The organism is Singulisphaera rosea, from assembly GCF_054877945.1.
The window spans coordinates 1-115343 of the sequence record NZ_JBTYIP020000003.1 but is presented as its reverse complement, the minus strand read 5'-3'; the positions used below and the strand labels follow the sequence as shown (position 1 = coordinate 115343).

Sequence of the window (115343 nt, the reverse complement as noted above, 5' to 3'; positions counted from 1 at the left end):
GATCAGGGTGAATCCGCCCGACGTCTGGCGCTTCATGGGGAAGTCGTCCCTTGAGAAACCGGAGAGGAACATCGCCCGTATTACGGAATTCGAAAACATATTACCGAAGGCGACGGGATACAAGAGGGCGGCGTCCCGAGGGCGGTTTTTGATCGCGAGGCTCTCGGTGGTCTCGACGACGATGGGGCGTCACGGTGGTGTCGCCGAGGGATGTCTTATTCGATTTTCGAATCCGAATGCGGATCATTGCTCGACGCGTTGTGTCTGGTAAACTGGATGGACAGGGTAAAGCGTGGCGATCCGGTTCGATGTCCCAGGGGAACGTGCGAGCGAGGGGGATTGTCCCCCGCGCGACGGGCACGCGTCCCGGGGAACGCGAGGGCGGTCCATGCTCTCCGTCGGGTTGATTGGTCTGAACTTGGGACGACACATCCGTGCTCGGGGGATCCGCCAAATGGCCGCGACGACAGGGCCTCGCCACCTCTTCCGCCGTTCCCGCCCTCGGCCGCAGCGTGTGGCCTGCCGAAGCTTGAGCGCCTGGGAGCCGCTCGAAGATCGAATCGCGCCGGCGGGGCTGGCGATCACGGTCACGACGCTGTTGGACACCGGCAACCCGTCGGGGACGACCAGCCTTCGGCAGGCGATTGTGCAGGCGGACGCGAACCCGGGCAGCACGATTTCCTTCGACTCCAGCCTATTCGCGTCGGGCCCCGGCGCGATCGCCCTCGGAAGCGCCCTGCCGGCCCTGAGCGCGAACGTGACCATCACGGGGCCGGGCGCATCGACCTTGTCTGTCCAAGGGGGAGGAGCCGCCTCGGACTTCACGATCCTCACGATCAACGCCGGGGTGACCGCGGCCATATCGGGGCTGACGATCGAGCAGGCCCATACGACGTCGACGACCTTGGGGGCCGGGATCGACAACAGCGGCTCGCTGACGCTCACGTCCGGCGCCGTCTCGGGGAACTCGGCCGAGTTCGGCGAAGGGGGCGGGATCTTCAACCACGCGGGAAACCTGACGCTCGTCGACAGCATCGTCAGCGGTAATACGGCCAGCAACGACGGCGGCGGGATCTCCAGCGTCGACGGGTCGGTGTCCTTGATCCGGAGCACGGTCTCGTACAACACCACCGGCCTCTACGGCGGCGGGATCTTCGTCCGGGGAGGGACGCTGACGCTGACGGGGAGCACGATCTCCGGGAACTCGACCTCGAACAACGGCGGCGGCCTCTTCCTCTACAACACCACGGCGACGGCGACCGCTTCGTCGATCTCCAAAAACACGGCCCAGATCGACGGTGGGGGCATCCTGAACAAGGGGACGTTGACCCTGACCGGGAGCACGCTCGACGGCAACAACGCGGGCGGCAAGGGCGGCGGTATCGAGAACCAGTTCAATGCGCTGACCCTGGTCGGCAGCACCCTGAGCGGCAATACCTCCCAGACCAGTGGAGGTGGCATCGACAACCTCTACGGCCCGGTGTCCCTGACCAATTCGACCTTGAGTGGGAACACTTCCAACGCCGGTGGCGGGATCGCCAACGCGGGCATCCTCACGCTGACGAACGTGACCCTGACGGCGAACCACTCCTACGGCGACTCCGGCGGGGCCGTGACCAACACGCGTGCCACGATCCTGTTCAACACCTTGGCCGCCGGGAACCTGATCGGCCCCGGCTCGACGACCCCAGGCGACATCCAGGGGGCGGTCGATCCGTCGAGCTCGAACAACCTGGTCGCCGTCGGCGACGCGATGACCGGCATCACCGACGGGACCCAGGGCAACCTGATCGGGACCACCGCGAACCCGATCGACGCGAGGCTCGGGTCCTTGGGGTTCAACGGCGGCCCGACCACCACGGTGGCCCTGCTGCCGGGGAGCCCGGCGATCGACGCTGGCTCCACTACGATCAACGGGGCGACGATCCCCACCACCGACCAACGAGGCGGCCAGCGAGGCCCGGCCGGCTTGAATGCGGGGAATACGGTCGACATCGGGGCGTTCGAGGCGACGTCGTCCTACCTCGTGACATCCACTGCCGACGACGATACGGTCGTGGGGACGTTGCGCTCGGGGGTCGTGTGGGCGAACCAGAGCTCTAACGCCAACCCGGCCAACAGCGCCTCCCCCGCTCCCAACACGGTCAAGTTCGACACCAACGGGCTCTTCGCGACAGCCCAGACCATTGCCTTGACGGACACCCTGGTCCTCTCGAATGCCAGCATCCCCGAGGCCATCCAGGGGCCTGGGGCGGCCTCATTGACCGTGCAAGGCGGGGGCTCGGCTTCGACGTTTGGCATCCTCGTCGTCCAGCCCAACGTGACGGCAAGCGTGTCGGGGGTGACGCTCACGGGAGGCCGGTCGAACGTCGGCGGGGCGATCGTCAACCAGGGGACCTTGACCGTCGCCTCGAGCCGGATCTCGGGAAACACCGGCACTTCGGGTGGCGGCGGGATCTATAACCACGGCACGTTCAATCTCGTCGACAGCACCGTCTCCGGGAACACCGCAACGTACAGCGGCGGTGGCATCACCAACTACCCGGCTAGCAGTACCCTGACCTTGACGAACAGCATCGTCTCGGGCAACACCGCGGGCGGGGCGGGTGGCGGTATCGAGAGCTCCGGGACGCTCATCCTGATCAACAGCACCGTCTCGGGCAATTCCACCACCGACGCGGGGGGCGGCATCATCTCCTCCGGCATCTTGACGATGAGCGGCAGTACCGTGTCGGGAAACACGAGCCGCGATCATGGTGGGGGGTTGTGGAACAGCGGGACGGCCAAGATTTGGAACAGCACTCTCTTTGGGAATACCTCGAACTACGGCGGTGCCCTGTACAACTACGCGGGATCGATTTCGCTGACGAACGTGACCATCACAGGCAACCGCGCCAACCTCAGCGCCGGCGGTGGTGTCAACGTTCGCGGCGGCACAACCTCGCTCGCCAACACGATCGTCGCGGGGAACTTCAGCGGGATCTCGGGGACGACGCCGGGCGACATCTTCGGCGCTGTCGAGTCATCGAGTGCCAATAACCTGATCGGAGACGGCGACGACCTGACCGGCATTAGCAACGGGAGCCAAGGGAATCAAATCGGTACCGCGTCGAGCCCGATCGATGCCAAGCTCGGGCCCCTGTCCGACAACGGCGGCCCGACCCTGACCGTGGCCCTCCTCCCCGGCAGCCCCGCGCTCCAGGCCGGATCAAACGCTCTAGCCGTCGATCCGACTAACGGACAGCCTCTCGCCTTCGACCAACGAGGCTCCGGCTTCCCCCGAACCATCGGCGGAACGGTCGACGTCGGGGCCTTCGAGAACCAGTCGGTCTTCGTGGTCACGACGCTCGACGTCGCCCCGGCGACCGGCGTCTACGGTGGGACGACGACGCTCACCGCGACCCTGACCGCCTCCGGCCAGGGGGTCGCCGGCCAACTCGTCGACTTCCATCTCGGCTCGACCGACCTCGGCACCGCGATGACGAACGACCAGGGGGTCGCGACTCTCTTGGACGTCTCGCTCGCCGGCATCCACGCCGGGAGCTACGCCGACGACATCCAGGCGACGTTCGCCGGGGACTCGAGCTTTGCCGGCTCGCAAGGGTCGGCCTCGCTGACGGTAACCCCCGCCGCCTTGATGATCACCGCCAACAATGCGACCAAGGTCTATGGTGCTGCGCTGCCGACGCTCTCGGCGTCGTACAGCGGTTTCGTCAACGGCGACACCTCCTCCAGCCTGACGACCCCGCCGACGCTCGGCACGACCGCCTCGGCGAGCAGCCACGTCGGGAACTACCCGATTACGGCGTCGGGCGCCGTCGACCCCGACTACACGATCACTTACGTCGCGGGCGTCCTGAGCGTCACGACGGCGTCCTTGACGATCACCGCGAATGACGCCTCCAAGGTCTATGGTGCCCCCCTCCCGGCGTTCTCGGCGTCCTACAACGGATTCGTGAACGGCGACACCTCGTCCAGCCTCACGACCCCGCCGAGCTTGACCACGACGGCCACGGCGAGCAGCCACGTCGGGACTTACCCCATCACGGCGGCCGGTGCCGTCGATCCGGATTACACCATCAGCTATGTGTCGGGTGTCCTGAGCGTCACGCCGGCCTCGCTGACGGTCACGGCGAATGACGCAACCAAGGTGTATGGTGCCGCGCTTCCGGCTCTCTCCGTGTCGTACGGCGGTTTCGTCAACGGGGACACGCCCTCGAGCCTGACCACGCCCCCGACCGTGAGCACCACGGCGACGTCGAGCAGTCATGTCGGCACCTACCCCGTCACGGCGTCGGGGGCCGTCGACCCGGATTATTCGATCACGTATGTCGCGGGAACATTGGCCGTGACTCCGGCCTCGCTCACGATCACCGCCAACTCGACGTCCAAGGTGTTTGGTGCCGCACTGCCGGCGCTCACGGCGTCGTACAGCGGTTTCGTCAACGGCGACACTCCCGCGAGCTTGACCACTCCGCCGACGCTCCATACGACCGCGACCGCGGCCAGCCACGTCGGGACCTACGCGATCACCGCGTCGGGTGCCGTCGATCCCGACTACACGATCCACTACGTCGCGGGGAACCTCCATGTCACGCCGGCCGCTCTGACGATCACGGCGAACAGCGTGACCTCGTCGTTCGGGGGTGCCGTGCCCGCGTTGACCGCGAGCTACTCGGGCTTCGTCAACGGCGACACGCCGTCGAGCTTGGCGACCGCGGCCGTCTTGAGTACGACCGCCACCAGTAACAGCCCGGCCGGGAGCTATCCGATCGTCGTGTCCGGGGCGAGTTCCGCCGACTACGCGATCACCTTCGTCAACGGTACGGCGACCGTCGGGGCCTACGTCCCGCCCGCCAACCCGGTCGCCGAGGCGGGGGCCCGTTATCTCACGACCCTCTACCGCGAAGTCCTGAACCGAGGCCCCGAGCCGCTCGGCATGTTCTACTGGCAGCGCCGCTGGCGGGCGGGCGAGGCGCGGGTTCGGATCAACCTGAGCTTCGCGAACTCGCAAGAACGCCGAGCCCTGGTGCTGGCCGGACGTCAGCCCTCGATCCCCCTGGCCGTCGCCTTCGCCGATGCCCGACGCGCGGCGTTTGCCGCGGGGGGACTCGCGTCGACCTCCCTCCCGGCCGGTCCCATGGCCCTCGGGCTCAAGGGCCATCATCGACGCTGATCCGGCTCGAGGCCACGGCGTGCGACCCGCGCCAGAGGACGGGCCGCGGGTCTCTCCGGTTCGATCCAAACCGGCGTCCGAACTGCTCCCAGAATGGGCTGAACGACGAGGCTCGTTTTTTGGTAACGTGAACGGCCCCTGGAATGCTTCCCGGGAACGTGTGCTATTGCCAAACGCAGAGGGGACGTCGACTTGGACGCGCCGACCGCCGCGAATCGAACGGCCGAGATTGTTCGGAAGACCCGAGAGACCGACATCCGCCTGAGCTTGAGCCTCGACGGCCGGGGGCGTGCCGAGGTGAAGACGGGGGTCGGGTTCCTCGACCACATGCTCGAACTCTACGCGCGGCATTCCCTGATGGACCTCTCGGTGACGTGCGAAGGTGACCTCCACATCGACGACCATCACACGACGGAGGACATCGGGATCTGCCTCGGTCAGGCGATCGATCGCGCCCTGGGCGACCGCGCGGGGATCCGACGCTACGGGCATGTGATCTTGCCCATGGACGAGACCCTGGTGACGTGCGCCGTGGACCTCGGGGGCCGGCCCTACTGGGTCTGGAACGCGCCGATGCCCGCGCCCAAGATCGGCACCTTCGACAGCGAGCTCGTCGCCGACTTCTGGCAGGCCGTGGCGACCCAGGGACGCATGAATCTCCACGTGCTCCTGAACTACGGGCGGAACACTCATCACGTCAGCGAGGCGATCTTCAAGGGCCTGGCCAGGACGCTCCGGATGGCCTGCGAACGCGACCCGAGGAACGAGGGCGTCCCCTCGACCAAGGGTTCGCTCTGAGTCACGTCGTCGAGCGTCAACAACCGCCCTGCCCCGTCCCGAGCGAGCCCGGTCCCATGTCCAAGCGCTCGAAGCGTTCTCCCCGAGCCCTCGTGATCAACGCGATCCTCGTCGCCCTCGCGTTCGGGCTCCTGGGCTGGGTGATTTATAAGAACCAGGATCAGATTCGCGAGGTCCTGAACCGCAACCTCGACCCTCGGCTGATCGCCCTGGCGTTCGGGATCTACCTCTCGGGGCTCATGCTGACGTTCGTCCGCTGGTGCTGGCTGGTGCGAGTGATCGACCCGGCGTTCCGGCTCCGCGACGCGAGCTTGCTCGGGTTCATCGGCAACGTCTACAACCTCGTGATCCCGGGCGCAGTCGGCGGCGACCTCATCAAGGCGGCCTTCTTGATCCGGATGCGGATCAACTCGACCCAGGCGATCGCCTCGATGGTGCTCGACCGGATCCTCGGGCTCCTTGGCCTTTTCACGTTGGCCGGGATCGCCGGCATGATCGCCTGGCCCACCACGGATTCGGTCGCCGTGAAGCGGCTGATCCTCGTGGTCTGGACGTTCCTCGCCGTCGGCTTCCTCGGCCTCGCGGCGATCTTCGGCCAGGCGCTGACCCGGAAGTTCCCGGGGCTCCTGGTGAATCACGGAAAGATCTCGCTGATCCTGAAAGAGCTCCAGACCCTATCCGAGACCTACCGGAGCCGCCTCGGCGTGGTCTTCGGCGCGTTCGGGATGTCGACGGTCAACCACTCCCTCAACGTCCTGGCCTTCTACACGATCAGCCGGGCGATGTTCCCGAGCGGCCTTCCCACCCTCTCGCAGCACTTCCTGATGGTGCCGCTGACCCTCTTCACCACGGCCGTTCCCCTCCCCTTCGGGGCCCTGGGCCTCTCCGAAGAAGTGAGCGACCAGCTCTTCAAGCTCGTGAGCCATCCCCATGGCGCCCTGGCGATGATGGGCTTCCGCATGCTGATGTACGCCGGCGCCCTGGTCAGCGTCGTCGTCTACCTCGCCAACCTCCGCCAGGTCCGCGGCCTCACGGATGCGGCCCACGAGGAGTGATCGGGGGCCGATGGGAGTCGGATTTTTAGCCCAGGATTGAACACGGATAAGTGGCAGAGAAGACGTGAAGATCAACAGAAGACGCAGATGATCACAGATAATATAAAAATTCAAAAATTAAGTTTTGAATTTCCGTATGATCCGTCATTCATTCGTGTTCAATCCGTGGCTAAGATCATCTTTTCATCTGTGTCAATCTGCGTTATCTGTTGATTGTCACGTTTTTCGCTTGTATTCAATCCGTGGCTCGACATCGAATCAGAAGCGGAGCACGCGGTCTCGCGCGACGATGTCCCACTCGTCCACGACCGTCCCGTCTTCGATCACGTAGGCCTTGCGATACAGGGCGCACGTCGGGCAGATGTGGGTCGGCAGGGTTAGGACCGGGCTGCCGGGCGGGAATTGGCCGGCGTTCGGGGTGTTGACGAGGATGTGCTCTTCGCTGTGGCCGCCGAGGGTCGACTCGGGGACGCTGAGGACCTGGAGACGATCGCCCTGGGGGTCGGCCGCGACGGCCTTGTACCCGATGTCGAGACAGAGCCGGTCGGGGCGAGGCCGGCTCACCACGCGGCCGAGCAACAGCGCCGCGGGGACGAACGGGAGGTCGGGATACTTCTTCGCATAGCTGCCGTCGTGCAGGACGGGCGTGCCGGGAGAGCACTCGAGGCCGGGGATGTCTCGCAAGGTGTGCACGGGGAACGTCGGCGTCCCGCCCATCACCAGTCGGTTTACCGGCAGGCCTCGGGCGATGAGGCGGTCGCGGAGCTGGAGCGTCCGCTCGAACCCTGGGGCGGCGGATTTCTTGCGGTCTTCGAGGTCGAAGTCGTGGATATGGCCGTCGTAGCCGTGCAGGCCGTCGAACGTGAGGTTCGGCAGGCTCGCCACCAGCGAGGCCAGGTCGTCGGCGTCTTCGGGGGCGATTCCCGTCCGGCCCATCCCGAGGTCGAGGTCGAGCAGGACCGGGACGGGTCGGTCGATCCCTTCGAGCCCCTGCGACAACGCCCGAGCGGCGTCGGCGTCGTCGACGACCGTGCGAAACGTGGTCTCGGGGAAGTTCTTCACAAGCTCCGCGAGCCTGGGGATGCTCGGGCCGACCATCGGGAACGCGATCAGCACGTCCGACGCGCCGGCGGCGGCGGTCATCTCGGCCTCGGCGATCGTGGCGCATTTGTGCTTATGCACGCCGAGCTCGCCGTACATCCGGATGATCGCCGGCATCTTGTGGGTCTTGACATGTGGCCGGAGGCGGTCGGCCCCTCGGGCCATCTCGATCATCTTGGCGAGGTTGCGCCGGACGATCGGCAAGAAGATCACCAGCGACGGGCTCAGGAGCTCCGACGGGTCGTTCAGGGCGTATTGGGGATCCATTCGCTCGTGCCTTTCGATCGACCCTCGGCGGGGGGATGGGGGTGGAGTGGTGGTGCTTGATCTCGAGATTCGTCGGAGAGCGGTCGATTTCCTTTACAGGCCCGAAGCGCAAGCGATTGAATCGATCCTGCGGCTTAGCGGGGACCACTCGCTTGCGCTTCGGGCTTGTATGAGTTCATGTTTGCGAGGGGCGGCGAGAAACGTCGAATGACCGACGTTGGCTGATCGCCCTGGTCACTCTAAGCCCATCTGCTTGTTGTAGGCGATGGCCTTGGCGTGCTCGGCCTCGGGGATCCGGCCGCATCGCTGGTAGATGACGGAGAGGGCGGTGTAGCTGAACGTGTCGTCGGGCTCGAGCTCGACGACCTTCTTGGCGTGCTCGATCGCCTTCTCGGACTCGGCGAGGTCGGCGTAGAGCTTGGCGAGCATCCCGTGGCCGATGGTGAAGGCCGGGTCGATCGTGACCGCCTCTTCGAGGATCGCGACCGCGCCGGGCTTGTCTCCCTTGTCACGCTGGTCCACGGCTTGATCGTACATTTCGTTCGGTGTCGGCATGGGTCGTTCCCGGTCGCAAGGGCGAAGTGGCCTGGTATCTTCGACGCGTCTCGAGGAATTGTAGGAAAGTTTCGCCGGGGAGAACATGGGCGAAAGCGAAGTCGGAAGGTGGTCCGCCCGGCTTCGCGGACGGCGGGGGATAGGGCTTCGGCGTCGACCGTGTCAGAATCCCGGTGTTGGAGAAAACACCGGGTTTCGGGACGAAGTTTACTTGGGCGATGCCTGCCCTCGCAGGCTCTCCTGGGCTGCGCGGTCGCCGAGGAAGGCGAGGAGGTCGGCCAGCTCGTTGAACGAGAGGTGGCCGACGACGCCGACGGGCATCAGGCTGGTCTTGTCGCTCCCCTTCTCTTCGACTTCCTTGGCGGGGATGCGGACCTCACGCCCCTCGGCGTCCTTGAGGGTGACGCCCTCGGCGGTGTCGGCGAGGAGGAGGCCGGAGATGACTCGGCCATCGGTCGTGGCGACCTTGAAGGTCCCGAAGCCCTCCTTGATCTCCTTCGACGGCTCGAGGATCGACTCGACCCGCTTGTCGAACGAGAGGGTCTCGTAGATCTTCGTGAGGTCGGGGCCGACCGACCCGCCGAGCCCTTCGAGGCGGTGGCAGGTGGTGCAACCGGCCTTCTTGCCGTCGAGGTAGAGGGACTTGCCCCGCTCGGCGTTCCCGAAACGCTGGACGTACGAGCGGAGCCGCCTCGCCTCTTCGCCGGTCGGCGCGGCGAGCAGCCGGCTCTTGAGCAACGCCTGGAGGGCCGCCTGGATCTCGGGGGTCGCGTGCGGCCGGATCGCCTCGATCACTCGGGGCAGGTCCTCGGGAGGAAGTTTGCCCGCGTTGTAGAGCTCGGCGACCATCAGGGCCGACTGGGGCTTCTGGCCGAGCAGGCCGATCGCCTCCTGGCGGAGCGAGCGGTTCTTCTCATTCAAGAGCCCCTTGGCGTGCCCGGCCGCTGCCTCGAAGTCGAGCGAGGCGAGGGTACGGAGGAGCTCGGTCCGGAACCCGGCGTCGTCGCTCGTGTTGAACAAGCCCGCGTACATCGGCGTGAGCGCCTTGTCCTCATAGGCCCGCAGGGCCGAGACCGCCAGGCGACGCTCGTCGGCCGGTGCTCTGTTCGCCTTGGCGAGCGCGACGAGGGCGTCCTTCGCCTCTTTCGAGCGGACGTCGAGCGCGAGGCCGAGCGCCGCGCGTCGGACGTCGGCGGATTCGTCGGTCAGGAGGCCCGTCAGGATCGGCCCGGCCGAGAGGAGGGCCCGTTGGTGCATCGCGGCCAGGACCCGGATCGCCTCGACCCGGATTGCCGGGTCGGCCTTGGGGTTCTGGCCCAACCAGGCCACGACCCGCTCGGGCGGGACGGCGCCGACGATCTCGCGGAGCGTCCGGAAGAGGCCGGCTCGCGCCTCCGTCGGGATCTCCGACGATCCCGTCGCCGACTCCAGCAAGCTGGCCAGGGCCTCCTCACCACGCCACCCCTGGAGGATCTCAAGGGCCGCCGCGCGATTCGCCGGGTCGGGCGTCGAGAGATAGCTGACGACCGTGTCGAGGCCCGTCTTGCCCATCGCCTGGAGGCCTCGGGTGACACCGTCCCGGAGGAACGCATCTCCGCCCGAGGTCGCCTTGCCGGCCTCGATCAGGTAGGCCGCGACCATCACTTTGCCCGTCGTCCCGAGGTAGCCGCAGAGGGCCCTCAGGAGTTGGGGATCGTCTTTGGCGAACCGCACCAGGTCCGAGACCTCGGGATAGGCGTCCGGGAGGCCGACGTCGGCCGTCCACGCCAGCTTCGAGGGGTCGTCGCTCAGGGCCGCGGCGCGGGCGGCGTATTCATAGGCGAGCCGCTTCACCGACGAGTCTTGATCCTTGATTGCCTTCTGGAGGACAACCCGCGTCTTGTCGAACCCGAGGGCCGAAGCGATCGCCAGGGCATGCCGCTTCGTCGCTGGCGTCACCTTGGGGTCATCCCAGAGGGCCGCCAAGGCCTTCGGATCCTTGACGCCCCGGCGGATCAGCTCGAGGTTCGCCACCCGGCGCATCCCGTAGTCGTCCGACTTGAGGGCCTCGATGAAAGCCGGCTCGTCGCCTTGGAGCAGCCTGACGTACCGGTCGCGCGGCAAGGTCGGCCGGGCCGGTTCTTCGTCGGTCCCTCCCCAGGTCATGCGGTAGAGTCGGCCGGTCTTCCCGTTGCCCGAGAGCGCCCCCGCGCCGCCGGAGTCGGTCCGCCAGTCGAGGATGTAGAGGGCCCCGTCGGGTCCGACCTCGGCGTCGGTCGGGCGGAAGAGACCTTCGTCCGAGGCGAGGAGCTCGACTTCTTTGGCGACGGCGTAAGTCGCGCCGGCGGGCTTCAGCGTGTAGGCGCGGACGAGCTTTCGGAAGACGTCGGGATAGACGAGGAGGTTCCGCGTGCTCGGCGGGAAAGCCGAGGAGTTCAGGACACCGAGGCCCGCGGGGGCCCCTCGGCCGGTCTCGGTGATCCAGCCCAGGCGACTGGGCCGTCCGCCGTTCCACGTCGCGCGTTCGAAGTCGGGGTTGCAGCAGCGGGCCCCTTCGCGGAGCCGCCAGCCGTAGTCTCCGCCGTCGACGACGTGCAAGACTCGGCAGCCGGTGAAGCCGGGGGAGCCTTCGTTGTCGTTGTCGGTATGGACGATGTGGAACTCGTCGTCGAAGGCGACGTTGCCCCAGGGGTTCCGCATCCCGAACCCGACGACCTGCATGTGGGTGCCGTCGGGCTTGCAGCGGAAGACGCCGCCGGAGCGGAGGACGGTCCCCGTGGACCCGTCCGACCCCTTGGCGTGGGCGTCGCTGTCGCCGGTGGTCAGGTAGAGCCAGCCGTCGGGCCCGAGGATCATCCCCGAGACGCGGTGGTGCGAGTCGTCGTTGCCGAAGCCGGTGGCGATGACCTCGCGGACCTCGAACGTGCCGTCGCCGTCCTTGTCCTTGTGGCGGACGACGTCGTGGTTGAGCGTGACGTACGTCCAGCCGTCCCAGAAGAGGATGCCCGCGGGGAGGTCGAGGCCGTCCATGTACATGTCGGCCTTGTCGAACGTGCCGTCGCCGTCGACGTCGGTGAGGACCTTGATGTGGTCGTTCGGGCCTCGTCCTTCGCGCCACTCGGCGACGTACAGCCGGCCGTCGGGCCCGAACGTCATCGTCACCGGGTTGATCACGATCGGTTCGGTCGCGGCGATCGCGACCTTCCAGCCGGGAGGGGTGCGGTAGCCGGCGAGCCGAGGGTCGGCCTCGGCGGCCGTCGCGGTCACGGTCACGGTCCAGGCCGACATCGAGCACGCCCAAAGGGCGAGGACGCCGAGGATCCGTCGCGCCGAACGCGCGCGGACGCTGCTGAGATTAAGGCTCACGGACACGTTCCTCACTCCTTCGGCCTGATCCATTTGGGGGTGTCAATCGCGGCGGGGACCGTCGGGGGCTCTGGCCCGTTCGGGGGGATGGTCTCGACCTTCGGCGGTTGGTTTCGGGATGCCTCGAGAACGACAACTATGACGCACCGTCGGGCGAATCTCAAGGCCGCACGCAGGGGCTGCGACGATCCGAGAACCCGGGCGTGAACCGTCACGTTCGGCGGATCCGCTGGCGATCCCCGGGGCGACCCCTTAGAATCGGTCAACGAACCGAAGTCACGACCTGGGAGGCCTTTCCATGCTGTTGAATTACGACGACTTCGGCCCGGGCCCCGTGGTGGTCCTGCTCCACGGCTTCCCCTTGAGCCGGAAGATGTGGTCCGAGCAAGAGTCGAGCCTCGGCTCGATGTACCGGATGATCGTCCCCGACCTCCGCGGACACGGCAGGTCGGCCGCGCCGGACGGGATCTACCCGATCGAGGCGATGGCCGATGACGTCGTCGAGCTGCTCGACGCGCTCCAGATCAAGGAGCCCGTCGTCCTCGGTGGCCTGTCCATGGGGGGATATGTGGCCCTCGCCCTGATGGCCCGCCACCCCGAGCGGTTCCGGGCCCTCATGCTGATGGACACCCGCGCGTCGGCCGATACCCCCGAGGGCGAGAAAGGACGCGAGACCCTGGCCAAGGCCGTCGAGGAGGCCGGCAACGCCGGGCCCGTCGTCGAGAGCATGCTCCCGAAGTTCTTCTCGGTCGTGACCCGCCAGCGTCACCCCGACCGGGTTGCCGCGGTCCGAAAAGTCATGGAGAAGACGACCGTGCGGACCCTCGCCGGCTCCTTGCGAGGGATGGCGGCGCGTCCCGATCGGACGGCCGAGCTGCCCCAGATCAAGGTCCCGACCCTCGTCCTGGTGGGCTCCGACGACATCGTCACGCCGCCGAGCGAGGCCCGGGCGATGGCTGACGCGATCCCGGGGGCGAAGTACGTGGAAATCCCCGACGCCGGGCATCTCGCCCCGCTCGAGAACCCGGATGCCGCCGACGCGGCGATCCTCAAATTCCTCGACACCCTCCCCTGATCTTCGCGCGAGCCCCTCGTCCGAGTCGCCGAAAAGCGGAAAACGGACGGCCCTTGCGTCCAAGGGACCGTCCGCCGATAATCCTTAATTGTATCGTATCGTGAAAATCAAACGTCGGTGGACGAGGCGTCACGGTTCTGATGGGCGAGGCGGTGGAAGAACCCTTGATTGCGACGGCTGCCGGCCTCTCGGAGCTGGTCGACCATCTCCGCGCTTCGGGCCGGTTCGCGTTCGACACCGAATTCGTGTCCGAAGAGACGTTCGAGCCGGTGCTCTGCCTGATCCAGGTCGCGACGCGAGACCGCCTCGCCGTCGTCGACCCCTTGGCGATCCGCGACCTCTCCCCATTCTGGGAGGTCGTCAACGACCCGGCCGTCGAGGTCGTGATGCACGCCGCGAGCGAAGACCTCCGGATCTGTCGGTTCAAGACCGGCCGGGTCCCCGAGCGGGTCTACGACGTCCAGATCGCCGCCGGGCTCGCGGGCTTCGGCTTCCCCCTCTCGCTCGTGAACCTGATCGGCCAGGCCCTTCGCGTGACCGTCTCGGGGGGCGAGACGCGGACCGACTGGCGGCGACGCCCGTTGACCTCGGCCCAGCTCCGCTATGCCCTGGACGACGTCCGCTATCTCCTCGATCTCGCCGACCTGCTCGCGGCCCAACTCGCACGCTGGAACCGGACCGATTGGGCTGAGGCCGAGTTCTCGAGCTTCGTTTCCACCATACAGAACCGCGTCGAGGAGGATCGCTGGCGGCGCCTCCCCGGCCTGCATCAACTCAACCGGCGGAGCCTCGAAGTCGCCCGGCGCCTCGCCGAGTGGCGACACGACGAGGCCCGGCGCTCCAATCGGCCGCTCCGCCAGATGCTTCGCGATGACCTCCTCGTCGCGATCGCCAAGCGCCAGCCTGCGAGTCGTCGCGACCTGGAGGCGCTCCGCGACTTCAACCGGCCCCACTTGCTGAACAAGAGCGGCGACATCCTCGAGGTTATCGCCGAGGCCCAACTCGTCCCCGTCGAGGACTTGCCCGAGCCCCCCGACCGCCACGAAGAAGGGCCGGGCCTGACGATGGTGGTGAACCTGCTCTCGGCCGCGTTGGCCCAATGTTGCGCCCATCACCGGGTCGCCGCCGGCCTGGTCGGGTCTTCGCATGACCTGAAAGAGTTGGTGCGTTGGCACAGCCAAGGGTGCCCTCCTTCGCACCCCGCCGAGCTCGCGAACGGCTGGCGGGCCGAGGTCTGCGGCACCCCCCTGCTCGACGTCCTCTCGGGCCGTTGCGCCCTCCGCGTCGTCGATCCCCAGGCCGATGTGCCGGTCGTCCTCGAACCCTTGGCGGGCGGCTCGGCCTTCGCCTAGCCTCCCTACGGCCGCCTTCCCGTCTCGTTCCTCGGAGATCGTCCCTTGAGCCGGATCGTGAGCTGCTTCACCAACTGCTATGGGGCCTCCGGCGTCTGGACGGCCGTGGAACGGATCCGAGACGCGGGGATCAATCACCTCGAGCTCGCGCTCCGAGGGCACAACTTCGGCGGTTTGGTCATCCCCGAGTCGGCCGTCGTCACCGAGAAGGCCGACGACGCAACGGCCCAGTCGTTTTGCGATCACCTCGAGACGCACGGCGTCAAGGTCAGCGGCTGCAACGTCGGCGGCGCCGACATCCGGACCCGCGAAGGGGTCGAGATCACGCGCCGCCGGATCCAGTTCTCCTCGCGCTGGTTCCACGTCTCGATCGTCGTCTCCGGGGCCGGCCAGCCGGCCGACGCCGACGAGCGCCGGACGATCGTCACCCACCTCCGCGAGCTCGGCGACGTGGCCCGCGACCTCGGCATTACGATCGCACTCGAGACCCACAAGGGCCCGACCCAGAACGCCGCCGCCATGCTCGCGCTCATGGACGAGGTCGACCACCCGCACGTCCTGCTCAACTTCGACACCGGGAACATCGCCTACTACAACGAAGGCGTCGATCCCGTCGACGAGCTCGAGAAGGTCAAGCACCTCGTGCGCAACGTCCACGTCAAGGACAACCGCGGCGGCCTCGAAGACTGGTACTTCCCCGCCCTCGGCGACGGCGGTGCGGTCGATTTCGTCCGAGTACGCCGGATGCTCGACGAGATCGGTTACACCGGCGCCTACACCATCGAGATCGAGGGCATCGGCGGCGAGCCCGAGCCCGGCCTCGAAGGCCGCCAGGACCGCATCGCCCGCAGCGTCGAGCACCTGAAACGCTGCGGCTATCTCCAGGGTTGACCTCACCCCAGGTGGTGAACGACTCCCCGATCCGCTACGCGGGGCACTCCTGCCCCGCACGTTCTCCTACGCACACTCTCCCCACCCGGTAGGCGGGGCACTCCTGCCCCGCATGTCTTTCCGGTCGGCTTCGAGGTGTTTCTGAAAAATGTTTATGATTTGAAATTTTTGTTGATTTGAGCTCAGTTTTAACACGTATAAATAATTTGGCCTTGATGTTTCGCCTCGACTTCGCTGCTTTCGGCCCGTGCTTACATCGACCGCGACCTGTTGGCGGCCGGATTCGTCGAAGTCCCGAAGATGTCGTCGTATCTGACGGGAGGGACGGCCGCCCCTCCGTCAGCGTTACTCATCCTCTTCCACCCAGCCGGCGGGTTCGCGATAGACGTAGGGCTTCGGGTAGGACTCGCCTTCCTTGAAAGGGATTCCCTGCATTTCGGCGAGTTGCCTGGCGTCTTGCTCGGTCTTGACCGAAGACCCTCTGAACCAGAGGGTTGTCGCGAACTTCAGGTTCTCTTCAAGTTCTTCGAGGGTGTCGGCCTGGGCGACACACCCGGGAAGCTGATCGATTTCGGCCCAATAGGCCCCGCTTCAATTTTTTGAGCGGTCGCGGTGAAAGACATGGGCACAGTCAAAGTCATGGAAAAAGCTCTCTTCCTGGACGAGGCTTCGCCCCCCTTCGGGCTGAAGCAAACGAGGCAAGAACTCCAGGTTGATACCCCAGCTCTGCATCCGTGCACTTGGGCCATTGCCAAGGCAAGGGCCTTGGCTACCTACAAACAGACGGGGCCGCGAGCTCCTCGCTTGAGAGCGACACCTAGATCTGTGACGAAGCCGATCGCCTGACCTCCGAGCTCCTTCCGCATGTACCCGAGGTGAAAAGCGAAGAGCGGATCCGAGGCGACAAACTCGGCGGTTCAGTGAGTCGCTCCCGCGCGTTCGAGGATCTGGATGACGTCCTGCTGCCCTTCATGATGGGCCCACTCTAACGCGGTGAGTTGGTCCTTGCCGACGGCGTCAAGGTCGGCGCCTCGATCGATCAAGAACTGCACGGCTTCGACATGCCCGGACTTGGCGGCATGCGCGAGGAGTGAATGACTATCGAAATGGTCGTCCAGGTGCGATGCCCCGCGATCGAGCAGGATCCGGAGCGCGTCCACGTCCCCTCGGCCCGCAGCAAACATTGCGATGCGGGCGGTTCCGTCGGAGATCCTGTCAATTCGAGATCTTTTACGAAGCTCTTCATCCAGCAGAGTTTCGAAGAGAGACAAATCCTTTCGTGCCAGGGCATCGACGATGCTTCGCTGAGCCCCTTGAGAGAGGAGTGTCCGATAAATCTCCTCATGACCATTGGCTGCGGCGTTGGACAGGGCGGTCTGACCGGACCAATCGACCGCGTTGATGTCCGCACCACGATTGATGAGATGATGAACGACCTCGGTTTTCCCGTAACGGGCCGCGATCATCAGCGACCTCTGTCCGAGGTCGTCTGTTGCTTCGACATTGGCCCCGCGGTCGAGCAGCAGACCCACGATGGCGACATGGCCAAGATTGGCCGCGATCATCAGCACCGGGCCATGATAATCGCCCTCGCCGGTATCAGCGGATTCGCCCTCATCGAGTCGGGTTTTTGCGAGCGCAACGTCGTTCAGCAGCACGGCCTCGATGAGCCGAAAACGTCCTCCCGCCGCAACAAGGAGCTCCAGCGGCCTGGGGTCCGGCTGAGGGATCCGGTAGAAGTCATCCCAGGACCGTGACTCAATCAACGCTCGCGTCACCGCGGTAAAGCCGATACTGTCCGAGAGATCGGGATCCGCCCCGCGATCGAGCAGAAATCGGATCATCTCGATCTGGCGACCTCGCACAGCCCGCATCAGGGCGGTTGAATAGATCCCGTTGCCCACCTGGTTGACATCGGCCCCGTGCCGAAGATGCTCTTCGACCAAGGCGGAGTCACCGCGTTCGGCGGCATCGAGCCATGCTTGGAGTGCCGGATCAAACTCGCGTCGACGTGCCATGGTTCATCTGGCCCGGAGTTCCCGAGCCTTGTGGGATGGAGGTTACATCAGAGGTGATCGGTGTTAACTCCGTCCCCGCGCGACGAAGACCGAGAGACGTGCGTAGCAAATCCGCGGGGCTCGTGCGTCGACTACTCCGGAACTCGCTCGTCGATCCGGGACGGTATCGACTTCGGGGGGTGCGGGTCTGGCGGGTGGGGACGCCAGGGGACTTGCGCGGAGTGCGAATACTTTTGTTTGAGGCCGGCATAATACGTGGCCATCTCGATGGATCTCGAGGCGGCCACGCGATATGAGCTCGAGGCTCGTTCGAGGTCGAGTGCGTTGTAGGTGAAGCGGTCGGCCTTGTTGAGGTAGGTATGCCTCTGGAGGATTTTGGATACGCTCACCTGCGACGTTCGAGGATCCCGCTCGGCCTCGCGAGAGAGCCTGGCTTCGTCCGCGAGCCTCCGGGCCTCGGCGGCGAACCCCTGCGCGTTGGATCGATACCCTTGCTCATAACGGGCCGACTGATCGGCCATGTGGGTTCGTGCCCAGGTGACCTGGATCAGCCTCGACCCCTCGGTGCCGAGGGCGAGGAAGAAGCCCCAGGTGGCCACGACGAGCATCAGGCTTCGGGTCGTGAGCCGAGGCATGGAAGGGGGGTGATACCCACGTGGCCGGCGAACCTCCGATGTTCCGGGCGGATGGGCGTTCAATGAGTCGTCCTCCGAGGTCCTTTCAAGGTATCTGGGGTCGAGTCCTCTGTGATTCCAGGGTCGAGCCGGAGGTACGATGATCCGAGGCGATGGCGTCGTCAAGCCCCTTCCCCTCGACGATCGTCCTAGGGAGGCCGCGGTCGATGCCTCGTCCCACGCTCATCGGCGTCGGACACATCTCGAGCGATGATCCGCTAGGCTGGTCTTTCGACGACGGCATGGCTCGACCGCCGACCCTGGCGGGGAATGGTTACGGGGGGGGCGGGTCCGGGGCATCCGGCCGCCATGGAACGCCTGAAGACACTGTATATTTATGTTTGAGAGTCGCGTAATAGTTGGCGATCTCGATGGCCTTCGCGGCGGCTGCTTGGTACGAGCTCGAGGCCTGTTCGAGGTCCGGGGCCTTGCGGTTGAGATGGTCGATGGGGATGAAGTTGTAGCCCCTTCGAGGCTTTGTCGGCGCACCTTCCCCCAGTCGATTGGAAAGCCGTTCGTCCTCGCGGGCACGCAAGGCCTCGTACGCGAGCCTCTGGGCCTCGGCGACATATACAAGTGCGTTGGTCCGGTAACCTTCCTCATAGCTAGCAGACTGTTCCGCCTTATGGCTTCGTCCCTTGGAGATGCGGATCAGTTTCGCGCATTCCGCGACGATCGAGAGGAAGATTCCCGAGAGGGCAACGACGAGCATGAGGCCTCGGGTCGTCAGCCGAGGAATGGACACAGGCTTCAACCAAAGCGGCCTGCGAACCTCCGAGGTTCCCGAGGGTAGGGCGCTCATTGGATCGTCCTCCGTAGTCCATTCAGGGCGACGGTCGCCTAGGTCCTTGGGATTCCAGTGTCGCAAGTCGGTCCGGTTGTCGAAAGCGAGAGCATCGTCGAGGATCGGGTCCAGGGCGACCGGCGGACCTCGCCTTTCCCGGGCGTCCTCCCCGCGCCTCGCTCTTGATATCCGAATTACCTCGTCGAACGGGAGGACCGGGCTTGGACCACTCCGGCCCACCCCGGACGCCCTTATGGGTTCCTCAGACCCCTATATCTTCGTTCCAAAGGTTGGGGTGCTCGCGGATGAATGATTCCATGAGTCGGACGCACTCCGGGTCGTCGACAACCTGCACATCGACGCCCCGAGATCGGAGGTAGGCCTCGGGTCCCTGGAACGTCCGGTTCTCGCCGACGACGATCCTGGGGATCTTGTAGAGGAGCGACGCCCCCGAGCACATGTCGCAGGGGGAGAGCGTCGAGTACAGCACGGCCTTCCGGTACTCGGCCGCGGAGAGCCGGCCGGCGTCCTCGAGGGCGTCCATCTCGGCGTGGAGGATGGCACTCCCGTCCTGGACACGGCGGTTGTGCCCCCGCCCGACGATCTTACCGTCGATGACCAGGACCGAGCCGATCGGGATTCCCCCTTCGGCGAGGCCTGCCTTCGCCTCGTCGATCGCGGCTTGCAGGAACGGGTCACGGGCCGAGGCCTCGGGCATTGGAACACTCCCCCGATCGTTCCGAGATCAATGCGAAGGCGGTCGGATGTCGAGTCCGTATTTCGGCGCGGCCGCGAGGAGCTTCTGGAAGTCCTCGGGCGTCGGGATCACGGGCTCTTGACCGCCGTCGGTCGGCTCCCGGCCGACCTCGAGGAAGTAGCGTTCGAGGCCCGACGGGGCGACGTGGATCAGCATCTTGGCCGTCGTCGATCCCGTGTTTTTGAAGGCGTGGACACTCCCCTTCGGGAGCGTGATCCAGGTGCCGGGCCCCGCGTCGAGCTCTCGGCCGTCGACCTGGAAATGGAGCGTCCCCTCGAGGACGTAGAACGCCTCGTCTTCCCTCGAGTGCGAGTGGGGCGGAGGGCCGCCGCCGGGCGGGACGAGCGCCTCGATCAGGGCGAAGGCGCCGCCCGTGTCCTCGCCGGTGGCCTTGAACGTGTAGAGGTCGCCGACGACCCAGACCTTTCGGCCCTCGCCGGGCGGTACGATTTGGCTCTCCATGAATGAGCTCCCTCGAGTGTTTCCCGAAACCCGGCTTTTTCCTGACTACCGGGAATTCTGACGCGGTCAACGCGGCGGCCTTCTCTCGGGTCGACACTCACTGCCCACCAGTCGTTCCCGGTGGCTCCGAGCGGTCCCCACCTTAAGATAGAACGCGGCGGCCTTTCTCAGCATGCCATTTTGGGCACAAATCCTGTCCCTCGAGCCAACCGGGTTTCGGGATCGGTCCGTCAGTCGCCGAGCCAGGCCTTGCGGTGGGCCTTCTGGTCTTCGGTCGCGTCCGGGTTCAGCTCGAGCTTCCAGCGCGAGGCGGGGTCGACGCCGAAGGTCGCCTCGAGCCGGAGTAGTCGGCCTCGCCTTGCGATCAGGATCGAGACCTTCTCGTTGGGCCGGTATTGTTCCATCCGCTTCGACCACTGCTCGGCCAGGGTTCGCTCGTCGCCGATCGCCAGGATCTCGTCGCCGACGTTGAAGCCTGCCTCGTATCCCGGCGTCTCTCGCTTCACGACCGAGACGATCAGCCGACTCCCTTCGGGCTTGGTGGACAGGCCGAGCCAGGCCTTCGCCGGCTTCTCGGGTCCCTTGCCGTCGGCCTTCCCTTTCCCCGAGAACCGGAGGCCGTACCAGTCGAGGGCGTCGGCGTAGTCGAGCTCTTCGGTCGTCTCGAGCGTCTTGTGGAACCAGTCGGCGAGGTCGACCCCGGCCACCTCCTGGGCAAGGCTGCGGAACTGCTCGGGGGTGAACCCAGCCTCTCCCGAGTGCCTGCCCAAGGCCAGTCGGAGGACGTCGTCGAGGCTCTTCGCCCCGTTCGTCGCCCTCCGGATCTTCGCGTCGAGGAGGAAGCCGACGACGGCCCCCTTGATGTAGTAGCTGACCCCCGTGTTCGGGGTGTTCTCGTCGCGGCGATAGTACTTGATCCAGGCGTCGAACGAGGCCGACTCGAGCGGCTGGACGAGCCTCCCGGGGGTCTCCTGGAGCTTCTCGATGTCGTTCTTGGGCTGGTCATAGTCCGCCCCGGGCGGCGGCGGATCGCCCGCGAAGTATTCCGCCACGGTGCTGAGCCCCGCCCGGCGGACGAGCAACCGGTCGTAGTAGCTCGTGATCCCCTCCGCAATCCAGAGGCTCCTCGTCAACACCTCCCCCTCGTAGTCGAACGGGCCGAGCTCCGCCGGTCGGAGTCGTTTGACGTTCCAGGTGTGAAAACTATCTTGCTGGATAGCCACTAAGTACCTATGGTCGTTGGAAAGGAGACTTCGACCATGCCGACAGCCTATAGCTACGTGAGATTGTCAAGTTCCCGACAGATTCAAGGTGACGGTGTTCGTCGCCAACTCGCAAAGACCCGTGAGTACTGCGAGCGAAACGGTCTGTCCCTCGACGAAGGATTACGTCTGAGCGACCTCGGCGTATCCGGCTTCCGGAGCAAGAACAGCAAATTCGGAGCCCTCGCCGAATTCCTCGCCGCAGCCGAATCAGGTCGGATCGCAAAGGGCTCGATCCTAATCATCGAATCCCTCGACCGTCTCTCTCGTGACCAGATCAGTGAGGCACTCCAACTGTTCCTACGGATCATCCAATCCGGGGTCGATATCGTCACGCTTGAGCCCGAACGGAGGCACTCCCGAGACTCGATCAACGACCTGTCGGGGATCCTCGAGCCCATCATCATCATGTCCAGGGCGAACGAGGAATCCGCCACCAAGTCCGCACGCATCACTGCCAAGTGGGAGCAACGACGGATCGCTGCCAGGGAAGGTACGGCGGGAGGAAAGTCCAAGGGCAAGCTTCGACCTTGGTGGCTCGATTTCAACAAAGTTGAAAACCGCTACGTGCCAATTCCCGACCGCGTAGCCGTGGTCAGGGAAATCTTCCGACTTCGGGAGGGCGGTTACGGGATGGTCGCCATCGTCAAAAAGCTGAACAACGAACCCTGGGAGAAGCCTCGCTTTGCTTCCCATTGGACCACCAGCGGCGTGAACAACATCTTGAAAACGAGGAAGGTGATCGGCGAGTACCAACCGAACAAGGTGATAGACGGACGTCAAGTACCTGATGGAGACCCGGTCGAAGGGTACTACCCCGCCGTCATCGAGAGGGAGCAATTCTTCAGAGTCCAGGAGGGGGCAAAGCAACGACCAGGTCGGGCTCCCGTCCAGGAAGAAGTCAACTTGTTCTCTGGTCTGGTGTTCAACGGGTTCGATCTGCACCCAATGTACGCATATACCGGCAGCGTGAAATACAAAAACAAAACATATCACTACCGCAACTGGATGAGCCAGGGGCATATTTCGGGCATGGCTGGGTCAGATGGGTCTCGGATCAAGTACGAGACGATGGAAACGGCGTTCCTGAAATTCGTTAGCGAACTAAAGCCTTCGGACTTCTCCAAAGACACGACCGGTGTCTTCGACCGAATCGCACTGGTCACAGGCAAGCTCGCCGAAGCAGAGCACAAGGAACGGGTGATCAAAGGTCGGATCAAGGACTTGCCAGCAGCAGATATCCTCCCCTTCCTTGACCTTGTGTCCGACCTGGATCGGGAGAAGAAAGCCCTAGCTTCCGAGTTGGACGCTCTCAAGAGTCAGGCGAGCAACGCCGACGTCGACGCTGTGGGTGAGCTTCGGACGCTCGCCGACCTCCTGGGCAAGACGACGGAGGAAGACGCTTCCAAAGACTTGCGGCTTCAGATCCGGTCGAGGATCGCTCGCCTGGTCGAGAGGATCGAATTGTTCCCGAAGGTCTCCGACAAGCGTGGAAAGTGCTTCAAAGTCCAGTTTCAAATGTTTGTGAAAGTCTTCTTCAAGGACGGGACGGAACGCTGGTTCGTGCAGGATCACGAGGCGAATGTCGACCTAAACGTCAAGGTCGGCGAGTTCTTTGAGGAGGGACCGGTGAGCCCAGAATGAGCGAAGTCATTCAAATGGCGACGACATCGACCCGGCGATTCGATAGAATTCCTTGGTCGATGTCGCAGGTCAGATCTACTGTTTAATCAATACACAGAGGATCCAGTGGCGAAAAAAACTGTACTCTCCATCGAGCAGGTAAACCAAAGGTTTGTCGAAAGGCTAAACGAGCTTGAAACATCAAAAAAGGTTGGAACCAATGTTTGTCCAGAGAAACCTTTACATCACTATACTTCAGCCGAAGGTCTTCTTGGCATAGTGAAAAATCGGAACATTTGGGCAACCAATTTTCGATACCTGAACGATTCAAGCGAATGGTACTACAGCCATTCGATTTTGCAAGCCAAGCTCAAGCGTCCTTCATTCATTGAAAACAAAACAGCCAAAGCGATACTTGAGTCGTATGCAGATTTGCCCGAATTTGCGTTCAACTGCTTCGACCTTTTTCTGTCCTCGTTCTGCGAAGAAGACGATTTGTTGAGTCAGTGGCGTGGGTATGGGAGTAGCGGAGGATATAACATTGGGCTAAAACCCAATCTCCCTTTCCATGTGTTACCCGAAAAAAGACCGTATGAATTGGCAAAGGTGATTTACAAAAAAGAAGAACAACTGACGATCATCGAATCACTTCTGAAACACTTTGACGAAGCCGTGACGGAAATTGGGAAATCATGCCCATTGGATGCAAAAAAACACGTAAAACATCCGGTGATGGAGGTCAGGCACGACAAGCAGAAAGATGGAGTTTACATTATAGTCAATCTGCCAAGTGAATACGTCGATGTTTTTAAGATGTTCTACATGAAATTTTTAACATATGCTGCATGTTTCAAGAACGAGGTTTACCAAGAAGAGAAGGAATGGCGATTGATTCGCATTATGCTTCGAGGACCCAAGTTCGTCAATAAAAATACACTTGTAAGGCATTCGAATGGAATGATTATTCCTTATATTGAGCTTCATTTGTGGGATAAGGGATTGAGGTCGAATTTTGATGTAGTGTCTTTGCGTTCAGGTCCTAATTTGAACGCCGTAAACGCAAAGAACTCGCTGACAGTTTTGGCGGCTAAGCTCGACCAACCGCATGAGGTTAGGATTTCGACTTCGGAAATTCCCTAGTCACACCGGATCAAGCTCAGTAAACGTGATCGTTGCCCCATGACCGCCATAAAACACATCGAAAAGCGTTTGCTCGTGCGTCGTGTGATCGAACTGCCGGGCATTCGTCGGGATGTCGAACACCTGCCGAATCGGATTGTCAGGCAGATGTTCGTCGGTCGTCCTGGTCACCGGAGCCATCGAGTAAAGGTAGGTAGCCCCAAACCCGTCTTCCGTAAGGTGGGGATCGTAGATCGAGAGCCCAGCCATATTCCAGTAGTACTGAAGTTGGAGAGTGCCTGTTTCGGCAGCCGTCCGGACGTAGTTCCAACTTGGCGAGCCGACGTTGTCGGGACCATAAATGATCTCGACCGCGCCATAAAGGGTATCGCCCATCAATACGTGATTCGATATTGGGTAGTATGTCCCGCCACCACAGAGGTAGCGGTCGTTGTCGGCAGCAATATTGTGGGTCGGCAAGAAATTGCCGCCGACACCATCAAACGGGTCGTAGTCGCCCGGCTGGAGCGACGCTGTCCAAGTCCTGGTCGGAGAGTCGTACCGATCGGCTGCCCAGTCGGGAACCGTAGCCGAGATCGTGACCGAGGTCACCAAGTTGGCAGGCACCTGCCCACTACCAAAATATTGCCCGACGTTGTTTGTCGTGCCCGACCAGATTTCCGTCCCGTCGACGTTGCTCGTAACAACCACCGACAGACCAGGGTACGCAAGACCGCAACCCGTCAACACGCCTGTGAAGGTGCAGGGCAAGGTTGTCTCCCCTCCCCCGACCACAGAGAGCGTCTGTTGCATGTCGTCAAGTCGGGAGAACCGACGTTGCAAAGTTCCCACCTGGAGACTTGCCTGTCGCAGCTTCGATTCAATGTATAGACGTGTTTTATCGTTCATCCACTTAGTGCCTGCACCTGGTTCTCTAGTTTGGTCGCTCGCCTCTGCAACTCGGCAATCTGCCTGAGCAGCAGGTCAATTTGTCTCGCAATCTCCTGGTCGCGACTTTCAGTCTCAGCCATCGAGCCCTCCTAAGTCGGGAAGCAAGTTCCCCATGTCTGGCGTCAAGTTCCCCTGGTCCGACGTCAAGTTATCCATATCGCTCCCCAGCGTCGAGTTGTCCGACCCGAAGCTTTCGAGGTCAGGTGCACCCCTGAATGAAAGGTTCTGTCCCGTCAGCGGCGTCACCGGCACACCGGCGACCATGCTCTCTCCGCCAAGCTCGACGTATTGCCTCGAAGGTCTCAAGAAGAGCGTTGGCGAGAACTGTGCCCAATGGTTATGACACTCGAGGGTCGTCGTATGCTGTGAACCCCCAGAGGTCTCCCAATGGAGCGTTGCCGACCGTACGGGAAGTCCTGGAAAGTCTTCGTCCGAGGAGAAGGATTCCCAGCCTGTCGTAAAGCCATTTCCGTCGAGGCAGATTCCCAGACCAAACGAAAGCCCAGGCTCATAGAGTCCGTGGTAAACGATGCTCCCACTGCAGACCGTATCCTTGACAGAATCGAGAAGAGCCTGGGCATAGTTGACCATGTTGGCGAAGTTCGCAGGGTCCTTCCACTCATCCACCATGACCGTCAGGGTTTTGGCACGAGAGGCAGAGCTTCCGCACTCGTCTGTGAAGAACGTCCCCTCGTAAGTTGGATCACCCGATCCGTCGTTTGGCGGAGCAACAGCCGTCAGACTGCCCGTCGCCACAGCCAGCAGGACTTGAAGGTCACTGGCAGGTGTGATCGTGGCTCCTCCGCCAAACACGAGGCACGTGGGCTTATAGAAGAGGATCGTGCCCGTCTCGGGGTCCTGGGTGAAGTTGATCGGTTCCTGCGTGTAGGGCGGAGAGCCAGACACCGAATAGCTGATGGCAGCCGTAGGGCTCGAAACCAAGGTGGCTGACGAGGTACTAGTCACAAACGGGACTGGGTACATAAACGCATTTTGCATTGCTGTCCCATCAGCCTCGTTGGCGACCTTGTATTTCCTCCAGACCTGATTGGCTGGCGAGGCTTGCCCGTAAATCACGTAAGAGTTGTACGAGGTAAGCGGCAAGGGGTAATCAAGATTGAGGGTCGAGTTCCCGCCTGGTGCGAGTGGCGAGTTGCTGACGATCCTTCGGGACACGTACTGCGTCAGACCTGCCCCAGCGGAGTAAGCCAATTGGATGACTCCTTGGCGACCGTTCGAGGTCTGGTCCCAGAAGTCGCCGTCCCAGAAGGTCGTCGGCGAATTCGACGTCACGATCACCGACAGTGTCCCAGGGCACGTACAAGTGCCAGAGTCGACTCCGTCTCCTGGCTGGGTGAAGTCGGAAATTTGCCAGGCTGTCTTCGCGGCGTTGGAGGTCGTATACGGACCCCATGCAAAGTCCTCGACCAGATTTCCTGACTGGAGACTGACAAGCTTCGGCTCGATCTGGGGTTGTCCCCTCACCACGACTCGAGAGAAGCTCTCAGCCGTCTCCCTGGCGATTTCTGAAGGGTCGATCAGGTCGGAATCCAAGGTCAGCGTGACCGACTCGAAAGCCCGCGTGTTACGGAACCTGAGTTCCCCACTGGGTTCGACGTTCAAAATCCACGTCGGATAGGTCTGCGTGAGGACCGTCTCGATTGCGGCAAGAAGCTTCTCCCCTTGGACGCAAACTGGATACGGAGGAATGACCGTCAGTTGCGAGAGGTCGAACAAGGTGGAAAACGGAAGCGTCGGAGGAGACAAGGAGACGTAGGCACCAAGTCCCCAAGCGGTCAAGTTGGCTGCGTTGGTAGGCATCGTCAGAACGTCGGCGATGATTGCCCCAAGGTTCCGCCCTGCCCTGGAAGGAATATAGTTCACAGGGTCTTGAGTAGGGTCGACGTTGTACCAGGAGACGTCTGTAAGGCTGTTGCTGTCTGTGTGGGGCATAAAATCGCCACGATTCCTGAGCCCCAAGCATTGATACGTGTAAGAATATCCGAGGTCACCGAATTGGGGATGGGCGGAAACGATGTCGCCGCTGAAATACAGAGTCGAGTTGATCGTGACCGTGACGGTTTTCCACAGGTAAGGATCGGGTTTCGGCAGCGGTCCGTTCGTTCCACGGACGACGAACGTGAAAGTATCGATCCCGCCATATTGCTTGTTAAGCTCAAGCGGCAGAATCTCGATCGTGTCGGTCGAAACCACTTCCCCATCGATTGTGACCACGGTGTTTGCCAATTACCGACCTCGCCTCAAGTTGCTTCTCTTCTTCTGCTTCTGGCTGTTCTCTAATTGAGCTACGCCCTGCATGATCATGTTCTGCTGCTTCTCCAGCTTGGCTACGTCCTCAGCAAGGTCCATCGCCACGTTCAGAATCCTGCCCTGAGCATTCATTCCCTTGTTGGCGACGTTGTTCCGACGTGCCTCAAGGTCGCTCTCTGCCTTGCCCGTTATGTTTTCGGTAGCCTTCTGGGCTGCCGCAGCTGACCCACCACGCTGGAAGAAGTCATTTGTCATTGCCTTCTTGATACGGTTCTTCAGAATCTCGGGAGGCAAGGCATACTTCTGCCCCGTCTCTCGCATCTGTCGCTCCTGGGCGAAGGATGTGACCACAGGGGCACCTTGTGCCGTATCTGCCTCATTCTGGGCGATCTCGTTTTCGTAAATGAGACCGTAGTTCTTGCCGCTCTGCTTCTCCAGCTTGGTGGCACCTTCCTTGATTTCCTTCTCTCTCGCTTTGCTTACACCCTTCGAGGTCTTTGCATCAGCCTTTGCCTGGTTCTTCCTGGCGACGATAGCGTCACCGTCTTCTTTGTTCCATTGGTCCACCATGGCGTTATATGCTTTGATGTCGGCTGCCGATTCCTTCTTGTTCTGCTTGTTGGCGTCCCTCGCAGCAGCCTTAGCTTGACGGTCATCGACCTTAGCCTTCTCCTCAGCCTCCTTACGGGCTTTCACTGCCTCGGGCTGTTGATCTTCCCACGCCTTGCGGAATCCGTTGCCGCCGATCAAGACCCCGGTGCCAGCATCCATCAACTTCGTCAGCCTGGCGTTGGCGTTCTTGTCGCCCGCCTTCAGCTTGACCAGGAGGTCGTCGGTCGCCTTCTGCCAGAGGGCAGGGTCGAGCATGTTCTTCTTGAATTCGTCGAACTTGGCACGCTCCGTCTGGGCAAAGGCAAGATACTGGTCGTGAGTGACGTCGGCACGTTGCCCGTATTGGACGACACGGGTACCCATCCGATCTTCCTCACGCTTCACGTCGTATCCAGCCCGAGTGACAAGAGCCTTTTGGACATCCGATCGGAGTCGGGCACCACGTCCGGCAGCCGCATCCTCGAATGCCTGCCCTCGTTCCCGATCTTCCTTCGACCGGCTCTGGAGAAGCTCATCTATCTCGTGTTGCCGTTTCTTTTCGGCTGAGACCTCTTTCTCCAGTCGAACCTGCTCCGCCTTGAGGTCGTTGTACTTGGCTTGCTCCTCAACGGTCATGCTCATTTCGCCGTTGGAGTCCTTGGTCGCTTTTTCAAGCTCTTGAATCTTGTCTTTGGTGCGGTCGAGTTGATCCTCGAGACCCTTAAGATCGTTGGCGGTCTTGACAGCGTGTCTGTCTTCCCACAGCGTGGCAATCGCTCGCCAATTCTTATACAAGGCAACTGCTCCAGTAATGATCAGCGACACCGCATACCCAAAATTCCCGAAGCCCGCCAGGAGCCCAGGAATATTGTTGGTGATGGCGTTGAGCTTTTGTCCGAGGTCACCGGAAGCGCTGGTAAAATCCTGAAAGGCGTAGGTTCCAGCCTGGATTCGTTGGGACAACGGGCTCATTTTCGAGGTCGTTGCGGCAGCCGCAGAGCCGGTTCGCTCAAATGACGAAGACGCACGACCAGAGCTTGCGGCAAGTTCCTCCATCGCATGGTCGACGGCGTCGGTGGATACCTTGTTTGCGTCCAACTGTCGCTGAGCTGCTGCAAGTTCCTTGGTCAGATTGTCCTGCTCTCGTGCCAGGCTACCGACGTCCTTCCGGTAGTTCGTGAGGGGGACTATCCCCTGGGTAAAGGAGTCGTTTAAAGCATCGATTGATCCGTTGACGAGGTCGAGACGACCTTTCAAGACATCTAAAAACTGCTCGCCCTGGGACTCGAGGATAATCCGAACCTTTTGGTCGACTGCTGCTGGCAAGAGCCCTCCTTAGGTTGTGGCGAAGCTGAAATCCCCAGGCACGGATTCGTCAAACACGTTCACCCAACTGAGGGTCTGGGCGAAGTTCTTATCCATCGACAAATCGTCATCGACGTCGGTCAGGTAGTTCGCATTTTCCAAGGTGAATGTACAAGTATTGACAGTGTTATTGAGTTCCATCGAGCAAGTCGTGGCTGTGGTCGCCTCGTAATTTGTTCTGTCTGTGGTTGATCCGTATAGAAGCTTGTTGGTCCAAGTGATATCTCTTCCGCACCACTTGGCGATCCCGATGTATTGGTTCTCGAATCGCGAGGCATCAATTATATTCTTGATCGATAGGTCCCAACTGCTGAAATTGGTACGGCTGCTCCCAAGAGTCAATCCTCCAGCGGTGTCGGTGAATAGGTAGGGATTGCCCTGCGGAAACTCCGATTGGGCAGGCACAGGAAAATCTCCGCCTCCAATCGTCGCAGGAGACTTGGCAACAAGCTGAAGCTGAGCCTTGACTGGGGTATCATCGGCGGAGCTAGTCAACTGGAGTTGAGTGACCTTGCATCCCAGGTAACGTCGGTATGCGATAGTTCCAGAATCCATCTGGATATAATGGTCGGCGGTCACAGAGCCTAGGTCGGGTCTGCTTCCAGACAAGGTAGTTCCGAGTCCAACCAGGAAGGAAGTCTGTTCTGGATAGAGGAAAGTCTGAAGATTGCCTGTTAGGTCAACCTGTGACGAATAGACCTTGTTGACCCTGTTGCCCGCGTTAGCGGTTCGGATCATCTTCTGTATGGTTTTTGGTCGCATGGTGAAGGCGTTCGACTGGTTCAACTCGACCACAATATAGTCACTGTTTTTGACGGGGCTTCCGGACGACCAAGCGAAGCTGCCCCATGTGCTCTCCGTCCATAATTTTAAAATCTCTCGCAAGGCGTACCTCTAAGCTTAGGGTTTAGAGGTATGTATGCGAGCGGCAATCGATTCTTAGAGCATGGTTCCAACTGTGAACTTGACAGAGAGCGAACCAGACGCAACCAGCATCTGTGATGCGTTCTTCCCTATCGTTCCGACGCCATAGGCAGGCTGGTGAAGAGTGAGGGCTGCGGCAGAATACTTATTCAAGAGAGCCTGCATCGACTGGTCACCAGGGAAGATTGCTTTTCGAACCGCGTTCCACAGGTTTAGGATGTCCCCTGCCCTAGTACCTTCAACGATCAGCCCGACATCCAAAGTCATCGGAGCTTGACTTCTGGTTTCGGTTGTCGTCTCAGCATAGTCGGAAGAAGGTGCGATTCGGAGGTATGGCAGGTCGCTACTGGTGGGTTCTGCGATTTCGGAGTTGTCCCCAGAATATACGCACCACTTCTTGATCACGCGGGATAGATTGGAATCGGTTTTGAGCTTAGTGACTAAGTCACAATAGAACTTGGTTTCGTTGGAGTCATCTAAGGGGAGTTTCTTGGTCATAACCTAGTTATTGTTTGAACATCTGATTTACGCTTACGAGGTCAGCGTAGTAATTCTGGACGAGGTCAGTAATTTTATCCATCGTCTGAGGTCGAACCCCTGTGATGTCACGCTGTGGCATCCATTTTGTTCCACTCGTATGAAATCGCAGCCAAGGAATGCCTTTCCAGCCAAGCTCGACCACTAATCCGCTGGTGGTTCGGGTCGCATCGATAAAGGCGTTGGTCACGATTCGGCTGTCGGTCCCTCTTGGTGCCAACGGAGGACCGTTACCTTCTCGGCGTTTCAACGTCGACTCGGCAAGAGGAGCGAGGGTATTCCCGTGCCAGTCTGTCCCGAGGTTGTTCCTGTTGTCGTCAAGCAGAATCTGACCAATAGGCTTGGCGAGGACACTCAGGTTGCCCGTGCCCTTCTTTAGGGATTTGAGCATCATCTCGAGTCCCTTTCCCATTTCAGCCTTTTGCATTTGGCTCCTTCTTCTTCGATTTCCAAGCACTGGCATAGGATTTCAGTTGCTTGTTCCAGGTTTCCAGAGTCTTCACGTCGTTCACGAGGTCGTAGCTGCTCTCGACCGTCAGAAGGAACCAGTAATGATCGTCATCGATGATGTCGTTCTGTTGCCGATCCAGTCGACCGCGTATACATGCTCGCAACTCTTTAAGTCTTAGGTGGTCGTCCACTCTGGCTCCTTATCTGATTGAAGAAACACCGCACGGGATGTTGAAGTCACTGTAACCGTCTGCGTTTAGGTCGAATTCTGCGGTATAGGAAACAACGAGGGAATCTGCCTCTGCCAGAAATCTCGCTGCAAGCCTCTGATAGTTGCTGTCTCCAGAGTTGGGAGAGATTTGGCTCTGGCAAATCGTCCCGATAGCTCGTTTGGCTGTCATCTCGATTACTCGAGGTCGGAGCATCAATTGGTTAGCGTCGAGGATGTCCTGGATGTATTTGTTCTCCCCGCCTGTGTCCATAGGCGGATAGGACGAAGCGACATTGCCGAAGACCGTGATTCCGAAGGCTCCCGAAACCCGCCACTTGGACTGGATGATTCCCTCGAGCCAAGTCCTGGCTGCGTGGAAATGGTCGGCGAAGTCGGAGAGGTTTTGGTCGGATAGTTCGTTGGAGAGCCAGGGAGCGTAGACCAGAGCGTCTTTCAGCGTGGCATAGGTACTCGGAGGTTCGTCGATTCCCGCCGACGCAGTGACCTCGAGGTAGGCGTCCCAGAGGTCGATCGTGCGTCCGTCTGACGTCTCGGCTCTTACGTCGAGGTAGTATCGCTGCGGAGATAGTGTGGCTGATTGTTCCGCCGAGATCGACAGGGTCAGCGTCCCTGAGCTTGGCAAGATCCAGTCAGCGGTCGGATTTAGCAGGGATGTTTGCCCTTTTCCTTCCCAAACTGTTGCCACCAGGACGTCCTGGTCGGTAAAGCTCGTGACGGAATTTCCCTGATTGTCTTTGAGTTCCAAGTTCCAGGATCGGTCGCAGCCCTGGGTAATGGTTTCGATATTCGGCATACGTCTATATAGAGTTACTTCGTCTAAAAGCCGAATTGAAGCTTAGGCTGAAGGCTCCTACGTCCACGTCGGGAGGAGGACCGTCAGAGACTACCGTCCTAGAAGGGTCAGGCGATCCTCCTGTGACCGTTCCCACGATCACAAGATCCGTGTCGGTTCCCCCTCCCGAGAGCCCGTTGTAAAGCGTCCCGTTGAAAGGTGCAGAGTTAAAGGCTCCGCCGAACCAAACAGCGTCCTGGTCGGAGTCGATGACAACCGTCCAGAAGGGATCAACGTCGCCGCTGGTGACCTTGGCTGAAATGGCTGGCACCACGACTGGCAAGGATTCATCAACGCCAAAGGGAGAGGCTCCCCACAAGGATTGTCCAAACATTTGTCCTCCTTAGACCGTGGTCTCAGTGATGCTTCCATCAGCGTTAAATCGTGTTGTTTTGGTCACATTCAGCGGAGAACCGTAAGCCTCTGTGATCGACCCGTCTGAGCCGAACGAGGTTGTGACCACCAAGCCAGAATCGGCGTACGTCTCTGTGATGCTTCCATCAGCGTTGAATACGGTCGCTGCCGCTTGGGTAACCGCCAAGCTGGCGAGGTTCAATATCTGGTCGTAAGCGTCCGACAGGTGACCAGCGGTTTGGTCACACTCGACGTACGCCCCTGCTGGATAGGCTAGGTCGACGGAATCCTCCATCGTCCCAGCAACCGTCATCAGGTGACCAGAAATGCCTGTGACCTTTAGAATTGTGTATGTACTTGCCCCTCGCACGACGACCCTAATGGGCGAGGATTCAGATGGGCTTCCGAAGGCAGATGCATTCGATACGGTGAGGGTCAAATCGCCAGGTGACCTCGGGGCTGAGAGCTTAGTCCTGGCTGAGTTTTTCGGGTATGTGAAAACGGGTAGTGCCATAATCCTATTTAGAGGCTTGCCAGCATAATTCCCGTTTGCGAACTATCTGGAAGGAGGGTCGCTCCACTGGCGACAAAGGTAGCGAGGGCTCCAGAGTTTCCTGGTGGGCAGGAACAGTTGTAAACGTTCCTGGTCGTCTGGCTGGTCACGATTCGATCACAATAGCAACCACCGAAGAATTTCCCGATGGCTGCTGAGTCCTGGAGGCTAAAGTCACCAGTTGCGGGACCGAAAGGGGCAATCTGGGCGGCATTCTGGGTACAGAATCCTGCGACCAGGAGGAAATCCGACCAAGAAGGTCGTATAGGTCCCGTCGTGGCATTCGTTGCTTTCGACGTTGAATCCAAAGGTGTTGAGGCTATACCCGAATATTCGGCTGCCCAGATTACCCACTTTGCACTGCTGGCGATCGTTGAGGTTACTGTTGTGACGCTGGTTCCTGGTTGGGAATAGAAGATTGAAACAGTTTCACTGTTTGTGATGTTTACGTTGTTCGCGACTGCTGTCGAGTAGCCACTAGGAGCACTCGCCACGTCTCCTGCACCAACGACCACGACGATCCAGTTTCCTACGGTCGTACCCATCGAGAAGGTGCAAGAGGCTGACGTGCTTGTCGACGAACCCGCTGGCGATAATTGTACAAGTGAAATTGCCATTAGAAGTTTTGCCCCACTACGAATCCAAGGTAAGTGTTTGTCCCGATCTGCAAGAAGCTAAAGACGTCTTGCTTGTTCGCAGTCGTCGTCAGTGTCGGAGCGGTTCCGTTCGCCCACGTGATCCCAGAGAACCAGGTCACGGTCCTGCTCCCTGTTCCGTCCTGCTTCAAGATCACCAAGAACGTCTGACCGCTGGTCACGTTGGACACAGCCAGCGTACGGTTGCCACCAAGCGTGACGCTGTGGACTGTGGAGGTACTCATATCGAACGTCACGGTCGATCCGTCTGTGTCGGTCGTAAAGGGATGATTGACACCGATTCCCTGCGGTCCCTGTGACCCCGTACCGCTGGCTCCCTGGAAACCCTGCGGACCAGCAGAACCCTGTGCTCCCTGGCTCCCTGCCGTCCCGAGGTTCTCAACCTGCCAGTTGGAGCCGTCGCTGACAACGGTCAATGCCGACCATTGGCTCGAAAGTGACTTGGTCGATGCTCCGTCGATAGTTTGACTCGAGGTCGTCGCGATCGTGATTGCATTCCCCGAGGAATCGACCTTCTTGATCGTGAATCGTCGTCCGGTCGAGACCGTCGAGGCTGACAGAAGCGTGACCGTAAAGGCAGACGAAGTGGCATCGCAGAGGACAACCGAGTCTGAGGTTGTGACCGTATATGCGGAGGTCTTGCTGGCAACCGTAGAAGCGAACCCGGCAGCCGTAACTTGCCCAGCGTTGTCGATCTTCGCTTTGGATGTCGACCCGACTTGGAAGTCCGCAAGGAGCTTCGCACCACTGCCTGTGCTTGTCTCAGTCGGATTCACAAGAAGACACGTATAGCCAGCCGTAGAGGTTTGAGAGAACTGGGGATTGACCGCCAGGATCGATACGACTCCGGAGGTTTGATTCTGTGTCGAGGTCGTAAATTGGCTCAAGACCCCAGTCGCACCACCAGACCCTGGACTTACCGAGAAGTATGGATTGGATGAACGACTCAAAGTCAACGAGGTCGACCCACCTGAGGAGTTGACGGCTGTCAGCGTCAGGTTCCTTCCAGTCCCGGTGCCTCCGACCTCAGTGCTGATCGTTGCGACGTTGGACGAAAAGAAAGTACGAAGTCTTTCGTAGTTGGTGACTTGGTCCGTCGTGTTGTAAACACTGACTGCACTGGAGCTTACTACTTGTCCGGTACTGTCTACCCTCGCCTTGCTCGTGCCGCCCACCTGGAAATCCGCCAGATTTTTAAGTCCGGTTCCGGTCGAGGTATCGGTCGGGTTTACAAGTAAGCACGTATAGCCACCTGTGCTTGAAGTGGCAATCGTCGGCGCAACTGCCACGACGTTGACGACACCGCTAGATGGGGTCAGAGAGCCAGTTGTATAGGTATAGAGGCTACCGGTTAACGATGTTGTCGAAGCGTTGATATTTGCAAACGGTGCCGCCGACCTCGAGAGCGTAATGGCTGTGGTCGATCCGCCTGTGTTCGAAGCCGACATCACCAAGTTACGCGGTGTACCTGTTCCGCCGAATTCGGCAGCGATGGTTGCGATGTTGCTGTTCCAATACGCTCGGAATCGTTCGTAGTTGGTTGTTTGATCAACCGTGTTATAGATTTCTATATCAGAGCCGGTACCGATCGACTGGTTAGCCGACCAGGTGTTGGCGGACGAAGTCGAGACCAGTCCTTGAGGACCAGTCGATCCCGTATTTCCTTGGCTACCCTGCGAACCCGTACCTGTTTGTCCCTGGTAACCCTGATTACCTTGCGGTCCCGTGCCTCCTGTCGTGCCAGTAGCTCCGGTCGAACCTTGTGGACCAGCCGACCCAGCATTTCCTTGGCTACCCTGCGAGCCCGATCCAGTTTGTCCCTGATTTCCCTGATTACCCTGGGCACCGCCACTCCCCTGCACTCCCTGCGAACCGCTACCAGTCTGTCCCTGGTTACCTTGGTTCCCCTGGGCTCCTGATGCTCCGGTCGAGCCCTGCGTTCCTTGCGGACCACCAGTCGTGCCCTGATTTCCCTGGCTCCCGGTTGCCCCCTGATTTCCCGAACCCGTTAAGCCCTGATTACCCTGATTTCCCTGACTGCCGGTTGCTCCGGTCGAGCCCGTGTTGCCGACAAAACCTTGGTAGCCCTGGTTTCCGAGGAGTCCTTGATTTCCGAGGAAGCCTTGCTGTCCAGGCACACCTTGGTTTCCGGCGACACCCTGGTTTCCTTGGCTCCCCGTTGGTCCGGTAAGACCTGCGTCTCCTTTCGATCCCTGATTGCCGGGTTGCCCTTGTGAGCCACTTCCCGTCAGACCTTGTGCCCCGATCGCTCCCTGTGCTCCGGACGCTCCAGTCGAGCCCGTGTTGCCCTGTGAACCGGTCACACCGGTCAACCCTTGGTTGCCCTGGTTGCCCGATACTCCCTGGTAACCGCGTACCCCCTGTGCCCCGACCGCACCTTGACTGCCCGACGCCCCAGTTGAACCGGTCGAACCCTGAGCCCCTGTTGCTCCGGAAGCTCCAGACGAACCGGTCAGCCCTTGATTTCCCCTCGCACCTTGATTGCCCTGGCTCCCCGTTGAACCGACCGCTCCTTGATTGCCCTGGGCTCCTTGTGAGCCGCTACCTGTCGCTCCTTGGTTGCCCACCGTACCTTGATTGCCCTGGTGCCCGAGGGCACCTTGACTTCCCGATCCAGGGACACCCTGGTTGCCTTGATTGCCCTGGCTTCCTGCATTTCCGGTCGCTCCTTGCGAGCCCGATCCAGTGGTTCCCTGATTGCCCTGACTTCCGGACGTACCAGTCGAGCCTTGCACGCCAGGAGCCCCTTGTGAGCCGGTACCTGTCGTTCCTTGGTTGCCACGACTCCCTTGATTTCCCTGGGCTCCTGATGCTCCGGTCGAGCCCTGCTGACCGACCGAACCAGTTTGTCCGACGCTACCCTGCTGTCCCTGGTTTCCGACGGTTCCCTGGTTGCCGCGACTTCCTTGCACGCCCTGCGCTCCGGAAGCTCCGGACGAACCGGTTGAACCAGGATTTCCCTGGCTTCCTTGGTTTCCAAAGCCCGTCAAACCCTGCACGCCCTGATTTCCGACGTGACCTTGTGCTCCGACCACTCCCTGCAGACCATTCGTTCCGGACACTCCCTGCTGACCCTGGTTTCCTGTCAGACCACGATTGCCCTGGTTTCCCTGGCTTCCTGCATTTCCGGTCGAACCGGGATTACCCTGAGGACCGGTCGGGACGGCTGCAATTGCCGTTTGCAGGTCAGAGATCGTGCCAGCGGTCAAATTGGCGAAGACGAGGTCTCCTGGAACCAGAGGGACGTCAGCAGTTCCCTCGAGCGCTCCAGTGATGGTCAGGACGTTGCCTGATAGACCCGAACAGGAAAGGATGGAAAGCGGTGTTCGACCTCGGAAGGTCGAGATGCGGATTGGGAAAGTGCCAGCGAAACTCGACCCATCGACTAGGACGAGGCTGCCAGAGTTGGGAGTATATGCCTGGCTAACTGAGCCCTGGGCGTTGTTTCGTGGAAAATACATAATGTATTTAGGTGAGTATCCCTAGAAACCCAAACGGTCAGACTGGAGGGATAGTTCGGCAAAGAAACGGAAACGTCCGATGCTTTGCATAGTAGCAGTGTTTGTACGTGTAGAGATGTTCGTTCCGTGCCCTAATGACCAACTTGTCAGCCGAAAATAGCTGTGAAGCCAGGATCGAGAAGCAGGAATCAATGCCGATGAATCCAGAAGCTCGCTTCAAGACCTCCACAGCCTCTCGCAAAGTCGTCCGATTCGACAAGTCGACCAAGTTAGAGTCAGAAGGAACTGGATCATTCCCTTGATTGACGACCACGCCCTTGAGGTCACGCTTCCTGAGCAGGCTAAGAAGATTTTCCCAATCCAATGGCTGGAAGTCTCTGACCATCCTGTGTGAGGGACGATTGACAGGGGTGTATGCCTGTACGAATACGTACTTCTCTGGCAATTGCAGATGGTCGATACTCGCCAACCTGGTTTTCAGGAAACTCGACCCATTGAACGTGTTGGCAAACGACTGGTCACAGAATTTATGCAGGATCGACCAATCCTCGACCTCGGTCGGGAGTTTACGACCTGAGAGTTTCTCAGCATGTCCCTTGTGAATGATTGCAAAGACCTCTGCGAAGTCAGTCCAAACTTGTTCGTGACCAACTAGGTTGGGATAGTTCGGGAGCGACGACCAGAGATCGATCATCTCTGGAGAGCAACGGCAACCCCAGTATATTTTGGATAGACGTGACCGCTGAGATTCTGTGAGGTTGCTTTCGAGGGCAAAAATGTCGCCAATTCCGCCTGTCAGTAGGATTTGCAAACTAAAATACCTCCGTGGTACGCACGGAGGTATTTAGTATATTTACTGCTCGAATCCCAATAGAGATTAGGTGCTGACTAGGATTGAACCGTGAGTCTTCCTGATAATGGCTTTGCCGTAGCAAAGGCTCATATGGACCTTCACACCCTGACTATCTGGGTCGTTCCACATCTGAATCTTGACCGGGATATTCGGCTTAGGATAGACGATGGTCTCCTTGATTACTGAATTCGCGAGGGATGGTTCGACACCAGTCCTCATCGCAATCGCATACCTGTGGAAATGCAAAGCAGTGTAGGCACCAGAGGTGACAGGGAACTGCTGGTCGTATTTCAACTGGGTGTTGAACTGCGGCAAAATGGTCGCACGCTGTTGGACAGACTCAGCGGCATTGTCGCCGACAATACTCTGCTGGTAGAAAGACGTATCGTTCAGCATATTGCTATACGGAACGTGGTTGGTTATGAAGAACAAGTTTTCCAAGTCTTCCACGGGGACACCTGCACCGGCAAGATTCGCCCAGGACTCGCTCAGGTGGGTCCTAGTAAAGACGTCCGCCCCACCAGTGATCGAGGTATAGCCGTTGAAATTTCCAGTCGTGACCAAGGACACAACGTCAAGGTTTGTCGCACGAATTAGCGATTCGAGGCGAGCATCAACGAACATCTCTCTAAGGTCGGACGGAGTACGCACCTGGTCGAAGCTCTTGATGACGTACGATGTCGACTGCTTGGTGTCGAAGACAATCGGAAAAGTGTCATGGTCGGTATAGGACGGAGAGATCGAACCAGAGCCAATATTTGAGACTGTGCTGGTGTCAACCTTGGGGACATTGACGTTTAAAGTGCTACCGATGGTAGCGTAGTTTGGATGCAACTGAGTGTAGACCGAATCCAACATCGCCGACTTGTATTTAAGGGCGGATGCAGCATCGGTCGCTGCCGCCACTAGGGTTTCAAAAAGCCCAGTTATATTATTTGCCACAATTTTTACCTACATTGAATTACTCTTTCTTATCGTCGGACTTGTTTGCCCTCCTGGGTAACCAAGGACTGTGACCTCACGGTCGACTGCGCCTCACGGCAATACTTATCTGGAATCTTTCAGGCACTGATATATATGATCTATTGCAAGATTTTTAGCGTGCCATTTTTGCTGGCTTCCCTGACTTTTGCGTGATTATCCCTCATCCACAGATAGTCACCGAGTTGCTCCTCGGTTGCACGCAAGGAACCCACAGACTCCGTCGAACCTCTGCTGTAGCCTGGACCAGGATGTAAAGCCACAGGTGCAAGTGTCTCGTCTTCGGCAACCACGTAGGGGCGTTCCTTTACCTGCGCCTCGATCAATTCCTTGATCTTTGCCCTATCCGGCTCCTCTCCCTCTGCGTGGTAATCCGACAACTTGAACAAGTCGTTCAGTGCCTCGGGCTTGACCTTCAGTGACTTGGCGATTTCGTCGAATGCGGAGCGATGTGCCTGCGTCCGTAACTTGCTCTTGAGGGCTTCCAACTCGACCTTAGCCTCGTCTGGAGGAGCCGACTTGAGGTCGTGCAATTCTCTGATCGCCTTGGCATGCTCAGCGTTGACCTTCTCGAGGTCAGCCTTGAGGCTTTCAACTTCCTTCGCTAATTCCTTGGAGGCTCGCTTTCTTCGCTGAGTCTCGGCATAAAGCTTTGCCTTTTCCTCCTGCATACTTTTCAATAGTTCTTCACTCATAGTCACCTTTCAGCTAATTTATTCGGATTCAACGAAATCAGTCGACTCCGACTGATCTTCTCCGCCTGTGGTCGACACAGGGGGCGTAATGATTGCTGCTTCTGGTCCGAGGATGGTCGCCTCATCCAGTTGGTCCTGCTCGACCTGCTTGAGATGAGCCAGGGCGTCTTCCCGCGACATGGAATACCGCCTCATCAGGATTTGGACTCTGCTGGTCAGTTGGTTGGCAAGGTCCCAATCGTCTTCCCTGTTTCTCGACTCACCGTCTGTGAAGAGGGGCTGCCAACGAACGTTGAGGTCGAATTCCCTCAGAGCCGTCTCTAGGTCGGGATTCGGGACTTTGTGGTTTGCAAGGTGCGATGTCGCGACCTGGAGAACCAGACGGGCGAGGTCACGCTCGTAATGGGCGAAGGATGGCTGTCGGCTTTGTGCCCACATCAAAAGGGGCAACTGCTCTGCCTTGATCGACTCACCACTACGGGCAGCCGAAGCGATAAACCTGACCGCGCTCTGAGGTACGCCCATCGTCTCGAGTGTGTGGTTGACCAGATTTTCGATGTCGTCCCAGGCGGCTTTCACGAATGCCAAATCCGCCTCGAGGAAACCGATCTCTGGGGGAGCGTTCTTGTCAAAAGTGTCCGCTGACGCTGCCAATTGGATAAATTCGCCGGGCAGATGAGGAGCCTTTGGTGACCATCCAGCAATCGTGTTCTTCGAATAACCGATCGGGGCACCGATATACCTGACTTGGTCGGCAAGCTGGGTCAATCGAGTGTTTATATTGTCGTTGATTTCTGCGAGCAGGCATCCAGGGCTCTCTGTCCAGAATTTGACGCTGGGATAGTCCCAGTGGACGAAGGAGAACGGGATTATGCCTGTCTCTCTCTGAGCGGTTTTGACCCGATAGGGGTTCGGTATCGTACTCATGAGGCGAGGCGCTGTTCCGCCAGAGGTCTGACCAGGTGCCAGCTTGTCCGTTATATAGGTTCGCACCTCGTCGACCGTCCAGAGTGTGTATCTCCGCTGGCAATCATACGAATCAATCGTCGCGACGGCTGCGGGATTCAAAGGGTCATCCGGATCCGTCCACACCGCAAACTGACTGCTATCCCAGAGATGGATTTTGATCGGTGTCGTCGGATTTGGTGATCCTGAGACCTGAAAAGCGGCGACTTGTGCGACCGTACTTAGGCGATCGGCAGCCTGCCACTTGGCAAACATTGCCTGGTCTTTATAGACGTTCTCAAGCCACGCCGTTGCAACAGGGTGTCCAAGGATTGTGCGGGTCGGGCTTGTCTTGTATAGGTCTTTGGTTAGTTGGCGAACTATAAAGTTGAAAATATAGCTCGATCGCATCGAATGGTGATCATCGTACCTGTCTGGAGGAAGCCGGTACCTGTATTCCTCGAAATTTCCCTCGTAATAGCACAGATTTTCCCTAGACTTTTCGAGTCGACAGATTTCGTTCCGCAAACCGCCGAGGACTTCCGATTCCACTCTTTTCAGATCGATTGCCATAACGGTATGTATGAGTTTGGTTCGAAAAACTCATACATACCGTTATGTCCACAGAATCCCTCGCCCAATTGATTGCCGACTGCTGGCAAAAGCCAACGCCTAGGACTGCAAATCGCTGGAAAGAGAATGTCCGAGAGCTTTTAACTGTCCACTGCGTTGATAATCCAGTCTTGTTTAATGCCGCAGTGCTTGGTCGACCTCCGTTTTGGTCGAAACAGGTCGAAATGTCCCGACTGGTCGTCGACAACGATGTCGCCGTAGTGTGCAGTGGCAATGCGCTAGGTAAGAGCTACTTCATATCCAGTTTATTTTTGTGGTATATATACTCTCGCCCATATTCAGTTGTGGTTTCAACTTCGCCTGTCTTCTCTCAACTAACTGGCGTTCTTTGGGAAAACATTCGATCCGCGTACAAGAATTCCCGCATACCTTTGGGTGGGGCGATTTGCGGTCCTAAAGCCTCGCCGCAACTCCTGCACGTCGCTGACGGCTGGTATGGGATTGGGATCGCCACGACCTCGACTGAGAAGATTTCTGGCTATCGTTCCTCGAAGGGCAAGACCCTTGTCCTGGTCGACGAGGCATCAGCATTGACCTCGGAGATTGCCGAGGGCTTGTTCAGCCTGAATGCCGAGAAGCAGGTCTATATTGGAAACCCCCTCCGAAGCGACGGAGTTTTTCTTGACCTCTGGAACAAGGCTCAAAGGGGAGAAAAAGGTTTTGGCAGTCTGAAGGTTTCCTCGCTCGAATCGCCAGACATTGACCTCTGGCAATCTCCGAGAGGCTTGGCTTGCCAGTCCTGGCTCTCGACCAATCGCTCGATGTGGGGTGAGGGAACAGCCTGGTGGCAAAGTCACGTTCTTGGGGAATTTCCGAGCGCTAACTCAGAGACCCTCATCCCCCGAACCTGGCTCGATCTCTGTGAGGTCGATCATTACCCCAGGAAACCTGGCAACGGCACCGTACGACTCGCCGTGGACCTTTCAGGGGGCAAAGGAGGCGATAATTCGGTGATCCTGGTCAGGGATGACAACGGAATCCTGGATATCCGCTATTCGAAGACCTGGGATTTCGAGCAAGCCGCATCGGAAGTCGCCAGAGCACAGGAGCAGTGGGCGGTACGATCCTCCGATATCGCCTTCGACCAGGGAGGGCTCGGTCACGACTTTGCGAACCGTCTGTTGCGGTACGGGATCGCTGGTTGTCAGGAGTACGTGGGCTCGAAAAGCGGTTCTGGACCGAGCGGTAAGCGTTTCGCAAACCTCCGCACGTTCGCCGCTCACAAGATGTCCCGACGACTCGACCCAAACCGCATCCTGGGTCCTGCTCCCCCTGCCGAGGAACCTGGCAAGCCCGCCCTGGAACCGCCGAAGCTTACCCAATTCAGGATCGGTCGCGATCACCTCGCCCTGCTCCGGAATCAGTTGCAGTCTCTCTCTTTGAAAAATGACATCGGCGAACGGGTCAGACTTGAAGCCAAAGATGAGACCAAGAAACGACTTGGGTGCAGCCCAGACTTCGCCGACGCAATGATTATTTCCTATGCTTTTTGAAAGGACAGAATGAGAATCATCCTAGACCCCGACCAGGTAACCATGATCGCCTCGGCTGCTGCCAAACTCGGTTCAGTGACCAACGTGATTTCGGCACGGTTGCTGGTGCCTCTATCCGCCTATCCAGCTTTGGCAGCCCAAACAGAGCGGGAGGTAATCAAGGTCAGGCTAGACCTGGAGGTAGTGCCCGACCCTGACCTGATTGGAAGCGGTGGATTGCTGGAGACCGTGTAGAAGTAGACAAACCCCTGCGGGAATCACGACCCCCAGGGGCAGTCTCTCGTTATTCTGAGAAAGCTTTCTCATCAATGGCGCTGACATTCTATCTATGGTCGCAGGGCTCTTTTTTGACCTAGGCTTGCGGTCAGAGGGCACTTTTTTATACGATATGGGGTAGATCGCACCGCCCAATCCATCCACACGTGTAAATTCAGTAACGGTGTAGATATGCACACAGCATCATATTAATTAAACGCGATACGTTCATTGCATCAAGCATTAGCACGTCGCGACGTGTTCGTATTCACTTCTTCTTGTGGCTACGTCTGCCCCTTCTCTTTCGACCACTCGTCCACGCACTAATACGTCTACGATTGCCGATGCGTGACTTAGTCACGGTGTCGACTGCATCCACCCAATGCCAGTGACTAGGTGGCTGGGATTGCATGGTTGCATTTACATGGTATAATACGACATGCAAGGAGGTGGCTATGAGACAGTGTTTCGAGTGCGGTCTGCCCGCAGAGCATGACCACCACGTGATCCCGAGGGTTTACGGGGGTACCCATACGGTGCCGTTGTGCGTTGAGTGCCACGGTATGGTACACGATCGTAAGGCGATGGCTGTGTCGTCCCTGACCAGGGAGGGGATAGCCAGGGCTAAGGCTCGGGGCGTACGCATGGGCTCTCACCTAGTAGGCTGCCACCTAACCGACGATGATCGTGCCAAGGGGCGAGTGAAGGGCAATCGGATACAGGCTAAGGATGCGGTTGCCGCCTACGCCCACCTATGCCCTACGATCGCTCGCTTGCATGGTGAGGGCATTTCACTAAGGGCAATCGCTGACAGGCTCAATAGCGAAGGTCACAGGACTCGCAATGGGGCTCTTTGGTCATCTTGCCAGGTGCATAGGGTGTTGCTGCGTCTTTCGCAGGTAAACTGAATGGTCACAGGACAAAGTCTGCCATAGTGGCAGGTGAGGAATTGTTGATTACAGACCTTGAATGCTCCTTCGCAGTGTGTAAAATGACCTGTAATAGAGGTGTACAAGCCCCTTGTCGGAGTCGAAACATGCAAGCCTGCCGCTTAATCGCCTACTATCGAGTTTCCACAGACAAGCAGGGACGCTCCAAACTCGGGCTGGAAGCCCAGCAAGCCGCAGTTGAAGCCTATAGGGCTTCCAATGGCTGCGTCGTCCTGGAGTCGTACCAGGAAGTCGAGACGGGCAAGCGTGGCGACCGACCCGAATTGGCGAAGGCTCTCGCCCATGCCAAGCGAGCGAAGGCGACCCTTGTGTTTGCCAAGCTCGACCGTCTGTTCAGGAATACTCGGCTGTTGCTGACCTTGGTGGATTCGGGAGCCGAGGTCGTATTCTGCGACTTCCCCACGATCCCCAAGGGAGCCCAGGGACGGTTCTTCCTCACGCAGATGGCTGCCGTTGCGGAACTAGAGGCGGGATTGACCAGTGAACGAACGAAGGCTGCCCTAGCGGCGTACAAGGCTCGAGGGGGAATCCTCGGCAAGCCAGAGAACATGACTCCCGAAGCTCAGCGGAAGGGCGGCAAAGTGAGGCAGGACGACGCAATCAAGGCATACGCCCTGATTACCCCCCGAATCCTCAAGATGAAAGGCGAGGGGCAGACCATGAAAGGAATCGCCGATACCCTCAACTCTGAAGGTCATGTGACCAGGAACGGTGCCAAGTGGTCGACCGTCCAAGTCTACCGGATCCTCGAGAGAGCTATGGCGAAGTGATCGGACTTCGTTGATATAAAGATTTGATCGCATAAACGCCCACCGATTTCTTGGTGGGCGTTGCTGCTTCTATAGATGTTCGTTTATTCATTGGACATAAAGACGTGTCGATATTTGGGCTATTTATCCATCAAAGAATGTAAATGTGAGCCAAACTAACGCATAAACGAATATTTTGCATAAACATATGAAAATATTTTTTGGCGGTTCAGTTTAGTCTCTGCATTTTGCCTAGATTCTGCGACCAACTAGCTTTGGAAGGTCAATTAGACCTTAAGACGGCTCCTCGGTCAATGGTTCTTGGGGTACGACTTCTACGTCGATGACCTCGGGAGCAGGTAGCATGGTTGCCTCTCGGATAATTGCCTCGGCTTGCACGATTAGGGAGTCTTTCGCAGAGACCTCTTCGAGGTCGAGTTTGCCTGAGAATCTGCCTTCTGGTCGGGAGAACTCTTTCGGGTAGCGTCGTTCCAGCCAGGTCATGCTTGCGACCCATGCTCCCCACCCAGCCTTACCCTCAGCCTTCTGTCGGATGTTCTCGACGTGCCACTTATGGTCGATTGCCTCGGCTTGCTCCACCTGCAAGAAGAACTCGTCTATCGTTGGGTTGACCTCTCGGCGGGATTCCCAATACGACCAGAGCGGGTGGCTGATCTTGCAGAGCTTCCTGGCTAGCTCGATTGGGCAGCCTGACCTGACGTGCCCTAGGAACTCTTCCCGCATCTTGTGAGTGAAGCAGGAGAACGGTCTGCCTGCCCCTGGCTTGCGTCCTGTGGCGATGGTCGGGCTTGGTGATCGGGATATGCCTGGCTTGCGTCCAGCCTCAAGTCGGGCAATCTGCTTCGCCGTCATTTCCTTCTTGGGTTTTGGCTGTGGCGTCTGGTCCTGGGGCTGCTCTGGGGTCTGGTCATTTTCCATATAGGTATGTATGAGGTCGCGGCGAAACACAAACACCCTGGCTTGCGACAGGGTGTTTATGCTAGTGTCATTCGTGTTTTGGAATTCCGAATTCCGTAGTATCTATTGTCTTCGCTTCAGAATATTGCCTTTAGCCTTCAATGTCCTCGAGTTGTTCGAGGGCACATTCCCAGGGCTTCTTGGAAATTATCCATTTGGCGACCTTATGGGCTCTGAGGAGAGGCATGTTTGGTTCGACGTAGATTTGGAGGCACGGTCTATTGCCTCGTCTATAGGCGTCGACCTTGAAGCCTTCTGGAGCGGCACCGTCGCGTCTCCAATAGTCACCGACTGAGACGTACCACTCGGGGTATCCAGCGTCTTCCAGGGCTTCTCTGATTCGGTCGAAGAGGAGAGTCGTGGCAGTCCTCTTCGGAAGTTTGCCCAGGGCTTTCAGTTTCCGTCTAGCAAACTTTTCCATCTGGTCCTGGTCTGTTGGATCCTCGAAAACCCAGGTGTCATAAGTAAGTTCTATCCGTTCTTCTAAGTCGGTGAACTCGACCGTTGCCTTGACCTCATCAATCTGGAAGAGGGTCATCTGCCTGAGTTTGATCAGGTCTTTTTTGATGGTCATTATAATCAGATCGCAAATCTTGCTCACTGCGTCAGGGGCTTCCATTGTGCCAGGTCGTAATTGCAGCCAACTGGTTCGGCGATACGGCAGGGTGGGTGGGCAACCTCTGAGGACTCTGACGTAGGGATTGCCTGCGAATGTTTCATCGTTGATCAGGTCGTACATTGCGACGTAGGCTCTGGCGAAGTGGTCGAACAGATAACGCATCTGGTGCGGGGGAGTCGTCAGGGTGAATCTGATTTTATGTGAGGTCGGTTTCTGAATATCGTCCACGGTGGTCCTTTGGATATGTGCCTGACTTATATAGTCGGTTCCTCTGCGAACCGGTTGTTTTCGTGACTAAAAATCGTTGGGTTGGGTCTTGGGTCGAGGGCTGCTCTGTCTACGTATAAGAGTATAACAAAATGTGGATTGGATGTCAAGCGGAATGGGCACGGTTGGCAGGTAGTTGTGCATCATGCCTAGCCCCCCAGCAGAGCGGGATAGATTGGAGGTTCTGAGTCGGCATCTGAGGGGTGTCCAGGGTGTCCAGGGTGTCCAGGGTTATCAGTCCACAACTTAGTTCAGTTTATTTTGTATATATTATAATACGATATAATCTATACTTTTAACTTTCTTCTAAAATACCCTGGACACCCTGGACAGAAGATAAAAAACCTATAAAACAAGGACTTAGCTGAGGCTTGGATCCAGGACAAGTCTCAGGACAAGCCTCAGGACAAGAGCCTGGACAGACTCCGAGGGGAAGACAAGCATGATGAACAACAATCATAAGGAGCCGGTGTCCAGGCTCTTATGCTTCAAAATGTCCGTATCTAGCCCAGGATCACTCTGCCCATCCAGAGGTCGTTGAAGGCAGGGATATACCCTGCGAAATGAGATAGGTTCGGTGCGAATTCTTCAACCGAATACCTCTATAGACTTGCTTTCGCTCTCCACCGATACGCATCCTTGTCGTGTGATCGATTTGGCTATTGACGGCTGCCAATTTTATGGACAGTTGATTCTTTGCGATCTCTCTATGCCCGTTCTGGGCGAGCCACAGAGAAGCAGCAGAATAAATCGAATCTTTGAGTTCCGAGTATTCTTCACCTACGTCGCAGCATTCCTCGACGAACGCATGATAGGGCGAAGACGCATTGTCGAAGATTTGCTTGAAGTACGATCCGCTTTTCGGGGCGGATAGCTTACCACGTTCTCGCAAGAGCCGAAGTCCCTCGAGTGCCCAGTTGAGGATTCCTGGTAGTTCGAGGTCTAGTTTCGCCTCGAGCGTGATATCCTCCCGCCCTTCGTAGCTCTGGTGAAACGGAACAACAATAAGTCGTTTGCCAATCGCCATGCTTGAGTCTGGCAGCTTCGGCAATTCGTTGGTGACGATTGTTATCCTTGTATTGAGCTTGACACCCGTAAGAGCTTCCTTGTGTTTGACCTGGATATCAACAGAATCCTCGCCGCTGATTCCTTTTAGCATTTCCAGGCATCGGACAGCGTCTGTCTCCCTGCCCAGGTGAGCGTCGGCAAAGATTCCTGCTAACTTTCCCTGCCAATGGGCGAGCCCGAATCGATCCATCAGGTCGGAAAACTTCGGCGTACAGTAGTTTTCGCTGCCTAGTAGGCGTTGCAATCTGCGAATCAGGACGCCTTTACCGTTCCTTCCCGATCCCGTCAGGATCATGATCTTCTGCTGGCTAGTGTCTGCGACGAGGTTGTATCCGAACCATTGCTGGATAGTCTCGATCGACTCTTGGTCTCCGTCCAGGACATCGTTTACGAACCAGTTCCAGGTCGGGCATTTGGCGTCAGCCTGGAATTCGAAAGGGAGGCAGTTTGCTGACCACCAGTCGGGAGTATGTTCCAGGAGGCAATCCTGCCCATCGAGGTATGAGTCGAGGTCAAGGAGTCCGTTCTTGGTGGCGATGATTCGGTCGGGAGACGGTAGTCCCTTACTCTCGCCCAGCCAGAGTGGCATCTGCTTGACCATGGAAAAGCAGACCGATTCGAGAGCGTCGATAACCTTGTTTACCTTGGTGCTGTCCGGGTTGAACGGTTTTTCGACGAACTTTTCTCCTTCTTTAACGACCCGGCGAGCATCCTCGAGCCAGCCATAGACCGCCGCTCGGATTGCTTTCTCGCCTTGAATCTCGTATCGATCGCCTGTCCAGAGCCACCAGTTGTCGTTCCAGCGTCTCAGCAGGCGTTCACCGTCCTTCGCCCAGAGTTGCCCTACGATCGCTTTCGCGATGTGGACCGGCTCCTTCTCCGATACGACGGTCCCGTGTTGGGGAGTCTTTATCGACTTCCCCGGGGTCGAATCGGGAATCTGCCGAGTCGTCTTCGCAATCGATATCGGAGCGACAGGGTCGACAGGAACCTGCTTGGATAGCCAAGCGGCATGATCAGCGAGCCGTTTTGCCTGCTCCCCGTACCCCTTCGACTGGAGGGCCTTGTTCGACTCCTGGAAGTCTCCTCCATGTTCTAGGAGGGCGAAGGCAGCAGCCTTCGAGTAGGTTCTTTGTTCGAAAGGTTCAGCCGAAGAGGAGAAGACGTGCAGGCAATTTCCGCAGTGCCCGATGGTCGCCGATGCTCCTTCGGACGTTGCTTTGCCTGGTCTGGTTAGCTTCCCGTTTTCCCAGTCTCCCGAGTTGAGGGTCCAGCCGTGCGGTTCGAGGATTTCGTCCCAGGTTGCACGCAGGTTGAAGTCTCCCCATGGGGTATCGGGGTCGTCCTGCTCTGGCTCCCCTCCGTCTCTCGAGACTTGACGGGGTGGTTTCGGAGCTTTTTCAAATTGGTTGAAAGTCCTTGCGACGTCGAGGAGGGTTTCCCGTTCATCTTCGGAGAGGGTCGGGATCGTGTCAGGCGTACCCTGGATTAGTCGATACGGCTTTCTGAGAGGATGGCACTCGTCTGGTGACCCTGGAGCGACGACAAGCCCTCCCTCGCCTCTGGTTTCGATTAGAACGTTCTCGCCAGACTTGCTTTTCGCCAATGCTTGGCTTCCCTGTATCGTCTCGCAGCGATAAAAGCAATGATGCCCAAAATCCGGTGTTTCGTGAATAGTCAGACGTTTTACGAGCCCTGGGGAGGCTTCTTCGACGAGGGCTGACCATTTCTCGAATAGTCCTTTAGCGTCGAAGTCCAAGACTTCGAGGTTTCCTGACGTCCGACCGCACGGTATGCAGATGCCGAAAGGTCTCTTGAAGCGAAACTTCGGTGACCAGAAGTATTCCAGGTCGGAATCGGAGATTGCTTGCTGTTTCCATTTCCCCCACTTCTGAGTCTTCGGCGGATACTTGCTACCGTCGAGGGCGCAGGGCATGACGTTGAGACCTGCCGCTCGGTATCGCTTGACGATTTCGTAATTTCCCTTCTCCCAGGTATAGGAAAAGTCGGGGTGTCCTCCCTGGTGATGCTCGATTGCGAACCTGATTTTTGAGATATCGTTAGCTATCGGTTCGTTCCCATCGACCTTATACCAGACCAGACCTCGCTCGTGATCGATCGCGAGGATCTCGAATGGCGTCGTTACGTTACCTTCGAAGACTACCCTCTGCCCTGCTTTGAAATTCTGATTGATTCTATTGGAAATATTGCTATAATTATTCATAGATAGTTTGCCATTATTTTTGGTTTCGGCTTGTTGCACGAATCCCGTTGTTAAGAGATCCCCGCAGAGAACCAATCCCTGCGGGGTTTTCGTTTATATACGGTCACTTAACGAAACATGTCCTGCAACCGTTGGATTGACATTGTGCCCTCACCTTCTGCCAGTCCGCCGTAGATCGAATCGACCATGTGGTCAGCTTCTTCTCTGGAGCTACATAAAGCTAGCATCGACTTGATACCAGACATAAGGTCGGCATATACGGCGTATAGGTGAGGAAGATCCGAATCGAAATCGTCCCTCTGCCAGTATACGCGATTCGCGTTACGCAGATTTACCAGCCCGTCGCATGAATCTTCACCAGTTTTAACCCACATATCTCACTTCCTTTCTCTTAGGAAAATCTCAGGGATTGAACAATTAAACAGCCTGCAGGCTGCGACCACATTATCGAGGTCGAAGTCGTACCTGCCCCCTACCCTGCTCGGCTTGATCCTGCCGTTCAAAACGTGGTAATAGAGGGTCGACCTCTTTACGCCGATCTCCTCTGCGACCTTCTGGATAGTCCAGATCTGATCTCTGCTTCTGACCATGTTCTTCCCTCCTTGTTTATCGACTCGCATATTTTAACACATATGTAAAAACTGTCAAATATATTATAGTGTCGACGTTGAGAGAAATTGGATTCAGTGACCATGATTTTTTCGTAGCTAAAAACGACAAGAGCCAGCCCTGGCACACACCAGGCTGGCTCTTTTGTCGGGATATGAGATTCATTCTTCAAAGTTCGAGGTATATAGGATCGTTAGTCACGGAAATTCCGCTTGGTGATTTTGTGTATTTGTGTATACTAATCCTTGTCCTGAGGGAAGGGTTGGGCAGGTGGAGAACCGGATTGCTCCACCTGCCCTTTTAGTCCCCGAACCTGGACAGAACCCTAACCTATGGAGATAGAGTATGTGGATCTATGTTGAGGAAAAGTTGATCAACCTAGAAGGCGTTAAAGAGATCGACTCGGATGCATTTAAGAGTGATCCGTCCCTGGATTGGATTCAAGGAATCGTGTTGGCAGACGGAAAGCCGCTAACGACCCGCCAATCGCCCAACGAAGCCGCGTACATGGTCGCAGGGATTGCAAAGGGGCTGGCTGAAGGAAAACCTTTGGTCGACCTCGACAGACTAGACGACGTGTACTTTGAACGCTATGAAAAAAACAACCTGCTCTGGGATTCTGGAGACGGGCAGGAAGCCTTCGAACCAGTGATCAATGAAGAGCACTGCCCCGTGTGCGTAGAAGAGGCTGTGAAAGCGATGATGACAGTCTGAGATTATTCCAACCAACGCCCTGGTCACAAGCCAGGGCATAACCCTAACCAAAGGAAAAATAGAATGCCAAGCGAGAAGAAAGACAGACTGTATACACACAAAATCAAGGATCGATATTCCGAGGCGACGATTCGAAGTGCCTTCGAATCCAACCCGTGGAAGGCACCTGCTACGATTAAAGCTTTCAGGTGCAACGGACAGAAGGTAGTTATGCTGGATTGTGTCGAGGAATCGGCACTATTTCTTAGGGAAGAAATGCCCGAGGTATACAACGAGGTAGAAGTCCTGGCAGAGTCGGATTGCCCCTGCGTACTCCCGAAAAAGCTTGAGAAGCGATTCTTTCAAGAGATTGGAACGGCGAACCTGCCTTTGATACCTCTCAAAGACTAACTCTCAAGCAAACCGCCCTGGTCTCAAGCTAGGGCAAGCCGAAATCGGAGTGAAAACACTAAATACCAGTATGTCTACAAACAATAAATTCGGGTCGTGGGAATTCTGGGTTCTAGCAGATCAGGTCTTAGAAACGTTACCGGACGGAATTCTTGGTAGGATTCAGTGTCGATGCAAGGCGATACGCCAGGGTCGTGAAGGCATCCGTAAGCAAATCGAAGAATCAAAACGCAAGGAAGAAGAAAAGGAGCACCACTGGAAGGAACTCAGTGCCAAATATCCTCGCCTGTCCCGATTTCTAGACGGTTGGTTCGGCTGAGTATTGAAGTGAAAAAAGAATCGTAGTAACGGGCTCGACTGAGGCTCTGACGTGCGCTACAGTTCTATAGGGGGAAACGACCGACGACCGACCTGAAAGGAAAGCAAGATGAACTCCGAATCTTTCGATGCCTATGCAGCCGAGATCAAGACAATGTGCCGTGAGGCAGGGCTTCCCTTGGACCCTGGAACTTTCGTATTGCTCTCTAATGTGCTTACAAACAAATTGCCCTCTAGGGATGAAATCCGGGTCTGGATTTCCAAGATCAAGTCGAACCCAGAGGCAATCCGGGAGCTTGTCGACCGTCACGGTAGGGCAATGGTCGTCGACTTCCTCGAGGTCGTCGAGACCCTCTAAGATTGATGATCGATCCCCAGAATGAGCAAACCCTCGAGGGAAAGTCTCGAGGGTTTTTACGTTTGTGAAAAGCATGCGACTGAGGCATGGGCTTTAGGGTCGCTTCTCTCGAGGTCGCCACAACCCGAAATATTTCCCGACAAATCTATCATACAGTTCGGGATTGTGTTTTCGCCCAAGCTTGCGGAATTCTCTTCTGTAGCGAGCCAGCTTAGCTTTAAATCGCCTATTCTGATCTCTCTCGGCTTCTTTGGGAGACTCTACTTTTAGTGAAATCCCTGTAACACTCACGTGTTCGTTGATCCGTTCCCACGCTCTCCTCTCGCCACCTTCTGTGATTGCCAGCCCAATCCCACTGGCGGAGATAAAAAGGTCCAGGCTGAGAACGTGGCGATTTCCCAAAATATCCCAGTAAAAGAGTTTGATCGTCTCATTCGTGACGCCTTGCTTCGTCCCTGCGATGGTCTTCCAATGGAGAATGATTTGTCCGTTCAGATTCTTCTTTTCTCCAGGTGCGATTATATTGTATGATTGGCACATAAATTGTGTATGTTTTGATGTTTGGGCAACATCATATTCTAATGGTTTGAAAAACAATTCATCCTCCTCTTTGATGCGGCGATGACTGATATAAAGTGCAGGACCCTTCCCGACGTTTTCGACCTTTCCGATAAGGATTTCTGCCATGTCGCCAGTATCTGTGAATGTCCAGTCCTCGAGAACGAGGATCGGACGGTGAGTTTCCATTATGTTCTTACCATGAAGTCGCCACAATTCTCTTGCGACGAATGCCGAGCATCCTGCTGCGATTGCTGAACAGGTGGAGGCGAATGCTGAAAAGTGTTGGGGGGTTAAGTCAGACCACTTCATTGTTCACTCCGGTCGAGGTCGAGCCTGTTCACCGAAAGTAGTGTACGTCTACGTCGTCACCGTCGTCAACGGATCTTCACGTCGCCAAACTCACTTAGGGTATGGCAAAGATTAACAGTGGGGCGAAGGGCAGACGTGCAGAGTCCGAGGTGTGTCGAATCCTCTCCGATCGATTTGGCAAACCCTTCAACCGCGTGGTCGGATCGGGCAATAGGTGGGCTCAGGTCGAATCCCTGCCAGAGCATGCGAAGAACGCACTACTCGGGGATATCTGCCCGCCAGAGGGCTTCCTCTGGGTTATCGAGGTCAAGTCCGGATACGAGGACAAGATCGACTTTCACAGCCTCTTCGGGGGGAACGGCTGCCGACAGTTAGACGAATTCTTCCGACAGGCACACGACGAGGCAGATCGCTCAGGTCGTAAGCCGTTGATCCTCTATAAGCGTTCAAGACGACCATGGCTGGCGATGGTCAGGGCAGGCGATTTGCCTGCCGAGACCTCGACACGTCTTCACTATGCGGAGTGGGTGATCCTGGGTCTCGATGACCTGCTGAGAGCATCTGACGACCATTTCTTCGGGATGGTCAGGATCGGTTGAAGAGTTATTCTTCCAAAGCAGTCTCTACCATTTGCTGGAACAATTTCCATTCCTGATCGGTTAAAGGTCCCATGCCATCGATGTCCAAACCCACCCTTTTTAAAGCCTCTCGCCACACATAGTATTCAAGCATTGATTGGTGAGAGTCGATCGCTTCTAGGTCGTTGCGGAGTTTAAAATCGAAGTGGCGCAGTAACAAACGTACCTCCATCATCCTGTTTAATCGATCAATCTTGTTGCTGTCTGGGATTGCGATCCAATCTGAGAATGTTCTGAGGAATTTGTTGAATCTGGCTCGCAATAAGGAACGATGGATTTTCTCTTCCTCTTCGCGTTGCAACTCCTCTTGAACTTCTTCCTTCTTTGGTCGGTCGACCCCTTTGCCACTTTTGATGAAATCTATCAGTTCTGCTAAGCTTGTATGTACGATCGAGGGGGGAAAGTTCGAGGTAACATCGTCCGTAAACTTCGGATGTATTGTCTTGTGCGAGTCTTTCGTCTCAAGTGCCATTCCGGAGTCTTCCGTGCAAAAGAGTAGGTCAGCTGCTTTTTCTGCAAAGTAGTCTCTGAGAGACTCAATGATGAAAGAGTCGTTATCTTGCAAATCTTTGATCGTTCCTGAAATCACCCGTTTTTTGGTTCGTAATGCGATCGATTCATCAAATGGTATGTGATCAATGATCTCGGACTGCATGGTTAATCTGACTTCGGCAATTCGTCTGTAAGCATTTTCTTTCCATCTCGATCCCCAAGCTTTTGTTTCCTCGATGAGGTCGGTGGTGATACTTTGGCATTCGTTCCAGCCGACGTCGATCTTCTTGATTGCTTCAGTGACCCTGCTCGTTACCGCAGACAGGCTATCGAGCATCTCCTTTACTTTTTTCTCGAATTCCAAGAGCACTACCTCTGGCACGACCATTTTGACCTTGTTGCTCGCGACGCACTCCTTCAATTCGTTCCAATGTTTCTCCTCGCAACCTTCCTTTCCTTGGGTGACAAAGCGATAGAGAATATTCGTGTCAAGGACGACGTATCGAGCCCGTGTCATCGGTCTTCCTTCCTCTATTGGTCGTTAGCGACCCTTCGAGGATATCGATGCCACGTCGAGACTTCAACAGAACCGCGGTTCGACCCTAGATCTTCGCCAGATAGGCTTCCCGAGCAAGCCGCAAACGCTCGACCGCATGGTCATGGTAGGGCTCGTGAACCTCGATCCCGAGGTACCTCCTGTGCTGGAGGAGGGCTTGCTCGCAGGTCGTGCCCGACCCCGAGAACGGGTCGAGGACAATGTCACCGACTCGGGAGTACGAGCGAATGAGGTCGCGGGCTAGACCCGCATTCATACGTGCAGGGTGTGGCGACCTCGTCTGGTGGTTTCGGTAAACCCAGACTGAGTTCCGATACCCGAATTCCTTCGTGACGACCGTTCTGAGCTTTCGGTCGAGACCGTCCTTGCCTCGCATCCGCCAGGTCACGGTCTGCCCTGCCGAACCGTTCCGTCGATCCTTCAGCTTGTTGAAGCAACGTTGCCTGGAGCCTTTAAAGAACACGAAAACCTCGGGAGGGCTCTTTCCATATGCGTTGGCGTTGAAGCAACGTCCCATCCCGTAGGACGGCGTCACGATCCTCTGCCTCAAGCCGAACCCTGCCTCTTGGAAGAAGAGAGCCTGGCGGAGGCAATTGCCCGACTCTCGACCGTCGACTACGCCGTCCTGAGTCTGCCAACAGACGGTGCCACCTGGAACGGTCACACGCCAGAGTTCAGCGATGATTGCCTCCCAGACGTCTTGTGACCATTCATGCCCTCCGTAGACAAAGACGTCGTCGTAAGGACACGAGGTCACGGTCAGGTGAACCGACTCGGCGGGCAGGGTTTTCAACACGTCTTGGCTGTCGCCAAGGATCATCTGGTCGCGCATGTTGGCTCTCCGTTACGAAAAAACCCCGAGACGACCTCGGGGTAAGGTTGAGTGCTGGGTTAGTTGACGTCAGACGGCGACGGCTGAGAAGGTCGGGAGCGTTGCGGTCGGCAGGATGTCCGTAGAAGACTTCGCCGTGTCCCTCAGCCGATCCAGGTGGCTCTCGATCTCGGCAAGCAAGTCCTCGTCCGTCTCGCCCAGGGGAGTACCGTCTTTAATCTCCTCGAGGAGACGGACGACCTGGAGGAGACGAGTCTCCGTTGTCTCGGGATCGACCTCGAGTCGAGGTTCGGGTTTTGTCGTCCGTCGCTCCCCCCGACTCGAACCCTTATGGTCGGGCTCGACCTCCTCCTCCTGCTCCGTCTCCTCGAGCACCGTACCCTCGAAGTGACTCAGAGCAGGTGGCTCCTCCGTCTTCGTTGGTGCCTGAGCCTGCTCGATCGTGACCTCGGGAGCGGCGACCTTGGAGGGCTTTCGAGCAACCCCAGCAATGACCTTGGCGGTTGCCCCGTCGATCCCCTGCAAGTCGTCCAGTGAGGAGAAGGTCTCGGCAATCTTCATGCACGCATACATGGTAGGAAGGGAGACGTCCTGAGCCTGAGCCCACTTCGTCCAGCCACCAGATTTCTTTAGCTTGGCATTGATCAGATTCAACGCCCTGCCCACCAGCCAGAGTTGCTGAGCCGTCTTCCTGGCGAAGAACGCTCCCATGTTGAGATGCGTCTGGATGTAAGACCCAAGGTGCTCGACCGTCCACCGACCCGAAGGCAGGTCGAGTTCTCCTGTGAGGTCGACGTCTGCGGGCTCTGCCTGGATCAACTCCCACTTGCCGCCTGTCGCGTCGAGGTCGTGCATCCGTCCGACTCCTTGGGACGGGCAGGCGTTTTAGTGGCACGCACCTTCGACATCAGGTCACGAAAATCCTTCCGAGTCTGATCTCGAGGAGCGTTTACCGACCGCTCCAGGATCGCCAGGATTTGTCGCTCTAGGTCGTTGGCGTCCACCGTACCCACCCGTCAAGCGAGGTCTTGGTTTGAGACCCACGTTTGGGTCTCGACGCCGCTTGAGGGCTCGTGCGGGATTTGCTAGGTTCGGTGAATCTATGGACGCAAGTCTTTCGGAGGCGACGTGATGGGTCGAAAGAAGGTCGAGACCCGCCGAGAGAAAATAACGGCAGTGGAACGAAATCTGCTTGGCACGGTGGTAAAAGTTAAATTCGACCGCAAATGGCACCCTGTCACCAAAGTCACAACCGACGCCGCTGGCTTCTTGGTCTCTGTCCAAGTACGGGGTCTGAGGGGCGAAATCCTCGTCCCGCCTGAGGTCGAGCGTCCGCCCACCCCTCCTGTCGTGACTCCCCCATCGGTGCCTCCACCAGAGCCCCGTTCGCACCGACCTGACCCTCGCCCATTACGCCCCCCTACCGTCCACCATGACCTGCCTGAGGCTCCCCCAGAGATCTATTTCGGACCACCTGGCGACGACGACGTCGGAGACATCCCTCCAGACGACTGGGACGATGATGACCTCGAAGACGACTGGGACGATAACGAGGATGAACCTGAGGATTGCCTTGACGAGGAGCCAGACGAGTACAGAGCCTCCCTCCTCTCTGCCATCAACAAATCTCTCAACGGTGAAAAACAGGCGGAGCCAACCCTAGAAGAGCGGCTCCAGAGTTTCGCTGAACTTTGGTACGTGCATCCAGCCATGCTGGATTATGTCCAAGGTCTCGACCAAAGGGAGAAGAAGGTTGTCGATGTATTTTTGGAATCAATTAACTATTCAAAGAAAGTTATGATGTTTAAAAAGTTTGGTGGAGATTCGCCCCTGTCGAATGGGGATTCTCAATTTGGCAAGCTCGACTGGGTCAAGATGCTGACGGTCGAGGATGCTCGCCTCGTTGGGGAACGGATTCGAGCGATCGAAGGTGAGGATAGGGGGAGGGAGGATGTGCAGGCAATTTTCAGGACCAGACTGATCTTCCTAGACTGGCTCGAAAGTATCCGTAAGTGACTATTCACAAAGGGATTCAGGCAGCTATAGTGAACGAAAGTAACTTAGTGGGTATCCCATTTCTTTGAAAATATTCATGCGAGACAAGATCGAGCCAGGCCAGGTAATCTTGCCGGCGCCGGGTCGCCCAGCGGCTGGTCATCAATACGGTCGAATTCCGGTGCTCGAGGCCCCCGCCGGCCTCGGTCAGGAGGTTGAAGAAGACGTAGTGGTCGTACGGCAGCTCGCCCCAGAACGCCTTCTGCGTCCGGACGATCGTCTCCACGTCCTTGGCCGAGCGAGGGCCGTCCCAGACGCCTCCGCCCCCTTCGTTGACGAGCCGATGCTTCTTGCCGTCGACCTCGAACTCGAAGACCTCGGGATTGCCGGCGTAGATCGGCGAGTCGACCAGGACGTCGAAGTCGGCCGCGACGTAATGATGGGGCGTCCCGCCAGGCGCCTCAGGGAGTCCGGTGATCGACTTGAGCCAGCCTGGGGGCAGGACGAGGGTGACTTCGTGTGGCCTCGGCGCCGAGCCTGCCGGAGTCAGGAACGTCCCCGCGCCGTTGAGCAGGGCGAACGAGGCGTCGATCCAGTTCGTCTGCACGCCCATCTCGCGACCATAGATCCGGTACGTCACGACGATCGACGCCGTGCCTCCGGTCTCAACACGCCAGCGGTTCTTCCGGACTTTCTCCCAGGCCAGGGCCTTCGACTCCGGCGAGCGTGCACCGAAGTTTTCAAGATGTCGAGCATATTCGCGGACGAGGTACGACCCGGGCGTCCAGACCGGCATCATCAGCTCAACCTGGGGATGTCCGTCGGTGGGGATGGTGGCATCGACCTCGACGTAGTGCGTCTTCGGCGCCGGGAATCGGAGGGTATACCGAATCGGCTCAATCGCGTGGGCGTTCGGGGCGAGCATGGTGCAACCAAGAAGGAGAACGGCGAAGAGGAGACGATGGGGCATCGGGACCTCGGGCTCGATTCGACAGGGTCGTGAACTGGCAAGGGCTGGGGAGCGCCGGGTTCATGATACCGGCCGAAATCCGTGCGGGAAGAGGCTGCGCAGTGAGCCGACACGCTGCTCAGGTCGAGAGATCCTCGATTCTTCGCGTTGAGAATCACTCGCTTCCGCTTCCGGCTTATAAAGAATCATTCCGAGGATGCCGTCGAGTGGATGCAATCCGAGAGTGATCCGCTGCTGAGGATGTGGACAGGCCTACTGACGCATAAAGCTATCGATCGGCCGCGTGGGCCGCCAGGATCCCGTGCGTCTCAACGGCTTCCTTCAAGGCTCTCAAGCGTGCGCGGGTGTCTCGAGCGAAGGCCCGTGCGAGGATTGGGGTCAGGAGCCAGGATAACCCGTTCGGGCGGGCTCGCAGGTTGTAACGAAAACCGACTCGCGTCCTCCCGGGCGTGATCTCCTCGAACCGCCACGAACCCGCGAAGCGCTCGAGGAACCAGGGGCCGCTCGTCATCCTCACGGCTGTGGCCCGAGGTGGATTGAAGGAGACATATTCCGTTTCCATCGCCCACCCGCTACGAGATACGCACAGGGCGCGGACCCCAACGCCAGCCTCGCGGGGGTTGCCCACGAGGGTCGCGGATTTCAGGAATGGATCCCATTCCAAGCGCCTGCCGTAGTCCTGAGTGAGGCGGAACAACTCGGCGGGTTCGGCGTCGATCAGAATGGACTCGTCGAACAACATGACCTGGTCCTCCGCCGCCCCGGTCGACTTGACCCGTGGTGCTTTGGTTTCGGTCCGAGTGATGAAGACAGGTGGCCCTCCCTTTGAGAAGGGAGGGCCGCCTCAGATCTCAACGAAGCGTCTTCGCGGTCTCGGCGAGGGCCCGGATCTCGGACTTCAAATAGAGCGAAACCGTCCTGCGGCTCAGGTTCATGCGGTGCAACAACTCGCGAAGCTCCGTGTCGCTGATCCCAAGCAGGGCACGGGCCTCGGCCCGAGAGATCCACCCTGCCCCGGCTTCGAGCTCGGCTGCGTCATTTCGCCGGTCAACACGTCGGTTGCTGCTCATGTTCGTCTTCCTTTCCGTTTCGGAGGAAACGAAGGACCACCTCCAGGCGACCGGCGCGCACGAGTGGCGCCGGTTCCTGGTGCGGTTCTTTGAGCAGGCTTCCCGATCGTTACCTCATGGGATTCCCGTCCTTCGGGGCTCGCGTTACGTCAGACCCGACAAGACTTCTGGTCGGACTCACGCGAATTTGGGACGATCCGCTTGAAGGACTTCGTCGATCCAGGGCCGAGATTCTCGAGTTTTGTCGGATCGGTTGGATCCTCAAGCCGAAATGGGCCCTCTCACCGGTTGATTATGGGAGTTGGAGGTGTTTCCGTTCAAGTCGATGCCCTGGAAGAAACCCGAATCCCCCGCCGAGGCGATCCACTCCACGCCGGGTAGCATGACGTTGTCCGAGATGCGGGATCGCTTGCTGTGCTACGATTCGCTCGTGTCAGGTCCGTGCCATCCCGATCCCGATACGCACGGTGAATTGCGGAGCCAGTATTGGTCGTCAGAACGCGAACCGAGGGGTGATATTCCGGATCGTCGAAGACGGAGCGAACTCAAGCAGGCGCAAGAAGCCGAGGAGGTGAAGATCCATGCCGCGGATCAATGGGCACTCACCCTGGAGCTTTTCCCGGCCTCTCAACCGGTTGTCCTGTGGAACTCGCCCGCCATCGGCGATCGTCTCACGTTTTGGTGGTGCCTGGATGCCATCCAGACCCACGGCATCGATCGCCGCCGCTTCTGGGTGGCCGACGTGACCCCTCGGCTTATCTACGGAGAACGCGTCACCGCCCAGGCGGACTGGGTCCTCCGCATGACCTTCCGAGCCATCGAACCTTTGGGGCGTCGACGACTTCAACGTGGGGCGTCGCTCTGGCGTCGGTTCGCGGACGCCTCGCCCGAGGCCCTCGAGCACTTCCGGCGTCGCGCGTCGGCAGATGATTCCGATAAGGCTGTGATCACAAAACTGTATCAATGGGGATTGCCGAGGGTTTTCCGTACAGCTCCTTCAATTCGCAGGCTCTCCGAATTCGACGAGCTTCTTCTCGCATCCCTCACCGAGGACGAATGGGTCCGGCCCGTCGATATCGTGTTGAAGTGCGAAAAGGATCCCGCCTTGACCATCCTGAACCGTCGATATGGAGATCGCCTTTTTGCCTACCGACTTCATCAATGGGCCATGCATCGACCCGAAGTCCCGGCGCTCGATCGCGAATTCGATCCCTACGCGCCGAACCGAGGTATGGAGTTCGCCTACACGTTGACCGAGCGGGGAAGACGACTCCTCGAAACTGGTTTTGAAGACGCGGAGGATGTCCCCCCCTTTTTACATCGGCGGAGTCCAGGCCTATTCGGAACGGCCGAGTTGGGTCCGATCCATCGACGGCGAGTCCTGGCGCGTCGAGAGATGGCAGGGATGACCTCGCGAAATGTACCGAGCCACCTTGCCGGGCTCGCATCGCCCCGATTCCTCACCCAGTCGCCTCGCGACGAGCGCGACGCTCTTCGCGAAGCTTGACGATCAGATAGACGAGGATCGCGATGTTGATGATCAGCACGCCGATCCGAATCGGGCTGACCTTCTCGACGATCTCGTAGATCTCGAGGGGCAGCAGCAACGCCGTGGCGATGACGGTCAAGTACCCCGCCCACTCCTTGCGGAAGAACAGGCCCGCCCCCTCGACGGATTCGAGCACCGCATAGAAGAACGTCCCCGCGCCGATCGCCTTCAGGTGGGCCTGGTCGAGTCCCGTAACATTGGCGATGGCGACGTGGATGAGCCGGTTCTCCGGATCGAGATGGAGCCTCGTCACGAAGTGCTCGAGCGCCGCCCCCAGGTCGGTGTGCTGGAGCCGAAAAATCCCAAACCCGGCCGCCGCGAGCAGGAACGCCCCGGCCAGCTTGAGGATACCAATCAGCCGGAATCCCTTGGTCGTTGCCTGGGGCGGTTTCAAAGCCGATTCCTTTGGGAATGGGAGAATTTGGCCGGGGACATTTTAGCCACGGATGGAACACGGATTGAACACGGATGGGGGAGGATATAATCAACAGATTTCGCAGATGGACGCAGATTGGAAACAGATTTTAATCAAATTTAGAATATTTTTCTTTTTAAATTATCTGTGTCAATCTGCGTCATCTGTTGATTGTCAATTTTCTCCCATCCGTGTTCCATCCGTGGCTAAAATGTCTTCCGTGGCATAGGATCCCCGGTCATCACCATCAAGGCGATAACCGGGGATGCTGAAGCTCAGGCCACGCCGTTCTTCTTGAACCAGTCGAGCAGACGCTTCCAGCCGTCTTCGGCCTGGGTCTTGCGGTAGCTCGGGCGGTAGTCGGCGTGGAAGGCGTGCGGGGTTTCGGGGTAGAGGATGATCTCGGAGGGCTTGTTCGCGGCCTTGAGTGCGGCACGCATCCGCTCCACGGACTCGACCGAGATGCCGGTGTCGGCGCCACCATACAGGCCGAGGACCGGGGCGTGGAGCGAGGCGGCGAGGTCGACGGGGTACTTGGGCCGGTTCTCGGTCGGGGGGTCGGTCGGCGAGGTGGCCAGTCGGCCGTACCAGGCGACGCCGGCCTTGAGGCTCGGGTTGTGGGCCGAGTACAGCCAGACGATCCGACCGCCCCAGCAGAAGCCCGTGATCCCGAGCCGGGCCGTGTCGCCCTTGCCCGAAGCCTTGGCCCAGGCGACCGTCGCGTCGAGGTCCGACATGACCTGGCTGTCGGGGACCTTGTTGACGATTTTGAAGATCTCGGGGAAGTCCGTCAGTTTCGACACGTCTCCTTGCCGGACGTACATCTCGGGCGCGACGGCCAGATAGCCGAGCTTGGCGAAACGTCGGCAGATGTCCTTGATGTGCTCGTGGACGCCGAAGATCTCCTGCACGACCAGGACGACCGGGAACGGGCCGCCCGAGGCCGGCCGGGCCTGGTAGGCGGGGATCGTGCCGTCGGCGACCGGGATCTTCACCTCGCCCGCCTCGAGCCCGTCGGTGTCGGTCTTGATGGTCTCGGCCGAGACCGGCTGCACCGCGAGGGCGAACCCCGCGGCGAGCGTCGCGGCGGTGAACTCCCGCCTGGAGAGGTCGCTGGTCTTCGGCAAGCTCTGCGGTTCCTCGTGCATCGGCCATTCTCCCCGTTCAATCAATCGGAATTGCTCGACTCGAGTGTCTCGTCTCCGGGGCGTCTCCGCCTGCCGGAGTCACGTATCTTGGGCCGAACGGCTCCGGCGGGCAAGCACCCTCCGGCGATCGGATCCGGGGATGAGGACGACATCAACATTCGGGGGCGATCGAGAGGTTTGGCGCTGACCCGGGCGTCTCCGCTCAACCTGGCAAGCTCACGGCTCCTCGGCCAGTTGCCTGAAGGCCGCTCGATACGCTCGATGGTTGATGAACGCCAACGCCGGGAGGAGCAGCCCACCGAGGAGGGGCACCCACTGGAACGCCACCAGCACCAGGCTGACGAGGCGGACGCCCCAACGGATCATGAAGTTCCGCCCGGAGGGGATGTAGCGCCGGAATGGGGCGACGATCGCCAGGCGCGTATAGATCACCGCGGGAATGACTCCCAGGATCGGGACCAGCCCGCTCAGGAAGCAAACGGCACAGACGAGCGGCACGCGACGGTCGACGAACTCGACATAGTCCTGGACGAAGTCGGGGTCGGCCGTCGTCGAGATCCCGCAGGCCTCGCACCTCTGCCGGAGCATCCTGGGACGCAGCCTGGTGGCGCAGCTCGGGCAGCGCTTCACGGCGGCGAGCCGATACGAGTGGGTCGCCGGGTCGGCGGGCTTGGCCCTCGTCTCTCCCAGCAGGCCGACCTCCCTCGGCTCCGCCACGGGGAATTGGCAGGACGGGCATGCGTTGGCGATCGCGAAGACGGGCTCGCCGCAACGCTCGCAAGGGAACCGAGTCGCATCCTCCCGAGACGCCACGTACCGACCGGCAATCGCCAGGAAGGCCACGGCGGCCGCGAACGCGATGAGGGCCAGGATCGGGAGGAGGATGAGCGCGAGCGGCCCGAACATCCCCCAGGCGTCTTCGACTCGGCGCAGGAGTCCCTGGAGTCGGAGGTCGTCATCGGGGTCGGCCTCTTTCAACGGTCCGAGGGTGAAGTCCCTCGCCTTGTTCGTTGCAAAGGTCCCGCCCGCGACGGCGAGCGCGGGGAGATACGCGGCCATGCCCCCTTCGCCGAGGATCCCCCTGGCCAGGCCGAGGTCGGTCGCGCCCAGCACCCCGAAGAAAGTCAGGCCCGCCATCCCCGTCTTCAAATAGCCGTGAACCTCGTCGAGGATGGCGTTGACCTCGGGGATCCGCTCGGCGACGAGCTCGAGGATGGCCAGGACCCCCAGGACGACCAGGGATGTGTCGGAGGTGAACCAGGTCGGGACGTCGCGGACGTGGGAGAGGAGGCCCATCCCGGCGATCGAATGAACCTGCGGCCCGTACCTGAGCAGGAGCGCCGTGGCGAACGCCGGCAGGAACGCCCTCGACGCGAAGATTCCTACGGAGCCGAGTCCGTGGATCAGGAGCGGGAGGCTCATCAGTCATCCCTTCGTCGACCGTCACCCGGTCGGCCGGCCCCCGATGGGCCGACACGTCCCCTGCCCTGCGAATGGGCAGGTGTCCTCGGAGGATTCGTCGAGAAACCGGCCGCATTTCTTGGGCCGGGTTGAAATCGTTGCGCGTGGCAGTCGATTCGCATGCCGTGAGTCGAATGTCGTATCATCGATACGGAGGGGCTATTCTCGTCCACTGCTCCGGGAGTCATCCTTAATGTTCACGTCTCGACGCTTTCGCCGGTCCTTGTTCGCCGCCATGATCGCCCTAATTGTAACTCCCGAGGGCTCCCGGGCCGACGAGCCACCTCCCTTCGAACCTACAAATCGCTACGAGTCCCGAACCCTGGAGGGCTGGACCCTCCTCGTGAACAAGACCTTGCTCGAGGATCGGGAACTCGCCGACCGGACGCTGACGCTCCTCCGGTTCCAACTCTACCAGGTGACGAGACGTGTCCCCGAGGAGCCATTGAAGCGGCTCCGGTCGGTCCGGATCTGGGTCGAGAAGGAGGAGCCGCACCACCCTTGCATGGCCTATCACCCGGCCGTCGAGTGGCTCAAAGAGCACGGGATGAACCCCGAGAAGGCGCGCTGCGTCGAGCTGGCCAACGCCCGGACCTTCCTCGACTGGACCAAGCAACAACCGTGGATGGTCTTCCACGAGCTTTCGCACGCCTACCACCACCAGTTCCTCGAGGGCGGCTTCGAAAACGCTGGGATCCGCGAGGCCTTCGATCGCGCCAAAGACTCGCACCGCTACGACTCGGTCCTTGCCGTCGACGGGCAGGAGCGGAAGGCCTATGCCCTGACGAACCGGATGGAATACTTCGCGGAAAGCAGCGAGGCCTTCTTCGGGACCAACGACTTCTACCCGTTCGTCCGCCCCGAACTCCGGCGCCACGACCAGGCGATGGAGGAACTCTTGAAGGGACTTTGGAAGACGCCCTGAGGGCTGGACCCGAGGCGTTTGGCTTGGCACGTCGGTCGACGTCAGGCGCCGCGACGGCGACCTGATCGAGGGCCCGAACCGTTCGAGCGGAGTTGGGGTGGTATGATAACGTCGAGGTGTTGCGCCTCTCCCCTCGGAAGGATCGAGACGGGACCGTGACGGTTTCGACGGCTCGGCCGGTTCTGCCGATCCGCGAGGACGTTGACCGGGTGACTTCTGTTTCCGCGAATCCGAGGGGAGTCCAAAAGGCGATGCGCGTCACGAGCCTATCGGTCTTGCTGCTGACCTTCTCCACTTTCGTCATGGCGCAGGATCCTGCCACGGACCCGGCGCCTGAAATCGCACCGGCGTCAGAAACGGCAACGGCACCGGAGACCACGACACCCTCGGAACCGTCGCCGGCACCCACACCGGCGGCGGTCCCTATCCCGCCGCCGCCGCCGATCCTCCTGCCGCCGCCGCCGGAGGACGTCCACCACACCGAGATCGCGGTCTACGGCTTCCCGAAGGTCCCCTCCCCCGCGCACCGGTTGGCCGCGCTCGAGGCGCAACGCCCCCTGGTGGTGGCCGACCCCATGCTCGAGCACGCCGCCGAGGTCCTGGAGGAGCTCACCGCACGTTACCTCGAGGACGCTCCCAGGATCGCCGAGTTGACACTCCACACGGTGAATCTCATCCGGGTCGAGAAGCTCGCCGCCTCGCCCTTCGAAGTCCTGGAAGGGGCCTTACGGGCGAAACGCCCCGCCTCGCTCGTGGGGAACGTCCCGTTGCGATATGAGCATTTCGCAGCCAGGTACGTCGCGTTGCGGATCAAGGGCAAGAAGAGCCACGCCGACGCCCTCTCCACGATGGAGGATGAGGCCAAGCCCGGCCGGCCCGCTCCCGCGAAGGTGACCATCCGACGCTCCTGACGATCGTCGTCGCCCGGTTCAGGGCGATTGGCCATCCGGGTCGGCCGGCGCGAGGCGAATTGAGGCGACGCCCGCCGACCCGAGCACTTCATACGCTTGATTGACCGCGGCGAAGGTCTCGTTGTCCGGCACCTGGAGGAGCACCCAGGTCCCGGGATCCGCCGCGACGGCCCGCTTGAGGGCCTCCGCCAGTTCCATGTCGGTCTTGGGCTGGCCGTCGAGCAGGTACTGGCCTTTCCGCAAGGCGACCGTCTTCCGCCCCGGCCGGTCGGTCCCTTTCGCGACGGGTCCGACATCTTCCCCTTCGGGAGCGAACTTCGCCCCCTCGCGGACGGCGAAGAAGCCGTAAACACGGTCGAGCATGGTCAGGGTCCCGGCCATCGCCCCTTTCCCCTCGGTCCAGATCAGCCCTTCGAAGTCCTGGCGGGCCCTCGGGAATTTGACGGTGAAAACCACTTTCTGGGGAACGTCCGCCGCGACTTGACCGTCGACCGGGTAGGACGTCCCGTTCAGGTCCGACCGGAACCGCCCCGACACGACCCCGCCGGGGGCGACTTTCAGGTCCAGGGTCCCCGACCACTGACCGTTGGCATAGAGTCGGTAACGGCCGTTGAAGTCGTCGGGGACGACCGAGCGCCCGACCGTCGGCCGTCGCCCTTCGCCGTTCGAGGATGTCGGGGCCTTAGTCAGGGTGAACATCGACGAGGTTCCCACTGCGATCAGGCGCGGGCCTTCCTTGCCCCCCGCGAGGAATTGGAGGTCTCCCCCCTGCCCCTCCGGCACGACCTGGCCGCTGTCGAGGTCCACGTGGAACCCGTCGAACAGCAGCAGATCCTTTCCCCTCGCCAACCGGACCTTGAGGTTTCCCGACTCGAAGGTATCGAACCGTTCGAGCACGAAGACCGGGATCGGCGTCCCTCGAGACCCCGGCGGCTTCCTTAACGCCGGCGCGACGAGCATTCGTGCCAGGTTCTCCTCGTCGGTCTTCACCACCAGGAAGGCCGATCTCGAATCCCGGAGGATGCTCGGCAACGCGTCGACTTCCCCCATCGTCAGCGTCGCGTGGGCCGAGGCGTCCTTGCTCTTGGGCAACCCGGCCAGGACCTCGCCCTCGATCCGGTCGAAGTCGTCGCCGAACGCCGTGACCCCGAAGCCGAGGACGAGCACCAGCACCAGGAAGGCTGAGACGCGGGACATAGTCGACCTCCGAAGAGTAGCAACAGGCCCCATCGGCCTCACTTCCGATTGTCCTCCGACGCGTCTCAATGGCCAAGAGGGTCTCGCTTGGCGTCGACACTCGAAACGTCCTGCCCCGGGCTCATCCTCTTGTCTGGTCACACGGACGCCGCACCGATGGCTGCCGGCCGGTCGACGCTTCCGGGGGCGAGAAACGGATGGAGACCTCGCCGACGTCGCCCCCCTCGAGCCTCAAGAGGAGCGCCTTGGCTTCGAGGCCGCCGGCAAAGCCGGTCAGCTTGCCCGTCGAGCCGATGACGCGGTGGCAAGGCCCGATGATGGCGATCGGATTCTTCCCGTTGGCCGCACCGACGGCTCGCACGGCCGCCGGGTTCCCGATCTGCCTGGCGAGCTCGCCGTAGGTGCGAGTCTCTCCGAAAGGGATCCCGAGGAGCGCGTTCCAGACCTGTTTCTGGAAAGGCGTGCCTCGGTAGTCGAGCGTGACGGTGAAGCGCTTCCGCTGGCCTTCAAAATACTCGTCGAGTTGACGCTCCGCCTCGATGAGGACCGGGTGCCGGGCATCTTCGACGTCGGCCTGCAACCTCACCCGCTTGGGATTGTCGTGCTCCCAGAGGACCGCCGCAAGGCCCGCGTCGCTGCCCACAAGCTTGAGTCGCCCGACCGGTGATTCCATCATTTTGTAAACATAACTCATGAATCACCTCGTTTCTGCGCGGATGGGGTCGAGGCCCAGAGGCAGGCGGCCGCGTACCCTCGCCAGGGGCGGATCGAGTCCATATCGAGCTTCGGGCGGCCGGCGAGCGAACGCTTGAGGACCAGGTCGGTCCCCGGGAAGGCGTCGGTGTCGCCGAGCGCCCGCAGCCCGATGTATTCCGAGGTCCACGGGCCGACCCCCGGCAAGGCCAGCAGCCGTTTCTTGACCGATTCGATGTCGAGGTCGTCCAGGTTCATCGCCCCCGAGGAGACGAGGCCGGCTAGCTCGCGGATCGCACGCTTCCTCGCCTGACTCGTCCTCACCGGTTCGAGCTCGCAGGTGGCAAGGACTTCGGGGGATGGGAACAGCCGCACTCGCTCGCCGGTCAACGGGTGAACGGCCGCTTTCCCGTAGCTCTCGACGAGTTGACGGACCAACGCACGCGCCTGGGTGGTCGACACCAACTGGCCGAGGATCGTGGACACCGAGACTTCGAAGGGATCCCACCCCCGCGCGATCCGGATGCCGGGCCGTTTGCCCCAAAGTGGCCCCAGGACCGTATGGGCAGTCAAAGACTCCCCGACGGAGATCGGGTCGGCATCGAGGTCGAACATCCTCCTGACCCGACGATGGACCGCGAACAGGACGCTCGGGTCATCGGCGATGACGCGAAGCCTCATCCTCGGCTTGGCCGGATCCAGGGAGACCTGGAAGGCACCGGAGGTCGAACCCAGCTCGAACATACGACCATAGGTCCCCTCCCCCACGGTCTCCAGTCCGTGGATGACGTGGTGGCGGAAAAAGCCCAGCAAGGCCGGCCAGTCCAGCGGAGGGCGATACGATAGCATCAACTCCACGTCGACTACGTCACTCTCGACGCGAGATCGGCGCAAGAACGACGGCGGGCGGCGGAACCGGTCGTCGAAGGCCTTTGTGTAGTCCGCCTCGGTTCCGAAGCCGGAAATCCGAGCGATGGTGGCGAGCGGCAGGCCCGTCTCGACGACGAGCTTTCGTGAAAAATCGAGGCGATCCCTGCGGCGGTGGTGGAGCTCGAGAGAGATGTTGATGTCTTGGCCTACAGACGTCGTCGAGAGCGGTTCTTCGTCGCGAGTTCCTCGAGCCCCGAACGATCGGGGAGCGTCCTCGGGCCGACATCGCAAGCAAGGGCGATAGCCCGCCTCCTCGGCGCCTGCGGCATCGATGAAGAACTCAACATTGTCCCGCTTCGGCCGACCCGGACAGATCGGCCTGCAATACAGTCGAGTCGTCCTGACCGCGGTGAAGAATCGCCCGTCGAATCGATGATCTCGGGCGAGGACGGCTTCGTAGCATCGTTCGGCATCGAGACTCCGGTCGTCGCCGAGTGCGGGGATCGACGCTCCCAACGGCCTGTCTGCCATGGAATGTTTCCTTTCAACACGGCTTGCGTCGCCACGACTCCTCGGTGTCGTCTCATATAAGAGCCTGCACCTCAGGCGACCTCGGCGGGCTTGGCCTCCAGCGATCCCCTTCTCGCCCTCGGACTCGCTCCTCAGCAGATCGAACCTGTCACGAGCTTCCGGTTAGTGGTGTCCAGACCGTGGTCTTGAGGCCTCCCATCCCGTGGAGCTCGATCCGGGTCGCGAGCGACTCGACCGAGTCGACGCGACGGAGCACGGTTACCTCGGCGATCGACTTGGAAGGCCCGCGGCGCTGGCGAATCTCGTCGAATGGATAGTCCGCGATTGACTTAAAGTCTCCACACCCCGAGGTTGCGGCGGCCGGGTGCAGCCCGAGTTGAGCAGAGACAACTGGAGGGCGTCTCCATAACGCGCGAGCAGGGCGGCCGTGTCGAAGGTCAAGACCGCCTGATCTCGCCCCATCCCCAACCGCGCCTTGAGGTGCCGGTTGAGACGGTCGCCACTGGGCCAGAAGAAGACCCGCCCGTTCAGCAATTCGAACCAGTCCGACGCAGGCATGGTGCCCAGGCAGCGATTCAACAATTTGAGATTGATCGGCTTTTGATCGCTCAGCCTCACGTCCGGATAATCGTCGTGGTGGAGTCGCACCGACGAGGGCCTCCGGCACGATTCGATCTCGGTGCGTTGCGGCCCCTCGACCGCGAACCTGTCGAGGATCTCCGACGTACATTCCAGGCCGTGCGTCAGGATGCTCTCCCACGCATCCGCCTCCGTGATGTGGTAGAGCACCGGGAAATATCGAACGAGTTCGGCTTCCGTCACCGGCCGTCCCTCCCCGATCACCTCCTCGAGAACGTGACCGATGTGTACTGAACAGTATAGGTTTTGCCCGCCGGAGATCAAGCGAAGCCTGGATTGTCGCCCGTCCTTATCCCCTTCGAGATTCAACCTCGGGCCAGGAACTGTCGCGGGTGGAAGGCGGGGATTCTTTAGCCACGGATGAAACACGGATGAAACACGGATTAAGACGAGGAAGGCGGGCAATCAACAGATGACGCAGATAGTTGATTGGATGTTTTGCGGGGTCCGTAAAATTTCAAAAACATGAAATACTTCATAGTTGTTGATTGATTCTCCGGTCTCTTGTTTTGCCCGTCGTGTTTTATGCGTGGGTAGGAGTCCTATGCTCGACTTGTGGAGGATCCTATCTCGATGTTCGGTCATTGAAAGACATCGCGGAAGAAGGTCGAAAATGGGTTCGTGTTCCTGAAATTATTGATTTGATCCTTGTGTGTTGAAAGCCCTCTCGATGGGTGCAAGGTGCAGAAATTGACTTCTGTTATTGGCCTCCCTAGACTGGCTGCGAGCGAGGCTTTCATCCGGCGCGAGAGTCGATCGAACTCCAGGAAACCAGGGGAAGGGCATGTCGTACAAGACGTTGAGCCAGCGGACGCTCGGCAAGGGGGGACCGACGGTCTCGGCGATCGGGCTGGGTTGCATGGGGATGAGCGAGTTCTACGACCCGGCGGGCCAGGACGACGGGGAATCGATCCGGGTCATCCACCGGTATCTCGACGCGGGGGGGAACTTCCTCGACACGGCCGACATGTATGGCCTCGGGCGGAACGAGTCGCTGGTCGGGAAGGCGATCGCCGACCGGCGGGGCCGGGTTTTCCTCGCCACGAAGTTCGCGAACGTCCGAGGCCCGAACGGCGAGTTCCTCGGGGTTCGGGGCGATGCGGCTTATGTGAAGGAATGCTGCGATGCCAGCCTCAAGCGGCTGGGAGTCGAGGTCATCGACCTCTACTATCAGCACCGGGTCGACCCTGCCACGCCGATCGAGGAGACGGTCGGGGCGATGGCCGGGCTCGTGAAGGCGGGGAAGGTCCGGTATCTCGGGTTGTCCGAGGCGGCGCCTGCGACGATCCGAAGGGCGGCGGAGGTCCACCCGATCGCGGCGCTCCAGACCGAGTATTCGCTCTGGACCCGCGACCCCGAGGACGAGATCCTCGCGACGGTCCGCGAGTTGGGGATCGGCTTCGTGGCGTACAGCCCGCTCGGGCGCGGGTTCCTCACCGGCGCGTTCAAGTCGATCGACGATTTTCCGGCCGACGACTATCGGCGGCGGAACGCGCCGCGATTCCTGGGCGAGAACTTCGCGAAGAACCTCGAGCTGGTCGCCAAGATCGAGGAGCTCGCCAAGGACAAGGGCTGTACTCCGAGCCAGCTCGCCCTCGCCTGGGTGCTCGCCCAGGGCGAGGATATCATCCCGATCCCGGGGACGAAGCGGGCTCGATACCTCGATGAAAACCTCGGGGCCGATCACGTCCAGCTCAACCCCGAAGACCTTGAGCATATCAACGCCATCCTCCCGGCCGGCTCGGCCGTCGGCGATCGTTATCACGAGATGGCGATGAAGGCCGTCAACAAGTAAGAATCCGTTCCGCAACCCGGCTTCAACAACGTCGCCTCATCGGGATAATACGACTCTTCTCGCGGATTCCCATGGAGCTCTGACCGGAAGAAGGCTTCATCACAGGCAGGTTCGAGGGGGATTGGTTCTCTCGAATTCCTTTCTTTGTGTCCCTTGTGCCTTTGTGGTGAAATCCTTGCGCAGTGAGAGTCCGGTGGAGATTTGCGAGGAGTCTCGATAAAACCATTCATGGAGCGGATCGTCTCCGGTCTCCGATCCGACCTGTCCCGGGAATCGACCTCACATGCAGATCGTCTTCCACGGCGTGACCGCCTCGGCCTTCGGTGATGGATTTTCGTCGTTGCTGCAAGTCCAACGCCCGGCGAAGGTCTCGGTCCTCTCGTTCGACCTCGCGACCGAAGCGGAGCGGAGAACGTATGCCTCTGCCGACGTGATCGTGAGCTTCCAGTTCCAGGCGATCTGGCCGAGACCCGAGGGACTCAAGCTGTTCCACGTGCCGGGCGCGGGATATGACGCGGTCGAGCTCGACGCGATGCCTCCGGCGGCGGTCGTGTGCAACTGCTTCGGCCACGAGCAGGCGATCGCGGAGTACGTCATGGCGGCCCTCCTCGGGTTCGAAGTCCCGATCGTCGACGCCGATCGTCGCTTGCGGGAAGGCGACTGGGCCTATCGGGCGGGCCCTTCGGAGGCGATCCACGGCGAGCTTGCCGGGAGGACGATCGGCCTACTCGGCTTCGGCCACATCGGCAAGGCGGTGGCCGCCCGGGCGAAAGCGTTCGAGATGAACGTTCATGTCGCCAATCGGAGCCCGGTGTCGACGTCCACGCTCGTCGACCGGGCGTTCGGCCTCGACGACCTTCCCCGATTCTGGGCGTCGGCCGACTATTTCGTGGTCTCCGTGCCCTTGGCGCCGGAGACGACCGGGCTCGTCGACGCCTCGGCGTTCGCGGCGATGCGGCCCTCGGCCGTCGTCGTCAACGTCGGTCGCGGCCCGACGATCGACGAGCGGGCTCTCTATGAGGCCCTGAAGTGCCGGCGGATCGCGGGTGCGGTCATCGACACCTGGTACAACTACCCGACCACGGCCTCGCCGAACGCCCGCCCGTCCGCGTTTCCGTTCCACGAGCTCCCGAACGTCGTCATGACCCCGCATATGTCCGGCTGGACGATCGGGACCGTGCGCCGTCGCCAGAGGTTCATGGCCGAGAACATCCGGCGTCGGTGGGACGGCGAGCCCTGCCTCAACGTTGTGCGGCCCGCACTCGGTTGAGGCGTTGTTCAAGCGTCATTCGGATGAGGATATTCCCCCCGGTGGGTGGGGCACTCTTGCCTCGCGGCATTCGCCTCGGGTTTCGCAACAAGGGCGGGGCAAGAGTGCCCACCCACCGGGGGGACACTATTCGTCTCATGTCAACGAAAGCGGCCACGGTGGACCCCGATGCAAGGCTGAGAGTCTGTCCCGAAACGGGTTACTGTGGGAATCCAAGACGACATCCCGGGAGGGGCGTCTACATCGCGGGCGTCTGAAACCCGTTTTTAAGAAGAAAACAGGTTTCGGAGCACGCTTTCGGGGCAGACACTTAACGGGGCACTAGGCGCCTTGGGCTTCGATCTTCGAGCGGAGTTGCTCTTCCCGTTCCTGCAACTCGGGCGTGAACGCCTCGCCGAAGTCTGCGAGCTCGTAGAACGGGCGGATCTCGATCTCGGAGTCACCCGGCATTGGGTTCGGGCAGCGTTTGACCCACTCGATCGCTTCGGCCATGGATTCGACTTTCCACAACCAATAACCGGCGATGAGCTCGTTCGTCTCGGTGAACGGCCCGTCGGTGACGAAGCGATCGGCGCCGGAGAATCGCACGCGCACGCCTTGGGAGCTGGCCTTCAGGCCTTCGCCCGCGAGCATGATCCCCGCGTTCACGAGCTCTTCGTTGTACGTGCCCATGGCGGACAGGAGCTCCTCGCTCGGGAGCTCGCCGGCCTCGGACCACTTGGTCGCCTTGACGATGACCATGACTTTCATGTGAATGCTCTCGTGAATTGGTGTGTCAGCAATCCGGGCCCCGGCGAGGCCGAACGTGAACGCGAAGCCTGCGCCGAGGCCCGATCGATATTGGGTCGGGTGGGTACTACCCACCGGAATTCAGAAATCAACAAATCTTGGGATAAAGCTCAGCCCGTAGGGCCGGGGACCATCACCATCCAGCCGACGTTGAAGCGGTCGGTGACCATCCCATAGCACGGGGACCAGAAGGTCTTCGTGAGCGGCATCTGGACGCTCCCGCCGTCGGCGAGCCCGTCGAACGCCTTGTGCGCCTCGGCTTCGGTCGACACGGTGAGCGCGAGCCGGAAGCCGTCGAAGTTCGCCCTGTCGTCGCAGCCGTCGGAGATCATCAGGGGGACGCCGAGCACGCGCAACGACGCGTGCATGATCTTGTTCTCGAAGCCCGGCTCGAGCAGCCCCGGCGGGGCCGGTTCGGGGCTCTCGTTGTACCGCATGATCATCTCGACCTCGGCGCCCAGCTTCGTGCGGTAGAACTCGATCGCCTCATCACAGCGGCCGGCGAAGAACAGGTATGGCGTGATGGCTGTGGCGGACATATGGGTCCCTTTCGTGGGGTCGAAGGTTTCGTACGGGCGGCTCACTCGATCGGATTCTCATTCCTCAACTGGTCGAACGGGCCGCCCTCGAATCGACAACGCTCGGATTATTTTCTCGGGGGTTTTCGAGTCTCGAGAGGTCGAAGAGCGGGCGCACCTCGACCGAGCCGAGACGGGCGCCCGGATGTCGTGCGGCGATGCGGACGGCCTCGACCTGGCTCTCGGCGAGGATGACGTAATAGCCACCGAGGACCTCGTTCGTCTCGGCGAACGGCCCGTCGGTGATGAGGCGTTTCCCGTCACGCACCCGCACGCACGTCGCCGTCTCCGCCGAGCGGAGGGGCGCGGCACTGACATAACGACCCGAGCGGCCCAGGTCCTGGGTCAACGCGGCCGCCTCGGCAATGGCGGCCTTGAGGGCGTCGGGACCCGCGTCCTTCCACGCTGTCTGGCCATCGTAGCAGAGCAGCATGTAGGCGATCTTCGCGGTTTCGCCGTCATTGGCGAAGGGAGACCGAGGCGCCGGCAGGCCTTCCACCGGCTGAATCGGGCGAATCTCGGCCGTTCCTCTCCTCGCGGGCGGCAGCTTCGCGGCGACCGCGATCGCCTCGTCCAGGTGTTCGAGGTCGAGGAGGAAGTATCCGCCGAGCTGTTCGGTGGTCTCGGCGAACGGCCCTTCCGTGACGAGCATCTCGCCTCCTCGGATGCGGACCGTTCTGGCCGTTCGCACCGATTCGAGGGGTGAGGCCCCCAGGAATTTGCCGCGTTCGGCCAGCTCGTTGCAGATGCCGAGAGATTCGATCACGCAGGCGATGCGCTCTTCCTCGCTCCAGGCATCCTCCGCGCCGTACATCAAGAACATGTATTTCATCGATTCCCCTCTCCGAAACCCAGTTGCTCCTGAAAAAATCGGGCTTGGGAAGCCATCGCCGCGGATACCCCACGCGACCCTCGAGGTGGAGATTCTCCCGCGACCTCCCTCACGAAGCGGCCGCGGCCTCGAGAGCACCGATGTCGAGGCGGGTCATACCCATTAGCGCCTGCATGACCCGGCCGGCCCTGGCCTTATCAGAGCCCGAGATCAATTCCGGGAGAATGGCGGGCACGAGCTGCCACGAGAGGCCATATCGATCCTTCAGCCAGCCGCAGTGCCCCTCCGACCCGCCGTCCGAGAGCTTTTCCCACAACTCGTCCAGCTCGGCCTGCGAGCGGCAGTCGATCGAGAGCGAGATCGCCTCATTGAAGGTGAAGTGAGGACCGCCGTTCAGGGCGAGGAACCCCTGCCCGGCCAGTCGGAACTCGACCACCAGCGGCGACCCGTCCGGTCCCGGGGTGATCCCCGTGATCTCGGAGTCCGGGAAGATCGACGCGTAGTATCGGGCGGCCTCTTCGCCGTTTCCGTCGAACCAAAGGCACGGAGTGATCTTCTGTCGAGCCAAGGGACACCTCGTGAGTCATAAGCCGTTGGGTTGCGAGCACTCGACGTGTGCCCGCCGGAACAATCGCCCAATGGTCGAACGGTCCCTTGGCGAATCGACAGGATTCTCGAGATACTTTCGCGACGGTGAGGAAGCCGTCCTCAGAGCTCGCCCAGCCGCTTCAGCAGGAATCGCCGTTCGGGTTCCTGGAACGCGAATTCGAGGGCTCGTTCGAAGCCGTCCCGAGCCTCCTCGATTCGGCCGAGTCTCCTCTGGAGCTCGGCCCGGGCGGCGTGCGCCAGGTGGTAGCTCGTCAGATCACCGCGCCCGAGGATCACGTCGACGAGGGCAAGCCCCGCCTCGGGACCGTCCCGCATCGCGACCGCCACGGCGCGGTTGAGCTCGACGACGGGCGACGACATCATGGCGAAGAGCCGGTCGTAGAGGGCCACGATCCTCCGCCAGTCGGTATCTCCGGAAGTCGGGGCACCGGCATGGACGGCGGCGATGGCGGCCTGCATCGTGTAGGGCCCGAACTGGCCGGATCGGAGACCCGCCTCGACGAGCTCCTGGCCCTCTTCGATCAATCTACGGTCCCAGAGCGAGCGGTCCTGGTCCTCGAGCAGGATGATGTCCCCGGCCGGGGTGGCCCTCGCCCGGCGACGCGACTCCTGGAGCAACATCAAGGCGAGAAGTCCGATCGCCTCGGGGTCGGGCAAGAGGCCTACGATGAGCCGCTCGAGGCGGATCGCCTCGCCCGAAAGGTCGGCGCGGGTGAGCGAGTCGCCTTTCGTGGCCGAGTATCCCTCGTTGAAAACGAGATACGTCACCGCGAGCACCGAGTCGAGCCGCTCGGGGAGCTCTTCCGCGTCCGGGATCGCGAACGGGATCCCCGCGTCGCGGATCTTCGCCTTGCCTCGGACCAGGCGCTGGGCCATCGTGGCCGGGGTCGTGAGGAAGGCGCTGGCGATCTCCTCGGTCGTGAGCCCGCAGACTTCCCGGAGGGTGAGCGGGACCTGGACCTTCCGGTCGATCGCCGGGTGGCAGCAGGCGAAGATGAGCCGCAGGCGGTCGTCTTCGATATCCTCGCGGGCCCTCGAGGCGTTCGCGTGGGCGATCTCCGAGAGCCGACCCGCAAGCTCCGGCTGCAAGTTGTCGATGCGGCCCCGGCGCCTGATCGAGTCGATGACCTTGAAACGGCCCGTCGAAACGAGCCAGGCCCGAGGGTTCTCGGGCACCCCCTCCTCGGCCCAACGCTCGACGGCGACCGCAAAGGCCTCGTGCAAGGCCTCTTCGGCGAGGTCGAAGTCGCGGACGAGCCGGACCAGCGACGCGAAGATCCGCCGCGACTCCGTGCGATAGATCTCGTCGACCAGGGCGTTGATCTCTCTCGGTCTCGAGTCCACCTGGCTCCTTCCGCCTCGACGGCCCCTCGCTTGGGAACGCGGCTCCGAGGCCCCTCCCTCGATCCGCTCTCCGACTGTCAAGGTTGGGAGGGTAACGGATCTCCACCTTGAACGAAAGGCCAGTTCCAATCGTGCCCTCCCCGACCGAGGAGGACTAGCCTCCCCCTGCCCCGGTCGAGAAAATGGGGGCCCAGCGGCGGAGTCGAAAGAGGTCCCCGCGGGCCGGAGCGTTTCCCCACCCTCGAGGCCTGCAGAGTCGCACGACAGGTCGCAGTTCGTTTATGCAAACCACGTCCGACGCGGAGCTCCGACCCCTGGAACGCGACCCGAGATATCGGTCCCTGGATATGTGGCGGGGCGTGGCTTGCCTGATGGTGGTCCTGTACCACGCGAGTTTCTCGATCCTCTTTGATTTCCCGAGCCTCCCTGGGTTCGAGGGGTGGCTCATCTGGGGGATCGTCGCGACCCTCGGGCGGATGAACCTCGGCGTCCCGCTCTTCTTCGTGATCAGCGGCTACTGCATCGCGGCGAGCGTCGACGCGACCCGGCGCCGAGGTCGGAGCGCTCTCGGGTTCCTGGGCCGTCGGCTCTGGCGGATCTACCCGCCCTACTGGGCGGCCGTCGCCTGGTTCGTCGCCGTGACCGGGGGCCTGGACCTCCTGGGACTCGAACGATTCCACGACGAGGGCCACGCCCTCTCCCTCGACTCCCCCACGGATCTCGACGCGATCCAATGGGGCGGCAACCTGACGTTGACCGAGCAGTGGCGCCCCCTGGTCTGGCGCCCTCCCTACGGGAAGATCTTCACCCGCATCGCCTGGTCGCTTTGCTACGAGGAGCAGTTCTATTTCGTCTGCTTCGTCGTCCTCCTGATTACGCCCAAACGCTTGTACGGTGCCCTGGCCGCCGTCTCGGTCGCGGCGATCCTCACGCGAGTTCTCGCTTACGACACCGGCCGAATCCATCTGATCGACGGCGCTTTCCCCTATCTCTGGCACGAGTTCGCCGTCGGCCTCGCCGTCTACTGGCGTCTCAACGTCGCGCAGACCCCCATCGCCAAACGCGGGGTCGAAGCCGCCCTGGTCATCCTCGCCGCGATCGGCCTCCTGGGCTATTTCTTCACACCCGTCGCCAATTCGACCGCGACGTCCGCCACCTTTGGCCTCGTCCTGATCGCCCTCCGACCGTGGGACGATCGCGCCGAGCAATCGCTCTGGCTCGGCCCCTTACGCGCCTGCGGCCGGCGTTGCTACAGCGTATACCTCGTCCACCTTCCCGTCTGCACCGTCGCCTCCCTCTGGCTCTACGAGCGGGGCCTGACCGGGTTCTGGACACGAAGCCTTGTCACGATCCCCGCCGTCGTCCTGTCGGCCGTTGGGGTGAGCTGGGTCTTCAACTGGGCCGTCGAGCGGCATTTCCTGAACGCCCCGATAGTCGCTCGAGATCCAGGTCTCCAGGAGCCCCACGGCAAGTCACTCGTGGGAGAGTCCATTCCACAGGCTACGTCAAATTTGGAAAAATGAAGAAACGAAAAAAATCGAGATGCGTCTATGGGAGAGCTCGAGGTATCCCCGGATCGGCTTCCGGTGGCCGACGTTCGCCGATCCGGTAGTTGCGATAACTGCGGTTGTCCGGTGGTTGCAGCCTGGAGATGAGGAAGAACTCCAGGGCCGGAGCAAGGAAGTACCAGCCTTCCTCGAACGGGATGATGTCGGTCCATTGACGAGCGATATATCCATCATGCGACCAGATTCGTTTGTCAAACGAATTCATCGCCAGCCCCACGTACCGGAGTTGCTCGTCGGCCTCGAAGAGCAGGTAGACGCCGTATTTCGAGCCGTACTTCAGTTCGGCGCGGTGGCGGCGATAGACTTCGTCAGACCAACGGGAATCGTTGGCATGCACGAGCGTCAAGCGTGGGACGTCCTCCGCGAGATAGCCTTCGAACTCGCGCAGGAGAGGCGTGATCGTCGACCATCTCGCCGGCTGCGGTTCTTCGACCATTGAACGATCTCCACATGGAGTAATGTCCCTCAACCCGGCAAGGGGACGACGACCCGCACCGGCGCCGCGAGGCGGGGGTCGCCGCGTTCGTCGAGGCCGACGCAGTAGGTCTCGAGGTTCGGGCTCGGGGAGATCTTGAGGGACGAGCCGCCGAGGACGTCGATGGTGACGGGCTTGGCGAGGTCGACGAGGGGGGCGTCGAGCCAGAGGGCGAGCTCGGTTTGGCCGGTCGCGTCGAGGGTGATGGTGTTGTCTCGGGCCGAGGCGATGATCCGGGCGTGGTCGGCGGGTTTGGGGGCCTCGACCCAGTAGAAGTGGGTCAGGACGTTGTCGGATTGGGTCCAGACGACATGGGCGGGCCAGGGATTGCGAGGTGCGGCCTCGATCATCCGAGCGACGCGGTCGCGATCGGGGACGAGGTGGCCGACGCCTGGGAGCCAGACGAGGCCGCCGAGGTAGCCGCCGTGGCGGGCACGCCAGGACTCGAATTGATGGGCGAATTCGAGGCAGCGGTCGGCGCGGCCGTGGTCGGTGTCCTTCTCGCCGACGAGGAAGGTGAAGTGGGTGTTCCGCAGGTTCTCACCCAAGGTTTCGCCGGGGGTCGGGGCGGCGGCCGCGGAGTGGACCCAGGCGAAGCGGTCGGGGATCTTGGGGCCGATGACGAACGCGCCGTAGCCGCCGTGCGAGGCCCCCAGGGTGTAGACCCGGTCCGGGTCGACCTCGCCGAAGACGACGAACTGGCGGATCAGACGCTCGACGAGCGGGCAAATCGCGTCGTCGTAGAAGCCGTTCCAGGTGTCGTTCGGGGCGCGGAGGGCGAGGTAGATGTAGCCGCCGACCTCGGGGTGATCCTCGTAGTAGGCCTGGTACATCTTGGTCCACTGGGCGTCGTTGAACTCCTTCGGCACGCCGCCACCGCCGTGCATCGCGATGACGAGCGGCCATCCCCCCTTCGGCTTCGTCCCGACGTGCCGCCAGCGGTAGGGGCTCGAACGGTCGGCCGTCTTGACGGTCTTGGCCTCGAACTCCTTCCGGAGCGGCTCGAGCGCCGGCGAGGCCTTGTACGCCTGCCAGGCGAGGTCGCGGGCCTTCGCGTCGACAGGCACGTCGGCCAGGAGCTTCCGGGCGACGGCCTGCTTCGCGGGGTCGGTGCCGAAGCGGTCGGCCAGGAGGCTCGAGAGTTTGGCCTGGGTGTCGGCCGGGGCCGGGCTATCGAGGTCGAGGCGGACGACCGTGTCGTCGTTCGCGACGGTCACCGATCGGGCGGTCGTGCGCCCCTCGAGCCGAGCGACGACCAGGAACGACTCCCCGGCCTTCGCGGGGCTGGAGAGATGAAGGTTCACATCCGTCTGGGGCCCGAGGCTCTTGCCGGAGAGGCGGGTCGCTCCGGTCAACTCCTCGAGGGCGGTCACGTCGGCCTCGATCCGTTGGCCCCCGCGGCAGACCTCGACCATCAGCCTCGGGGACGTCGGCGCGGGGGTTTTCCCTCGCGAGTAGCGGTCGGTGACATTCTCGCCGTTCACCTTTCGGCCCTTGGCCTCATCGGCCCAGGCGAGCGGGAAGAGGTCGCCGTTGGCCCGGTAGGTGACGGCGAAGATCGCGTTCTCGGGCTTCCCCTTGATCGCCCTGGAAGCGTCGCCGACGAACCAGCCGCGATCCAGGCCGTTCTCATCCGGCTCGGCGGCGCCTGCGAAATGCCAGCCGTCGTCCCAGATCTCGACCCAGGTGTGATTGCCTCCTCGTCCCGGCCACGAGTGGATCCCGGCGAGTCGGGCCGGGATCCCCACCGAGCGGCAGGCCTCGACGAGCATGATCGAGAGCCCGGTGCAGGTCGCCATCCCCTGCGCGATCGACTGCTTCGAGCTCTGGTCAGTCCGGAGACGACGGGTGTTGTACGAGACCTTGTAATCCTTGAACAAGGCTTTATTGATCCGCTGGGCGGCCTCGCCGGGCGTTCTGGCGTCCTTTACCAAGGGGAGGTATCGCGTGTGGAATTCGCCCCTCATCGACTCGCGAGGCTCTGTGACACTCGCGTGGGGAAGGACGGCGTCGAGGAAGATCGCCTCCGGCAGGCCGGCACCCCAGGGGACTTCGCTCCTCGCCTGGTAGGCCAGGGCGACATTGGCGGCGAGTGCCTCGGGCGGCAGCGTCTCGAGGTCTTGCAAGGGGAGGTCGGCCACGAGGTAGGCCATCCCGGCTCGATGCTCCGGCTTGGTCTTCTCGAGCACCTGCACCCAATCGAGCTCTCGGGCGGGGGCTCGTCGGAGCGAGGCCTCGACCTTGGTATCCCACCAGGGCGAAGCCGAAGGCGCGTCGACGCCCACCACCGCGGTACCGAGCCAGAGCAAGATCGCGACCATGACCTCTCCCGAAATCGAAGGACGGACGAGCGGCGCCGGTCTTCGGGCCAGATGCGCCCTTCGGAGTGATCCCTCGGTGACGCACGGCGAACGTGCCGGCCGTATGAGCTTATCCATCGCCCTGGGCCGCATCAACGAGCCATTTCGTTGAGGACCCTGACGTCGGCGAGGGACAGGCCCCGAACGCTCCTGATATAATCGATGCCCGGTCGAGAGCCGCGGATGATCTGGGGACGCGAATCGAGGGGGCTAAGAGCGATGAGGCGAGGGCTTGTCCTGCTTTTCGGCGTGCTCCTGGTCTCGGGACCGAGCGGGTTCGGCTCCGAGTTCCTCGGGGGCGACGCGGCCCAAGGGCCGAAAGCCCGGCTGAAGGCGATCTTCGCCGAGTACTGGGACGACGAGCTCCGCGCCGATCCGCTCGAGGCGACGTTCGTCGGCGACCACCGCTATGACGACCGCCTGGCCGACGTCTCGGAGTCGGCCCACGAGGCCAGGATCCTCCGCGACCGCCAGCACCGCGATGTGCTTGCGGGGATCGACCCGCTGTCGCTCTCTCCGACCGAGCGCGTCGATCGCGAGGTCTTGCTGACGACGCTCGACGACAGGCTCGAGGCCGAGCGCTTTCGCAACCATCTCGTCCCGATCAGCCAGCAGGATGGGATCCACCTGAAGTTCGCCCAGAGCGTGAACTTCCACCCGGTCGCGACCGTGGGGGATCTCGAGAACTACGTCCGGCGCCTTCGCGCGTTCCCCCGGGCGATCGACCAGACGATCGCCCTGATGCGCCGAGGGATCGCCGAGAAACGGGTCCCCCCTCGGATCACGATGGCCAAGGTCATCCCTCAGCTCAAGGCCCTGGCTCCATCCAAGGTCGAGGAGAGCCCCCTCTGGGGGATTGTGGCGAAATTCCCGAAAGACTGGCCGGAGGCCGATCGTTCGAGGGCCACCGACGTGGTGAGGTCGGCGATCGAGGAGGCGGTTTCGACCGCCTACGCCCGGTTCGCGACCTTCGTCGAGTCGGAGTATCTCCCCGCCTGCCGGGAGAGCGTGGGCTTGTGGGACTCTCCCGAGGGGGATCTCCACTACGCCTATCGGGCCCGGTCGTTCACCACGACGGCGCTCACCCCCGAGGAGATCCACGCGATCGGGCTCGCCGAGATGTCGAGGACGCGGGCTGAGATGGAGGCGATCCGCAAGTCGGTCGGCTTCCCGGGGGACCTCAAGGCGTTCTTCGAGCACCTGAAGTCCGACCCGAAGTTCAAGAACACGAGCGAGGCGGGGATCATCGCCGGCTATCGCGCGATCTTCGAGGCGATCGACGCCAAGCTCCCCGAGCTGTTCGGGACGTTGCCGAGGACCGACTACGGGCTCAGGCCGATCGAAGCCTATCGGGCGAAGGCCGCCGCCGCGGGTTATTACTACCCGGCGCCCGAGGACGGTTCGAGGCCGGGGTATTTCTACGTCAACACCTCCGAGCCCACCAGCCGTTCGACGTATTCGATGCAGGCCCTGGCTTATCATGAAGGGGTGCCCGGGCACCACCTCCAGTTCAGCCTCGCGATGGAGGCTCCCGGCCGGCCGGCCTTCCGGCGCTTCGGCTACTTCCCGGCGTTTTCCGAGGGGTGGGGGCTCTACTCCGAGGGCCTCCCTCGCGAGGTCGGTCTCTACGCCGATCCGTACGCCGACTTCGGCCGGCTCGAATACAACGCCTGGCGCGCGGGGAGGCTCGTCGTGGACACGGGGCTGCACCAGAAGCATTGGTCGCGCGACCAGGCGATCGCGTATCTCGAGTCCAACACGGCCGTCTCCCGCGTCGAGATCGAGAGCGAGGTCGACCGCTACATCGCCTGGCCCGGCCAGGCATTGGCCTACAAGGTCGGCGAGCTGAAGATCCGGGAGATCCGCGGTCGGGTCGAGCAGAAGCTCGGCCCGAAGTTCGACCTCCGCGCGTTCCACGACCGACTTCTCTCGCTCGGATCCGTCCCCTTGAGTGTGCTCGAGCGGCACATGGATGCATCCGAGCCCCAACACCCGTGATCGTGTGTTAAGTTTTTCTCAAGGGGGCAGAGTCCGAATCGAGTGGGCGAACCTGCCGCCCGGCACGGCGTCTGCTCGTTTGATTCGAGGGAATCCCCGAAAGGCGCTCGAGCTCGTCGGTCGATGATTTCGACACGGGTCGTTGATTCGTGACAAGATCCGGCCGCGGCCGACGAATTGCTGATAGGCGACCTGCCGAAGGCGCGACTCGCGAGGGGAAGGGGCGAATTCATGGGACTGGATCTGGCGCTGGGCGGGCTGGTGCTGATCTCGGCCATCCGAGGCTGGTTCAAAGGCTTCACAATCCAGATGATCCGCCTCATCGGGCTGGTCGCCTGCGTCTATGCGGCCGACCCGATTCGGGACCTCACCAAGCCCCACGTCCTGCCGTATTTGCCGAAGATCATGCCGGAGCTCGTCGAGCGCGGGCTTTGGTGGATGGCCGCGGTCCTCTCGTACGTCATCCTCGTCGGCCTGGCGAGCCTGGCCGTGAAGCTCTATCGGCGAAAGCCGTTTGGCCTGGAGGAGGCGAACCGGAACGACCAGTATGGCGGGACCTTGCTCGGCATCGCCAAGGGGGTGATCTCCGCCGCGTTCGTCGTGTCCGGGATCCAGCAATACGCGCTCGAGCCGCTCCAGAAGTTTCCCTGGGCACTCGAGCAGGCCAAGATGTCGAAAGCCCTCCTCTGGAATGAGCAGTACCAGCCGGTCGCCAAGGTTTGGGATTCGCCCCCGGTGAAGCACTTCGTCGACCACATCAAGCGGATGGGCTTGGGACGGGAGCCGGAGGAGCGGCCCGCGTCCCCCGTGGGTGGGCAGACCCAGACGGCCATCCGGACGCCGAAGCTCGAGATGCGGTCCCCCTCTCACGTCCTCCCGGACTCCTGGGGAAGCGGCTCCGCCCGTTCGAAGATCCCTCGCGTCGAGATCAAGGGCCTCGACCCGTCCGTGCTCGAGGCGATCGAGGCGGTCCGGGCCGAGCTCGACAAGGCTGGCCCCTCCAACTGACGTTGACCGATCGGAGGGGCTCCGGCACACTCCCCGCGGCCACCCTTGGCCGGGCCGCAGGGAGGGATCCACCGGAATGTCGACCAACGCCTCGCCGTCCTTTGGTCTGCCCAGGGCCTTCGTCTACACCCTGGTCTTCGGGATGTTCCTCACGCTGCGCGGCTATCACAGCCGGGACGGCGACCAGGCGTATCGCCTCCCCCTGCTCCTCCACCAGCAAGATCCGTCCCTGTTCGCCGACGATCCTTTCGTCCGCGCGTTCGACACGTTCAACCCCCACCGCGGCTATCTCACCCTGCTCGACGTCGCGAGTCGGCCGTTGGGACTGTCCGCGGGCCTGGGGATTCTCTTCGCGTTGACCTTCGCCGTGACCTGCCTGGGCCTGGATCGAATGGCCCGCGCCGTCTGGCCCGAAGGCGGGCCGATGGTCGGAGTCGTCGCGGTCGTCCTCGTCCTCATCGCCAAGGCCGGGAACATCGGGACGAACCACCTCTTCGAGGCGATGCTCCTCGACCGGCTGATCGGGTTCGCGCTCGGGTGGATAGCCTTCGCCCTGGTGGTGGAACGCCCGACGCGAGGGTGGTGGGCCGCGCCTCCGTTGCTAGGGACCGCGGTTTTGATCCACCCGTCGGTGGGACTTCAACTGGCGCTCCTCCTCGGCGCGACCTGGGGCGGCTGTGCCGTGTGGAGAAAAGGCACGGACGTCGATGGGAGGTTGGCCATTCGAGCCCTGGCCGCGTTGGGCGTGGCCCTCGCCCCCGGCCTGGCCATGAATCTCTCCCAAGGCGGACACCTATTCGAAGGCTTGCCCGCGGACGAGTTCCGGCTGCTGAGCGTCGAGGTCCAAGGTCCCCAGCATCTCCTCCCCCACCTCTGGCGGCTCCCCCAGTGGCTCGCCTGGTCCTGCTTCCCGGCCCTGGCGGCCTTGGCCCTGGCCGTGTCGAAGCGTGAACATCTTGTAGGGTGGGCACCGCCCACCAGGCATTCCGAAGGTCGGTTTGCGGTGCCCACCCTACACGGACCCGAAGGAGCCCGAAGACGTCTGGCGGTGCTGCTGACCATGAACCTGCTAGGGCTCGCCGTGGCCTGGGTGGGCGTGGACGTCGTTCAGGACCTTCGGCTCACGCTCTTCCAGCCGTTCCGGATGGCGACCGTGCTGCGCGGCTTGGCACTGGTCGCACTCTCAGGACGAGTGCTCGGCCTCTGGAGGCGGGGAAGCTGGTCGGATCGTAGCCGTGCCGTCCTCCTGGCAGTTGGCCTGGCCGGCGACCGGTCGTTCGTCGTCGCCACGGCCTTCGAACTGACGATGTCTGCGCTTGAGCAGTGGTCGGCGGCGTTGACGTTCCGAGCGATGGGGGGTGGGCTGGTGCTCGCCGGTGGGCTCGCCTTCCTGGCTCGGCACGATACGGAATCGGGACACGTCCCCTTGCTCGCGGCGCTCGGTGCGCTGGCCGTCCTGGCCCTGGCATTGCGGGGACGAACCCCGACCTGGAACCGTCGACGGGTGGTTTGGGTGACGATGCTCTGTTGGGCGGTTCCGTTGGCGGCGATGGTGGCGTCGCTCTCGGGCGATCGCGATCGACCTTGGGCGCGTGCGGTCCTCGAGCGTTGCCGGTTCGCGGCAGCCCCGACCGACGACATCGAACGACTCGCGGTCTGGTGCCGCGACCACACCCCGGTCTCTGCCCGGTTCATCGGGCCGCCCGGGCCTAAAACGTTTCGGCTCTGGTCCCTGCGGAACCTCGCGTTCAACCGGGCCGGGAGCCCTTATCACGCCGCGGGCCTCGCCGACTGGTCGGCGAGGTTCCGCGACCACGTCGGGTTCGACGGGTCGTCGTCGTCCTTCGTCCGGGCCTACCAGTCCGACCGACACGGCCTCGAACGTCGCTACGACGCGATGAGCGACACAGAGCTCGCCGCCCTGGCGACCCGCCAGGGGGCCTCGTATCTCGTCACCTCGGCCGGCCACGCGTCATCGACGTCGAGTGGGCCGTTGGAGCGGATCCATGTCGAAGGCCGCTACGCGGTCTATCGCGTGCGGCCTTCTGAGGTCGTTGCCCGCGCCGAGAGTTCCTCCGCGGGGCGTTGACGTCGAGGACGATCGAGGCTCAGGACGCCCGGGCCGGGGTGACGTCGGCCGGGACCGGATAGTCACGCGCGAACTCGGCGATCTCGCCGCGGATCCGATCGGAGACGGCCGTGTTGTCCGGTTCGGCGAGGGCGGCGATGATCCAGGCGGCGACCTTGCGGATCGCGTCTTCCCGCATCCCACGGGTCGTCAATGCCGGGGTCCCCATGCGGATGCCGCTCGGGTCCAGGGGCTTCCGCTTGTCGAACGGGATCAGGTTCTTGTTCACCGTGATCCCCGCACGACCGAGGGCGGCCTCGGCGATCTTGCCGGTGAGCCCTCGCGAGGTCATGTCGATCAGGATCAGGTGATTGTCGGTGCCGCCGGAGATGAGGCGGAAGCCGGCGCGGGTCAACTCCTCGGCCAGGGTCTTCGCGTTCGCGATGACCTGGGCGGCGTACGCCTTGAACTCGGGGCGGAGCGCTTCGCCGAGGCAGACGGCCTTGCCCGCGATCACGTGCATCAGCGGGCCGCCCTGGAGCCCGGGAAAGACGGCCGAGTCGAGCTTCTTGGCCCGGTCCTGCTTGCACAGGACGATCCCGCCTCGAGGCCCGCGCAAGGTCTTATGCGTGGTCGTCGTGACGAAGTCGGCCACTCCGACCGGGCTCGGATGGAGCCCCGCCGCCACGAGGCCCGCGATGTGGGCCATGTCGACGAAGAAGACCGCGCCGACTTCGCGGGCGATCTCGGCCATGCGGTCGAACTCGATCGTCCGCGAGTAGGCGCTCGCCCCGGCCAGGAGGAGCTTCGGCTTGTGCTCGCGGGCCAGCGCCGCCACCTTGTCGTAGTCGATCCGCTCGGTCTCGGGGTCGAGCCCGTAGCTGATCGTCGGATACCAGCGGCCGGAGAAGTTCAGCTTCATCCCGTGCGTCAGGTGGCCTCCCTGGGCCAGGTCCATCGCCAGGATGGTGTCGCCGATCTCCAGGCTCGCGAAGAAGACCGCCTGGTTGGCCGAGGCCCCCGAGTGCGGCTGGACGTTCGCGTGCTCGGCCCCGAAGAGGGCCTTGGCCCGGTCGATCGCGAGGCTCTCCACCTTGTCGACGAACTCGCAGCCGCCGTAATAGCGCTTGCCGGGGAGGCCTTCGGCGTACTTGTTCGTGAGGACCGATCCGACCGCCTCCATCACCGCGGCGCTCGTGTAATTCTCCGAGGCGATCAACTCGAGCTCGTCGCGCTGGCGATGCTCCTCGGAACGTATCGCGTCGAAAATATCGGGATCATTCTCTTTGAGGATGTCCATGCTTTATCTCGGTGAATATGGGAAGACGTTCGTACGTCCGATTTTCAAGACGAGTGGGCCTGGGGCCCGGGCGTCCATCTCCAGCGATAGGCGAGGCGATGCGTGGAGTCCGTCGAGGCGACTCGAGCGAGCGCCTGGACGCGGGTCCCGCGCCTACCGGCCTCGGCCAGGGCGGTGATGCTCGGCGCGTCGGCGACGAATTCGAGGCGGCCCCGCCCCAGCGCCGATCCTCCCCACACGATCCCGGCCGGCCCGGCATCTTCGAGGTCGCCTGAGCCGAGCTGCACGAGGTAGGTCGCGGCGAGCGCCTCGACGGGCCGACGAGTGCGGTCGGCGACGTCGAACTCGAGCAGGACGGACTCCTCCTCGCGACGGGCGGTGAGGACCGCCGAGAAGTGGTGCGGCGTCGACTGGCCGGTCAGCAGGAGGCGGATCACCTCGCCAGCCTCGTGCTCGTGGATTTCCTGATAGGCGGGGCTGATGACCCGGGCCGGGTCGCCACCGCCGACGTCCCCTTCGACCGTGGAGACGAGGGCCGGGAAGAGCTCCCCCGAATGGTCGGGTAGGGCCAGGTCGTGGACCCAGCGCTCGCCGACCAGGGACAAGGTCAGGCGGAGGCCGGGGCCGAGGATCGTCCAGCGATCCCCGGCCTCCTGGAGCTCGAGACCTGGAGGAGACGTCGCCATGCGAGCCTCCCGGGTCACGATTTCTTCGTCTCGCCCTTGGCGAGCTTCATCCGCAGGTAGGCCTCGATGAAGCCGTCGAGCCCTCCGTCGAGAACCGCCCTGGGGTTGCCGACCTCGTGGTCGGTCCGCAGGTCCTTGACCAACTGGTACGGCTGGAGCACGTACGAGCGGATCTGGCTGCCGAAGCTGATTTCGCCCTTCTCGTCGTACTTCTTGGCGAAGTCGGCCTCGCGTTTCTCTTCTTCCAGGCGGATGAGCTTCGCCTTGAGCTGCGCCAGCGCGTTCGCGTCGTTCTTGTGCTGCGAACGTTCGCTCCGCGACTCGGCCGCGACCCCCGTGGGGAGGTGCGTGTAGCGGACGCCCGACTCCGTCTTGTTCTGGTGCTGGCCTCCAGGGCCCCCCGAACGGAAGACGTCGCGCTTCAGTTCATCGTCGCGGAGGACGATGTCGATCGTGTCGTCGACTTCGGGCAGCACGTCGATCGAGGCGAACGAGGTCTGCCGCCTCCCGGCCGAGTCGTAGGGGCTGATCCGGACGAGGCGGTGGACGCCGGTCTCGCCTTTCAGATACCCGTACGCATGCTCGCCCTTGATGTAGATCGTCGCGACCTGGATCCCGGCCGAGCCGCCGTCTTCACGGTCGGTGATCTGCGTCGGGAACCGCTTCGATTCGGCCCACATCAGGTACATGCGCAGGAGCATCTCGGCCCAGTCGCAGGCCTCGGTCCCGCCGGCGCCGGCGTGGATGGTCACGATGGCGTTGCAGTGGTCGTTCGGGCCGCTGAGCATCGAGCGCAGCTCGAACGCGTCGAAGTCATCCTCGGCCCGTTTGGTGGCGGTCCGGACTTCTTCGTCAAATTCGTCGCCCCCCGCCTCGTCGGCGAGCTCGATCAGTGCCTCGAGGTCGTCGGACTGTCGCCCAAGCTCCTCGAAGGGCTTGAGGACGGCGTTGAGTGTCTTCAGCTCGAGGATGATCCCCTTGGCCTTCTCCTGGTCGTTCCAGAAGCTCGGGCTGTTCATCTCATCGTCGAGCGCGGTGCGGCGAGTTTCCTTGTCGCCCAAGTCAAAGAGAGTCTCGTAAGTGGACGATCCGCTCGATCACGCTCTTTGCGGCGCGTTTCAATTCCGTATCCACGACGAAGGGCTCCCTGAGGCTGACGAGGTCGGTAAAATAGACCGCGCCACCGGAAGTGGCGCGGTCATTCAACGGACAATTAGACCCGATCGGCGGTTCGACGACCAGTCGAACCTCATCCCTTGCCAACATCCTCGTCCCTACAATCGCTCCCCGTGGGCCGACTCGCCCCGTCACCGACCGGCGGATTGCACCTCGGCCACGCGCGGACGTTCCTCCTGGCCTGGCTCGCCGCCCGGGTCGATGGAGGACGTATGATCCTCCGCGTCGAGGATCTCGACGCCATTCGGGCTCGCGCCGAGGCGCTGACCGACGCCCTCGTCGATCTCCGCTGGCTCGGGCTCGACTGGGACGAAGGCCCCGACGTCGGCGGCCCCTCGGGCCCTTATCTCCAGTCGGAACGACTCGATGCCTATGCGGATCCGCTCGACCGACTGAAGCGAGCGGAGGCCGTCTATCCCTGTACGTGCACCAGGGCCGACATCGCCCGGGCCGCCTCCGCCCCTCACGCTGAGGATGAAGGGCCCGTCTATCCCGGCACCTGCTCGGGGCGCACCGTCGTTGACGTTAGGAGTCTTGGAGATCGCCCGTTCGCCTGGAGGTTCCGCGTCCCTCGAGGGGCCGTCTTCTGGGATGACCTGGTCCGGGGCGCCTCGGCCATCGACCCTTCTGTGGTCGGCGGCGACTTCATCGTCGCCCGCTCCTCGGGACAGATCTCCTACCAGTTGGCCGTCGTCCACGACGACGCGGGCATGGGCGTCACGCAGGTCATCCGGGGCGACGATCTCGTCCCGAGTACCCCTCGCCAGATCCTCCTGTATCGTGCCCTGGACCTCCCCCTACCCCGTTTCGGGCACGTCCCGCTGGCCCTGGGGCCCGACGGCCGTCGCCTTGCCAAACGCGACGGCTCGATCAAGCTTTCGACGCTTCGTAGCGCCGGCATCGACCCTCGATACCTGGTCGGTGCCCTCGCCCAATCCTGCGGTTGGAGCGACGGTGTCATCCCGTCGACTCCTCGAGATTGGCTCGGCCGTTTCGACCTCGCACTCCTGCCGAGGGAGCCCTGGGGGGTCTCTGCCGAGTTACGGGAGGCGTTGGGCCGCTCCGGACTGCCTCCCGACGACCCTCGCCTCCTCCTGGCGGATTGACGCTCTGCGGCCGAAGTTGCCGGATCCAAAAGGCAGGGTTCGCGTCCACCGGCCTTGCGCATCGACCCGACTTCGCCAAGAGATCTCGGGAGTTGACAGGGGTGCTCGCTTGGTGTGTCCTAAGCCGATGGCGGTCGGTCGGACCGCCCGTGGAACGAGCCTTCCCCACCCCCCTGAAATCCTCAATCCGGGCCCACCCAAATGAGCGCACCTCGCGTGAACCGTCGTGATCTTTTGAAGTCGACTATCGCCTGGGCCGGAGCGATCTCGCTCGGCGGATCCCGATACGCCTCGGGCTTCATGGCGGCCGGGGACCGGCCTCGAGTCGCGGCGGTCGGGACCGGCAGCCGATGGTGCCAGAAGGCCACGGGCCTCAAGGGGGCCTACGGCACGGCGCCCGACTTCCGCAAGCTGTCCGACTACGTCGCCGTCTGCGACGCCGACGAATCCCGCCGGAATCGGGCCGCGGAGCTCGTCAAGGAGTGGTGCGGCAAGACCTCCGACGTGGTGCTCGATTATCGATCGATCATCGACCGCAAGGATGTCGATATCGTCCACATCACCACGCCCGACCACTGGCACGCCAAGGTCGCGATCGAGGCGATGAAGGCCGGCAAGGACGTCTACTGCGAGAAGCCGATGACGCTGACCATCGAGGAAGGTCGGCTCATGAGCGAGGTGACCCGCAAGACGGGTCGAATCGTCCAGATCGGCACCCAGCAGCGCAGCGAGTCGAGCTTCCTGACGGCGATCGCCCTGATCCGCGACGGGCGGATCGGCACGCTCAAGAAGGCGACCTGCGGCATCGGCGGCGCGGAGACGAGCCCCGAGATCCCCGTGGCGGATGTACCCAAGGGACTCGACTGGAATCTCTGGCTCGGGCCGGTTCCCAAGGTCGAGTTCCGTTCCCTCGCCGGCGACCACGGAGAGACCAAGAGCTGGTCGCGGTGCCACTACGAGTTCCGCTGGTGGTACGAGTACTCCGGCGGCAAGCTCACCGACTGGGGTGCCCACCACATCGACATCGCCACCTGGGCGATGGGCAAGACCGAGACCGGGCCCGAGCTGGTCGATCCGGTGATGGTCAGGCACCCCGTCGACTTCAAGGATGGCTACCCCACCGTCGATTCGCACTACAACACCGCGACGGAGTTCTTGATCAAGGCGAAATACGCCGACGGCATGGAGATCGACATCCGGCACGACGGCCCCAACGGAATCCTCTTCGAGGGGACCGAGGGGAGCCTCTTCGTGGGCCGAGGCAAGTTGACCGGCAAGCCCGTCGACGAGATGAAGACGCGCCCGTTGCCCGAAGGGGCGATCGAGAAGGTCTACAAGAATCGCCCGGTCGTCGACCACATCCGGAATTTCTTCGACTGCGTCGTCTCTCGCTCGGAGCCGATCTCCGACGTCTTCAGCCACCACCGCGCCCTGACCACCTGCCACCTCGCCGGCATCGCCGCCCGCTTCGGCCGCCCGATCCGTTGGGACCCGAAGGCCGAGACGATCCTCGACGACTCGCAGGCGCAAGGCTTCCTCACGCGTGAGCGTCGAAAAGGGTTTGAAATCGAGGTGTGAACGCTTCTATTCAATTCGAGACCCGACTTTTTCTTCGAAGTCGGGTCTCTGCCACAGTCAATGCCGATCCGCGGCCAGCCAGCACGCGGGGCACTTCCGCCCCGCGTCCGTGGGCCCTACATCGATGAGTCGCTTCAGTCCCCTTCCCGGACCCACGCCTCATTGAAGGCGGCGTGCTTGATCCCCTTCGCGACGAAGATCTCCGGCTTGCCCTTGGCGGGCGGTTGCTCGGCCGCGGTGAAGCAACTGTAGATGGCGTGGATCGTCCCGTCGTGGCCCTGGATGACGGCCGGGTAGTGGTATCGACCGGCGCGATGCGATTCGAGGTGCCGGGTCCATTTCCAGGTCTTCCCCTCGTCCTCCGAGATCGAGGCCGCCAGCTTTGATCGTTCGGTCTTCGAGTCGTTATACACCATCAGCCAGTGGCCGTTCTCGAGGCGAACGGCGTCGACGCCGCTCCCGGGATTGGGGAGTGTGGTGTCGCCGACCGTTCCCCAGGTGATCCCGTCGTCCTTCGACTCGGCGACCCGGATGCACGCACGAGGGCCGGCCTCACGCATGTAGGCGACGAGCGTGCCGTCGTCGCGCCGGAGCACGGTCGGCTGGATGTTGCCGCCGCCCGCGAGCGGCTTGCTGGCGTACCAGGATTTGCCCTTGTCGTCGCTGACGGCCATGATCGAGATCGAGAACGTGTCGGAGTAAAGAGGTAGCAGGATCCGGCCGCTGGGGAGGATCGTCGGCTTGCACCGAGGCGCCCAGCCGAGTCGCTGGTAGAGCGGGTCGTCGAGCTTGGCACGTTGCTCGGCGGGTCCCCCCTTCGCCCCTCGAGGCGGCCGGAGCTCGCGACCGTCGAGCGCCTTCAAGACCTCGTCGCGGAACGGGGCCGGCCTGAGCAAGATCACGCCCTCGCGGTCCCAGTTCGGGATCCAGGGCCTGGAGTAGTCGCTCGAGACTTTGTAATTCATCAGGCAAGACTCCCAGGAGCTTGCCAGAATCGTCGGCCAGAACAACCAGAGTCGGTCCTCTTTGTCGACCATCATCGTGGTGTTGCCGTCGGGAAAGCCGGGCCGGTCGGCCAACTCGAACGGCTCGCTCCAGGCGGAGTCGGTTTCCTTGAGCCACCTCGCGCCTTGGATCGCGCCATCGTTATTCTCGCCGGGGCCGCCGGAGTCGCTGTACCACGAGGCGAGCAGGTCGCCGTTCGGGCATTCGACGATCCCGGGCGCGTGGGTCTGCCTCTGATTGGGGGGAAAGATTTGCTCGGCCTTAAATTGCGGTGCCTCTGCGGAGGGTCCGGACAGGCCGAGAAGCAAGACCAGGAGCCATGGATACATGATAACCCCTCGAGAGTTGAACGACCCATGCAGCGGACCCGCGATCATACGACTCGATTGGGGGGATGGATAGAGATCATCGGCACGGCCCGTGACCTCTCGGGTGGGGCATCGGGCTGCATTGCAAGTGGACGGCCGCCCGAATTAACCGACGACACGATCCGGCATAAGCGGGCCCGTGCTGTTTTGCAGTCCAGAATCTTCGATCACCGGACACGAACCATCACGCTCGATCGCCGGTTTCCGGACGATGCGAGTGGGCCGTCATTTCCATTTCGGGTCCAGTCCTTCGGCTCATCATCGAGCATGAGGAGCGTATCCACGAGCGAAGGAACGGGCGCCGAGATCCCGTGTCGCCCGTTGTCCACCTTGAGTGGGGAAAGGAGCGGAACACGCTGGACTGTGGAACCGAAGCTGCCTCCGTTCGCGATCGAAGCGGCCGCGGGGCCCTTCGGAGTACTCGAGACATTTCCGGATCGCGTGTGGATCGTCGAAGCCAATTGGGCGCTGTTGGAGACCGTCGGGGCGATGCTCGATCCGGTTGCCGGGACGGGGGCTGTTGCACCGGCCGTGAGGCTATTTGTCTTCGCAGCCGCTTGCACGACAAGGTTCAACACGGCGGACGTGCCGGCTTTGGTGTTGCCATCACCTGAATACGTGATGGTGATCGAGTGAGTGCCGACCGCAAGGGACGACGTGGTCGTCGAGACGGATGCGATCCCCTTGCTGAAGCCCAGGGTACGGGTGTCGATCTTGTTCGGACCGTCCATGAAGATGACGGTCCCGGTGGGGATCCCACCCCCCGGCGCCGCGACCTTGACCGCGGCATAGAGCGTCGCCGTCTGTCCGAAGGTCACAGAGGTTGACGCTGCGGAAGCGAAGGCGAGGGAGTCGGCCTTTCCGACGTTGGTGACGAGCGTGGTGGTGGATGCGGAGGGGAGGTTGAGGGAGTCGCCTGCGTAGGATGCGGAGAGGGAATGGGCCCCGATGGCCAGGGCGGAGGTGGAGAAGGACGCGGTGGTGACGCCGTTGGCGGTCTTGAGGTCGCCGGTGCCGAGGAGCGTGGCGCCGTCCATGAAGGTGACGACACCTGTGGGCGATCCGGTGCCGGAGACGGTGGCGGTGAAGGTCAGTGCCTGTCCGACGACGGGAGAGGGCGTCGAGGCGGCGAGGGCGACGGAGCTGGGCCCCTTGACGAGGACGTTGAGGACGGGGGAGGTGCTGGTCTTGAGGTTGGCGTCGCCTGCGTAGACGACGGTGATGGAGTGCAGGCCGGGCTTGAAGTTGGCGACGACGAGGGAGACGCTGACGACGCCCTTGGAGAGTCCGAGGGTCCTGGTGGAGAGCTTGGTGGAGCCGTCCATGAATGTGACGGTGCCCGTGGCGTACCCGGAACCCGGGGAGGCGAACTTGACCGCGGCGTAGAGAGTGGCGGAATCCCCGTAATTGATCGAGGTGCTGGCAGCGGATGCGAAGGCCAGTGAAGAGGCCTGGCCGACGGTGAGGCTGAGCGGCGAAGAGTCGCTGGCGACGTCGTTGGAGTCGCCGAAATAGGTAGCGGTGAACGAGTGTGTGCCGAGCTCGAGGGGCGACGTCAGGAAACTCGCCGTGGCGACGCCATTCTTGACGACGATACTTGCCGTACCGAGCTTCTTCGCCCCGTCAAAGAAGTCAACACTCCCCGAGGGCGTCCCGGCGCCTGGGCTTGTGACACTGACCGTACTGACGAGAGTGATCGATTGGCCGACGACGGGCGTCGGGGTCGCGGTCGTCACCACATTCGTGGTGGCATCTTTCTCGACGGTAATCCCGAGCAGAGGCACCGTCCTGGGCAGGTCGACCGCAAGGCCGCCGTACGCCACCGAGGCTACGTGGGTGCCGACGGAGAGCGAACTCGACGTGAAGGATGCCTGGGTGACGCCGGCAGCCGTGGTGAACTTGGCCGTGCCCAGGCTCTTGCCACCGTCCATGAAGGTGATCGTGCCCGTCGGGAGAGGTTCCCCGGGCCCCGGTACGCTGACGACGGCCGTGAATGTCACGGCTTGGCCGAAATCCGGGTTGCCATTCGACGACCATGTGGCCTTCAGTGAGTAAAGCGTCCCCGTCTTTGCATCGAAGGCGATCGCCTGGACGCCGACATCGACCGCTTGCCACGACATCCCGGTTGTGAATTCGTTGTAAGAGAGGACTTGGCCGTTGGAGTTTAATCCGTAGATTGTGCCCGAACGGTTCGCCAGGACCATGGACACGAATCCGTTACCGACCGTCGTCCAGTGTTGGTCGGTCTGAGGGGTATAGGTCGCGATCTCCCCATTGGCGTTCAACGAGAAAAGGCGGCCGGTCCTCGGGTCGAGGGCGAGTGACAACGCTCCGTCCCGGATTGGATTCCAGTTTCCGCCCTGAGGCGTTTCCTTGAAGACCGAAACCTGGCCGGTGAGGCTCAATCCGTAGACCGCACCTGTGAGCGGGTCGACGACCATCATCGACCATGTTGACTCGCCGAGGGGGGCGGGCACGTTACCCGAGATGACAGGATTATATGTCGCAATCGTTCCCGTGTCGCTCAGCAGGTACAACGTCCCCGTCCTTGGATTGAGCCCGATCGACTTTTGGTGGTCGGTGATTTGGTTCCAGTTCGCGCCGGTGGTCACCTCGTTGTAAGAGATCAAGACGCCCGCTGTTGTCAGGGCATAGAGCGTATCGGTCTGGTCGTCGAGCGCGATCGTGACCACACCGCTCCGGATCGTCGTCCAGGAGGAGTTCGAAGAGAATGCCTTGTGCGCCTTGACGTCGCCGGTCGTCGTTAGTGCGAAGAGGGTGCCCGTCTGCGCGTCGAGGGCGATGGACTGGACGTGTTCATTGAACTTCGCGCCGTTCGGGCTGGTGAGGCGGTTGAAGGCGACGACTTCGCCGGCCCCGTTCAACCCGTAAGCCGTGTCGCTTCGGGCGTCGAAGACCATCGACTGGAAGCCCGTGCCGATCGACTTCCATGTCCCGTCCGGCGTCCTCGCGAAGAGTCCACCGTCGTTCCTGAGCTCGTACAGGGCGCCGTCGCTCGCGACCGCGAAAGAGACGACGTCGGAGTCGAGATTGGCCTCAACGACCTCGGTGTGATCTCCTGCGCTCACCGGAACATAGAGTTGGTTCCCCCTCATCTGGAGGTCGCCGTTGCCCTTCAGGATGTAGAGCGTGCCGTCGGGCCCGGGTGCGAAAGACCTGACGTCCGACTCGATCGGACCCACGTCGAAACGGGACAGGACGCCGTCGCCACCGAGCACGTACAAGGTGTCGTGCTCCGAGAGCGAGAAGGAGAGGACGTTCGAGGCGATCGTGGCACCATTGAGGAAGGTCAGGGTCGCGTCGCCGTGGAGCACGTAAACCGCACCGTCGGAGTCGATCGAGAACGACTTGACGTTCGTGTCGACCACGCCGACGCCGTCTTGCGAGAGCTTGCCGTCGCCGCGCAACCAGTAGAGTGCCCCGCCGTTCGAGAGCTCGAGCGAGGTGACGTTGCTGTCCAGGAGGCTTCGGTTTGTGCCCTGGTCCTTCCAGAGCGACCCGTCGGTCTTCAGGGCGTAGTTCGCCCGACCCTGGGGATCGACCGCGGAAGACTTGAGGCTGGAGCTGACTCCCTTGGTGTCGGTGACGGTGACGAGGAAGGTCCGGGAGCTGCTGTTGCCGAACATGTCGGTGGCGGTCACGACGACGGGCGTGACGCCCAGGTGGAAGAGCGAGCCGGATGGGATCGAAGTCGTGACGACGGGATTCGGGTCGACGAGGTCGGTGGCGAGGGGAAGGGCGAAAGAGGCCTTTGCGTTGCCGAGGTCGTTCGCCGAGATGGTGATGTTCGTGAGTGGCTGGATCGTCGGCGGAGTGGTGTCGCGGACCGTGACCTGGAATACAACACTGGTGGTGTCGTCGAGCAACAAGGTCCCGGGTCCGACGGGCAGGATTGTGACGTTGCCCGTCGGGATCCCCAGGGGGACATAAATCGGGGATGAGTTGTTGCTCGGCGCGGATGTCGTCGCAACGACCGTCGTCAAGCCGATCGGGAAAGTCGTACCGCTGGGAATCGAATAGGTGACCGTCGACGTTGGAACGGTCCCACCGGCCGTCGCCGGAGGATAGTCGACGACCGCGCCATCCGGCCCGGTCGCCTCGACGGAGATGTCGGAGTAGGAAAGGACGATCCCGGGGACGTTCGTCACCTTGTTGTACCACAGACCATAAATGTTGTAACCGTAATAGTGGTCCTGGTACGGGTTCAAATTGGGGTTCCAACGCTGTCCGTAGATGGTCCCCGTGAGTGTCGCGGTCCCGTCGGTGTGGATGAAGAGAAAATCGGAACCGAGGTAACTCGTCTGGCCATACATCCTGAGGCTGTCGGTGCCCCACTCGAAGTTGACCGTGTCTAGGCTGCTTTTTTGCCCGCTGAAACGTTCGTTGATCGCCGATGGCCACGTATAAGTGGGGGTCGAATAGGGTTGGTTCCCGTGGCCGGTGTAGGAGTAGTTGACGTCGACGAGGGCGGATTCGGCGTCCCAGCCGCCTGAGTATGCCGTGACCCAGGGGAGGTCATCCCACTGGCCGACCCGGAAGTCGACAGGAGCGCCACCTGTCTCGACACCCAGGGTCTCGATGGCATAAGCGTATCCGAAAGGCTTGAAGTTGCCGTTGACGAGGAAGCCTTTCCCGAATGCCAGGATCGTGTCATTGGGGCTGGCCCGGTAGATGATCTGGTCGTGTGAATAGATCGGGTCTTGGTACTGCCCCTGGTATCGATCGCTGCCGTCGCTGTAATAGAGGATGTCGTAGGTCGAGTCATTTCCCGTGGCATTGAGATAATCGGAGCCCGGGCCGCCATCGATGGTATCCGTCCCATCACCACCGTAGAGGGAATCGTCGCCGGCGCCGCCGAAGATCGTGTCGTCGCCCCCAAACCCCTGGACCGTGTCGTTGTCGTCGGCCGTCTCGTTGTCGTCGCCTCCCCGGATGAAGTCGTTCCCCGCACCTCCGTTGATGGTGTCGTTGCCTGGTCCACCGAGCAAGGTGACGGGATGGGATGCGGAGAGTGCGTTGGCGTCGATGACGTCGTCACCCGGGCCGCCGTCGATGGTCAGCGACCAGAAGCCGGACGTGGTCACCGAGGCATCGCCGTTCACAGCAACGTCGGATCCGTCTTCGGTGAGCGTGAACGTGTTGGGGTTTTCATCTCCGAGGATGACGAGCGAATTGGTGCCGGGACCCCCGTCCGCGTGGACCGGGATCGTGCCCAGGATGGATGAGACGACCGAGTCGTCGCCCGGGCCCGCCTGGATATCGACGGACTCGAAATACAGGTAGCTGGTCGAGCTCTCGAACGTGACGGGTCTACCTTGGATCGGGATGATGCTGGTCTCGGTGACCTGACCTGGATCGACCCTGATGACGTCATTTCCGACACTCCCCAGGACGACGAGTCGATCCTCGCCGTCGCCTCCGTAGAGGGCATCGTTCAAGCCCGTGCCGGTGTAGATGACGTCGTCGCCGACTCCGCCACGAAGTGTCTGATTGTTGCCGGGCCCGGCGTAGAGAGTGTCGTTGTCGGTTTGCCCCCACGAGAGGTCGACATCCGGCACGTCGTTCGCGTCATCCAGTTTCCTGTCGGTGCCATTACCACCGATCAGCGTGTCGTCGGCATTGCCGCCGAGGAGAGTGTCGTCGCCGGCGCCGCCCACCAACCGGACGGTCGTGTCCGCGGCGTCGAGGTCCGAGTGGTTCGGGTCGGTGTCGCCCGGCCTGCGGCCCGCGGAGCCGGCGTCGGTGAGATAATCGTTGCCGGTGCCGCCGTCGACGTAGACCGTCAGGTAAGCATCCTTGCCGGTGGCCACCGTGACATAGTCGTCGCCGCCCAGGGCGTCGACCTCGATGTTCTCGATCCCGAGGTGGTCGACGGTGACGTCCTTGTCGTGGGTATTCGAGAGGAGGGTCCCCATGCCGTCCAGGCCCGAGAAGCGGACGTGGACCGACTCGCCGGGGTTGGACCAGACGTCGATCGTGTCGGCCCCAGCGGACCCCTGGACGACGAACGTGTCCTTCGATTGATCGGACGTGCCGCTACCGGGGTCGGTGCCGCCGAAGATCGCGTCGTCGCCGGGGCTCCAGTAGATCGTGTCGTTCCCCTGGCCGGCGTCGATGACGTCCTTCGCGTTACTGCCGTGGATGACGTCGTTACCATCACCGCCCGTGATGATGTAAGAGGGCAAGGTCTTGGTACTATCGTACCACTTCGCGTCGAGTCCCTTGAGGTTTTGCAACTCCGCGGTCAGGTTGGCACGCGCCTTCGCGATCGCGTCCTGTTCCGTTTTGAGGTTGTCGCCGTAGGTCGTCAAGAGGGTGAGGTAGTGGGTGTTCAGGTCCGAAAAATCTTCCCCGTAGATGTCCTTTAGTTGCTCGAAGGTGCTTTCTTGAGTCGTGGCGCTGAGCGGGTATCGGGCCGCGACGTTCTTGATCGTCGTGGCCGAGAGTTGACCCGCCCAGTCCTGGGGAAACTCGAGGAAGGCGATGAGCTCGGAAAGGTCCTCGATCTGCCCGACGATCCTCGTCTGGGTGACCTGGAGGGTGTTGATGAGGTCGTTCTCGGACCTGATGATGTCGACGATCTTGAGTCCTGCGTCCTGCGTCGCGATCGGGCTGAAGGCGCTCTCGTCCCACCGGGTCGCATCGATGTGGTCGTTGCCGTCGTTGCCGAAGATTCGGTCGTATCCGCCGCCGCCGTAGAGGTCATCGTCGTTTGCGCCGCCGTCGATGACGTCGAGCCCGGCGCGGCCGTCGACCCAGTCGTTGCCCCCGCCGGCGAAGATCACGTCGTCGCCGTCGCTACCGAAGATCACGTCATTGCCGAAGGCGGCCCCGATGCCGTCGCCGCTCGCGTCGTCGTCCCCGTAGATGATGTCGCTGGCCGTATCGCTGGTGATGGTGACGCCGTAGAGCGCCATGATGCCGACGAGATGGTTGAGATCGATTTTCGAGACGGGCGGCGTGCCCGGATACTTGCCGCCGATGAGGGCGTCGTAGTTGACGTTACTGTCGCCGATGATGAAGTCGTTGCCGTCGCCGCCGTAGAGGAAGTCGCTGCCGCCGCCGCCGACCAGGATGTCGTCTTCCGTTTCGCCGAAGAGGGCGTCAGCCCCGGCGCCTCCGAGGAGGGTATCCTTGCCGTCGCCGCCATGAAGCTCGTTCGTCGCCTTTCCGCCGATGAGGAGGTCGTCGCCCTCATCGCCCCACATCGTGTTCAGGCCGCCGCCACCGATGAGCGTGTCGTTGCCCGCCCCGCCGTCGATCTCCATGCGCTGGGTGAACGTCGAGTCGACCTTGACGCGGTCGTCGCCCTGTCGGCCGGCGATCCGGAAGACCTCGACGGAGGCCGGCATCGTGTAAGTGATCGAGCCGAGGTCCTGGACGACCTCGCTTCCCGAAAGGTTGCCTGCGGGGTCGTAGATCCAGTTGACGAACTTGTCCGAGATCTTATAGGTGCGTGACTTCGCGTCGACGAGGCTGACGGCGATGTCGTCGTTGATCGGTTTGCTCGAGGAGTCGGCGTCTCCCCCCTGGAAGACGACCACGTCGCGGTTGGGTCCGCCGTCGATCGTGGTCCCGGAGGCGCCGCCGGCGGTATTGAGGTCGAAGACGAACGTGTCTTCACCCTGTTCGCCGTAGAGGCCGTCCTGGCCGGTGCTGGCGTAGAGGGTGTCGTTGCCCCCCTTCCCTCCCGAGGGCTGCTTGTCGGGGACGATGCCGCCGATCGGCAGGCCGCTCGAATTCTTGGTGTCGCCGTAGTCGCCCACCAGGAGGTCGTTGCCCTCGTCTCCGCGGAGCGTATCGTTGCCACCGTCGCCGAGGAGGAGGTCGTTGCCGAGGCCGCCGAAGAGGGTGTCGTTCCCTTCGTCCGCGGCGGCGACGGGCTTCCCTTCGCCGTTGAAGGCGTCGCCGTGCAGCACGTCGTTGCCGAAGCCGCCGTCGAGCGAGTCGCCGCCTCCCCCGCCGAAGAGGACGTCGTTCCCGCTGTCGCCGAAGAGGGTGTCGATGCCCTTGCCGCCGAAGAGGGTGTCGCTGCCGCTCCCGCCATACATCGTGTACGAGTGGCCTGCGCCCAGCGTGGAGTCTCCGGCCTGATAGACGTTCGAGACGAGCGTCCAACCGACCTGGAGGACGTCGTCGCCGAGGTCGCCTTGCAGCCACTGGCCGTCGGCCTCGCCGGCGAAGAGCCGGTCGTTGCCCGAGCCGCCGTCGAGCGACTGGCCGGCCCCCGTCCCGCCGTAGAGGCGGTCGTCTCCCGCCTCGCCGGAGAGCTGCTGCGAGGCGCCGCCCCCACCGACCAGCACATCCTCGCCGTCGCCCCCGCGCAAATTCTGCGATTGGCCGATCCCCGCGAAGAGCTGGTCGGCCCCCTGGCCGCCGAAGAGTTGCTGGCCCTGGCCGGCCCCCGCGGTGATGGTGTCGTTTCCGAAGCCACCGTCGAGGGACTGGTTGACCCCGTCGCCCCCCGAGATGACGTCGTCACCCGCGCCGCCCGTGACGTTCGCGGGGCCCGCGCCCGCCGTGAGCCTGTCGTTGCCGTCCCCGCCGTCGATCGTCGCCGAGCCCGAACCGAGGGCCCGGATTGTGTCGTTGCCCACCCCTCCCCGCAGGTCGACCGGCAGCGAGACATTGGCGTCGATGGTGATGGTGTCGTTGCCCGCGCCTCCGTCCGCCACGATCCTCGAGACGTGGAGGTACTGGATTGTCTTCCCGAAGGCGGTGACCTTGACCGAGTTGTCCTCGTCGCCTCGCGTGACGGAGAAGGTCTCGTCGCCGTCGTTGGTATCGCCGAAGACGCGTTGGCTGGCGTAGGCGCCCATGTTCAGACGCAAGTCGCCGTTGGAGCCGAGCGTGGCGAGATGCGGGGTCGTGTCCTGCGGGGCGGTGATGTCGAAGCTGACCAGGGTGATCTTGGCGAGCGTCCAGTCCTGGCTAAACAGGGTGATGAACCCGATGAACGGGGCGTCGAAGCCGATCTTCACGTAGGCTTTAAACTGGGCACTGATGTCGCCATGCCCGTCGAAGAGCCCCAGCGGTCCCTGCTGGAAGTCGGCTACGATCTCGTCGAACCGGACCTTGCCGTCGTTGTTGGGGTCGTGCAGGCGCAATCCCACGTCCGCGAAGAGCCCCCCGCCGACCCCGGCCTCGGCGAAGACCACGTTGATGGCCGCCGCGGCCGAGATCTCGCCCCAGAAGTGGACCTGGGGGTCGGCCGTCGTGACGACGTAGAAGCCGTCGGCCACCTTGCCCGGGTCCTTGAACCCGCCCTCGGCGAACTCGCGGATGCCGTGCGTGTCGAATGCGAAGGTGAACTGGGCGCTCGCCCCGATCGAGCCCGTCAGCCTGGCGCCGAGCGGCCCGAAGATCCGGAAGAACTGCGTGTAGGTGAAGTCCAGGCTCATCTTGGGCATCGCATACTTGACGATGTCCACGTCCTTGCCGAGCAGGAGGTTGAAGACCTGGGTCGGGTCCTGGAGGATCGGGAACGAGAACCCGGTCGAGTCCAGGAACGCCCCAGCGTCCTTGGACCCGGGGGTTAAGAGGGCGTCGTGGATCTGCTGGCTCGAGGCCGGGTGGGGGTTCGAGTACTGGATCGACCCGCCGAAGCCGCCGATCTGGAGCGGGACGCCCTGGCCGTTGCCGTTGCCCCCGGCGACGTCGAAGCTGCCCAGGGGAATCCACGCGTCTCCCCCCGATGTCGGGATGCTGAAGACGAAGTCGATCAGCTTCTTCGCCTGTGCGACGAACGTCTCCGTGTCGGCGGAGACGTAGCCGAAGAGCTTGGCGAGCTTGATGAGGGTCACCTCTCCGGCCAGGTCGGAGATGACCGGGATCGGGGTGGTCAGGACGTCGATGATCGGCTTGATCGGCGCCAGGACCTTCTGGATGTCGCGGAGGACGCCCCCGACGATGCCGCCCGTGAGCGCCCCGACGTTGAGCTGGATATTCCCGAAGCCGACGTTTTGGAGGTTGCCGCTCGGGGCCGTCGTCGTGTTGAAGACCCAGTCGAGACGGAACTCGGTCCGGAGCACGGTCGCAAGCGCATTGCTCGGATCCTGGCCGTTGCCGAACCCGGCGGTCAGGTCGAGGTCGACGTGGGCGCTCGCGTCCAGGGTGACGGTCAGCATCCGGCCGAGGGGGCTGTTGTTCAGCTCGGTCTCGGTCAGTCGGCCGTCGAGTGCGGACCCGATCCCCGGGTCGGTCAGGTCGACGTCGAGCGTCCCCTTCAGTAGGGTCGGCGTCGCCGAGTGGTCCTTCACCCCGAGGTTGAAGAGGAAGAGGTTGCCGGTGGCGTTCAGCCCGGGGACGCTCGCGGCCAGGGAGAGGGTCAGCTCGTCCGCATGGGCGGTGTCGATGTAGAAGCCGTCTTTCTTGTTGACGCCGAAGCCGAGGTCGAGGGAGAGGCCGGCGTCGAACCGGGCGGTCCCGGTCACCTTGAGCCCGAGGCTGTCGAGGCCCATGTCGATCGGCAGCATGGTGACCGCCAGCGTGCTGAACGCGAGGTGGAAGTGGATGTCGTCGCCGGTGGCCGTCACATCGACCTTCGCCGAGGTGCCGAGCGCGTCCTGGAGGACGGACTGGATCAGGTCGGCGGTGATCTGCGGGGTCGTCTTGAGGGCATCCTGCCAGAGGTCCCCCAGTTTGTTCCGGAGCGGCTCGATGAGGTCGACCACACGCGAGAGCTGGCCGCCGACCAGCGGGACCGTCACGCCGTCGACGGCGCGGTCGAGGGCGTCTTGCAGGAACTGCAAGAGGCTGTCGACCCCGCCGATGGCGTTGCTCAACGGCAGGCTGTCGAGCGGATTGCCGACGGCGACCTTGATCGACGGGGCGTTGACGGTGGCCTTCTCGGGTTGGTTCAGGTCGGCGACCGTCAGGGTGAAGGAGCCTTGCGCCTGGTTCTGGGTCGGGAAGAAGACCGGCAAGGCGGCGGAGAGTTGGCCCTTCAGTACGCTGACGAAATGGGTGTCCACTTGCGACGCGAGGTAGCGGTGGGACGTCCCCGCGGACGCGAGCGAGACGGTCCAGGTCGCGGGCTGGGCGACCGTGCCGCTGTCGAGCCTGACGGTCCCGCCCCGGACGAAGATGCCGAACGGGCCGAGCGCCGCGTCGAGGTTGATCGCCTTGCCGTCGATCATCGCACCGACCGTCAGTGCGCTGTTGTCCTTCACGTAGACCAGGGGCGAGGCCGGGTTCGTCAGGTCGATCGACAGCCCGAGCTGCACGCTGCCGTTGACCTGGAGCGCGACGACCCCCGCCGCGCCGACGTCGATGAACTTCCCGAGGGCCGGCGAGACGTCGTAGCTCAGGTGGACACCCAGGCTGTCCTTGAACGCATAGGCGAGGTTCAGGTCGAGCGTTTTGTTGCTGAAACTGAACAGCGAGCCCGACGACGGGACGAGTGCGGCGAGCCGCTGCGCGAGCTCGTCGAGAGTCTGCGGCGGGTTCCGTCTCAGGTCGTCGATCGCCGCGTCGAGCTTGGCCGTGACACTGGCGAGGTCGGCCAGGCTCTTGTTCAGCAGGGGGATCTTCTGCTGGAAGATCGCGGATTGGAGCTCCTTGGCCAGGAAGTCCCTCCCCGCCTGCAAACCCTGCATCGCCAGTGAAATCGTCAGGCCCTTCAGGTCGATCCTCGGGTCGACCTTTAATGACAGCGTCGTCGGGTCGGCGACGTTCGTCCAGTCGACGGTGATTTTCGCGTCGGACGGTAGCGTGACCCCCGCGAGTGGGGCACGGAGGCTGACGGGTAGGTCGACGTGCGCCGTGCCCGAGAGCTTGGAATTGGTGACGAGCTTGGCGTAGTCGGTCGTGTCGGCCGGGTCTTTCAAGAGGTCGCGGACGACGTCCGTCAACTCGTCGAGGCTGATCCGGCCGTCCTTGGACGCCCCTGCTCCGGGGTCGGCCAGGGAGAACGACCCGGCCGCATGGAACGTGGCGACGCCGTTCGATATCTTGAGGCCGACGGCTCCGAGGTTCGCGGTCGCGGCGATCCCGGCGGCCTTGCCGTCGAGGCTGAAGCTGAACGAGGCATCTCGGACGAACGCGTGTCTCTCGAGCGTGTCCCCGTGCAGGGGCCGGCCGGAGACGGTGCCGGTCCGGCCCCCGTCGGTGCCGAGGATCCCCAGGTCGGTCCCCGCGGGCGAGTCGTTGGCGGGGGAGACGGCCAGGTTCGGCGACTTGGTGCTCGCGGACCCCGAGGGGGCCGTCACCTGCTGGATGAGCAGGCCGGCCCGGCTGGCCGGGTCGATCACCACGCGCACCTTCCCGTTCGAGGCGCTCTGGATCCGGTCGATCACCTCCTGGATCGTCTTGGCCCCGTCGAGGTCGACGGTGAAGCTCGAGGCGTCGGTCAGGGTGACCTTGATGTCGGGCTTGGTCGTCCCGTCCGTGCGGACACCGGCCCCACCATTGAGGCTGCTCAAGAGCGTGCTCGTCGTGAGGACGAACCCGTTGCCGAGCGGCGTCAGGACGATGCCGAAGGTCAGGCCCGCCTGGACCTGGGGCGTGAGGCCGAGCGACGCCGAGGCCGTACCTCCGAGTACCCCCCCGGCCAACCCTCCTTGATTCAGGTCGATCTGGAAGGGGGCCGTCTTGTCCTCGGCCGCGAAATCGGCGGCGGTGGCGGTGAACGAGAGCCGGAAGGTCAGCTCGTTCGTCGTCGGGGTGAAGCCGAGGCCGACCTGCGAGGCGGTGAGGCCGAGGACCTGGGCCAGGAGCGCCGAGAGGTCCTGCGCGGTGATGAACTTGGGGATCCTTTGCTTGCCGGTGCTGTCCAGGCTGCCGATCAGGCCCACAACCCTGGCCCGGAATGCCTGCTCGAGGTCGACGGCCTGGCCGAGCGTCAGCCCGGAGGCGAACGGGGCCTGCTTGGCCCAGACGTCCTGGCCGAGCTGTCCCAGGCGTTGGCCGAGCTGGGTCAGCAGCGTCTGGACGTCGCCCGGTGCGATGAGGGTGAAGTTCCTCCAGCCGTCGAGATTGAGGTATCCGACGGTGGGGTCGCCGGGCTGGGAGAGGTCCGACGCCCGGACGGTGATCGTGCCCTTGGCCGTCGTCCCGCCCAGGGTCGCCTGGACCGGGAGGGTGGCGTCCAGCGAGCCCGTCGCGGCGACCTTGACGAGGGTGTCCACCGGCCCGGCCAGCTCGGCCAAGGAAATCCGGCCGTCGTTATTCGAGTCCTGGAGGGTCAGGCCGGCCGAGGCGCTCAGCTGCACCGAGCCCTTCTGCACGGCGGCCCCGAGCATGCCGACGTTCAGGCCGAAGTTCAGGTTGGTCGACTGCACGGTCGCCGACGCCTGGAACGCGGCCGGCGCCTTCAGGTAGAAGACCGGCGGCTTCGTCGTGTCCGTCGTGTCCACCCCGAACGTGAGGGGAACGGTGAGCTTCGCGACCACGTCGAGATTGGCCGTGCCGTCTGGCTTGAGGTTCTGAGTTTGCCCGGCGTTCGTGAGGTCGGACAACGCGGTGCTCGTCGTCGCCTGGGCGGTGAGCTTGAGGCCAAACTCGGAGACGCCGCCCTTGATCGAGAGCGTGACGAAGCTCGGGTCGATCGAGGCGGTCAGGGCCGTCGTCGACACGCTGACCTTCTTCAACGCATCCACGAGCCCCTCGGCGGTCGGGCTGGTCGTCGCGGCGAAATACGCGTGGACGGCGTCGCCGAGCCCCTTCTGGAGGCCGTTCCTGAGCCCCGAAGCGATCTCGTCCGACACGAGCGGGAAGGCGTGCAGGAACGCCTGGGATCCAGAGAGGCTTGCTGCCCACGCCACGACCTTGTCGACACCGGCGTTGATCGCCGCGACCTGGGCGGTCGTCAGCGGGGTTGTGGTCGTGGCCGCCGCCTGGACGTGGATCAGCGGTGAGGTATTGGTCGCGAGCCCCGATGCCAGGAGGGTCCGGTCCTCCAGCCATTCCAATGCGAGCGTCACACCCTCCGAGACGGCGGGCCTTCGCCGGCGGCGCCTGATCGACGGGGAGGGCGTTCGACGATCGAGTCTCGGTGAGATGCGATCCATGGGGGGGGGGATCCTTTCGGGGGCCAATCTGAGCAAGCGTAAAGAGTCTAGTCAGAGAATTTATTGACTGTCAATTACAAGAATGATTGCCATGGATCCTAAATGAACTAATTCGTTTTGTTGGATGATGCGTGGTTGCATATTTGGTGCGTAGGCGCGACAGTACCGCTCCGCGGCCCGAAATCCCGACGGGGATCGTGGTGGCGAGAGTGTCAATGGTTCCTGATCGCTCGTCGTGCGCACTCAGAAAGGGTGGGCGCAATGCGATCTTAAGCCGCTTTCGTGGCCATTCCGGGTCAACTCTTCAGAGATCGTCGCCTCGAATTTGCCCAGGAGCCCTCGATTTGGCCTCGCTTGCCACCGAGGCTGTAGGAGTCGTCACATCGAAGATGGAGTGTGGAGCAGACGCTTGGCTACGTCGCCAATGGTCCGACGCCGTTGACTTGGATGTTGCATTTGGTCATCAATGGTGCCGTTGTCTTCGTGACATCTCGTCGCGATTTATGATGAAAAAACCGTACACGTCGTTTGGAATCCTATGTTGTGATCTCTGCTTGGAGAGGGACACCTCCTCGGTCGGATTTTCAGACGCCGATCCCGGGGAGCCACCGCCGGGCATTGTCCCGGAAGAGCTTCCGCAGGACGGGCTCGGGCAGGGCGAGTCCACGTGTCGGCCGGCCTTCGTAGTCCATCTTGGCGTCGCCGGAGAAGAAGTCCCAGTCGACGGTGTGCCGGGCCAGGAGGCCCTTGGCCCCGATCGCCGGCGGGATTTCGCGCAAGCCGAAGTCGGTCGCGAAGAGGAGTCGATCCTGGTACTTGATGAGGAATTCGCGGGCCCGGTCGCGGTTACCTCGGGCGAAGTACCGGATCCGGGCCGCGGTGTCGACGGCGAAGTTCGGGTAGGTGTCGAGCCGCTTGGCCAACCGGCCGAGGTCATCCTCGTCGCTCCCGAGGTGGCAGCCGACGACGCGGAGCTTCGGATACCGGGCGAGCACCCGGTCTCTTGCGCCGAGGATCGTCTCCTTCGACGGGGCACCCGAACGTCCCAGCATGTGCCACTGCGGGTTCTTCGAGTAGTACGGCAGCTCCGGGTTCTTGTCGTCGAGCGGCAGCCAGGCCCCGTCCGGTTCGGCGAGGTGGGCGATGAGTGTCCGGTCCTGCCGACCGATGGCCTCGTAGACCGGCAGGAGGGCCGGGTCGTCCGGCAGGAGGTAGGCGCCGGACTTCCCTCGGATGGCCATGCCGATGTTCTTCCAGATCTTCACCCCGATCGCCCCGTCGTCGAACGTCTTGCGCAGCCTTGCCACCGTCCGTTCGGCGAAGTCGGGCGCCTCGAACCCTCGGGCGTCGATCGTCGAGGCCCAGGCGAGCCTCCCCCCGCTGGCGTGCGCGCCTTTACGCGTCGAATCCAGCTTCGACTCGAGGTCAAATGCCTCGTTCCCTTCCGTCGGGCAGACCACGATGTCGAGCCCGCTCCATTTCGACTCGCGGAAGCTCTCGTACAACGCAGGAGCTTCGCGGTGGATGTGGATGTGTGTATCGATCTTCTCGAAATCCCCGCCGGCTTCGGCCAGGGCAACCCGGCCGAGCAGCGCCGCCGGGGCCAATCGAAGCACGTCTCTGCGAGTCAACATGGGGCACCTCGCTCGGAAATGGCCGTAGGGTTTGCCATCGGCTCTCGCGAAGAGGATATCCGCGGCGCAAGCGAGGTGCCATCGATGGCCGGTCCGGGGAGCTCGAGCCGCGTCCCCGGGCCGACGCCGCTCAGCTTTTCTTCTTGGCGCGAGTGGTCGCCAGGAGTTCCGAGGCGAGGTCGGTCAGGAGCGTGTCGATCACCCCCTGCCCGACGACCTGGTCGATCGCGCCGACGGTCGTGGGGGGCACGACGATCGCAACGCCGAGTACGGACGAAACGGACGTGTTCAACGTCTGAATCGAACTGCTGGACACCGAGCCCGTCGAACCGCTTCCCGCCGAGGCAATGTCCGAAGCACTGCCGCTGAGTGTCAGCTTGTCGACGATCAGAGGGAGCGTGATGCGTCCGCTGCCGCTGAGGGTCAACATTGCGGAGGGTGCGTAAAGGGTGCCGCTGCTGCCGACGACGCCGCTGCCGGAAATCGAGACGCCCGCGGTGTTGCCGCGGTCCTGGAACAGGAGGACGCCGGCATAAGAGCCGCTCGAGGGGGACGTCAGGCTGACGGTCCCACTCCCGCTGACGGTGAAGGCTCCGTAAGCACCGCCCGACCCAGGGAAGGCCGCGTTTGTATTATAGATCGTCACTCCCGTGCCCGAGACGCTGGCGCTGCCGGCCACAGTGAATCCGCCCCCCGCGATGATATAGATGCCCGGGTTGAGGGTCAGGTGGGAGCTCCCGGAGGCGTTGATCTTGGAATAGACGCCGGGATTGAGTGTGAGCGACCCGTATGTCAGGTTGACGGCCGCTTGAGCCACTCCGGGAGTGGGGGCGGCCAGATAGGCGAGCGGGTCAGCGACGGTCGCGACCCCGGTAACGGGCTTCGGGCTGAAGCTGGCGCTTCCGGTGGCCGATGTCCCGCCCACCACCAGGATCCCGGCGGCCTTGACCTGGGCGCTGCCGCTGGCCGAGACGGCTGTCTTCGCGTTGGAATCGACGACGACTTCACCGGCCATGTTCAGCGTCGCGCTGCCGGTGAGCGAGAGGGACCCGCTCGCGGTCGGGTTGAGGACGAAGACCGAGGGGGAGACCGTGATGATCGATGTCGCTGAGGCCGACTGCCCTCCCACGTCTTGGATCGTGACGAAAACCGTCTCGGCGCCGGCGATGCTGTAGAGATGGGCCCCCGAGATGACGAAGGCCGTGCCGAGCCCCCCCGGCTGGCTGATCGCGCCGGCCGAGGTCGTGCCGTCTCCCCAGGCGATCGTCGCCGCGAAGTCGGTCGCCCTCCCGTACGGGTTGGAATCCGTGAGCGAGGCCACCTTCCCCGTGAACGCGATCCCCTGCGGGATGGTGATCGGGACGCCCGTCGCCGAGATGGGCGCGTCGCTGACCGTTTCGACGAGCAAGGCGGAGCCTGTAGAGCCGTGCGCGTTCGTCACGGTCACGGTCGTCGTGAAGCTGCCCGTATTCTTGTAGACATGATTGAGGCTAAAGGCGTGGCTGCTTGTGAACGCGAGCGCCTGATTGCCCGTCCCGTCGCCGTAGTTGACGATGGCCGTCCAAGGGCCGTTGGAGGCCGAGTCGCTGAAGGAGCCCGAGTCGAGGAACGTTGAACCTTCCACGATCGGAGACGCCGGGCCCAGCGTGACCACCAGGTTGGCGGCGATCACGTTGACGGTGAATGTCCTCGTGGCCGAGAGCCCGAGTCCGGGGTCGGTGACGCGTACGGTAATCGCTTTGGTGGTCGGACCGGAGGGAGGCGTCCAGGAGAAGACCCCGGTACTGGGGTTGATCGACGCACCCGCAGGAGCCCCTACGTCCAGCGAGAAGCTCAACGAGTCGTGGTCGGGCTGCGATGCCGAAGCCGTGAACGTGAGGTTGGTCCCGGCGTTCACCGTTTGGTCGGAGATCGCCGCCAACGTCGGCGGCCGGTTGGTGTGCACGACCACGAGGGTCAAATCCGTGGAGTCGTAGAGTGGCGAAAGGAGCGATACGGTTCCGAGGGTCAATCCATGGGCGGTGGAGAACGTCCCGGAAAGTGAGCCGGCTGAGACGACCTGGAAGGTGTTGCCCACGTCGAGGAGGAGCCCGTTAGTCAGGCCCACGTTCAAGGTGCCGTCGAGAGTCGCGCTTCCGGAGACGACCAGTCGACTGTACTGCGTCCCCGCGGCGAGACCGCCGAGACTCACGTCGAATGCTCCGGTCGCTCCCTGCGTGTAGTTGCCCTGAATGGTCAGCAGCCCGGCCGTGCCCGCACCTCCGGGAATGAGCTCACCGGAGTTGACGACGTTCCCGACGATGGTCCCGGTCCCGACCAGCACCCCGCCGTCGATCGTGAAGGGACCGCCGTCGAGCTCTCCTCCCTGGAGGATGGTCGCCCCGGTGGTCTGCGTGTACGAGCCCGAATTCAGGAATGCCCCCGAGGCGACGGTCACCGTCCCGAAGTTGGCGGCGGACATCGCGAGCGTCCCCTGCAGGACGTTGATCGTCCCCGTATTGACGACCGGCATCTCGAAGACCGTGCCGACTGTCGCGTCCTGGATCATCGTCCCATCGTTGACGAACGACGTCTGCGAGCCGTCCGCGCCGGGGCCACTGATGGAGAAATACGGCTCGGCCCCCCCGAAATTCAGGATCCCCGTCGCCTCGTTGTGAAACGAGCCGCCGAACATGCCCACGTAACTGAAATTCGGCGCACTGAAGTCGGCATTCCCGAAGTTATTGACCGTCGCGTCATGGAATTGTCGGTTCCCGTCCTCTTCCATTGACAACCCGCCGTGGGCGTTGACCGTCACGTCCTGGAGTAATCCGAAGATCCCCCATGTGAAGAGTCCACCGACGTCGACGGTACCCGACGTGGTCAGGCCCGAGCCGACATTCATCGTGAGCGGCCCGCTGACGACGTAGTTGTCGGTCCCTTGTAGTGTGCCGTTGATGGTGAGGACGTCTGTGGAGAGGGTGACGGGGCCTCCGGCGGCGGGAGCGATCGTGTCGGTGCCGTCGACCTGGAGGTAGTGCCCGAGGTCGAGGACGTTGCCCGTGATGTTGGAGTAGTAGAGGCCGGTGCCCCCGGCGGCCCGGAAAGAGCCCTGGTCGTCGGAGATGTTGAGTTGTACCGTACCGTCCGAGGAGATGGAGGAGGGGTTGGTGAGTTGCTGTGCGGTGAGAGTGAGAGAGGTGCCGGCGGCGGCGAGGAAGGAGCCTGAGCTGGAGCTTGGCATGCCGTCCCTGCCGAGAGCGACGGAGCCCGCGTTGAGGGAGAAGGAGCCTTGGTTGTTGAAGGGGACGGAGAAGTTGGTGTCGTCTGAGAAGGAAGCGGAGATGGATCCGAAGTTGTTGATGGAGGCGTTGGAACCGTCGTTGACGTCGAGGTAGCTGCCGCCTCCCGTGAGTGAGAGCGAGGCCCCCGTGAGGTTGTTGAGAGTGGCGCCGCGCAAGAGGAACTGGTTGGGGGCGACGATGTTCCAGGAGGAGTTGGCGTGGAGGTTGAGGGTCGTCCCGTCGAGGCGGTTGGCGCCGAGGAGTTGGGCGTTCCCGTAGGCGTCGACGGTCCCGGAAGTCCCGAGGGTGGCGGCGAACCCGAGCGTCAAGGTGTCGGCGATGTCGTAGTTGTCGGTCCCTTGTAGTGTGCCGTTGATGTTGAGGACGTCTGTGGAGAGGGTGACGGGTCCTCCGAGGGCGGGGGCGATGAGGTCTGTGCCGTCGACCTGGAGGTAGTGCCCGAGGTCGAGGATGGTGCCCGTGATGTTGGAGTAGTAGAGGCCGGTGCCAGCGGCGGCCCGGAAGGAGCCCTGGTCGTCGGAGATGTTGAGTTGTACCGTACCGTCCGAGGAGATGGAGGAGGGGTTGGTGAGTTGCTGTGCGGTGAGAGTGAGAGAGGTGCCGGCGGCGGCGAGGAAGGAACCGGAGCTGGAGCTGGTCATGCCGTCCCTGCCGAGAGCGACGGAGCCCGCGTTGAGGGAGAAGGAGCCTTGGTTGTTGAAGGGGACGGAGAAGTTGGTGTCGTCTGAGAAGGAAGCGGAGATGGATCCGAAGTTGTTGATGGAGGCGTTGGAACCGTCGTTGACGTCGAGGTAGCTGCCGCCTCCCGTGAGTGAGAGCGAGGCCCCCGTGAGGTTGTTGAGAGTGGCGCCGCGCAAGAGGAACTGGTTGGGGGCGACGATGTTCCAGGAGGAGTTGGCGTGGAGGTTGAGGGTCGTCCCGTCGAGGCGGTTGGCGCCGAGGAGTTGGGCGTTCCCGTAGGCGTCGACGGTCCCGGTTCCGCTCAGGATTTGCGCGAAGGCCAGGCTGAGTCCTCCGTGGACGGCCAAGGCGCCATCGACCTCGAAGGTTCCTCCCTCAATCGAGAGGTTGCCGTCGATCTCGGATTCGGACCGGATCGCAAGCCGGCCTCCGTCGATCTGGAGGGAAGCCTGGCTTGTGACGCTTTGGACCGTATCGTCGCCGGATCCGTGCGTGACCGTGATTCCGGCTTGGTCGATGACGACGTCGTCGTCGGGGCCGGGGACGCTGCCGGTGCTCCAGTTGGCGGCCGTGTCCCAGTCGCCTCCGCTTGGGTTGGTCCAGGTCACGGTCGAGAGGAGCGTCCGAGGCTCCACGGGTTCGCAACCGGGTCGGAGGGACCTGACCGTTCGGCGCCGGGCTCGGAAGAGGGAAGTTCGTGCGGGCGATTTCTTCGGCGAGCGGGGGGTCGAATGCGACATCGTGGGTGCGTTCCTTGGAGCTCGGATCGAGACGGTGGAGAAGGTCGGGAGAGCCTAGAGTTCCGTCGATGCGCAACCATGGCCTGTCGATGCAGCGATCGGCTTCTGTCGTCGCGGTTTGTTGCAAGTGGTCCGCAAACGTTGCGAAGGTGCGCACAACGAACCTTGTCCCGAATCCGGCCCGGTCGTCGTCGACCGAGGTGGGGGGATTGGCAAGTTCCATATGCTCTCACTCCAGACCCTGCAGCCTATGTTCCGCACATCCGCCCTTCATTTTCTCTGAATTTCTTTCGCCTGTACTCGCGATCGGTGCACTCAACGAAGACTCGCCGTGCCAGCCTTCGGCGGGCGCTGTCCCTATGGACCGTGGCTACGGCACGGCTTTCTTACTCGCGGAATTCCGCCGAGCACGAGGCCATTGTTCTCCCTGTCCCACGCCTTGGCAATGTCCCGCCACCTGACCCGTGATTCTCGACGACCACTTGCGTCGACGGCCTTTGACGTAAGTCTTGCGGGCCTCGATATATGTCAAGGCGAGTGAACATAAGTATTTTTTGGAAATTTTTCACCCTTGACGATTCGTCTCTCCCGACCAATATGGTCACGGGTATCGCCACGATCTCACCCCCCGTTTCGCGGGCGTGTCGATCCCTTGCCAAAGGCGGCCCATTGTCAGGAAGCCGAGATG

General features: G+C 61.6%; 83 protein-coding genes (1 of these 83 running past the window's edge). 28 read left to right on the top strand and 55 right to left on the bottom strand.

The window, feature by feature from the left end:
* Positions 1-36: the beginning of a DUF1559 family PulG-like putative transporter gene (locus tag ACYOEI_RS06870; RefSeq protein WP_462848628.1), read on the bottom strand. 747 nt of this gene lie to the left of the window's left edge; the window shows 36 of its 783 coding nt (coding positions 1-36); it begins with the start codon at positions 34-36; its stop codon lies off the left edge, out of view.
* Between the two features lie 418 nt (positions 37-454).
* On the opposite strand from ACYOEI_RS06870, the gene ACYOEI_RS06865 reads away from it, so the two are divergent.
* The 3 genes from ACYOEI_RS06865 to ACYOEI_RS06855 all read left to right on the top strand — a co-directional run bounded on the left by ACYOEI_RS06865 (position 455) and on the right by ACYOEI_RS06855 (position 7029).
* Positions 455-5176: an MBG domain-containing protein gene (locus tag ACYOEI_RS06865; protein ID WP_462848627.1), complete on the top strand. Its 4722-nt coding sequence runs from the start codon at positions 455-457 to the stop codon at positions 5174-5176.
* A 192-nt stretch (positions 5177-5368) separates the two neighbouring features.
* Positions 5369-5974, top strand: a complete 606-nt coding sequence (gene hisB / locus ACYOEI_RS06860) for an imidazoleglycerol-phosphate dehydratase HisB (RefSeq protein WP_462848625.1) — start codon at positions 5369-5371, stop codon at positions 5972-5974.
* 56 nt (positions 5975-6030) lie between these two features.
* The gene (locus ACYOEI_RS06855) at positions 6031-7029 is read left to right on the top strand and encodes a lysylphosphatidylglycerol synthase transmembrane domain-containing protein (RefSeq protein WP_462848624.1); all 999 of its coding nucleotides are present in this window, start codon (positions 6031-6033) and stop codon (positions 7027-7029) included.
* Between the two features lie 258 nt (positions 7030-7287).
* Here ACYOEI_RS06855 and ACYOEI_RS06850 read toward each other — a convergent pair whose 3' ends face one another.
* The 3 genes from ACYOEI_RS06850 to ACYOEI_RS06840 form a co-directional block, all read right to left on the bottom strand.
* Complete coding sequence (locus ACYOEI_RS06850; protein WP_462848623.1) at positions 7288-8397, bottom strand: D-TA family PLP-dependent enzyme; 1110 nt, start codon at positions 8395-8397, stop codon at positions 7288-7290.
* Between the two features lie 234 nt (positions 8398-8631).
* A complete protein-coding gene (locus ACYOEI_RS06845; protein WP_462848622.1) occupies positions 8632-8952 on the bottom strand; it encodes a tetratricopeptide repeat protein in 321 nt (106 codons plus the stop codon).
* A gap of 207 nt (positions 8953-9159) precedes the next feature.
* Positions 9160-12303 carry a PVC-type heme-binding CxxCH protein gene (locus ACYOEI_RS06840; protein ID WP_462848621.1) on the bottom strand — a complete coding sequence of 1048 codons (3144 nt, stop codon included), beginning with the start codon at positions 12301-12303 and terminating at the stop codon, positions 9160-9162.
* Between the two features lie 292 nt (positions 12304-12595).
* Between ACYOEI_RS06840 and ACYOEI_RS06835 the strand changes: the two genes are divergently transcribed.
* From ACYOEI_RS06835 to ACYOEI_RS06820, 4 genes are all read left to right on the top strand, one after another.
* Positions 12596-13372 (top strand): alpha/beta fold hydrolase, encoded by a 777-nt coding sequence (locus ACYOEI_RS06835; protein WP_462848620.1) that lies wholly within the window; start codon positions 12596-12598, stop codon positions 13370-13372.
* 140 nt (positions 13373-13512) lie between these two features.
* A complete protein-coding gene (locus ACYOEI_RS06830) occupies positions 13513-14724 on the top strand; it encodes a ribonuclease D (protein ID WP_462848619.1) in 1212 nt (403 codons plus the stop codon).
* 45 nt (positions 14725-14769) lie between these two features.
* On the top strand, positions 14770-15615 hold the full coding sequence (locus ACYOEI_RS06825; protein WP_462848618.1) for a sugar phosphate isomerase/epimerase family protein: 846 nt from the start codon (positions 14770-14772) through the stop codon (positions 15613-15615).
* 270 nt (positions 15616-15885) lie between these two features.
* Positions 15886-16218 carry a hypothetical protein gene (locus tag ACYOEI_RS06820; RefSeq protein WP_462848617.1) on the top strand — a complete coding sequence of 111 codons (333 nt, stop codon included), beginning with the start codon at positions 15886-15888 and terminating at the stop codon, positions 16216-16218.
* Positions 16219-16532: 314 nt separating this feature from the next.
* On the opposite strand, the gene ACYOEI_RS06815 is transcribed toward ACYOEI_RS06820, so the two are convergent.
* From ACYOEI_RS06815 to ACYOEI_RS06790, 6 genes are all read right to left on the bottom strand, one after another.
* Positions 16533-17633 (bottom strand): ankyrin repeat domain-containing protein, encoded by a 1101-nt coding sequence (locus ACYOEI_RS06815; RefSeq protein ID WP_462848616.1) that lies wholly within the window; start codon positions 17631-17633, stop codon positions 16533-16535.
* A gap of 131 nt (positions 17634-17764) precedes the next feature.
* Positions 17765-18268: a hypothetical protein gene (locus ACYOEI_RS06810; RefSeq protein ID WP_462848615.1), complete on the bottom strand. Its 504-nt coding sequence runs from the start codon at positions 18266-18268 to the stop codon at positions 17765-17767.
* A 313-nt stretch (positions 18269-18581) separates the two neighbouring features.
* Positions 18582-19109: a hypothetical protein gene (locus ACYOEI_RS06805; RefSeq protein WP_462848614.1), complete on the bottom strand. Its 528-nt coding sequence runs from the start codon at positions 19107-19109 to the stop codon at positions 18582-18584.
* A gap of 244 nt (positions 19110-19353) precedes the next feature.
* Positions 19354-19809: a nucleoside deaminase gene (locus tag ACYOEI_RS06800; RefSeq protein ID WP_462848613.1), complete on the bottom strand. Its 456-nt coding sequence runs from the start codon at positions 19807-19809 to the stop codon at positions 19354-19356.
* Positions 19810-19836: 27 nt separating this feature from the next.
* A complete protein-coding gene (locus ACYOEI_RS06795; protein ID WP_462848612.1) occupies positions 19837-20310 on the bottom strand; it encodes a cupin domain-containing protein in 474 nt (157 codons plus the stop codon).
* 230 nt (positions 20311-20540) lie between these two features.
* Complete coding sequence (locus ACYOEI_RS06790) at positions 20541-21533, bottom strand: M61 family metallopeptidase (RefSeq protein WP_462848611.1); 993 nt, start codon at positions 21531-21533, stop codon at positions 20541-20543.
* A 36-nt stretch (positions 21534-21569) separates the two neighbouring features.
* On the opposite strand from ACYOEI_RS06790, the gene ACYOEI_RS06785 reads away from it, so the two are divergent.
* Together ACYOEI_RS06785 and ACYOEI_RS06780 are read left to right on the top strand one after the other, a co-directional pair.
* Positions 21570-23216 carry a recombinase family protein gene (locus ACYOEI_RS06785; protein ID WP_462848610.1) on the top strand — a complete coding sequence of 549 codons (1647 nt, stop codon included), beginning with the start codon at positions 21570-21572 and terminating at the stop codon, positions 23214-23216.
* Between the two features lie 105 nt (positions 23217-23321).
* The gene (locus ACYOEI_RS06780) at positions 23322-24335 is read left to right on the top strand and encodes a DUF2971 domain-containing protein (protein ID WP_462848609.1); all 1014 of its coding nucleotides are present in this window, start codon (positions 23322-23324) and stop codon (positions 24333-24335) included.
* Here the strand turns inward: ACYOEI_RS06780 and ACYOEI_RS06775 are convergent, their stop codons facing one another.
* The 13 genes from ACYOEI_RS06775 to ACYOEI_RS06715 form a co-directional block, all read right to left on the bottom strand.
* Entirely contained in the window at positions 24336-25127 is a 792-nt protein-coding gene (locus ACYOEI_RS06775; protein WP_462848608.1) for a hypothetical protein, read from the bottom strand.
* Between the two features lie 210 nt (positions 25128-25337).
* The gene (locus tag ACYOEI_RS06770; RefSeq protein WP_462848607.1) at positions 25338-27512 is read right to left on the bottom strand and encodes a hypothetical protein; all 2175 of its coding nucleotides are present in this window, start codon (positions 27510-27512) and stop codon (positions 25338-25340) included.
* Positions 27513-29453: a hypothetical protein gene (locus ACYOEI_RS06765; RefSeq protein WP_462848606.1), complete on the bottom strand. Its 1941-nt coding sequence runs from the start codon at positions 29451-29453 to the stop codon at positions 27513-27515.
* A gap of 9 nt (positions 29454-29462) precedes the next feature.
* Positions 29463-30377: a phage tail tube protein gene (locus tag ACYOEI_RS06760; protein WP_462848605.1), complete on the bottom strand. Its 915-nt coding sequence runs from the start codon at positions 30375-30377 to the stop codon at positions 29463-29465.
* 54 nt (positions 30378-30431) lie between these two features.
* Positions 30432-30914 carry a hypothetical protein gene (locus tag ACYOEI_RS06755; protein ID WP_462848604.1) on the bottom strand — a complete coding sequence of 161 codons (483 nt, stop codon included), beginning with the start codon at positions 30912-30914 and terminating at the stop codon, positions 30432-30434.
* A 7-nt stretch (positions 30915-30921) separates the two neighbouring features.
* Positions 30922-31380, bottom strand: coding sequence for a hypothetical protein (locus ACYOEI_RS06750; RefSeq protein WP_462848603.1), 459 nt, complete (start codon positions 31378-31380; stop codon positions 30922-30924).
* Complete coding sequence (locus ACYOEI_RS06745; RefSeq protein WP_462848602.1) at positions 31367-31594, bottom strand: hypothetical protein; 228 nt, start codon at positions 31592-31594, stop codon at positions 31367-31369. The genes ACYOEI_RS06750 and ACYOEI_RS06745 overlap by 14 nt, the downstream gene beginning before the upstream one ends.
* A gap of 9 nt (positions 31595-31603) precedes the next feature.
* Entirely contained in the window at positions 31604-32380 is a 777-nt protein-coding gene (locus ACYOEI_RS06740) for a hypothetical protein (protein WP_462848600.1), read from the bottom strand.
* 52 nt (positions 32381-32432) lie between these two features.
* Complete coding sequence (locus tag ACYOEI_RS06735) at positions 32433-32801, bottom strand: hypothetical protein (RefSeq protein ID WP_462848599.1); 369 nt, start codon at positions 32799-32801, stop codon at positions 32433-32435.
* 1189 nt (positions 32802-33990) lie between these two features.
* On the bottom strand, positions 33991-34806 hold the full coding sequence (locus ACYOEI_RS06730) for a hypothetical protein (RefSeq protein WP_462848597.1): 816 nt from the start codon (positions 34804-34806) through the stop codon (positions 33991-33993).
* 3583 nt (positions 34807-38389) lie between these two features.
* Positions 38390-39307 (bottom strand): hypothetical protein, encoded by a 918-nt coding sequence (locus ACYOEI_RS06725; protein WP_462848596.1) that lies wholly within the window; start codon positions 39305-39307, stop codon positions 38390-38392.
* Positions 39308-39447: 140 nt separating this feature from the next.
* Entirely contained in the window at positions 39448-40041 is a 594-nt protein-coding gene (locus ACYOEI_RS06720) for a hypothetical protein (RefSeq protein ID WP_462848595.1), read from the bottom strand.
* A gap of 18 nt (positions 40042-40059) precedes the next feature.
* Entirely contained in the window at positions 40060-41397 is a 1338-nt protein-coding gene (locus ACYOEI_RS06715; protein ID WP_462848594.1) for a hypothetical protein, read from the bottom strand.
* A 386-nt stretch (positions 41398-41783) separates the two neighbouring features.
* On the opposite strand from ACYOEI_RS06715, the gene ACYOEI_RS06710 reads away from it, so the two are divergent.
* The 3 genes from ACYOEI_RS06710 (at position 41784) to ACYOEI_RS06700 (ending at position 45087) form a co-directional block, all read left to right on the top strand.
* Positions 41784-43112, top strand: coding sequence for a hypothetical protein (locus tag ACYOEI_RS06710; RefSeq protein ID WP_462848593.1), 1329 nt, complete (start codon positions 41784-41786; stop codon positions 43110-43112).
* Between the two features lie 665 nt (positions 43113-43777).
* Positions 43778-44275 (top strand): HNH endonuclease, encoded by a 498-nt coding sequence (locus ACYOEI_RS06705; RefSeq protein WP_462848592.1) that lies wholly within the window; start codon positions 43778-43780, stop codon positions 44273-44275.
* Positions 44276-44403: 128 nt separating this feature from the next.
* The gene (locus ACYOEI_RS06700) at positions 44404-45087 is read left to right on the top strand and encodes a recombinase family protein (protein WP_462848591.1); all 684 of its coding nucleotides are present in this window, start codon (positions 44404-44406) and stop codon (positions 45085-45087) included.
* Positions 45088-45360: 273 nt separating this feature from the next.
* Here the strand turns inward: ACYOEI_RS06700 and ACYOEI_RS06695 are convergent, their stop codons facing one another.
* The 4 genes from ACYOEI_RS06695 to ACYOEI_RS06680 all read right to left on the bottom strand — a co-directional run bounded on the left by ACYOEI_RS06695 (position 45361) and on the right by ACYOEI_RS06680 (position 50812).
* Positions 45361-45939, bottom strand: coding sequence for a hypothetical protein (locus ACYOEI_RS06695; protein WP_462848590.1), 579 nt, complete (start codon positions 45937-45939; stop codon positions 45361-45363).
* A gap of 196 nt (positions 45940-46135) precedes the next feature.
* Positions 46136-46663, bottom strand: coding sequence for a hypothetical protein (locus ACYOEI_RS06690; protein ID WP_462848589.1), 528 nt, complete (start codon positions 46661-46663; stop codon positions 46136-46138).
* Positions 46664-47444: 781 nt separating this feature from the next.
* Complete coding sequence (locus ACYOEI_RS06685) at positions 47445-50261, bottom strand: phage/plasmid primase, P4 family (protein WP_462848588.1); 2817 nt, start codon at positions 50259-50261, stop codon at positions 47445-47447.
* 338 nt (positions 50262-50599) lie between these two features.
* On the bottom strand, positions 50600-50812 hold the full coding sequence (locus ACYOEI_RS06680) for a helix-turn-helix transcriptional regulator (protein WP_462848587.1): 213 nt from the start codon (positions 50810-50812) through the stop codon (positions 50600-50602).
* A 364-nt stretch (positions 50813-51176) separates the two neighbouring features.
* Between ACYOEI_RS06680 and ACYOEI_RS06675 the strand changes: the two genes are divergently transcribed.
* From ACYOEI_RS06675 to ACYOEI_RS06665, 3 genes are all read left to right on the top strand, one after another.
* Positions 51177-51545, top strand: coding sequence for a hypothetical protein (locus ACYOEI_RS06675; protein WP_462848585.1), 369 nt, complete (start codon positions 51177-51179; stop codon positions 51543-51545).
* Positions 51546-51608: 63 nt separating this feature from the next.
* Positions 51609-51935, top strand: a complete 327-nt coding sequence (locus tag ACYOEI_RS06670) for a hypothetical protein (RefSeq protein ID WP_462848584.1) — start codon at positions 51609-51611, stop codon at positions 51933-51935.
* Between the two features lie 427 nt (positions 51936-52362).
* Complete coding sequence (locus ACYOEI_RS06665; RefSeq protein WP_462848583.1) at positions 52363-52611, top strand: hypothetical protein; 249 nt, start codon at positions 52363-52365, stop codon at positions 52609-52611.
* 93 nt (positions 52612-52704) lie between these two features.
* On the opposite strand, the gene ACYOEI_RS06660 is transcribed toward ACYOEI_RS06665, so the two are convergent.
* Positions 52705-53481 (bottom strand): hypothetical protein, encoded by a 777-nt coding sequence (locus tag ACYOEI_RS06660; RefSeq protein ID WP_462848581.1) that lies wholly within the window; start codon positions 53479-53481, stop codon positions 52705-52707.
* A 101-nt stretch (positions 53482-53582) separates the two neighbouring features.
* Here ACYOEI_RS06660 and ACYOEI_RS06655 point away from each other — a divergent pair, with 101 nt between their 5' ends.
* Positions 53583-54080: a putative PDDEXK endonuclease gene (locus ACYOEI_RS06655; RefSeq protein ID WP_462848580.1), complete on the top strand. Its 498-nt coding sequence runs from the start codon at positions 53583-53585 to the stop codon at positions 54078-54080.
* Positions 54081-54084: 4 nt separating this feature from the next.
* Here the strand turns inward: ACYOEI_RS06655 and ACYOEI_RS06650 are convergent, their stop codons facing one another.
* The 3 genes from ACYOEI_RS06650 to ACYOEI_RS06640 form a co-directional block, all read right to left on the bottom strand.
* Positions 54085-55128: a PIN domain-containing protein gene (locus ACYOEI_RS06650; RefSeq protein ID WP_462848579.1), complete on the bottom strand. Its 1044-nt coding sequence runs from the start codon at positions 55126-55128 to the stop codon at positions 54085-54087.
* Positions 55129-55213: 85 nt separating this feature from the next.
* Entirely contained in the window at positions 55214-55999 is a 786-nt protein-coding gene (locus tag ACYOEI_RS06645) for a DNA-methyltransferase (protein ID WP_462848578.1), read from the bottom strand.
* 69 nt (positions 56000-56068) lie between these two features.
* Complete coding sequence (locus tag ACYOEI_RS06640; protein WP_462848577.1) at positions 56069-56854, bottom strand: hypothetical protein; 786 nt, start codon at positions 56852-56854, stop codon at positions 56069-56071.
* Positions 56855-57130: 276 nt separating this feature from the next.
* Here ACYOEI_RS06640 and ACYOEI_RS06635 point away from each other — a divergent pair, with 276 nt between their 5' ends.
* On the top strand, positions 57131-58015 hold the full coding sequence (locus ACYOEI_RS06635) for a hypothetical protein (protein WP_462848576.1): 885 nt from the start codon (positions 57131-57133) through the stop codon (positions 58013-58015).
* A gap of 16 nt (positions 58016-58031) precedes the next feature.
* Here the strand turns inward: ACYOEI_RS06635 and ACYOEI_RS06630 are convergent, their stop codons facing one another.
* The 3 genes from ACYOEI_RS06630 to ACYOEI_RS06620 all read right to left on the bottom strand — a co-directional run bounded on the left by ACYOEI_RS06630 (position 58032) and on the right by ACYOEI_RS06620 (position 60034).
* Positions 58032-58964, bottom strand: coding sequence for a M61 family metallopeptidase (locus ACYOEI_RS06630; protein WP_462848575.1), 933 nt, complete (start codon positions 58962-58964; stop codon positions 58032-58034).
* Positions 58965-59232: 268 nt separating this feature from the next.
* Positions 59233-59706, bottom strand: a complete 474-nt coding sequence (locus ACYOEI_RS06625) for a type II toxin-antitoxin system RatA family toxin (protein WP_462848574.1) — start codon at positions 59704-59706, stop codon at positions 59233-59235.
* 109 nt (positions 59707-59815) lie between these two features.
* Positions 59816-60034 (bottom strand): hypothetical protein, encoded by a 219-nt coding sequence (locus ACYOEI_RS06620; RefSeq protein WP_462848573.1) that lies wholly within the window; start codon positions 60032-60034, stop codon positions 59816-59818.
* Between the two features lie 307 nt (positions 60035-60341).
* Here ACYOEI_RS06620 and ACYOEI_RS06615 point away from each other — a divergent pair, with 307 nt between their 5' ends.
* Positions 60342-61541: a hypothetical protein gene (locus ACYOEI_RS06615; RefSeq protein ID WP_462848572.1), complete on the top strand. Its 1200-nt coding sequence runs from the start codon at positions 60342-60344 to the stop codon at positions 61539-61541.
* On the opposite strand, the gene ACYOEI_RS06610 is transcribed toward ACYOEI_RS06615, so the two are convergent.
* From ACYOEI_RS06610 to ACYOEI_RS06600, 3 genes are all read right to left on the bottom strand, one after another.
* Entirely contained in the window at positions 61495-61977 is a 483-nt protein-coding gene (locus ACYOEI_RS06610; protein ID WP_462848571.1) for a DUF2127 domain-containing protein, read from the bottom strand. The two genes, ACYOEI_RS06615 and ACYOEI_RS06610, sit on opposite strands and share 47 nt — an antisense overlap.
* Before the next feature lie 296 nt (positions 61978-62273).
* Positions 62274-63146, bottom strand: a complete 873-nt coding sequence (locus tag ACYOEI_RS06605; protein ID WP_462848569.1) for a dienelactone hydrolase family protein — start codon at positions 63144-63146, stop codon at positions 62274-62276.
* A gap of 216 nt (positions 63147-63362) precedes the next feature.
* Complete coding sequence (locus ACYOEI_RS06600) at positions 63363-64568, bottom strand: hypothetical protein (RefSeq protein WP_462848568.1); 1206 nt, start codon at positions 64566-64568, stop codon at positions 63363-63365.
* Positions 64569-64800: 232 nt separating this feature from the next.
* On the opposite strand from ACYOEI_RS06600, the gene ACYOEI_RS06595 reads away from it, so the two are divergent.
* Together ACYOEI_RS06595 and ACYOEI_RS06590 are read left to right on the top strand one after the other, a co-directional pair.
* On the top strand, positions 64801-65532 hold the full coding sequence (locus ACYOEI_RS06595; RefSeq protein ID WP_462848567.1) for a M90 metallopeptidase family protein: 732 nt from the start codon (positions 64801-64803) through the stop codon (positions 65530-65532).
* A 251-nt stretch (positions 65533-65783) separates the two neighbouring features.
* The gene (locus ACYOEI_RS06590) at positions 65784-66443 is read left to right on the top strand and encodes a hypothetical protein (RefSeq protein ID WP_462848566.1); all 660 of its coding nucleotides are present in this window, start codon (positions 65784-65786) and stop codon (positions 66441-66443) included.
* An 18-nt stretch (positions 66444-66461) separates the two neighbouring features.
* On the opposite strand, the gene ACYOEI_RS06585 is transcribed toward ACYOEI_RS06590, so the two are convergent.
* The 4 genes from ACYOEI_RS06585 to ACYOEI_RS06570 form a co-directional block, all read right to left on the bottom strand.
* Positions 66462-67640: an ExbD/TolR family protein gene (locus ACYOEI_RS06585; RefSeq protein WP_462848565.1), complete on the bottom strand. Its 1179-nt coding sequence runs from the start codon at positions 67638-67640 to the stop codon at positions 66462-66464.
* Between the two features lie 121 nt (positions 67641-67761).
* Positions 67762-68334 (bottom strand): methylated-DNA--[protein]-cysteine S-methyltransferase, encoded by a 573-nt coding sequence (locus ACYOEI_RS06580; protein ID WP_462848564.1) that lies wholly within the window; start codon positions 68332-68334, stop codon positions 67762-67764.
* Positions 68331-69734: a DNA-3-methyladenine glycosylase 2 gene (locus ACYOEI_RS06575; protein WP_462848563.1), complete on the bottom strand. Its 1404-nt coding sequence runs from the start codon at positions 69732-69734 to the stop codon at positions 68331-68333. Before ACYOEI_RS06575 ends, ACYOEI_RS06580 begins: the two co-directional genes overlap by 4 nt.
* 258 nt (positions 69735-69992) lie before the next feature.
* Positions 69993-70556: a DUF7002 family protein gene (locus ACYOEI_RS06570; protein WP_462848561.1), complete on the bottom strand. Its 564-nt coding sequence runs from the start codon at positions 70554-70556 to the stop codon at positions 69993-69995.
* A gap of 616 nt (positions 70557-71172) precedes the next feature.
* Between ACYOEI_RS06570 and ACYOEI_RS06565 the strand changes: the two genes are divergently transcribed.
* Both ACYOEI_RS06565 and ACYOEI_RS06560 read left to right on the top strand, forming a co-directional pair.
* Positions 71173-72168 (top strand): aldo/keto reductase, encoded by a 996-nt coding sequence (locus tag ACYOEI_RS06565; RefSeq protein ID WP_462849105.1) that lies wholly within the window; start codon positions 71173-71175, stop codon positions 72166-72168.
* Between the two features lie 283 nt (positions 72169-72451).
* Complete coding sequence (locus ACYOEI_RS06560; RefSeq protein ID WP_462848560.1) at positions 72452-73438, top strand: 2-hydroxyacid dehydrogenase; 987 nt, start codon at positions 72452-72454, stop codon at positions 73436-73438.
* A 321-nt stretch (positions 73439-73759) separates the two neighbouring features.
* On the opposite strand, the gene ACYOEI_RS06555 is transcribed toward ACYOEI_RS06560, so the two are convergent.
* From ACYOEI_RS06555 to ACYOEI_RS06535, 5 genes are all read right to left on the bottom strand, one after another.
* A complete protein-coding gene (locus tag ACYOEI_RS06555) occupies positions 73760-74188 on the bottom strand; it encodes a YciI family protein (RefSeq protein ID WP_462848559.1) in 429 nt (142 codons plus the stop codon).
* Positions 74189-74337: 149 nt separating this feature from the next.
* Positions 74338-74811, bottom strand: a complete 474-nt coding sequence (locus ACYOEI_RS06550; RefSeq protein ID WP_462848558.1) for a VOC family protein — start codon at positions 74809-74811, stop codon at positions 74338-74340.
* 19 nt (positions 74812-74830) lie between these two features.
* On the bottom strand, positions 74831-75637 hold the full coding sequence (locus tag ACYOEI_RS06545) for a YciI family protein (RefSeq protein WP_462848557.1): 807 nt from the start codon (positions 75635-75637) through the stop codon (positions 74831-74833).
* Positions 75638-75746: 109 nt separating this feature from the next.
* Positions 75747-76205 (bottom strand): VOC family protein, encoded by a 459-nt coding sequence (locus ACYOEI_RS06540; RefSeq protein ID WP_462848556.1) that lies wholly within the window; start codon positions 76203-76205, stop codon positions 75747-75749.
* Positions 76206-76345: 140 nt separating this feature from the next.
* Positions 76346-77590, bottom strand: coding sequence for an RNA polymerase sigma factor (locus ACYOEI_RS06535; RefSeq protein WP_462848555.1), 1245 nt, complete (start codon positions 77588-77590; stop codon positions 76346-76348).
* A 281-nt stretch (positions 77591-77871) separates the two neighbouring features.
* Here ACYOEI_RS06535 and ACYOEI_RS06530 point away from each other — a divergent pair, with 281 nt between their 5' ends.
* Positions 77872-79113: an acyltransferase family protein gene (locus tag ACYOEI_RS06530; RefSeq protein ID WP_462848554.1), complete on the top strand. Its 1242-nt coding sequence runs from the start codon at positions 77872-77874 to the stop codon at positions 79111-79113.
* A 25-nt stretch (positions 79114-79138) separates the two neighbouring features.
* Here ACYOEI_RS06530 and ACYOEI_RS06525 read toward each other — a convergent pair whose 3' ends face one another.
* Both ACYOEI_RS06525 and ACYOEI_RS06520 read right to left on the bottom strand, forming a co-directional pair.
* Complete coding sequence (locus tag ACYOEI_RS06525) at positions 79139-79594, bottom strand: GIY-YIG nuclease family protein (protein WP_462848553.1); 456 nt, start codon at positions 79592-79594, stop codon at positions 79139-79141.
* Between the two features lie 29 nt (positions 79595-79623).
* Positions 79624-81954, bottom strand: a complete 2331-nt coding sequence (locus ACYOEI_RS06520; protein WP_462848552.1) for a transglutaminase domain-containing protein — start codon at positions 81952-81954, stop codon at positions 79624-79626.
* A gap of 258 nt (positions 81955-82212) precedes the next feature.
* On the opposite strand from ACYOEI_RS06520, the gene ACYOEI_RS06515 reads away from it, so the two are divergent.
* From ACYOEI_RS06515 to ACYOEI_RS06505, 3 genes are all read left to right on the top strand, one after another.
* Positions 82213-83991 carry a DUF885 domain-containing protein gene (locus tag ACYOEI_RS06515; RefSeq protein WP_462848551.1) on the top strand — a complete coding sequence of 593 codons (1779 nt, stop codon included), beginning with the start codon at positions 82213-82215 and terminating at the stop codon, positions 83989-83991.
* A 231-nt stretch (positions 83992-84222) separates the two neighbouring features.
* A complete protein-coding gene (locus ACYOEI_RS06510; RefSeq protein ID WP_462848550.1) occupies positions 84223-84999 on the top strand; it encodes a CvpA family protein in 777 nt (258 codons plus the stop codon).
* A gap of 76 nt (positions 85000-85075) precedes the next feature.
* Positions 85076-87088, top strand: coding sequence for a DUF6798 domain-containing protein (locus ACYOEI_RS06505; RefSeq protein ID WP_462848549.1), 2013 nt, complete (start codon positions 85076-85078; stop codon positions 87086-87088).
* Between the two features lie 19 nt (positions 87089-87107).
* Here ACYOEI_RS06505 and glyA read toward each other — a convergent pair whose 3' ends face one another.
* The 3 genes from glyA to prfB all read right to left on the bottom strand — a co-directional run bounded on the left by glyA (position 87108) and on the right by prfB (position 90187).
* Positions 87108-88367, bottom strand: coding sequence for a serine hydroxymethyltransferase (glyA, locus tag ACYOEI_RS06500; protein ID WP_462848548.1), 1260 nt, complete (start codon positions 88365-88367; stop codon positions 87108-87110).
* A gap of 44 nt (positions 88368-88411) precedes the next feature.
* Positions 88412-89053, bottom strand: coding sequence for a hypothetical protein (locus tag ACYOEI_RS06495; RefSeq protein WP_462848547.1), 642 nt, complete (start codon positions 89051-89053; stop codon positions 88412-88414).
* A gap of 14 nt (positions 89054-89067) precedes the next feature.
* Positions 89068-90187 (bottom strand): peptide chain release factor 2 gene (gene prfB / locus ACYOEI_RS06490; RefSeq protein WP_462848546.1). Its coding sequence is split into 2 segments (ribosomal slippage): positions 89068-90117 and positions 90119-90187, totalling 1119 coding nucleotides; the frame shifts between segments, so codons are not numbered across the junction.
* Positions 90188-90342: 155 nt separating this feature from the next.
* On the opposite strand from prfB, the gene gluQRS reads away from it, so the two are divergent.
* Positions 90343-91335 (top strand): tRNA glutamyl-Q(34) synthetase GluQRS, encoded by a 993-nt coding sequence (gene gluQRS, locus ACYOEI_RS06485; protein ID WP_462848545.1) that lies wholly within the window; start codon positions 90343-90345, stop codon positions 91333-91335.
* 216 nt (positions 91336-91551) lie between these two features.
* Positions 91552-92913 (top strand): Gfo/Idh/MocA family protein, encoded by a 1362-nt coding sequence (locus ACYOEI_RS06480; RefSeq protein WP_462848544.1) that lies wholly within the window; start codon positions 91552-91554, stop codon positions 92911-92913.
* Positions 92914-93047: 134 nt separating this feature from the next.
* Here the strand turns inward: ACYOEI_RS06480 and ACYOEI_RS06475 are convergent, their stop codons facing one another.
* From ACYOEI_RS06475 to ACYOEI_RS06460, 4 genes are all read right to left on the bottom strand, one after another.
* The gene (locus ACYOEI_RS06475) at positions 93048-94247 is read right to left on the bottom strand and encodes a sialidase family protein (RefSeq protein WP_462848543.1); all 1200 of its coding nucleotides are present in this window, start codon (positions 94245-94247) and stop codon (positions 93048-93050) included.
* Between the two features lie 206 nt (positions 94248-94453).
* A complete protein-coding gene (locus ACYOEI_RS06470) occupies positions 94454-108316 on the bottom strand; it encodes an Ig-like domain repeat protein (RefSeq protein WP_462848542.1) in 13863 nt (4620 codons plus the stop codon).
* A gap of 584 nt (positions 108317-108900) precedes the next feature.
* Complete coding sequence (locus tag ACYOEI_RS06465) at positions 108901-109950, bottom strand: amidohydrolase family protein (RefSeq protein ID WP_462848541.1); 1050 nt, start codon at positions 109948-109950, stop codon at positions 108901-108903.
* 130 nt (positions 109951-110080) lie between these two features.
* Positions 110081-114550 (bottom strand): beta strand repeat-containing protein, encoded by a 4470-nt coding sequence (locus tag ACYOEI_RS06460; RefSeq protein WP_462848540.1) that lies wholly within the window; start codon positions 114548-114550, stop codon positions 110081-110083.
* Between the last annotated feature and the right edge of the window lie 793 nt (positions 114551-115343).

Coding starts and splice junctions, on each gene's coding strand:
- ACYOEI_RS06575 (WP_462848563.1), bottom strand. CDS start 69,734: ATGGCAGACAGGCCGTTGGGAGCGTCGATCCCCGCACTCGGCGACGAC.
- ACYOEI_RS06525 (WP_462848553.1), bottom strand. CDS start 79,594: ATGGTCGAAGAACCGCAGCCGGCGAGATGGTCGACGATCACGCCTCTC.
- ACYOEI_RS06600 (WP_462848568.1), bottom strand. CDS start 64,568: ATGAGCCTCCCGCTCCTGATCCACGGACTCGGCTCCGTAGGAATCTTC.
- ACYOEI_RS06645 (WP_462848578.1), bottom strand. CDS start 55,999: ATGCGCGACCAGATGATCCTTGGCGACAGCCAAGACGTGTTGAAAACC.
- ACYOEI_RS06650 (WP_462848579.1), bottom strand. CDS start 55,128: ATGACACGGGCTCGATACGTCGTCCTTGACACGAATATTCTCTATCGC.
- ACYOEI_RS06805 (WP_462848614.1), bottom strand. CDS start 19,109: ATGAGCGCCCTACCCTCGGGAACCTCGGAGGTTCGCAGGCCGCTTTGG.
- ACYOEI_RS06505 (WP_462848549.1), top strand. CDS start 85,076: ATGTCGACCAACGCCTCGCCGTCCTTTGGTCTGCCCAGGGCCTTCGTC.
- ACYOEI_RS06800 (WP_462848613.1), bottom strand. CDS start 19,809: ATGCCCGAGGCCTCGGCCCGTGACCCGTTCCTGCAAGCCGCGATCGAC.
- ACYOEI_RS06755 (WP_462848604.1), bottom strand. CDS start 30,914: ATGACCAAGAAACTCCCCTTAGATGACTCCAACGAAACCAAGTTCTAT.
- ACYOEI_RS06845 (WP_462848622.1), bottom strand. CDS start 8,952: ATGCCGACACCGAACGAAATGTACGATCAAGCCGTGGACCAGCGTGAC.
- ACYOEI_RS06680 (WP_462848587.1), bottom strand. CDS start 50,812: ATGGTCAGAAGCAGAGATCAGATCTGGACTATCCAGAAGGTCGCAGAG.
- ACYOEI_RS06625 (WP_462848574.1), bottom strand. CDS start 59,706: ATGTTGTTCGACGAGTCCATTCTGATCGACGCCGAACCCGCCGAGTTG.
- ACYOEI_RS06670 (WP_462848584.1), top strand. CDS start 51,609: ATGCCAAGCGAGAAGAAAGACAGACTGTATACACACAAAATCAAGGAT.
- ACYOEI_RS06555 (WP_462848559.1), bottom strand. CDS start 74,188: ATGAAAGTCATGGTCATCGTCAAGGCGACCAAGTGGTCCGAGGCCGGC.
- ACYOEI_RS06630 (WP_462848575.1), bottom strand. CDS start 58,964: ATGCCCCATCGTCTCCTCTTCGCCGTTCTCCTTCTTGGTTGCACCATG.
- ACYOEI_RS06660 (WP_462848581.1), bottom strand. CDS start 53,481: ATGAAGTGGTCTGACTTAACCCCCCAACACTTTTCAGCATTCGCCTCC.
- ACYOEI_RS06815 (WP_462848616.1), bottom strand. CDS start 17,633: ATGGCACGTCGACGCGAGTTTGATCCGGCACTCCAAGCATGGCTCGAT.
- ACYOEI_RS06855 (WP_462848624.1), top strand. CDS start 6,031: ATGTCCAAGCGCTCGAAGCGTTCTCCCCGAGCCCTCGTGATCAACGCG.
- ACYOEI_RS06635 (WP_462848576.1), top strand. CDS start 57,131: ATGGGTCGAAAGAAGGTCGAGACCCGCCGAGAGAAAATAACGGCAGTG.
- ACYOEI_RS06795 (WP_462848612.1), bottom strand. CDS start 20,310: ATGGAGAGCCAAATCGTACCGCCCGGCGAGGGCCGAAAGGTCTGGGTC.
- ACYOEI_RS06560 (WP_462848560.1), top strand. CDS start 72,452: ATGCAGATCGTCTTCCACGGCGTGACCGCCTCGGCCTTCGGTGATGGA.
- ACYOEI_RS06865 (WP_462848627.1), top strand. CDS start 455: ATGGCCGCGACGACAGGGCCTCGCCACCTCTTCCGCCGTTCCCGCCCT.
- ACYOEI_RS06545 (WP_462848557.1), bottom strand. CDS start 75,637: ATGAAATACATGTTCTTGATGTACGGCGCGGAGGATGCCTGGAGCGAG.
- ACYOEI_RS06695 (WP_462848590.1), bottom strand. CDS start 45,939: ATGACGGCGAAGCAGATTGCCCGACTTGAGGCTGGACGCAAGCCAGGC.
- ACYOEI_RS06585 (WP_462848565.1), bottom strand. CDS start 67,640: ATGTCCCGCGTCTCAGCCTTCCTGGTGCTGGTGCTCGTCCTCGGCTTC.
- ACYOEI_RS06470 (WP_462848542.1), bottom strand. CDS start 108,316: ATGGATCGCATCTCACCGAGACTCGATCGTCGAACGCCCTCCCCGTCG.
- ACYOEI_RS06775 (WP_462848608.1), bottom strand. CDS start 25,127: ATGCAACAGACGCTCTCTGTGGTCGGGGGAGGGGAGACAACCTTGCCC.
- ACYOEI_RS06835 (WP_462848620.1), top strand. CDS start 12,596: ATGCTGTTGAATTACGACGACTTCGGCCCGGGCCCCGTGGTGGTCCTG.
- ACYOEI_RS06675 (WP_462848585.1), top strand. CDS start 51,177: ATGTGGATCTATGTTGAGGAAAAGTTGATCAACCTAGAAGGCGTTAAA.
- ACYOEI_RS06810 (WP_462848615.1), bottom strand. CDS start 18,268: ATGCCTCGGCTCACGACCCGAAGCCTGATGCTCGTCGTGGCCACCTGG.
- ACYOEI_RS06530 (WP_462848554.1), top strand. CDS start 77,872: ATGCAAACCACGTCCGACGCGGAGCTCCGACCCCTGGAACGCGACCCG.
- ACYOEI_RS06700 (WP_462848591.1), top strand. CDS start 44,404: ATGCAAGCCTGCCGCTTAATCGCCTACTATCGAGTTTCCACAGACAAG.
- ACYOEI_RS06580 (WP_462848564.1), bottom strand. CDS start 68,334: ATGAGTTATGTTTACAAAATGATGGAATCACCGGTCGGGCGACTCAAG.
- ACYOEI_RS06495 (WP_462848547.1), bottom strand. CDS start 89,053: ATGGCGACGTCTCCTCCAGGTCTCGAGCTCCAGGAGGCCGGGGATCGC.
- ACYOEI_RS06510 (WP_462848550.1), top strand. CDS start 84,223: ATGGGACTGGATCTGGCGCTGGGCGGGCTGGTGCTGATCTCGGCCATC.
- ACYOEI_RS06465 (WP_462848541.1), bottom strand. CDS start 109,950: ATGTTGACTCGCAGAGACGTGCTTCGATTGGCCCCGGCGGCGCTGCTC.
- ACYOEI_RS06705 (WP_462848592.1), top strand. CDS start 43,778: ATGGTTGCATTTACATGGTATAATACGACATGCAAGGAGGTGGCTATG.
- ACYOEI_RS06595 (WP_462848567.1), top strand. CDS start 64,801: ATGTTCACGTCTCGACGCTTTCGCCGGTCCTTGTTCGCCGCCATGATC.
- ACYOEI_RS06715 (WP_462848594.1), bottom strand. CDS start 41,397: ATGCGATCGAGCTATATTTTCAACTTTATAGTTCGCCAACTAACCAAA.
- glyA (WP_462848548.1), bottom strand. CDS start 88,367: ATGGACATCCTCAAAGAGAATGATCCCGATATTTTCGACGCGATACGT.
- ACYOEI_RS06750 (WP_462848603.1), bottom strand. CDS start 31,380: ATGCAAAAGGCTGAAATGGGAAAGGGACTCGAGATGATGCTCAAATCC.
- ACYOEI_RS06590 (WP_462848566.1), top strand. CDS start 65,784: ATGCGCGTCACGAGCCTATCGGTCTTGCTGCTGACCTTCTCCACTTTC.
- ACYOEI_RS06720 (WP_462848595.1), bottom strand. CDS start 40,041: ATGAGTGAAGAACTATTGAAAAGTATGCAGGAGGAAAAGGCAAAGCTT.
- ACYOEI_RS06520 (WP_462848552.1), bottom strand. CDS start 81,954: ATGGTCGCGATCTTGCTCTGGCTCGGTACCGCGGTGGTGGGCGTCGAC.
- ACYOEI_RS06710 (WP_462848593.1), top strand. CDS start 41,784: ATGTCCCGACTGGTCGTCGACAACGATGTCGCCGTAGTGTGCAGTGGC.
- ACYOEI_RS06830 (WP_462848619.1), top strand. CDS start 13,513: ATGGGCGAGGCGGTGGAAGAACCCTTGATTGCGACGGCTGCCGGCCTC.
- ACYOEI_RS06690 (WP_462848589.1), bottom strand. CDS start 46,663: ATGGAAGCCCCTGACGCAGTGAGCAAGATTTGCGATCTGATTATAATG.
- ACYOEI_RS06665 (WP_462848583.1), top strand. CDS start 52,363: ATGAACTCCGAATCTTTCGATGCCTATGCAGCCGAGATCAAGACAATG.
- ACYOEI_RS06785 (WP_462848610.1), top strand. CDS start 21,570: ATGCCGACAGCCTATAGCTACGTGAGATTGTCAAGTTCCCGACAGATT.
- ACYOEI_RS06640 (WP_462848577.1), bottom strand. CDS start 56,854: ATGCACGACCTCGACGCGACAGGCGGCAAGTGGGAGTTGATCCAGGCA.
- ACYOEI_RS06620 (WP_462848573.1), bottom strand. CDS start 60,034: ATGAGCAGCAACCGACGTGTTGACCGGCGAAATGACGCAGCCGAGCTC.
- ACYOEI_RS06735 (WP_462848599.1), bottom strand. CDS start 32,801: ATGTTTGGACAATCCTTGTGGGGAGCCTCTCCCTTTGGCGTTGATGAA.
- ACYOEI_RS06605 (WP_462848569.1), bottom strand. CDS start 63,146: ATGCACGAGGAACCGCAGAGCTTGCCGAAGACCAGCGACCTCTCCAGG.
- ACYOEI_RS06655 (WP_462848580.1), top strand. CDS start 53,583: ATGGCAAAGATTAACAGTGGGGCGAAGGGCAGACGTGCAGAGTCCGAG.
- ACYOEI_RS06850 (WP_462848623.1), bottom strand. CDS start 8,397: ATGGATCCCCAATACGCCCTGAACGACCCGTCGGAGCTCCTGAGCCCG.
- ACYOEI_RS06475 (WP_462848543.1), bottom strand. CDS start 94,247: ATGTATCCATGGCTCCTGGTCTTGCTTCTCGGCCTGTCCGGACCCTCC.
- ACYOEI_RS06515 (WP_462848551.1), top strand. CDS start 82,213: ATGAGGCGAGGGCTTGTCCTGCTTTTCGGCGTGCTCCTGGTCTCGGGA.